95 protein-coding genes and 7 pseudogenes (2 of these 102 running past the window's edge) are annotated in these 113,841 nt (G+C 71.0%); 56 read left to right on the top strand and 46 right to left on the bottom strand.

Going from position 1 to position 113,841, the window contains the following annotated elements:
• Window positions 1-170: the end of a MerR family transcriptional regulator gene (locus ACFY9V_RS18975; protein ID WP_391117895.1), read on the top strand. 202 nt of this gene lie to the left of the window's left edge; 170 of the gene's 372 nt are visible here — the last part of the coding sequence; its start codon lies beyond the left edge, outside the window; it ends in the stop codon at window positions 168-170.
• 26 nt (window positions 171-196) lie between these two features.
• Here ACFY9V_RS18975 and ACFY9V_RS18980 read toward each other — a convergent pair whose 3' ends face one another.
• Window positions 197-829 (bottom strand): YigZ family protein, encoded by a 633-nt coding sequence (locus ACFY9V_RS18980; protein WP_391045207.1) that lies wholly within the window; start codon window positions 827-829, stop codon window positions 197-199.
• 108 nt (window positions 830-937) lie between these two features.
• On the opposite strand from ACFY9V_RS18980, the gene ACFY9V_RS18985 reads away from it, so the two are divergent.
• Window positions 938-1,345, top strand: coding sequence for a CoA-binding protein (locus ACFY9V_RS18985; RefSeq protein WP_355341292.1), 408 nt, complete (start codon window positions 938-940; stop codon window positions 1,343-1,345).
• Between the two features lie 22 nt (window positions 1,346-1,367).
• On the top strand, window positions 1,368-1,604 hold the full coding sequence (locus ACFY9V_RS18990; protein ID WP_391161999.1) for a hypothetical protein: 237 nt from the start codon (window positions 1,368-1,370) through the stop codon (window positions 1,602-1,604).
• 33 nt (window positions 1,605-1,637) lie between these two features.
• Here ACFY9V_RS18990 and ACFY9V_RS18995 read toward each other — a convergent pair whose 3' ends face one another.
• Both ACFY9V_RS18995 and ACFY9V_RS19000 read right to left on the bottom strand, forming a co-directional pair.
• Entirely contained in the window at window positions 1,638-2,168 is a 531-nt protein-coding gene (locus ACFY9V_RS18995) for a YbaK/EbsC family protein (protein WP_355341298.1), read from the bottom strand.
• Between the two features lie 64 nt (window positions 2,169-2,232).
• A complete protein-coding gene (locus tag ACFY9V_RS19000) occupies window positions 2,233-2,985 on the bottom strand; it encodes an acyltransferase (protein ID WP_355341301.1) in 753 nt (250 codons plus the stop codon).
• A gap of 143 nt (window positions 2,986-3,128) precedes the next feature.
• Here ACFY9V_RS19000 and ACFY9V_RS19005 point away from each other — a divergent pair, with 143 nt between their 5' ends.
• Window positions 3,129-3,641, top strand: coding sequence for a gamma carbonic anhydrase family protein (locus ACFY9V_RS19005; protein ID WP_355341366.1), 513 nt, complete (start codon window positions 3,129-3,131; stop codon window positions 3,639-3,641).
• Between the two features lie 129 nt (window positions 3,642-3,770).
• Here the strand turns inward: ACFY9V_RS19005 and ACFY9V_RS19010 are convergent, their stop codons facing one another.
• Entirely contained in the window at window positions 3,771-4,433 is a 663-nt protein-coding gene (locus tag ACFY9V_RS19010; protein ID WP_355341304.1) for a DedA family protein, read from the bottom strand.
• Window positions 4,434-4,596: 163 nt separating this feature from the next.
• On the bottom strand, window positions 4,597-5,049 hold the full coding sequence (locus tag ACFY9V_RS19015) for a DUF4442 domain-containing protein (protein WP_355341307.1): 453 nt from the start codon (window positions 5,047-5,049) through the stop codon (window positions 4,597-4,599).
• Between the two features lie 72 nt (window positions 5,050-5,121).
• Here ACFY9V_RS19015 and ACFY9V_RS19020 point away from each other — a divergent pair, with 72 nt between their 5' ends.
• The gene (locus ACFY9V_RS19020; protein ID WP_355341310.1) at window positions 5,122-6,387 is read left to right on the top strand and encodes a hypothetical protein; all 1,266 of its coding nucleotides are present in this window, start codon (window positions 5,122-5,124) and stop codon (window positions 6,385-6,387) included.
• Between the two features lie 136 nt (window positions 6,388-6,523).
• Window positions 6,524-7,924: an MFS transporter gene (locus ACFY9V_RS19025; RefSeq protein ID WP_391162000.1), complete on the top strand. Its 1,401-nt coding sequence runs from the start codon at window positions 6,524-6,526 to the stop codon at window positions 7,922-7,924.
• On the opposite strand, the gene ACFY9V_RS19030 is transcribed toward ACFY9V_RS19025, so the two are convergent.
• Both ACFY9V_RS19030 and tuf read right to left on the bottom strand, forming a co-directional pair.
• The gene (locus tag ACFY9V_RS19030) at window positions 7,864-8,664 is read right to left on the bottom strand and encodes a fused MFS/spermidine synthase (protein WP_391162222.1); all 801 of its coding nucleotides are present in this window, start codon (window positions 8,662-8,664) and stop codon (window positions 7,864-7,866) included. The genes ACFY9V_RS19025 and ACFY9V_RS19030 overlap by 61 nt on opposite strands.
• Before the next feature lie 444 nt (window positions 8,665-9,108).
• Window positions 9,109-10,296, bottom strand: a complete 1,188-nt coding sequence (gene tuf, locus ACFY9V_RS19035) for an elongation factor Tu (RefSeq protein ID WP_355350244.1) — start codon at window positions 10,294-10,296, stop codon at window positions 9,109-9,111.
• A gap of 522 nt (window positions 10,297-10,818) precedes the next feature.
• Between tuf and ACFY9V_RS19040 the strand changes: the two genes are divergently transcribed.
• Together ACFY9V_RS19040 and ACFY9V_RS19045 are read left to right on the top strand one after the other, a co-directional pair.
• Entirely contained in the window at window positions 10,819-12,054 is a 1,236-nt protein-coding gene (locus ACFY9V_RS19040) for an MFS transporter (protein ID WP_391162002.1), read from the top strand.
• 201 nt (window positions 12,055-12,255) lie between these two features.
• On the top strand, window positions 12,256-13,059 hold the full coding sequence (locus ACFY9V_RS19045) for a VTT domain-containing protein (RefSeq protein ID WP_391162004.1): 804 nt from the start codon (window positions 12,256-12,258) through the stop codon (window positions 13,057-13,059).
• Here the strand turns inward: ACFY9V_RS19045 and ACFY9V_RS19050 are convergent.
• On the bottom strand, window positions 13,016-13,627 hold the full coding sequence (locus tag ACFY9V_RS19050; RefSeq protein WP_355350251.1) for a flavin reductase family protein: 612 nt from the start codon (window positions 13,625-13,627) through the stop codon (window positions 13,016-13,018). The two genes, ACFY9V_RS19045 and ACFY9V_RS19050, sit on opposite strands and share 44 nt — an antisense overlap.
• Before the next feature lie 712 nt (window positions 13,628-14,339).
• On the opposite strand from ACFY9V_RS19050, the gene ACFY9V_RS19055 reads away from it, so the two are divergent.
• The 6 genes from ACFY9V_RS19055 (at window position 14,340) to ACFY9V_RS19080 (ending at window position 21,234) form a co-directional block, all read left to right on the top strand.
• The gene (locus tag ACFY9V_RS19055; protein ID WP_391162006.1) at window positions 14,340-15,383 is read left to right on the top strand and encodes a UbiA family prenyltransferase; all 1,044 of its coding nucleotides are present in this window, start codon (window positions 14,340-14,342) and stop codon (window positions 15,381-15,383) included.
• Window positions 15,384-15,392: 9 nt separating this feature from the next.
• The gene (locus ACFY9V_RS19060; RefSeq protein WP_391162007.1) at window positions 15,393-16,082 is read left to right on the top strand and encodes a hypothetical protein; all 690 of its coding nucleotides are present in this window, start codon (window positions 15,393-15,395) and stop codon (window positions 16,080-16,082) included.
• A complete protein-coding gene (gene mdlC, locus ACFY9V_RS19065; protein WP_391162009.1) occupies window positions 16,073-17,626 on the top strand; it encodes a benzoylformate decarboxylase in 1,554 nt (517 codons plus the stop codon). Before ACFY9V_RS19060 ends, mdlC begins: the two co-directional genes overlap by 10 nt.
• A 255-nt stretch (window positions 17,627-17,881) precedes the next feature.
• On the top strand, window positions 17,882-18,643 hold the full coding sequence (locus ACFY9V_RS19070) for a hypothetical protein (protein ID WP_391162010.1): 762 nt from the start codon (window positions 17,882-17,884) through the stop codon (window positions 18,641-18,643).
• The gene (locus tag ACFY9V_RS19075) at window positions 18,636-19,475 is read left to right on the top strand and encodes a hypothetical protein (RefSeq protein WP_391162011.1); all 840 of its coding nucleotides are present in this window, start codon (window positions 18,636-18,638) and stop codon (window positions 19,473-19,475) included. The genes ACFY9V_RS19070 and ACFY9V_RS19075 overlap by 8 nt, the downstream gene beginning before the upstream one ends.
• Entirely contained in the window at window positions 19,468-21,234 is a 1,767-nt protein-coding gene (locus tag ACFY9V_RS19080; RefSeq protein ID WP_391162013.1) for a thiamine pyrophosphate-dependent enzyme, read from the top strand. The genes ACFY9V_RS19075 and ACFY9V_RS19080 overlap by 8 nt, the downstream gene beginning before the upstream one ends.
• Window positions 21,235-21,557: 323 nt before the next feature.
• On the opposite strand, the gene ACFY9V_RS19085 is transcribed toward ACFY9V_RS19080, so the two are convergent.
• Both ACFY9V_RS19085 and ACFY9V_RS19090 read right to left on the bottom strand, forming a co-directional pair.
• Window positions 21,558-22,838, bottom strand: a complete 1,281-nt coding sequence (locus ACFY9V_RS19085; protein WP_391162014.1) for a tol-pal system YbgF family protein — start codon at window positions 22,836-22,838, stop codon at window positions 21,558-21,560.
• 236 nt (window positions 22,839-23,074) lie between these two features.
• Window positions 23,075-24,097, bottom strand: a complete 1,023-nt coding sequence (locus ACFY9V_RS19090; protein ID WP_391162016.1) for a hypothetical protein — start codon at window positions 24,095-24,097, stop codon at window positions 23,075-23,077.
• Window positions 24,098-24,964: 867 nt separating this feature from the next.
• On the opposite strand from ACFY9V_RS19090, the pseudogene ACFY9V_RS19095 reads away from it, so the two are divergent.
• Window positions 24,965-25,066: pseudogene (locus ACFY9V_RS19095) on the top strand (IS5/IS1182 family transposase); the annotation flags it as partial.
• A gap of 11 nt (window positions 25,067-25,077) precedes the next feature.
• Here ACFY9V_RS19095 and ACFY9V_RS19100 read toward each other — a convergent pair.
• The gene (locus ACFY9V_RS19100; RefSeq protein WP_391162017.1) at window positions 25,078-25,407 is read right to left on the bottom strand and encodes a hypothetical protein; all 330 of its coding nucleotides are present in this window, start codon (window positions 25,405-25,407) and stop codon (window positions 25,078-25,080) included.
• Window positions 25,408-25,477: 70 nt separating this feature from the next.
• Window positions 25,478-25,879, bottom strand: coding sequence for a transposase (locus tag ACFY9V_RS19105; protein WP_391162019.1), 402 nt, complete (start codon window positions 25,877-25,879; stop codon window positions 25,478-25,480).
• Between ACFY9V_RS19105 and ACFY9V_RS19110 the strand changes: the two genes are divergently transcribed.
• The 3 genes and pseudogenes from ACFY9V_RS19110 (at window position 25,856) to ACFY9V_RS19120 (ending at window position 27,344) form a co-directional block, all read left to right on the top strand.
• Window positions 25,856-26,137 carry a hypothetical protein gene (locus ACFY9V_RS19110; RefSeq protein ID WP_391162236.1) on the top strand — a complete coding sequence of 94 codons (282 nt, stop codon included), beginning with the start codon at window positions 25,856-25,858 and terminating at the stop codon, window positions 26,135-26,137. The two genes, ACFY9V_RS19105 and ACFY9V_RS19110, sit on opposite strands and share 24 nt — an antisense overlap.
• A gap of 84 nt (window positions 26,138-26,221) precedes the next feature.
• A pseudogene (locus tag ACFY9V_RS19115) lies at window positions 26,222-26,362 on the top strand (IS5/IS1182 family transposase); the annotation flags it as partial.
• Window positions 26,363-27,008: 646 nt separating this feature from the next.
• Window positions 27,009-27,344, top strand: coding sequence for a hypothetical protein (locus tag ACFY9V_RS19120; protein ID WP_391162021.1), 336 nt, complete (start codon window positions 27,009-27,011; stop codon window positions 27,342-27,344).
• Window positions 27,345-27,476: 132 nt separating this feature from the next.
• Here the strand turns inward: ACFY9V_RS19120 and ACFY9V_RS19125 are convergent.
• Both ACFY9V_RS19125 and ACFY9V_RS19130 read right to left on the bottom strand, forming a co-directional pair.
• Window positions 27,477-28,045 (bottom strand): annotated as a pseudogene (locus tag ACFY9V_RS19125) (transposase family protein); the annotation flags it as partial.
• 139 nt (window positions 28,046-28,184) lie between these two features.
• The gene (locus ACFY9V_RS19130) at window positions 28,185-28,592 is read right to left on the bottom strand and encodes a DUF3224 domain-containing protein (RefSeq protein WP_355345464.1); all 408 of its coding nucleotides are present in this window, start codon (window positions 28,590-28,592) and stop codon (window positions 28,185-28,187) included.
• 256 nt (window positions 28,593-28,848) lie between these two features.
• Here ACFY9V_RS19130 and ACFY9V_RS19135 point away from each other — a divergent pair, with 256 nt between their 5' ends.
• Entirely contained in the window at window positions 28,849-29,238 is a 390-nt protein-coding gene (locus tag ACFY9V_RS19135) for a hypothetical protein (RefSeq protein ID WP_391045273.1), read from the top strand.
• Window positions 29,239-29,524: 286 nt separating this feature from the next.
• Here the strand turns inward: ACFY9V_RS19135 and ACFY9V_RS19140 are convergent, their stop codons facing one another.
• Complete coding sequence (locus ACFY9V_RS19140; RefSeq protein ID WP_391162023.1) at window positions 29,525-29,926, bottom strand: hypothetical protein; 402 nt, start codon at window positions 29,924-29,926, stop codon at window positions 29,525-29,527.
• Window positions 29,927-30,340: 414 nt separating this feature from the next.
• Between ACFY9V_RS19140 and ACFY9V_RS19145 the strand changes: the two are divergent.
• The 11 genes and pseudogenes from ACFY9V_RS19145 to ACFY9V_RS19195 all read left to right on the top strand — a co-directional run.
• A pseudogene (locus tag ACFY9V_RS19145) lies at window positions 30,341-30,526 on the top strand (transposase); the annotation flags it as partial.
• Between the two features lie 527 nt (window positions 30,527-31,053).
• A pseudogene (locus tag ACFY9V_RS19150) lies at window positions 31,054-33,363 on the top strand (amino acid adenylation domain-containing protein); the annotation flags it as partial.
• Window positions 33,303-34,298 carry a condensation domain-containing protein gene (locus tag ACFY9V_RS19155; protein WP_391162025.1) on the top strand — a complete coding sequence of 332 codons (996 nt, stop codon included), beginning with the start codon at window positions 33,303-33,305 and terminating at the stop codon, window positions 34,296-34,298. The pseudogene ACFY9V_RS19150 and the gene ACFY9V_RS19155, both read left to right, overlap by 61 nt.
• A complete protein-coding gene (locus ACFY9V_RS19160; RefSeq protein WP_391162026.1) occupies window positions 34,295-34,648 on the top strand; it encodes an AMP-binding protein in 354 nt (117 codons plus the stop codon). Before ACFY9V_RS19155 ends, ACFY9V_RS19160 begins: the two co-directional genes overlap by 4 nt.
• 16 nt (window positions 34,649-34,664) lie before the next feature.
• Window positions 34,665-36,425, top strand: a pseudogene (locus ACFY9V_RS19165) (AMP-binding protein); the annotation flags it as partial.
• 73 nt (window positions 36,426-36,498) lie between these two features.
• Window positions 36,499-36,882 (top strand): annotated as a pseudogene (locus ACFY9V_RS19170) (SDR family oxidoreductase); the annotation flags it as partial.
• Window positions 36,883-36,909: 27 nt separating this feature from the next.
• Window positions 36,910-37,347 carry a hypothetical protein gene (locus ACFY9V_RS19175; RefSeq protein WP_391162237.1) on the top strand — a complete coding sequence of 146 codons (438 nt, stop codon included), beginning with the start codon at window positions 36,910-36,912 and terminating at the stop codon, window positions 37,345-37,347.
• A 13-nt stretch (window positions 37,348-37,360) separates the two neighbouring features.
• Entirely contained in the window at window positions 37,361-37,558 is a 198-nt protein-coding gene (locus tag ACFY9V_RS19180; protein ID WP_355345479.1) for an MbtH family protein, read from the top strand.
• A 113-nt stretch (window positions 37,559-37,671) separates the two neighbouring features.
• The gene (locus ACFY9V_RS19185) at window positions 37,672-38,421 is read left to right on the top strand and encodes a methyltransferase domain-containing protein (RefSeq protein ID WP_391162028.1); all 750 of its coding nucleotides are present in this window, start codon (window positions 37,672-37,674) and stop codon (window positions 38,419-38,421) included.
• 169 nt (window positions 38,422-38,590) lie between these two features.
• Window positions 38,591-39,952 (top strand): hypothetical protein, encoded by a 1,362-nt coding sequence (locus ACFY9V_RS19190; protein WP_391162030.1) that lies wholly within the window; start codon window positions 38,591-38,593, stop codon window positions 39,950-39,952.
• Between the two features lie 792 nt (window positions 39,953-40,744).
• On the top strand, window positions 40,745-41,575 hold the full coding sequence (locus ACFY9V_RS19195) for a hypothetical protein (RefSeq protein WP_391162223.1): 831 nt from the start codon (window positions 40,745-40,747) through the stop codon (window positions 41,573-41,575).
• Between the two features lie 356 nt (window positions 41,576-41,931).
• Here ACFY9V_RS19195 and ACFY9V_RS19200 read toward each other — a convergent pair whose 3' ends face one another.
• On the bottom strand, window positions 41,932-44,424 hold the full coding sequence (locus tag ACFY9V_RS19200; RefSeq protein ID WP_391162032.1) for a SufS family cysteine desulfurase: 2,493 nt from the start codon (window positions 44,422-44,424) through the stop codon (window positions 41,932-41,934).
• 1,192 nt (window positions 44,425-45,616) lie between these two features.
• On the opposite strand from ACFY9V_RS19200, the gene ACFY9V_RS19205 reads away from it, so the two are divergent.
• The 5 genes from ACFY9V_RS19205 to ACFY9V_RS19225 all read left to right on the top strand — a co-directional run bounded on the left by ACFY9V_RS19205 (window position 45,617) and on the right by ACFY9V_RS19225 (window position 49,864).
• On the top strand, window positions 45,617-46,147 hold the full coding sequence (locus ACFY9V_RS19205) for a hypothetical protein (protein WP_391162033.1): 531 nt from the start codon (window positions 45,617-45,619) through the stop codon (window positions 46,145-46,147).
• The gene (locus ACFY9V_RS19210) at window positions 46,144-47,109 is read left to right on the top strand and encodes a hypothetical protein (protein ID WP_391162034.1); all 966 of its coding nucleotides are present in this window, start codon (window positions 46,144-46,146) and stop codon (window positions 47,107-47,109) included. Before ACFY9V_RS19205 ends, ACFY9V_RS19210 begins: the two co-directional genes overlap by 4 nt.
• A gap of 92 nt (window positions 47,110-47,201) precedes the next feature.
• Entirely contained in the window at window positions 47,202-48,503 is a 1,302-nt protein-coding gene (locus tag ACFY9V_RS19215; RefSeq protein WP_391162035.1) for a hypothetical protein, read from the top strand.
• Between the two features lie 46 nt (window positions 48,504-48,549).
• Window positions 48,550-49,563, top strand: coding sequence for an RCC1 domain-containing protein (locus ACFY9V_RS19220; protein ID WP_391162036.1), 1,014 nt, complete (start codon window positions 48,550-48,552; stop codon window positions 49,561-49,563).
• An 82-nt stretch (window positions 49,564-49,645) separates the two neighbouring features.
• Window positions 49,646-49,864: a hypothetical protein gene (locus ACFY9V_RS19225; protein WP_391162238.1), complete on the top strand. Its 219-nt coding sequence runs from the start codon at window positions 49,646-49,648 to the stop codon at window positions 49,862-49,864.
• On the opposite strand, the gene ACFY9V_RS19230 is transcribed toward ACFY9V_RS19225, so the two are convergent.
• The 4 genes from ACFY9V_RS19230 to ACFY9V_RS19245 all read right to left on the bottom strand — a co-directional run bounded on the left by ACFY9V_RS19230 (window position 49,861) and on the right by ACFY9V_RS19245 (window position 53,935).
• Window positions 49,861-50,355: a hypothetical protein gene (locus tag ACFY9V_RS19230; protein WP_391162038.1), complete on the bottom strand. Its 495-nt coding sequence runs from the start codon at window positions 50,353-50,355 to the stop codon at window positions 49,861-49,863. The genes ACFY9V_RS19225 and ACFY9V_RS19230 overlap by 4 nt on opposite strands.
• Window positions 50,356-50,981: 626 nt before the next feature.
• Window positions 50,982-51,371 carry a PPOX class F420-dependent oxidoreductase gene (locus ACFY9V_RS19235; protein ID WP_391162040.1) on the bottom strand — a complete coding sequence of 130 codons (390 nt, stop codon included), beginning with the start codon at window positions 51,369-51,371 and terminating at the stop codon, window positions 50,982-50,984.
• Between the two features lie 270 nt (window positions 51,372-51,641).
• Window positions 51,642-52,367 (bottom strand): dienelactone hydrolase family protein, encoded by a 726-nt coding sequence (locus ACFY9V_RS19240; protein ID WP_391162041.1) that lies wholly within the window; start codon window positions 52,365-52,367, stop codon window positions 51,642-51,644.
• A 356-nt stretch (window positions 52,368-52,723) separates the two neighbouring features.
• The gene (locus tag ACFY9V_RS19245) at window positions 52,724-53,935 is read right to left on the bottom strand and encodes a S8 family serine peptidase (RefSeq protein WP_391162042.1); all 1,212 of its coding nucleotides are present in this window, start codon (window positions 53,933-53,935) and stop codon (window positions 52,724-52,726) included.
• A 317-nt stretch (window positions 53,936-54,252) separates the two neighbouring features.
• Here ACFY9V_RS19245 and ACFY9V_RS19250 point away from each other — a divergent pair, with 317 nt between their 5' ends.
• Together ACFY9V_RS19250 and ACFY9V_RS19255 are read left to right on the top strand one after the other, a co-directional pair.
• The gene (locus tag ACFY9V_RS19250) at window positions 54,253-54,555 is read left to right on the top strand and encodes a metalloregulator ArsR/SmtB family transcription factor (RefSeq protein WP_391162044.1); all 303 of its coding nucleotides are present in this window, start codon (window positions 54,253-54,255) and stop codon (window positions 54,553-54,555) included.
• The gene (locus tag ACFY9V_RS19255; RefSeq protein WP_355345517.1) at window positions 54,552-54,944 is read left to right on the top strand and encodes a VOC family protein; all 393 of its coding nucleotides are present in this window, start codon (window positions 54,552-54,554) and stop codon (window positions 54,942-54,944) included. The genes ACFY9V_RS19250 and ACFY9V_RS19255 overlap by 4 nt, the downstream gene beginning before the upstream one ends.
• Window positions 54,945-55,438: 494 nt before the next feature.
• On the opposite strand, the gene ACFY9V_RS19260 is transcribed toward ACFY9V_RS19255, so the two are convergent.
• The 6 genes from ACFY9V_RS19260 to ACFY9V_RS19285 form a co-directional block, all read right to left on the bottom strand.
• Window positions 55,439-56,200 (bottom strand): nucleotidyltransferase domain-containing protein, encoded by a 762-nt coding sequence (locus ACFY9V_RS19260; protein ID WP_391162045.1) that lies wholly within the window; start codon window positions 56,198-56,200, stop codon window positions 55,439-55,441.
• A gap of 80 nt (window positions 56,201-56,280) precedes the next feature.
• The gene (locus tag ACFY9V_RS19265; protein WP_355345544.1) at window positions 56,281-56,580 is read right to left on the bottom strand and encodes a hypothetical protein; all 300 of its coding nucleotides are present in this window, start codon (window positions 56,578-56,580) and stop codon (window positions 56,281-56,283) included.
• 147 nt (window positions 56,581-56,727) lie between these two features.
• Complete coding sequence (locus tag ACFY9V_RS19270; RefSeq protein WP_391162224.1) at window positions 56,728-57,699, bottom strand: HTTM domain-containing protein; 972 nt, start codon at window positions 57,697-57,699, stop codon at window positions 56,728-56,730.
• Window positions 57,700-57,790: 91 nt separating this feature from the next.
• A complete protein-coding gene (locus tag ACFY9V_RS19275) occupies window positions 57,791-58,381 on the bottom strand; it encodes a DUF5819 family protein (protein ID WP_391162047.1) in 591 nt (196 codons plus the stop codon).
• Window positions 58,382-58,627: 246 nt separating this feature from the next.
• The gene (locus ACFY9V_RS19280; RefSeq protein ID WP_391162048.1) at window positions 58,628-59,848 is read right to left on the bottom strand and encodes an ice-binding family protein; all 1,221 of its coding nucleotides are present in this window, start codon (window positions 59,846-59,848) and stop codon (window positions 58,628-58,630) included.
• Window positions 59,849-60,191: 343 nt separating this feature from the next.
• Window positions 60,192-61,571, bottom strand: coding sequence for a peptide ligase PGM1-related protein (locus ACFY9V_RS19285; protein ID WP_391162050.1), 1,380 nt, complete (start codon window positions 61,569-61,571; stop codon window positions 60,192-60,194).
• Window positions 61,572-61,783: 212 nt separating this feature from the next.
• Between ACFY9V_RS19285 and ACFY9V_RS19290 the strand changes: the two genes are divergently transcribed.
• The 3 genes from ACFY9V_RS19290 to ACFY9V_RS19300 are packed head-to-tail and all read left to right on the top strand — an operon-like array spanning window position 61,784 to window position 63,769.
• Window positions 61,784-62,425, top strand: coding sequence for a HemK2/MTQ2 family protein methyltransferase (locus ACFY9V_RS19290; RefSeq protein ID WP_355345559.1), 642 nt, complete (start codon window positions 61,784-61,786; stop codon window positions 62,423-62,425).
• Window positions 62,409-62,678: a CDGSH iron-sulfur domain-containing protein gene (locus ACFY9V_RS19295; RefSeq protein ID WP_355345562.1), complete on the top strand. Its 270-nt coding sequence runs from the start codon at window positions 62,409-62,411 to the stop codon at window positions 62,676-62,678. Before ACFY9V_RS19290 ends, ACFY9V_RS19295 begins: the two co-directional genes overlap by 17 nt.
• Complete coding sequence (locus ACFY9V_RS19300; protein ID WP_391162051.1) at window positions 62,678-63,769, top strand: iron-containing redox enzyme family protein; 1,092 nt, start codon at window positions 62,678-62,680, stop codon at window positions 63,767-63,769. Before ACFY9V_RS19295 ends, ACFY9V_RS19300 begins: the two co-directional genes overlap by 1 nt.
• A gap of 121 nt (window positions 63,770-63,890) precedes the next feature.
• Here the strand turns inward: ACFY9V_RS19300 and ACFY9V_RS19305 are convergent, their stop codons facing one another.
• The gene (locus ACFY9V_RS19305) at window positions 63,891-64,346 is read right to left on the bottom strand and encodes a hypothetical protein (protein WP_355345568.1); all 456 of its coding nucleotides are present in this window, start codon (window positions 64,344-64,346) and stop codon (window positions 63,891-63,893) included.
• Window positions 64,347-64,640: 294 nt separating this feature from the next.
• On the opposite strand from ACFY9V_RS19305, the gene ACFY9V_RS19310 reads away from it, so the two are divergent.
• Window positions 64,641-65,381, top strand: a complete 741-nt coding sequence (locus ACFY9V_RS19310) for a dienelactone hydrolase family protein (RefSeq protein WP_391162053.1) — start codon at window positions 64,641-64,643, stop codon at window positions 65,379-65,381.
• A 179-nt stretch (window positions 65,382-65,560) separates the two neighbouring features.
• Entirely contained in the window at window positions 65,561-66,460 is a 900-nt protein-coding gene (locus ACFY9V_RS19315; RefSeq protein WP_391162054.1) for a GNAT family N-acetyltransferase, read from the top strand.
• A 36-nt stretch (window positions 66,461-66,496) separates the two neighbouring features.
• Here the strand turns inward: ACFY9V_RS19315 and ACFY9V_RS19320 are convergent, their stop codons facing one another.
• Window positions 66,497-66,883 (bottom strand): DoxX family protein, encoded by a 387-nt coding sequence (locus ACFY9V_RS19320; RefSeq protein WP_355345577.1) that lies wholly within the window; start codon window positions 66,881-66,883, stop codon window positions 66,497-66,499.
• A gap of 564 nt (window positions 66,884-67,447) precedes the next feature.
• Between ACFY9V_RS19320 and ACFY9V_RS19325 the strand changes: the two genes are divergently transcribed.
• Window positions 67,448-67,870 (top strand): hypothetical protein, encoded by a 423-nt coding sequence (locus ACFY9V_RS19325; RefSeq protein WP_355345580.1) that lies wholly within the window; start codon window positions 67,448-67,450, stop codon window positions 67,868-67,870.
• 131 nt (window positions 67,871-68,001) lie between these two features.
• On the opposite strand, the gene ACFY9V_RS19330 is transcribed toward ACFY9V_RS19325, so the two are convergent.
• Complete coding sequence (locus ACFY9V_RS19330) at window positions 68,002-68,859, bottom strand: LysR substrate-binding domain-containing protein (protein WP_391162056.1); 858 nt, start codon at window positions 68,857-68,859, stop codon at window positions 68,002-68,004.
• 18 nt (window positions 68,860-68,877) lie between these two features.
• Here ACFY9V_RS19330 and ACFY9V_RS19335 point away from each other — a divergent pair, with 18 nt between their 5' ends.
• Window positions 68,878-69,246 (top strand): hypothetical protein, encoded by a 369-nt coding sequence (locus ACFY9V_RS19335; RefSeq protein WP_355345586.1) that lies wholly within the window; start codon window positions 68,878-68,880, stop codon window positions 69,244-69,246.
• Window positions 69,247-69,270: 24 nt separating this feature from the next.
• Here ACFY9V_RS19335 and ACFY9V_RS19340 read toward each other — a convergent pair whose 3' ends face one another.
• From ACFY9V_RS19340 to ACFY9V_RS19365, 6 genes are all read right to left on the bottom strand, one after another.
• Window positions 69,271-69,663 (bottom strand): hypothetical protein, encoded by a 393-nt coding sequence (locus ACFY9V_RS19340; RefSeq protein WP_391045360.1) that lies wholly within the window; start codon window positions 69,661-69,663, stop codon window positions 69,271-69,273.
• A gap of 3 nt (window positions 69,664-69,666) precedes the next feature.
• On the bottom strand, window positions 69,667-76,110 hold the full coding sequence (locus ACFY9V_RS19345; RefSeq protein ID WP_391162057.1) for an RHS repeat-associated core domain-containing protein: 6,444 nt from the start codon (window positions 76,108-76,110) through the stop codon (window positions 69,667-69,669).
• A gap of 172 nt (window positions 76,111-76,282) precedes the next feature.
• On the bottom strand, window positions 76,283-80,695 hold the full coding sequence (locus ACFY9V_RS19350; RefSeq protein ID WP_391162059.1) for a LamG-like jellyroll fold domain-containing protein: 4,413 nt from the start codon (window positions 80,693-80,695) through the stop codon (window positions 76,283-76,285).
• A 421-nt stretch (window positions 80,696-81,116) separates the two neighbouring features.
• On the bottom strand, window positions 81,117-82,160 hold the full coding sequence (locus tag ACFY9V_RS19355) for a substrate-binding domain-containing protein (protein ID WP_391162060.1): 1,044 nt from the start codon (window positions 82,158-82,160) through the stop codon (window positions 81,117-81,119).
• Window positions 82,157-82,426, bottom strand: coding sequence for a hypothetical protein (locus ACFY9V_RS19360; protein WP_391162061.1), 270 nt, complete (start codon window positions 82,424-82,426; stop codon window positions 82,157-82,159). Before ACFY9V_RS19360 ends, ACFY9V_RS19355 begins: the two co-directional genes overlap by 4 nt.
• A 239-nt stretch (window positions 82,427-82,665) precedes the next feature.
• Window positions 82,666-83,643 carry an acetylxylan esterase gene (locus ACFY9V_RS19365; RefSeq protein WP_391045373.1) on the bottom strand — a complete coding sequence of 326 codons (978 nt, stop codon included), beginning with the start codon at window positions 83,641-83,643 and terminating at the stop codon, window positions 82,666-82,668.
• Window positions 83,644-84,000: 357 nt separating this feature from the next.
• Here ACFY9V_RS19365 and ACFY9V_RS19370 point away from each other — a divergent pair, with 357 nt between their 5' ends.
• Window positions 84,001-84,279: a YciI family protein gene (locus ACFY9V_RS19370; RefSeq protein WP_391162062.1), complete on the top strand. Its 279-nt coding sequence runs from the start codon at window positions 84,001-84,003 to the stop codon at window positions 84,277-84,279.
• Window positions 84,280-84,514: 235 nt separating this feature from the next.
• Here ACFY9V_RS19370 and gap read toward each other — a convergent pair whose 3' ends face one another.
• From gap to ACFY9V_RS19390, 4 genes are all read right to left on the bottom strand, one after another.
• On the bottom strand, window positions 84,515-85,513 hold the full coding sequence (gene gap, locus ACFY9V_RS19375; RefSeq protein WP_391162063.1) for a type I glyceraldehyde-3-phosphate dehydrogenase: 999 nt from the start codon (window positions 85,511-85,513) through the stop codon (window positions 84,515-84,517).
• Window positions 85,514-85,773: 260 nt separating this feature from the next.
• Window positions 85,774-86,721, bottom strand: a complete 948-nt coding sequence (locus tag ACFY9V_RS19380; protein WP_355345612.1) for a DJ-1/PfpI family protein — start codon at window positions 86,719-86,721, stop codon at window positions 85,774-85,776.
• A gap of 238 nt (window positions 86,722-86,959) precedes the next feature.
• Window positions 86,960-87,919 carry a nitronate monooxygenase gene (locus ACFY9V_RS19385; protein ID WP_391162064.1) on the bottom strand — a complete coding sequence of 320 codons (960 nt, stop codon included), beginning with the start codon at window positions 87,917-87,919 and terminating at the stop codon, window positions 86,960-86,962.
• Window positions 87,920-87,964: 45 nt separating this feature from the next.
• Entirely contained in the window at window positions 87,965-88,777 is an 813-nt protein-coding gene (locus ACFY9V_RS19390) for a hypothetical protein (RefSeq protein WP_391162065.1), read from the bottom strand.
• A 226-nt stretch (window positions 88,778-89,003) separates the two neighbouring features.
• Here ACFY9V_RS19390 and ACFY9V_RS19395 point away from each other — a divergent pair, with 226 nt between their 5' ends.
• The gene (locus tag ACFY9V_RS19395) at window positions 89,004-89,639 is read left to right on the top strand and encodes a TetR family transcriptional regulator (RefSeq protein ID WP_355345621.1); all 636 of its coding nucleotides are present in this window, start codon (window positions 89,004-89,006) and stop codon (window positions 89,637-89,639) included.
• Between the two features lie 167 nt (window positions 89,640-89,806).
• The gene (locus tag ACFY9V_RS19400; RefSeq protein WP_391162225.1) at window positions 89,807-91,486 is read left to right on the top strand and encodes an FAD-dependent monooxygenase; all 1,680 of its coding nucleotides are present in this window, start codon (window positions 89,807-89,809) and stop codon (window positions 91,484-91,486) included.
• On the opposite strand, the gene ACFY9V_RS19405 is transcribed toward ACFY9V_RS19400, so the two are convergent.
• Window positions 91,483-91,701 carry an HTH domain-containing protein gene (locus ACFY9V_RS19405; protein WP_355345627.1) on the bottom strand — a complete coding sequence of 73 codons (219 nt, stop codon included), beginning with the start codon at window positions 91,699-91,701 and terminating at the stop codon, window positions 91,483-91,485. The two genes, ACFY9V_RS19400 and ACFY9V_RS19405, sit on opposite strands and share 4 nt — an antisense overlap.
• 130 nt (window positions 91,702-91,831) lie before the next feature.
• Here ACFY9V_RS19405 and ACFY9V_RS19410 point away from each other — a divergent pair, with 130 nt between their 5' ends.
• Window positions 91,832-92,071 carry a DUF6191 domain-containing protein gene (locus tag ACFY9V_RS19410; protein WP_391162067.1) on the top strand — a complete coding sequence of 80 codons (240 nt, stop codon included), beginning with the start codon at window positions 91,832-91,834 and terminating at the stop codon, window positions 92,069-92,071.
• 54 nt (window positions 92,072-92,125) lie between these two features.
• Here ACFY9V_RS19410 and ACFY9V_RS19415 read toward each other — a convergent pair whose 3' ends face one another.
• A complete protein-coding gene (locus ACFY9V_RS19415) occupies window positions 92,126-92,818 on the bottom strand; it encodes a hypothetical protein (RefSeq protein ID WP_391162069.1) in 693 nt (230 codons plus the stop codon).
• The gene (locus tag ACFY9V_RS19420) at window positions 92,815-94,530 is read right to left on the bottom strand and encodes a PHP domain-containing protein (protein ID WP_391162070.1); all 1,716 of its coding nucleotides are present in this window, start codon (window positions 94,528-94,530) and stop codon (window positions 92,815-92,817) included. Before ACFY9V_RS19420 ends, ACFY9V_RS19415 begins: the two co-directional genes overlap by 4 nt.
• A gap of 162 nt (window positions 94,531-94,692) precedes the next feature.
• Here ACFY9V_RS19420 and ACFY9V_RS19425 point away from each other — a divergent pair, with 162 nt between their 5' ends.
• Window positions 94,693-95,226, top strand: a complete 534-nt coding sequence (locus ACFY9V_RS19425) for a hypothetical protein (RefSeq protein ID WP_391162072.1) — start codon at window positions 94,693-94,695, stop codon at window positions 95,224-95,226.
• 55 nt (window positions 95,227-95,281) lie between these two features.
• Here the strand turns inward: ACFY9V_RS19425 and ACFY9V_RS19430 are convergent, their stop codons facing one another.
• Window positions 95,282-95,806, bottom strand: coding sequence for a hypothetical protein (locus tag ACFY9V_RS19430; RefSeq protein WP_391162073.1), 525 nt, complete (start codon window positions 95,804-95,806; stop codon window positions 95,282-95,284).
• A gap of 635 nt (window positions 95,807-96,441) precedes the next feature.
• Between ACFY9V_RS19430 and ACFY9V_RS19435 the strand changes: the two genes are divergently transcribed.
• Window positions 96,442-99,699 (top strand): TIM-barrel domain-containing protein, encoded by a 3,258-nt coding sequence (locus tag ACFY9V_RS19435; protein ID WP_391162074.1) that lies wholly within the window; start codon window positions 96,442-96,444, stop codon window positions 99,697-99,699.
• A 59-nt stretch (window positions 99,700-99,758) separates the two neighbouring features.
• Here ACFY9V_RS19435 and ACFY9V_RS19440 read toward each other — a convergent pair whose 3' ends face one another.
• The gene (locus ACFY9V_RS19440) at window positions 99,759-100,754 is read right to left on the bottom strand and encodes a pyridoxal-phosphate dependent enzyme (protein ID WP_391162075.1); all 996 of its coding nucleotides are present in this window, start codon (window positions 100,752-100,754) and stop codon (window positions 99,759-99,761) included.
• A 303-nt stretch (window positions 100,755-101,057) separates the two neighbouring features.
• On the opposite strand from ACFY9V_RS19440, the gene ACFY9V_RS19445 reads away from it, so the two are divergent.
• The 3 genes from ACFY9V_RS19445 to ACFY9V_RS19455 all read left to right on the top strand — a co-directional run bounded on the left by ACFY9V_RS19445 (window position 101,058) and on the right by ACFY9V_RS19455 (window position 107,072).
• A complete protein-coding gene (locus ACFY9V_RS19445; RefSeq protein ID WP_391162077.1) occupies window positions 101,058-102,941 on the top strand; it encodes a LamG-like jellyroll fold domain-containing protein in 1,884 nt (627 codons plus the stop codon).
• 140 nt (window positions 102,942-103,081) lie between these two features.
• Entirely contained in the window at window positions 103,082-103,606 is a 525-nt protein-coding gene (locus tag ACFY9V_RS19450; protein WP_391162079.1) for an AAA family ATPase, read from the top strand.
• A 256-nt stretch (window positions 103,607-103,862) separates the two neighbouring features.
• Window positions 103,863-107,072 (top strand): discoidin domain-containing protein, encoded by a 3,210-nt coding sequence (locus ACFY9V_RS19455; RefSeq protein ID WP_391162081.1) that lies wholly within the window; start codon window positions 103,863-103,865, stop codon window positions 107,070-107,072.
• Window positions 107,073-107,371: 299 nt separating this feature from the next.
• Here the strand turns inward: ACFY9V_RS19455 and ACFY9V_RS19460 are convergent, their stop codons facing one another.
• On the bottom strand, window positions 107,372-108,580 hold the full coding sequence (locus ACFY9V_RS19460; protein WP_391162083.1) for an amidohydrolase: 1,209 nt from the start codon (window positions 108,578-108,580) through the stop codon (window positions 107,372-107,374).
• Window positions 108,581-108,785: 205 nt separating this feature from the next.
• On the opposite strand from ACFY9V_RS19460, the gene ACFY9V_RS19465 reads away from it, so the two are divergent.
• Window positions 108,786-110,531 (top strand): serine hydrolase, encoded by a 1,746-nt coding sequence (locus ACFY9V_RS19465; protein ID WP_391045424.1) that lies wholly within the window; start codon window positions 108,786-108,788, stop codon window positions 110,529-110,531.
• A gap of 89 nt (window positions 110,532-110,620) precedes the next feature.
• Complete coding sequence (locus tag ACFY9V_RS19470; protein WP_355345666.1) at window positions 110,621-111,514, top strand: MurR/RpiR family transcriptional regulator; 894 nt, start codon at window positions 110,621-110,623, stop codon at window positions 111,512-111,514.
• 21 nt (window positions 111,515-111,535) lie between these two features.
• Here the strand turns inward: ACFY9V_RS19470 and ACFY9V_RS19475 are convergent, their stop codons facing one another.
• Entirely contained in the window at window positions 111,536-112,225 is a 690-nt protein-coding gene (locus ACFY9V_RS19475; RefSeq protein ID WP_355345669.1) for a TetR/AcrR family transcriptional regulator C-terminal domain-containing protein, read from the bottom strand.
• Between the two features lie 190 nt (window positions 112,226-112,415).
• On the opposite strand from ACFY9V_RS19475, the gene ACFY9V_RS19480 reads away from it, so the two are divergent.
• Window positions 112,416-113,841, top strand: the 5' portion of a protein-coding gene (locus tag ACFY9V_RS19480; protein ID WP_391162085.1) for an MFS transporter. The gene runs 11 nt beyond the window's last position; 1,426 of the gene's 1,437 nt are visible here — the first part of the coding sequence; it begins with the start codon at window positions 112,416-112,418; its stop codon lies beyond the right edge, outside the window.

Raw genomic sequence — 113,841 nt, forward strand, 5'->3', positions numbered from 1 at the left:
ACCGCCTCCACCTCCTGGCGGCCGACCCGCCCGCCCCCTGCGACGGTTCCGCCGACCGGCCCGGCTCCTTCGCCGACGTCGTCGACCGCCGGCTCGCCCTCCTGGACGCCGAGATCGACCGCCTCACCCGCCTGCGCACCGACCTCGCGGAGCGCGCCCGAGGACGCTAGGGCGTGTCCGTAAAGTCGGACATGCCCTAGGGCGTCACGGTCACATACGCGCTTCCGCCCACCGTCACCTCGGCGGCGCCCGATGTGGCGTCCGCCAGCCAGGAACGGAAGCCGGGGAGATCCGCCTGCGGTACGCCCAGGTCGATGGTCACGGCGGCGGCGTACGCGACACCGCGGATGGCGTGTCCGGCGGCGCGCAGCTCGTTCTCCAGCCGCCCGGCCCGCTGGTGGTCCACGGTGACCGTGACCAGGACGAGCCGCCGCCGCTCGACCGTGCCGATCTCGTCCAGCGCGGCGGTGACGGCGCCCCCGTACGCGCGGGCCAGTCCGCCCGCCCCGAGCTGGACACCGCCGTAGTACCGCGTCACGACGGCCGCCGTGTCCCGGACCTCGCGGCCCAGCAGCGCCTGGAGCATCGGTGTGCCCGCCGTCCCGCCCGGCTCCCCGTCGTCACTGGCCCGGTGCAGCCGCCCCTCGGGGCCGATGACGTACGCGAAGCAGTTGTGGCTGGCCCCGGCGTGCTCCTTGCGGACGCGGGCGATGAAGTCCTGCGCCGCCTCCTCGCTCGCCACGGGCGCGAGCGCGCACAGGAACCGCGAGCGCTTGATCTCGCTCTCGCAGACCCCCGCCCGCGCCACCGTCAGATACCGGTCCACCATCCGGTCAGCCTACGGGCCGCGACCGGGAATGGCGGGCGCGGGAGGCGTGTTTGACCAGGCACGACGGCAGTACGTGGACGATGTGACGGCGAGCGGCTGGAGGACGGCGTGTACGGCGACGCGGAGACGGTGCGGAAGATCCTGACCGGTACCGGGGACACATGGGCGGTGGTGGGGCTGTCGAACAACACCTCACGGGCCGCCTACGGAGTCGCGGGCGTGCTCCAGCGGTTCGGCAAGCGGGTCGTGCCGGTGCACCCGAAGGCCGAGACCGTGCACGGCGAGCAGGGGTACGCCTCGCTGGCCGACATCCCGTTCCCGGTCGACGTGGTCGACGTGTTCGTGAACTCCTCGCTCGCGGGTGGGGTCGCGGACGACGCGGTGGCCGTGGGCGCGAAGGCGGTGTGGTTCCAGCTCGACGTGATCGACGAGGCGGCGTACGAGCGCACCCGGGCGGCCGGCCTGGAGATGGTGATGGACCGCTGCCCGGCGATCGAGATCCCGCGCCTGCCCTGACCTGTGGGTTTACGGTGGGGGTATGGGACGCAAATCTCCGCCGCCGCCGTTCGGACTCGACGAGCGGACGTATGCGCAGCTCTGGTACTACGCGCTGCCGGTGCTGGCTTTCGTCCTCGGTCTGGTCGTGCTCGTGGCGCTGATGGGTGTGCTGTCCGGGGCGTGGAAGATCTTCGCCGTGCTGGCCGGTGTGGCGGTCGGTACAGCCGTGGTGGCGGGCGGCAGGGCCCTGCACCGCAGGCTGGAGGACCGCTCGTGACCTGCGGCTCCGCGGCCCGGTGGCCCCGCGTCGTCAGATGCCGAGTCCTTCGAGGACGACCGCTCCGGGCAGCGCGGCCAGCGCCTTGCCCGACACGATGAGCTTGCCGCGGCGCGCGCCGCTGCCGATGACCAGGTGCGGCGCCTCCACGACGGCCGCGTCGACGAGCAGCGGCCAGTCGGCGGGCAGACCGACGGGGGTGATGCCGCCGTACTCCATGCCCGTCTCGCCCACGGCGGTGTCCATCGGCGCGAACGACGCCTTGCGCGAGCCCAGGTGGCGGCGGACCGCGCCGTTGACGTCGACACGCGTGGTGGAGAGCACCAGGCACGCGGCGAGCGTGACGTCCTGGCCGCGCTTGCCCGCGACGACCACGCAGTTCGCCGAGGCGGTCAGCAGGTCGTCGCCGTAGGTCTCGACGAAGACGGCGGTGTCGGCCTTCTCCGGGTCCGTGTCGACGTAGAGCATGTCGGGTGTCACGGCGGCGGCGACCGGCGGCGGGAGCAGGTCGCGGCGCTCGGTGGCGGGGTGGGCTTCGTCGAAGTTGCCGATCGGTGCGCGCATACGGGCAACGTAACAAATGCCCGCACGGCGGCGGAGATTCAGGGCGAGCGCCGGGGCCGGGCGCTCAGGGCCGGTCCTCCAGATCGGCCAGCGCCAGCAATTGCTCGGGGGTGACGCCCTCGGGGACCGGCAGCGGCGGCGGGGTGCGCAGGGGCGGCTGCCAGCCGGTGTCCGGGTCCCAGCGCCGTACGATCCGGGCCGGCGCTCCGGCGACCACCGCGAAGTCGGGCACCTCGCCGCGGACCACGGCGCCCGCCGCCACGACCACATTGCGGCCGAGCCGCGCACCGGGCAGGATCACGCACCCCGAGCCGAGCCAGCTCCCGCTGCCGATCTCGACCGGCGCGGTGCGCGGCCACTGCTTGCCGACGGGCTGGGTCGTGTCGTCGTACGAGTGGTTGTCGCTGGTGACGTAGACGTACGGGCCGCAGTAGACGTCGTTGCCGAAAACCACCGGTACGGACGCGACGACGTGGCTGCCGCGGCCGAGGACGACGCCGTTGCCGAGGCGCAGGACGGGGTCGGGCCCGAGGTCGAGGCCCGGCATCATCCCGGCGGTGAGGGTGACCTGCTCGCCGATGACGCAGTGGTCGCCGAGGTGGATCCACGGCTCGCCGAAGACGGTGCCCTGCGGGAAGGCGAGCCGGGTGCCCTCGCCGATCCGGCCGAAGCGCAGCGGTCCCGGGCGCGCGGCGGTGACCGCGCCCGCGTTCTGCACCCAGCGCCAGCCGCGGTGCACCATCCGCGATCCGACGCGGCGACGCCAGGCCGTGGCGGCGGCGGTCGCGGAGGAGAACACGTTCTCGTTCTTCGGCACGGGCCCACCGTATACGGTGCCGGGTGGAGACCACAGGACCGACGACGAGGGCGGTGGGCATGACGGACCCGGCGGTTACGCGGAGCGCGGGCGCGGCAGGCGCGGAGGGCGGGAGCACGACGGGCGGCGGCGTCCCCGTACCGCTGATCGCGGACATTCTGGGCCGCGCACCGGAGATCGACCCGACCGCGTTCACCGCTCCCGGCTCGGTGGTGCTCGGGGATGTCACGCTGGGCGCGGGCGCGAGCGTCTGGTACCACGCGGTGCTGCGCGGCGACTGCGAGTCGATCACGGTCGGCGCGGGCTCCAACATCCAGGACAACTGCACGGTGCACGCCGACCCCGGCTTCCCCGCCGTCGTCGGCGAGGGCGTCACGGTCGGGCACAACGCCGTCCTGCACGGCTGTGTGATCGAGGACGACGTCCTGGTCGGGATGGGCGCCACGGTGCTCAACGGCGCGCATATCGGCACCGGTTCGCTGATCGCGGCGGCGGCGCTGGTCCCGCAGGGGATGCGGGTGCCGCCGGGATCGCTGGTTGCGGGCGTGCCCGCGAAGGTGCGCAGGGAGCTGACCGAGGAGGAGAAGGCGACGGTACGGCTGAACGCCGAGCATTACGTGGCGCTGGCCGACGCGCACCGGGAGTCGCTGGGCTGACGGCGGACGCGCACCGCGAGTCCCTGACGCGACGGCCGACACACGGACGGCGAGTCCCTGACCGACGGCCGACACACGGACGGCGGGCCCGGAGGTCCGGGACCCGCCGTCCGCGCAGTGTCGTACGGCCTACTCGCCCTGCGCCACCGCGACACCGGGTGCCGCCGGTGCCTCCTGCTGCTCGAACTCCGCCTGCGCCTTGGCGGCGCGCCGCCTCACGAAGAGGAACGAGGCGATGCCGAAGAGCACGGCCGCGGCGAGTCCGAAGTAGCCGAACCTCTTCAGCCAGGGTTCGGCGACCACGCCCACGTAATAGATGACCGCGGTGGTGCCGCCCGCCCAGACGATGCCGCCGAGCAGATTCGCGATCAGGAACTTCCAGTACGGCATCTTGAGCACACCGGCCAGCGGCCCGGCGAAGATCCGCAGCAGGGCCACGAAGCGGCCGAAGAAGACCGCCCACATGCCCCAGCGCTGGAACGAGCGTTCCGCGGTGGCCACATGGCCGGGCGAGAAGTGTTTGGGGAATCTGCGGCCGAGCCGGTCGAGCAGCGGTTGGCCGCCGCGGTGCCCGATCGAGTAGCCGATGGAGTCGCCGCCGACCGCGCCGATGATGGCGGCGGTGCCGACCAGCCAGGGGTTGACGTGCCCTTGCGAGGACAGCAGCGCGGCGCTCATCAGGACGATCTCGCCGGGCAGCGGGATGCCCAGGCTCTCGACGCCGACGACCAGACCGACCATCAGATAGACGAGGATCGGCGGGATGCCGTCGAGCCACTCCTGGACGTGCACAGCGCGGTTCCTCCCCTGGACAACGGTGGGTTGCGCGCACGCGGCGCACACCGCCGAAGCCTAACGGACCGATCGCCGCGAAAGTCCGGTCAAGAGCGAGTCAAACACGCCGATCGGCGGGCCGTCCGGGGCGGCGCTCCGCGACCGGCGTGAAGTGCCCGGTTCAGCGGTTCGGCCGGAGCGTCCACACCACCGTCATGTGCGCGGTCTCGGCGCCGTCCTCCCTGCTGATGGAGATCTCGACGGGGAACTCGGGTCGCTCCCCCGCGTCCAGCTCGGCGACCACGTCGGCGGCGGGCCGCCCCAGTTCGGCGGTGGCCGTCACCGGGCCCATCGCCAGCTTGCTGTAGGCGATCTCGGCGCGGACGGCGAGCGGCACGGCCCGGCCGAGCTGGTCGCCGAAGGCGGCGAGCACGATCGCGCCGCTCGCGGACTCGGCGAGGGTGAACATCGCGCCCGCGTGCGGACCGCCGACGTGGTTGTGGAAGTCGGGCTGGTCGGGCAGCAGCACGACGGCGCGTTCCGCCGTGGTCTCGATGTACTCGAGGTTGAGGGTGCGGGCCATCGGCACGGTGGCCGCCATCATGTCGCCAATGGAAGGCAAGGTCTCGGACATGGCGCGATGTTACCAGCCAGTAGCGGTATCCGGCGTGGAACCGTCGGGCCCACTCCCCTAGTGTTTCCAGCCATGTGGCCAGGAGAACAGCACAACGGGGGAGAGCAGAACCCGCAGGGCGCCCCCCCGCCGAATCCGCCGGGGCCGTACGGCCGGCCGACGCCTTACGACACGCCCTCGCCGTACGCTCAGCCGGGCTACCAGCAGCAACCGAACCAGCCCGCCCAGTCCGGTCCGCCGAACTTCCAGAAGCCGCCGGAGCATCCGCCGGCCCCGCCCTACGGCCAGCCGCCCTCGGGACCTGGCCAGGCCGCGCCGCCGAACCAGTCGGCGGCGCCCACCCAGCCGTACGGGCAGCCCGGTTACGGCACCCCGTCCCCGTACAGCCAGCCCGGCTACGGGCAGCAGCCGCCCGGCGGCTACCCGACTCCGCAGAACTGGGGGCCGCCCGTGCCCGGCGGTCCCGGCGGTCCCGGCGGCCCTGGCGGCCAGCCGCCGCAGCGCGACCGCAAGGGGCTGACGGTCGGCATCGCGATCACCGCCGCTGTCGCGGTGATCGCCGCGGTCGTCGTCGGCGCGGTCTACCTCACCGGTGACGACAAGAAGAAGACGGACGCGAAGGACGGGAGTCCGACCGCGTCGGCGCCGCAGTCGCCCACGGGCACGCCGTCCACCACCGCGCCCACCTCCACCGCCACGGGCGGCAACGCCGACACGGGCGACTCGCCGCGCGGCGATCCGGCGGCGCTCGACGTCAAGCCGGTCATTCCGGGCTGGAAGGTCGTCATCCGCAGCGAGCGCAATGTCGCCTTCGACGTACCGCCGGACTGGTCGGTCGACAGCGAGGGCATGACGATCGGCTTCGAGGACAAGAACGGCGACCCGGCCGTCGCGATGAGCGCGCCCGCGTACTACAAGAAGGACTGGTGCAAGAACGGCAACAGCAGCGCCGACCGCGCCGCCGTGGGCACCAAGGGCGCCAACGGGGCGAAGAGCGTGCGCAACGCCGCCGAGGTGCAGGCCGTGTCGTGGGCGTACTGGGCCTATCAGGACAACGGCAAGGGCACCTTCTCCAAGGTGCAGAACAGCAAGGCGTTCCACAACGCGCACGGCATCTCGGGCTGGCAGGCGTCGGCCACCGCCGCCAACATCCCGAAGAGCAGCAAGTGCTCGGCGGACGGGGCCGCGTACACCGTCGCCTGGAGCGACCCGACGCAGACGGACGCCGCCAAGAAGCTCGTGGTGTGGGTGCTCTACGCCGACCGCGGGGTGCCCGACCAGCTCTCGGATTCGGTGATCGACAAGATCAAGAGCACGATCCGGCCGCTGAAGAAGTAGCAAGGAGCGGCGGGGAGCGAGCGAGCGGGGAGCGGCGAGGAGCGAGCGGGGAGCGGCGGGCGGCGGGTGCCCGCCGCTCCCGGACCGGCCGGAATCCGTTTGCGAGAGGAAACGGACTGCGGGCATAGTCCCCCGGGTGACCTCGAACGACACGGCCCGCAGCGGCGGCCCCTCCGACGCCCGCCCGCCCGGCCCGCGTTCTCGGGATCCCAGGAGCCGCCTCCCGTCCTGGGCCGGGCGGAATTTCCAACTGCTGGTCACCGCCTCGTTCATCACCAACCTCGGCAACTCCGGCGCGCTCATCGCCGCCGCCTACGCCGTCATCGAGTCCGGCGGCAGCGCCACCGGCGTCGGTCTGGTGGCCGCCGCCAGGACCCTGGCCATGGTGGTCTTCCTGCTGATCGGCGGCGCGGTCGCGGACCGTATCCCGCGTCAGCGGGTGATGGTGACGGCCAACCTCGTCAACGCGCTCTCGCAGGCCGCCTTCGCGGTGCTCGTCCTGGCCGGGCACGCCGCGCTGTGGCAGATGGCGCTGCTGACCGCGGTCGGCGGCGGCGCGCACGCCTTCTTCTCCCCCGCCTCCGAGGGCATGGTGCTCTCCACGGTCGAGTCCGCGCACGCGGGCAAGGCCTTCGCCGTCTTCCGGATGTCGATGAACGGCGCGACCATCGGCGGCGCGGCCGTCGGCGGCGCGCTCGTCGCCGCGTTCGGGCCCGGCTGGGTGCTGGCGATCGACGCGCTGGGCTTCGCCGCCGCTGCCGCCATGCGCTCCCGGCTGCACGTCGCCGCGGGCGACCGCCCGGCGCGGGCGTCCGGCATCGTCAGCGATCTGCGCGAGGGCTGGCGGGAGTTCGTCTCCCGCTCCTGGCTGTGGGGCATCGTCGTGCAGTTCGCCGTGGTCAACGCGGTGGTCGGCGCGGCCGAAGCGGTGTACGGGCCGCTGGTCGCCCGCGACCATCTCGGCGGCGCGGGACCCTGGGGCCTGGCCATGGCCGCCTTCGGTGTCGGCACGGTCGGCGGCGGCCTGCTGATGATGCGCTGGAAACCGCGCCGCATGCTGCTCGCGGGCACCCTCGGCGTCTTCCCCCTGGCCCTGCCGAGCGCCACGCTCGCCCTCGCCTCTCCCCTGTGGATCCTGGCGCTCGCCATGTTCATCACGGGCGTGGCCATCGAGGTCTTCGCGGTCGGCTGGATGCTCGCGCTGCACCAGGAGATCGCCGAGGACAAGATGTCACGCGTGTCGGCGTACGACTGGTTCGGCTCGGTGGCCGTGACACCGATCGCCCTGGCCCTCGCCGGTCCCGCCGCCAGCCTCTTCGGCCGTACGCAGGCGCTGTGGGGCTGCTCCGCGGTGGTCGTGCTGCTGACGGGCGCCGTGCTGACGCTGCCGGACGTACGACGGCTGGAACGGCGTACGGGCGGCGGGCACGGGGTGGTGGCGGGCAGCAGCGTGGCGCACGCGGACGCCGTTCCCGCTCAGCCGACGGTGAAGGCGCCGTCCGGCGGGGTCGGCGAGGGCGCGGCCGACGTGTCGTAGACCGGGCGGGCGCGGCCGGTGAAACGGTCGAGCGCGGCGCCGTGCACCACGCGGGCGGGGAAGGCGTCGGCGGCGCACAGCCGGGCGAGCGCGTCCACCGGGAGCGGCGCGGCGCTGGCCACGAGCACCGCGTTGCCGAAGCGACGGCCGCGCAGCACGCCCGGCTCGGCGAGCAGGCAGATCTCGGCGGGGGCGGGGAACACGGCGCGGACCGTGGCCAGTTGGGACCGCAGGAAGGCGAAGGGGGCCGCGTCGGCGACGTTCGCGACGTAGACGCCGCCGGGGCGCAGGACGCGGTGCGCGGCGCGGACGAACTCCACCGACGTCAGGTGCGCGGGTACGCGCGCGCCGCCGAAGACGTCCGCCACGACCGCGTCCGCGCTCGCCTCGATCGCCGTGGCCAGCCACGCGCGCGCGTCCGCCGTGTGCACCGTCACCGACGCGGGGTCGGCCAGCGGCAGATGCTCGGCGACCAGCGCGGCCAGCCGCCGGTCGGCCTCGACGACGTCCTGCCGCGACCCCGGCCGCGCCCACGTCAGCCACCGCGGCACCGTCATCCCGCCGCCCCCGAGATGCACGGCCGCCACCGGCTCCCCCGGCGCGCTCCCGGCCTCCAGCGCGTACGCGATCCGCCGCACGTACTCGAACTCCAGGCATTCCGGATCGTCCAGGTCCACATACGACTGCGGTGCCCCGTCCACCGTCAACAGCCAGCCCCGTGGCCGGTCCACGTCCGGCATCAGCCGGGCTTCCCCGAAGTCCACGGGGCGGATCACGGGGACCGCTTCGGGGGCGGGGGCCTCGTCCGGGGCGGGGGCCTCTTCTGGGGCGGGGGCCTCGTCGGGGGCGGGGGCCTCGCCGGGGGCGGGGGCCTCTTCTGGGGCGGTTGGCGGGTCCTCCGGGGTGTGGCTCACGGGGTCATTGTCCCAGGCGGGCGGTTTCCGTACGGGGGTGCGGGTGTCCGTGCGGGCCGATGGCCGCCGTCGTGGGATCGGGGCTGCCGAGCGGGCGGGGGTCGGGCGCGATCCGTACCGGCGCGTGCGCGGGGCCCCGCGCACGGCCCGGCCCCGCCGTCCCCCGGTTGTTCGGGGGTCGACGGGGCCGGGTTCTGTCGCGGCCGGGCCGCGATGGGCCGAGCCCTCTTGTGGCCGGGCCCTGTTGGGCGGGGTCGCCGGGTGGGCGGCTCAGCCCACGGCGGTGACCGTGCCCGCGCCGACCGTGCGCCCGCCCTCGCGGATCGCGAAGCCGAGACCCGGCTCCAGCGGGAGCGGGCGGCCCAGCTCGACGCTGATGTCGGCGGTGTCGCCGGGCAGCGCCATGCCGCCCGGCCCGCCGAAGTCGACGTCGCCGACCACGTCCGCGGTGCGGATGTAGAACTGCGGCCGGTAGCCGGTGGAGACCGGCGTGTGCCGGCCGCCCTCGGCCGCGGGCACCATGAAGACCGTCGCCGTGAACCGCGTGTGGGTGGCCACGCTGTCCGGCGCCGCGACGATGTCGCCGCGCCGCACCTGGGCGCGCTGCACACCGCGCAGCAGCAGCGCCACGTTGTCACCCGCCTGCGCGGACTCCATCGGCTTGCCGAAGGTCTCCAGACCGGTCACCACACTCACCAGCGGCCCGTCGCCGTGCCCCTCGCCGTACACCTCGACGCGGTCGCCCGGCCGTACGGTCCCTCGCTCGACCGCGCCCGTCACGACGGTGCCGCGCCCGGTGATGGTGAGCACGTTCTCCACCGACAGCAGGAACGGCGCCTCGGTGTAGCGCACCGGGACCGGCACGTGCGTGTCGACCGCGTCGAGCAGCGCCTCGATCGCGGCGGTCCACCGCGGGTCGCCGTCGAGCGCGCGCAGCCCGGAGACGCGCACGACGGGCAGCGTGTCGCCCGGGTACCCGTGGGCGGTGAGCAGTTCGCGCACCTCCAGTTCGACCAGGTCGGCCAGCTCCGGGTCCCCCGCGTCCGCCTTGTTCAGCGCGACGACGATGTGCCGGACACCGACCTGCTTGGCGAGCAGGACGTGCTCCGCGGTCTGCGGCATCACGCCGTCGAGCGCGGAGACGACCAGGATCGCGCCGTCGAGCTGCGCGGCGCCGGTGATCATGTTCTTCACGTAGTCGGCGTGCCCCGGCATGTCCACGTGCGCGTAGTGCCGGGTGTCGGTCTCGTACTCGACGTGCGCGATGGTGATGGTGATCCCGCGGGCCGCCTCCTCCGGGGCCCGGTCGATCCGGTCGAACGGCACGAAGGTGCCGGTCCCGCGGTCGGCCAGGACCTTGGTGATGGCGGCGGTGAGGGTGGTCTTGCCGTGGTCGACGTGACCCATGGTGCCGATGTTGAGGTGTGGCTTGGTGCGCACGTAGTTCTGCTTGGACATGACGGACGTCGTCTCTTCTCTTCCTCTGACGGAGTTGTCTGACGCGGCCGGACCCCATGAGCCGGACCGACCCTCCCCCTGCGGGGTCCGCCGGATGACTGTCCGGGGAGGGTCAGCGTCGTGCGCCGTCGAAGAAGGTGTCCCGTGCGCTCCGGGCAGCCTTCGTCGGCGCGACCGCTGCTGCGGTGGCGTCTGCGAGGAAGGTGAGCCGGAGCATGCGGTGATCATCCCTGCCGGGTCGGTGGTACGTCCAAAGGTTTTCCGTCGCCTTCCGGGGAGGCGTGGCGTGATGGTCGACACGACTTCACCCGGTGGTGACGTATGCGAAGCAACCGCGTGTGAGAATTTGTTCCGCGAAGGAACTTAGAAGGTGCCGGGCACCGCCGCGAGCCCGAGCGCGGCACTCACGATGTCCGCCCGCACGAACCCGGCTTGCATGAACCCGGCGTGCACGAACCCTCCCCGTACGAACCCGGCGCCTTCGGGCCCCGAACACCGACCACTTCAGAAGGATGCTGCTCCATGCCCCTGGCCATACTCGCTCTGGCGGTGAGCGCCTTCGGCATCGGCACGACCGAATTCGTGATGATGGGCCTGCTGCCCAACGTCGCTGACGACCTGGGCACATCGGTGCCCACCGCGGGCTATCTCGTCTCCGCCTACGCCCTCGGCGTCGTGCTCGGCGCGCCCCTGCTCACCGCGCTCGGCTCCCGCGTCCCGCGCAAGCGGATGCTCCTGCTGCTGATGGCGCTCTTCACGCTCGGCAACGCGGCCTCCGCCGTGGCCCCCGGCTACAGCACCCTGCTCGTGGGCCGCTTCCTGGCGGGCCTGCCGCACGGTGCCTTCTTCGGTGTCGGCGCCGTCGTCGCGGCCCGGATGGTGAGCGAGGACCGCAGGGCGCGGGCGGTGGCCGCGATGTTCCTCGGCCTGACGATCGCCAACATCGTCGGCGTGCCGGCCGCGACCGCGCTCGGCCAGAGTCTCGGCTGGCGCGCGACCTTCCTCGTGGTGTCCGTGATCGGCCTGATCGCGCTGGGCTCGCTCGCGCTGCTGATCCCGCGTCTGCCCACCGACGAACACGTGGGAGTGGCCCAGGAGTTCCGCGCCCTGCGCGAGCCGCAGGTGCTGCTCGGCCTGCTCACCGCCGTGTTCGGCTTCGCCGGGATCTTCGCCGTCTACAGCTATCTCGCGTCGATGATGACCGAGGTCACCGGCTACGCCGACTCCTCCGTCACGTGGCTGCTCGCCCTCTTCGGCGTCGGCATGACGCTGGGCACGCTCGCCGCGGGCCCCCTCACCGACCGGGCCCTGCGGCCGACGCTGTACTTCTCGCTCGGCGCCCTGGCCGTCGTCCTCTTCGGCTTCCACTACGCGGCCGAGTCCAAGGTCGCCGCCCCGATCGGGGTGGTCGTGCTCGGCGCCGTCGGCTTCCTCACCACCACGCCGATCCAGATGCTGGTCATGAACAAGGCCCGCCAGGCCCCGACCCTGGCCTCCGCCTCCAACCACTCCGCGTTCAACCTCGCCAACGCCGGCGGCGCCTGGCTCGGCGGCGTCGCCATCTCGGTCGGCTGGGGCTGGACCTCCCCCGCCCTGGTCGGCGCGGTCCTCGCCGCCGCCGGACTCGGCATCGCCGTGACCGCCGGCGTCCTCGACCGCCGCACGCCCCACGCCGCCTCCCCTGTCGTCACCGGCCGCGGCCCGCAGCTCCAGAAGGCGGAGGGAGACGGGGAGTTGACGGTGGCAGACACGGTGTGACGCGGGGGCCGCGCGGAGTTCGACGGTCTTCCGCCGGACTCCGCCCTCGGCCCGTACGGCGTGCGCCACGCACCCGTCCCCGGCCCGTACGGCGTGCGCCGCGCACCCGTCCCCGGCCGTAGACGTGTCGCGGCGCCCCGCCCCCGCCGTGGGGCACCCCGGCAGGCGCCATCTGCCGCCCGTCTCGATTACGCTGCCTGAATGCTCGACCGCTTCCCGCGAGTCCCGGTCTCCGCTCCGTACGGGGCGGCCGTCCGTCTTTCGCGCGTGCTGCTCTCCCCGTGGGCGCGGTTCGCGCTGCTGATCCTGCTGTTGGCGGGCGCGGGGGCCGCCGTACTGGCATGGCAGCCGCAGCATCTGCTGACGCACGGCCTGCCGCGTACATCGGGCACGATGGCGGTCGTCCTCTTCGCGCTCGCGTACGGCGTGTGCACCGTCGCGTTCGTCCCGCGACCGCTGCTCAACGCCGCCGCCGGGGCGCTCTACGGCATCCACGCCGGGCTGCCCGCCGCCATAGCAGGGACCGTGCTGGGCGCGGGTCTCGCGTTTCTGCTCGGGCGGCTGCTCGGCCGTGACGCCGTACGGCCCTTCCTGCGCGGGCGGATCGCGCTATCGCTCGACCGGCAGCTCAGCAAGCACGGCTTCCGCAGCACACTCGCGCTGCGGCTCTTCCCCGGTGTGCCCTTCGCCGCCGCCAACTACGCGGCGGCCGTCTCCCGTATCCGGCTGCTGCCCTTCCTCACCGCCACGGCGGCGGGCAGCGCGGCGAACACCGCCGCCTACGTGGTCGCGGGCAGCCGCGCCGCCTCACCGACCTCGCCGGTCTTCCTGCTGGCCCTCGGTTTCCTGGGCGTCACGGGTGTGGCGGCGGCCATGGTGGCCCGCCGCACCCGCTCGGCGCGTGCGGCCGACCCGGATTCCACCGAGCCCTCGGACTCCTCCGAGACGGTCGCCGGAGCGGTCACATCCCCGGACCGGACCAGTCCGCCAGCGGAATCCGCTTGATCTCCAGGATCTCGCCGAGCGTCCCCCACTCGTCCTTGCCCAGCCGTGACAGCGGGCGCAGTTTCCGTACGTCCGGGTGCCCGTCGTCCATCACTGCCTCCGAGACGGCCGCGTGCACAACCCGCCCGAACACCACCGTCGAGTCCCCCAGCCGGACCGTGCTGTGCAGCTCGCACTCCAGCGCCACCGGCGAGGCCGCCACCCGCGGCGGCTTCACCCTCAGGCTCGGTTCCCGCGCGATCCCCACCGCGTCGAACTCACTCGTCCCGCGCGGGAAGTCCGTCGCCGTCGCGTTGATCTGCTCGAACAGATGCTCCGGCGCCAGGCTCACCACGAACTGCCCGGTCTCCTCGATGTTCCGCACCGAGTCCTTCCGCCCCACCGACGTGAACTGCACCACCGGCGGACTCACACACGCCACCGTGAAGAAGCTGTGCGGGGCCAGATTGTCCGTGCCCGCCGCCGACGTCGTCGACACCCAGGCGATCGGCCGGGGTACAACGACCGAGGTCAGAAGCTTGTAGAAGACGTTCCGTTCAACCTGGCCGGGATCAATGTCGATGCGCATGGTCCTCAGTATCCATGCACCCCCCACCGATCCCCACGCCGGATCGCGGCTTCTTCTCAGATGGGAGGCCGATGACATCATCCACGTAGTTCTGAGCGTCACTGCAACCCGACAGCTTCTTCCTGGCCGAGCTCGATACCGGTGACGCCCCGTTCCTCGGATGCTGTTCCTGGTGATGCAAGCCAACATTCCAGCAGCCCGGCCCTGAGCGTCAAGGCCCGGCCTGATGGTGCCCTCTACCGAACAGATCACCGACCCCGATCACCCGAATCTGCGACCGGTCTCCGACCGCAACGGTTTTCACGCCGTTCCGCGCGACCTCGGCCAGGGGCTCACCATCGCGACCTGTCCACGACGAAGAGGGCCAACACCGGCCAGAATTGCGCCGGGTGCCTGCAACGCCTTGAGGCGGATTTACCTTTACTGGTTACTTTCGCCGCCGCCTAAGCGGCTTTCAACACGCGACCAACTTTCAACAGGCGGGTCACAAAAAAAGCTGGTCGATTTCCTCGATCCAGTGCCACCATCATCGTGTAAGGATTCTCGATGGACCGGCCGCCACTACTGAGAACAGAGAAGGCCGCAGGCTGGTGGCCGTGGGGTACCGGACGATTGCGAAAGGTCGTCTGTCGGCGTTCTCGGTTGCGCTGATCCGGGATTACCTCGCTGCCCGACAGCACGTCCGGTACTGCCACCCCGAGGGAGACACAACATGTCCCGCTCTGCCGTGACTTCTCAATGTTTTCGTATCGAGCCTGCCGTCCTGTTCCGCTACCGTCAGGTCTGCGTCGCGCACCTGCAAACGTGGCGGCTCTACACCATCTGGTATCCCGGACTGGTCGGGCTGTCCGGAGCCTGCTTAACCGGAGATGCCGCTCCTGCCCGCCTGGTGTGTGCCTGGCTGGGACCGACCGCCGCCTGGATCGCCGCTCATTACCTAGGCGATTTCCTCGACCGGGAACTGGACGCCCACGCCAAGCCAGGCCGCCCCATCCCATCCGGGCGCATCGCTGAGCAGGCCGCGCTCGCCAGCGCAGGACTGGGGCTACTGGCCTTCAGCGGCAGCGCCGTGGTGCTGGGTGCGCGCGAACTCCTGCCCGCTGGTGCGATCGGTGCGGGGATTTTTCTGTACAGCGGCGCGTTGAAAGCGCGAGGGCTGGCCGGAAACCTGGTCCGCGGCTGCCTGACTGCGGCGGCATTCGTCTTTGGAGCGCTCGCCCCGCCAGGCCACCCGGACTGGCGGCTCGTCATCCCACTCGCTCTCGCGTTCCTGTCTCATGACACCGCCTCGAACCTGGTTGGCACTCTGCGCGACATTGACGGCGATCGGTCCGGCGGCTATCGCACCTTTCCCGTGCGCTATGGCGCTGGGCCCGCTCTCACTGTGGCCGCAGCCAGCTACTCGGTGGCGCTCTCCATCGGGTGGGCAGTGGAACTTCTTGCCAGGCCCAGGCACCACCTGCTGTTCGGCAGTCTCGTAGCTGCCGCGACCGTCATGGGCGCGCTCGGATTTTGGCGCTTGCACCGCCGCCGCGGAGCTCTGGACCAGGCGACTGCTCTGCGTGGCCATGAGGTGCTGGTACTGGAACGCCTGGTGCTCACTAGCGCCGTACTCGCCATCGGCATCGGCTGGTGGTGCCTGCCAGCGCTCGCGCTGCTGCTCACTCTGAGCGGGCTCACCCAGCAACGCATGCGCGCGGCCTACGAACAAACCCGGTCGGCTCGTCCGACGCAGGGACAGCACGCCAGCCCGTAGGAGTGAACCGTGTTCGCAATCCTGGTCGTCGCCGCCGGAATCGGCTGGACCGCGACCTACGTCCAGATCATCCAGCACGGCGTCCGCGACCGCGTCTACGGCATGCCACTGGCAGCGCTGTGCGCGAACATCTCCTGGGAGTTCATCTTCGCGTTCGTCCACCCCTACCCGCACCTACTGCGCCCCGTCACCGTCGTCTGGTTCTGCGTCGACCTGATTCTGGTGTACCAGGCCCTCAAGTTCGGGCCTGCGCAGTTCCCCTCCCTGAAACGCGGAATCTTCTACGCGATGTTCGCCCTGACCATGGCGTCCACCTATCTGAGTGTTCTGCTGCTGAGCAGCGAACTCGGCGACCGTTGGGGGGCCTACGCCGCCTTCGGTCAGAACCTGGCCATGTCCGTACTGTTCCTGACCATGCTCCACCACCGCGGCACCCTGGCCGGCCAGTCCCTGGGAATCGCGGTCACCAAACTGCTCGGTACGGTCCCCGCCTCGCTGGCGTTCTCCCTCTACCGGCGCCCCTACAGCGACTCCTCGCTGATCCACTTCCTGTGTGCCGCGATCTTCGTGTTCGACCTGCTCTACGTTCTCGCCGTGCGCGATGCCGTCCGCTCCCGCAGGACAGCGGGCGCCGGCGTACCAACGGCCCGTGCCGGTGCCGAGGCGCTGCCCAGTCAGGAGGCCACCAAGTGGCTGTGATCCGCGACATCGTCCACCACATGCTCAGGCAATGGGGGATGACGACCATCTTCGGCAACCCCGGCTCCACCGAACTCGGATTCCTGCAGGACTTCCCCAGCGACCTCAACTACGTCCTGACCCTGCACGAAGCCGTCGCCGTCCATGCCGCCCACGGCCATGCCCTGGCCACAGGTCGGCCGGCACTGGTGAACCTCCACAGCGGCCCTGGCCTCGGCAACGCGATGGGTGCCATCCTCGCAGCCAAGGCTGGCCGAGCGCCCCTGGTCATCACCGCCGGCCAGCAGACCCGACGCCTCGTCACCATGGAAGCGCTGCTCACCAACGCCGATGCCACCACGCTGCCCCGGCCGGCCGTCAAGTGGGCCTTCGAACCGCCCCGCCCGCAGGACGTCCCGGCCGCCCTGGCCCGCGCCCGGCACCTGGCGATGCAACCTCCCCAAGGGCCGGTGTTCTTGTCCCTGCCCGCGGACGACTGGGACGTCGAGGGCGAAGACCCGGCCCCGCTCACCGGCCGCCGTATCAGTGCCCGGTCCGTTCCCGCCCCGGGCACCCTCGCCGCCCTGACCGACCGCCTCGACCGGGCCAGACGACCCGTGCTCGTTCTGGGCTCCGGCCTGGACTCCGAGGCGGGGCGCGCCAGCGCCGTCCATCTTGCCGAACGCACCCGAACACCGGTGTGGACTGCGCCTTCCCAAGGGCGCAGTCCGTTCCCCGAAGACCACCCCCACTATCAGGGCGTCCTCCGCCCCGCCGCGCCGCTCCTGTGCCAGGCACTCGCCGAACACGACCTGATCCTGGTCGTCGGAGCCCCGGTTTTCCGCCATTACTTGGACCTGCCCGGCCCCCTCATCCCCCCGGGCAGTGAACTGGTCCTGCTCACCGACGATCCGGACGAGGCCGCCCGCGCCCCGGTAGGTGACGCCGTACTGGCCGATCCGGCCCTCGCCCTCGCCGCCCTGGCCGATCTGGCCGCCCCGGGCGGCCACCGGCCCCTGGTCCCGAGACGCCCCGCCGCAGCTCCAGCCACCGACCGGGCCGACCAGATCCTTGACTGCCTGGCCCACCTGTCCCCCGACACCGTCATCGTCAACGAGTCCCCCTCCACCCTCGACACCTTCTGGAACCGTGTCACCATCCGCCGCGCTGGCGGCTACTACACCAGCCCCGACGGCGGCCTCGGCTTCGGCCTCGCCGCAGCTGTCGGCATCCAACTCGCCGACCCCACCCGCCCGGTGGTGGCCGTGATCGGCGACGGATCGGCCCAGTACTCCATCACCGCCCTATGGACCGCCGCCGCTCTTCGGCTCCCGCTGACCGTCCTTGTCCTGCGCAACGATCGCTACGCCGTCCTGGACTGGTACGCCCAGCTCACCGGCCGAAAAATGGTCCCTGGGCTGACCATTCCGGGCCTGGACCACCCGTCCTTGGCCCGTGGCTACGGAGCCACCGCGCATCAGGTCGTCGACCTCGCGGCCCTGCCCGCCCTACTGCACCATCCAGTGTCCGAAAAGCGTCCGAAGGTTCTCGTCGCCGACCTGTGACGACCCGGTCCTCCTCCAGCCGAGCGACCCCACCCCGCGAACGACGGTGGGGAGGAGAGCCGTGGACGTTCAACGCCGCGGAACATTCAACGCCTCCGGTTCGGGCGACGCATGGCGCTCCCGTCCGAGGCTGTGCATTGATGGTCTCCTGAATCCTGGCTCCGAAGACCGCCGCGGCAGAAATAGGGCGCCGGGAGGGAGCTTCACACGATACGACCGGCATCCCGAACTCCTTGGAGAGAGGATGGTTGAGCTGTGTTGTCGGACTCACCAGGGACAACGTCAGCAGAAGGCAGCACGACCGACAGCCCGGACGGACGTACCGACACGGAGGCCGGGCCTCTCGAACGCACCTCCTGGGATTCTCGGCTGACCTGCAATGTCGTCGATCCCTCCGTGCCGCTGCGGATGCACGGCTACGGCGTCTTCGGCGACCTCGCGCGGAACTATCGCTTCTCCGAACTGGCATTCCTCGCCTGGCGCGGAGAACTGCCTGCCGAGTCGGAGGCCGTCGCGATGGAGACCGCGTGGACGTTGCTGATGCCCGTCCCGCTGACCGACGCGGGCGCGCATGCGGCACTGCTGGCCCGCATTACGGCGTGCCCACCGGCTCAGGTGCTGTCGGTCGCGGCGATCACGCTAGCCGAATCGGCTCAAGGGGTGCTCGACGAGCACACGGCGTGGCTGGAGTGGCTGAGGGGTCCCGAGGACACGCCGCCCGCGGCCTACGCCGCCAGCACACCGGACGACCAAGCCGCTTGGCAGGCCGTGCCCGCCGACGCGAAGACCCTCCTTCCCGGCCCGAGATCCTTCGTTCCGACCGTCACGGCGGGCGCGCTGGCCCTGCTGTTCTGCTGCGGACTGCGGGATCCGCAGGAACTGATCACCTCGATCGTCATGGCTCAACTGCCCGCAGTCACCGCTGAGGTACTACGCCACTCGGCGACCGAAATGCTGCGCTACCCCATCAACCTGCCACCCGTCCGCTATGTCCCGGAGTCCGAAGGCAATGGCTGAGACCCCTGATGAAGCCAGGAACGTTGATGAGATCAGAACAGCGATCGGCAGGTTCGGCTGGGGTGACAACCACTTGGCCGGTTACGCGGTCGCCGGTGACCTCGCCGGTTCCACGTCCGTCTGGAGTCTGATGTCGCTGGTGTTCGGGCACCGCAAGCTGACGGACGCGGAGAGCTCGATGCTCGACGACCTCGCCGCGTCGTCCGCTCTCGCGGATCCGCGGATCTGGCCGCTCAAGGCGGGCCGCATCGCGGCGTCCTGGGGCAATCCGACGGCAGGGTTCGCCGCGTCCGTCCTTGCCGCCACAGGTGTGGCCGGCCCGGGCACCTCCCGGCTCTGCGCACAGATGCTGCTCGATCTGCGCAGCCGGCTGAGTGGCGCGGAGGGAGTGAGCCTGCCCACCGCAGTGGGTGAACTGCTGGAGCGCAACCCCCGGCTGCCGGGTTTCGGAGTGCCGCTGCGACCCGCGGACGAACGTGTGCTGGCATTCCAGCAGTGCGTCCGAGTCCACCAATGGCCGGTCGGCACCTACCAGTTGCTGGTCTACGACGTCGAGGCCGAGCTGTCCCGGAGCAGGAAGACGGCAGTGAACATCGGCGGCCTCGGCATCGCCGTCCTGCTCGACCTCGGCTTCGCGGCCGACACCGCTGCCGTGATGATGATGCTGATCATTCAGCCGTCCTTCATCGGCAACGCCGTCGAGGGCGCCGCACAGCAGGCCCCTGTCCTGCGTTCTCTGCCGCACTCCGCCCTGCGCTACCGGGGAGTCGCCCCCCGGACGAGTCCACGCCACCGCGACGCCGAACGCGACGATAGGACCTTCCGTGGCTGACGTGTCCGACCAGGCAGAAGCCTCCGCCCCCGCACGGCCGGCCGACCTTCGCCCAGCCTCCCCGGACGGCGCCGCCTCCACACTCGCGCAGGGCGTGGTGATGATGCTCCGGGCACTGGGTGTCAAAGAGACGTTCGGTGTCTCCGGAGGAGGCATCGTCTACATGTGGGATGCCCTCTCCGCCTCCGGCGTCCCCACCTATCACTGCCGACACGAGACAGGCGCCCTCTTCGCGGCGTGTGAGGCGAGCATCGCCGCCGACCGTCCGGTCGCTGTGTTCGTCACCACGGGACCAGGTCTGACCAACAGTCTCACCGGCTTGATGGCGGCGCGTTACGAGGGCGCGAAGGTGCTGCTGATCAGCGGCTACACCGATCCTGCCTATGTCGGCCGATTTCCCATCCAGGAAACGAGCCCTCTGTCCCTGCCACCGCAGACGCTGCACACGCCCAACCAGACGGTCCAGGGAGTCACCATCCTCGACAGCCCGCAATCTCTGGCCGGCGTATGGGAGGCGTGCGCGGCAGGCTTCGCCCGGTCCACCGGCTATGTGCACCATCTCGCCCTGACCGTTCCAGCCCAGCGCGGTCACCTTCCCGTGCCGCTGTCCGCTCCTCCGCGTGCCACCGCTGCGGACACACCGGCTCTTGACCAGGCGCTCCTCTCCCGACTGGCCGCCGGTCGGTGCGCGCTGTGGATCGGCTGGGGCGCGCGCCGGGCAGCAGCGGCCGTCGCCGAACTCTCCGAGCGTCTCGACGCGCCGGTGATGTCCACTCCCCGCGGCAAGGGCATCTTCCCCGAGGCAGGTCCCCGATACCTGGGCGTGACCGGACTGGGGGGCGATCCCGAGGTCGCCGACGCACTGCGGCGCCACGACCCTGATTTCGTGATCGCGCTGGGCAGCAGGCTTGGTGACGGGGCCTCCTGCTACGACGAGGCGTATCTCGCCCGAGCCCAGCTCATCCAGGTCGACCTCGCTCCCGACGACCTGCCTCACGTCTACCCGGCCGACCGGCTCATCCGTGTAGAGGCTGACGTCGCCGCCTTCGCGTACGCGCTCGTGGAAGCGGCGCCCGCCATGTGCGCGCCGCCCACCAATATGCATCACACCGGCGGCCCCGCACCGGGGCACACTCCCTCAGCCCCACCGCCGCGAACAGAGCGCCTCGTGCACCCACGCCAACTCCTGCACGAGATCCAGAGCCGGTTCGTCGACCGGGGCGACCTCGTGATGGGGGACAACGGCAACGCGTTCGCCTGGGGGAACCGCTATCTGCGCTTCTCCCGCCCGGGGCAGTGGCGTGTGAGCAACCTCTACCTGGGCTCCATGGGGCACTTCGCCTGCGGAGCGGTCGGCGCGGCCCTTGCCACCGGCAGGCGCGCCGTCGCCCTGGTGGGAGACGGGGCCATGCTGATGCAGAACGAGGTCAGCACCGCGGTCCAGTACAACGCGTCCGTCGTGTGGATCGTCCTCAACGACGCGAGTTACGGTATGTGCAGACAGGGAACGAAAGCTCTCGGCCTGCCTTACGCCGACTCCTCGCTCCCCATGACCGACTTCGCCCAGTACGCCGAAGCCCTCGGCGCCCGCGGCCTCCGCGTCACCGCCCCGGAGGCTCTGCACGACGCCCTGCGGGAAGCCGCAACCGTCCAGGGCCCATGTATTGTCGACGTACTGATCGACCCCGAAGCACTCGCTCCCACTCAGCGACGCTTCGCCGGGCTCAAACACGTCCCCTCCGCCGGCCTTCGTCACTGACTTCAGCAGCGCGCCCTTCGGGGCCCCTGGATCCGTTCGCCCGCCCCTTCCCGCCCTGCCGGCGTTCTCGGCCGGCGGGTCGGCGAGAACGGCCCGCCCGTATCGGCCGCACTGCCGGTGTGCGGATCCGACCCGCGTTTCCGGGAACCGGGCAGTGGCCGCAGGGCCGTTCCGGCGAGCCGCCGACCGCGAAGTAGACCTGGGAGCGCCAGCTCCACATCGGACCCGTCCTCGCCGGATCCGACGACGATCTCCTCGCCGCCCTCAGCGCTTTCGCGCTCCCGCTGGACGTGGCCTTCCCGTTCCGGACGACCTGCTCGGCATTACGGTGAACCGGCCGGCGGGGCGCCGCTGGCGAACGCCGATGAGTGGCTCCGGTTGAGGACTTCTCGCGCTACTGGCTGCTGCCTGAAGGGCCGCAGTCGTGACCGCATCTCAGCCAGCGCGGAGGCGATCCGACCTGACCGCAAGTGGGCCTGGTCATCAAGGAAGAGGTGCCAGGCCGCGCATGCCTGTTCGAGGTGCCCTTGGTCGAGTTGCAGCCCGCCGAGCCGCGCATTGATCAGGGCACGTGCTCGGCGTTCGTCCGCGGGCCGTTGCCTCAGCGAGGAGGTAAGTTCCCGGATGGCCCGGGCGGGCTCGCCCGCGTAGGCGAATGTCTCCGCGCTCTGGTGTGCGAAGGCGGCGGCGTGGAAGTCATCGATCGTTCCCGTGCTCAATGGGCCTCGGGCAAAGGTCTGTTCAGCCCGGCGCAGTTCGGCGAAGGCCTTGCGGCGCTGGCCGTTCGCCGCCAGGGTGAGTGCCCACTGGGAGGTAAGCAGTACGGCTTGCCCGGGCGGGAGGTCTGTGTTGTGCCGAGCTGCGGCCTCAGCGATGTCCAGGGCCAGAGACCGATGGCCCAAATGCAGAGCCTGGATGCTCATCGCCCGCAGGACGGTCGTATAAGTGCGCAGGTCCGCTGACGCGGCCGCCATGCGGAGGGCAGTCTGGTAATACGACTGCCCTATTCCGTTCATGTTGTCGTCGAAGTGCATGTACCCGGCGAGATAGGTGAGTCGGGAGGCGGTGCGCAGAAAACGGTCGCGGCGTCCCGGAGGCATCCTCAGGACTAACCGCGGCGTGATGTCGACGGCCAAGTAGGAGGATAGGGCTTGGCGGGCCGCTCCCCCGCCGAAAGCCGTGTCGATCCGGGCGAAGACGGGAAGCATCAACTCCGTGGCTGGCACCGAGGTGGGCTCGGCCTCCCGGGCGTGCGGTACTGATGGCGCCAGTGGTATGGCGAAGTTTCCCTCGGCCGCGTCCAGTTCAAGGAGGGTCGTGTAGACGCTGGAATCCGCGAGTTCTTTCGTGGGCGGGCGAGCCAGCCGCACCAAGGACAGGCCGAGGTCGTCCGACTGGCGGGTGGCGACCGGAGCGTTGCCGTTCAGAAGGCCGGTGTCCGCAGCAGTGACCTGCCGTCCCAGTGCGCGAGAGAGGACCTCGGCCACCAGGGAAGGCACCGGTTCCGGAGGACGAGTTCCGGAAAGCCAGTGCGAGACGGACGTACGGTCGTAATGCAGGGCCAAGCCGACTTCACCGCCTGCCTGGTTGACGGCCCTGGACAAGTGTCCGGCTGTCATGTTCGCCTCGCGTAAGAGAGCTCGCAGCCGCACGTTGGGCAATCGACCCATTGAGATGCATCCCCTCTCTTTTCTGCCTTTAGGGGGAACAGAACACATACCCGTCAGATGTCCCGGTCTGCTCCGGCTACACCACGTGATGAACACATTGCGCGGGCAGCCGCACGCCCCACCCATGCGGTACACACCGGCACGCCGGGGCCCAGAGGGCCAGCTGACGGTCAGCCGCTCTCCGTGTCGCCCCGGTCCACGAGGGTGGTCGTAACCTGCCGGGTCACGGCCGACGGCCCCAGACCCGTCAATGCCCGCAAGGTGTCGGCCATGAGAGCGGGGCTGGCTCCAGGGGCCGCGACGATGCCGACCGCGGCGGCTCCCGCCAGCCACGCGGGCCTCACCTCTGCAATGCGAGCTGCCCCGTACGCCCGCACACCGGAATTCCTCAGGCTGGCCAGAGTGGGGGAGTTTTGGCGTCCCAGGACCAGGACGGCATCGCTGGATGCGGCCAGTCTGAGCAGGGCGTGCTCCCGATCGCTGGCGGCGTGGCAGTACGTGGTCGGGTCCTGGGGCAGCACATGACCCAGTGCGCCCCGCACCGCCTCGGCGACCATCCGGTTCCGCTCGCCCGGGGTCCCCGGTGCGGTCACCACCGCCACACGGCCGGGGGCCTCCACCCGGATGTCTCCTGCTTCGGCGACATCGTGCACCGTCCGGACCGCGTCGGGAGCCTGCCCGACCATGCCGGGCAGCACGGCACTGTCCCGAGGTCCGATGAGAAGGACGCTTTCGCCGTGCGCGGCGAATCTGCGGATCTCGGCCTGGGCGGCCGTCACCAGCGGACAGGTCGCATCGATAACGCGCAGCCCCTGGCGGACCAGGGAGGTTCGCACAGTTGGGGCCACGCCAGCCGGCCCGATCACTACACGGGTGCCCGCCGCCACTCGGTCGAGTTCGTCCGTCGACAACGCGGAGTGTCCTTCATCACCGGCACCGGCTGAATAGTGCGGCATCGTGCCGGCCAGAATTCGCACCCGGCCGCCACCGGCCGCCAAGGCCCCCTCCAGCAGAGCCTGGGCGCGCACGGCACCCCAGCACAAAGGATCACCTTCCGCGGCCACGAACTGGCGAGTCCGCATCACAGCCCGCCAGGAAGCCAGCGCCCTCTGCAACGCGATCGAGGCCCCACCAGAAGGAGCCGCCCCTGCCAACCCTGCCGCCTGCCGGTCACGTTGCAAGTAGGACAGCACCTGGACTCCTGCCGCAGCATGACCGGCCCCGTCCGGGAAGCTCGACAGAAGCGGAGGAGATTCGTCCTCATAACGCACAGACCAGCCTTCCCGCTGGAGAGCCCCTCCCAGGAGCTCCGCCGCCCGGCAATGGACGAGCCCCCGGACGGGGTGACGGACCGTCGCGAAGACGGTGATCTCCTCCCGGCTTTCCAGGCCAGCCGCTACCTGCCAGTGCTCCGTCCTGCACGACCTCTGCATGTCTCGGCAGCCCTTTCCATCGGCACACTCCCGTCGCACCGGACCACGCCTCCGCCGAACCACACAACGGCGACAAACATAACGAACGGCGCGTTTCCTACTGCGTACTCGTGCCCTGCCCGAGGCACAAATATTGCCCGCCTCCGCATATGCCAATTGGATTCACCCATTCGTGTCACGCCCGACCCGCCGCCTCCTCAGCTGCGATCTCTGAGCCCGCCCCGGACAGCAGCGATGCCCAGCCAGGGAACGGCTCCAGCGGCTCCGACGCTGCGAAGAAGGTCACCGCCGAAAGCGGCACATCATGGTGGACACGCTCGGGCTGCTGCTGAACGTGGTCCCGGCGGGCTCGGTCACGACCGCGAGGCCGGGCGCGCAGGCTGCTGGAGCGGACGTTCGCGGGCCTGATGCGCTCGCGCCGCCTGGCCCGAGACTACGAACGGCGCACCGACAGCGCCCAGGCGATGACCACGGTCATGCCGCCGCCTCGGGCTGGCAGGGACGCTGAACGTCTCCGGCCTGTCCTCGGCCAGCCAACCACATGCGGCCAGACGCACGGCGTTCGAACGCAAGCCCTCGACCTTCACCGGAACCGGTTCAAGCCTGCGGCGGGCCTGCGCCCCAACCTACGACCACGACATCTACAGCGACCAGGTCAGCGCACGTGGCATCGTGCCCGCGATCGCCCGCCACGGCACCCTGCACGGCACCGGACTGGGCACCTATCGCAAGGCCGCGTTTTACAAGTCGGTGGCCTGTCTGGTTGGCCGTCCGGGGAAGTCGCGGGCGGCCATCCAGATGGTGAGGTCGCGGGCGATGTCGTTGATGCTGTTCGCCGTGGTGACGTCGTGCTCGTTGCGGGTGGTGTCGCGGCGGACGATCTCGTAGCCGCCTTCGTCCAGGACGGCCACGGAGGCGAACCAGACGGGGTCGTCCTCGTCGGGCTGGACGACCAGGAAGGTGTTGTCGGAGTCGTTGAGGTCGCTGAGCATCATGTACAGCGCGTCCTCGGAGGGGTCGTCGATGCGGTCGCCGTTCTCGCTGTCGGCGCCGTAGTACTGAGCCCCCATCGTTGTCTCTCCCTCGCCCGGTTCACCTTGGCCGTGGTCAGCATGGCACGTGGAACCGACAGTTCAGGGGTCACAGCCATTCGCTGATCGCGGCGATCAGGACGGTGGCTTCGAAGCGGACGGCGAGGTTGCCGAACCGGGTGGCGACCGCCCGGTTGCGCTTGAGCCGGTTGATCCCGCACTCGACCGCGTGCCGGGCCTTGTAGCCCTCGCGGCCGAAGACCGGAGGCCGCCCGCCGGCCCTCCCGCGCCGTTTGCGGTTGGCGACCTGGTCGGCCGGCTCCGGGATGGTGCAGCGGATCCCACGCTTTCGCAGGTAGGCCCGATTGGCGCGGGAGGAGTACGCCTTGTCACCCCGCACCCGCAGAGGTGGGACACGGGGACGGCCCGGCCCGGTGCGGGGTACTCGGATTCCGTCCAGGACGGCGGCGAACTGAGGACTGTCACCATGCTGTCCGGCGGTGACCAGCAAAGACAGCGGCCGTTGGCCTTGCTCGCACGCCAGATGATTCTAGGTGGTGAAGCCGCCCTGGAACCGGCCCAGACCGTGGTCGTCGGGCTCCGTGCGGGTTCCGCCGGGCGGTTTCTTCTGAGCATGTCCGTCCCGGCGGGCGCCTGCGGCGTGGTGATGGGCCCGGCAGATCGTGGAGTCGACGTTGACCTCCCACGTGATCAGACCTGCCGCATCCGCCCGAGCCTGCAGTACAACGGCTTCAGCACCGCCCACTGATCGTCAGAAAGATCCCCTCGCCCCACACCGTGATCATCACGGCATGGGACGACGAACAGAGCCGACTTTCAAAACACGCCCCAGGTGGTCGAGCGGAGTTTTGCGTGGCTGCACGGCGTCCGACGTCTGCGCATCCGATGGGAACGGCGAGCCGACATCCGCGAAGCGTTCCTCAAACTCGCCTGCTGCCTCATCACCCACCGCCAACTCGGCTCGTTGCGTTAGCCGTTGTTAGCCGATGTAAGTGACGCCCCATACAGGACGTCGCCCGTCTCGCCGATAGATGTGCGCCATACTCGACCTGCAGAGCCGCGAAGAGGTTATCACGCAAGTGAATTCCGGATACATCTTGATCCATTGGTGCAGCCAGCCCGACAACCGATGATCATTTCCGGAGGTGTATCCACCGCCGCGCAAGCGGCGCCGGTCCAGCCAGCAGTGCTCAGCCCGACCGCGTGCAACGGCCAGACAGCGGGGCACATCGTTAAGTGGTACGCGCCTCACGTGCCGTACGCACTTGTACCGCTTCGGTGTGGAAGCAGCACCTGGGGTTTCAACCACATTCATTCCAAGCACTGGTCCGCCCACGTCGACGAAGATCTTGCCAACACGTTGGCATACTTCACCTCTACTGTCCCGCAAGGGGGAAATTCCATAGCGTTCATCCTCCGTGACCTGGCCCCCTGCGAAGGTCAGTTCCGGGTTGTGGTCCAGTTCAACAGCTACGGGTCCACCGGCATCAAGGGGATCATCACCGCCTACCACGAGAACTCGATAACGCTCCATCGCGGTGAAGTCCAGCCGGCGTGCTGACAGCTCGGCATCTGCGGAAAACTGCCGGACCGCAGTTCGAAGAAGGTACAGTGGCGGCATGGTAGGCGAAGAATTCCCACCCGCCGAGACAACGCGGCTCGTCGCGGAGAAGATGAAAGGTCAAACCGGCCATTCCCCACAGGCAGGCGCCCTCCGCATCGTTGACGCGCAGGGCACGGGGACGAGGTGGCCGATCCGCGTCCGGGGGACGGTGGAATCAGATCAATGGCAGTCAGCCCGGACCTGGGAGACGGAGTTCGTCCCGGAGGACACGCTCGCCGGGGAGTCTGCGGAGGGGAACGCCTCCGCCCTCGCGGACTGTTTCCTCATCCTCGTCATCGAAGACCTGGCAGTGGGACCTGTTCCCGGCATCCAGGAGATCCTTCAGCCCTGATCCGCAACCCTCCCCCACAGGCGCGTGGAGGGGACGGCCCACGCGCCAAGTCCGCGGCTGCGAGTTCCTGCTCCCCCGATTCGTTCGGTGTGGACGACCTGGGTGACCGCCTGCACCGTGCATGGCCCGATTTCAGGCAGTGATGTTGCGGTCGGAGACGATGCCTGCGATGGCTCGGTAGGTGTCGGGGAGGCGGTCACGGCGATGGGTCCAGCGCTGGAGCTGCTTCCAGCGTTTGTGGTCGGCGAGGGCGCGTCCGACGGTGATTCGGTCGGACGAGTGGCCGTGGCGGTCTCGTTCCCACTGTTCCACTCTGCCGGGTAGTGCCCACGGGCAGGGTTTTCTCGGAGGGGTGATCGCTTGCCCACGGTGGTCGCGGCTCAGGCCCAGGCAAACTGCTTCTTCTTGCCCGAGACGAACGCGCGCCGTCCGCCGCGGCCGGCCGGTGGCCGGCGGACCTGAACCTCGGTGGCGTCCAAACGCAGCTCGACGCCCTCGGCCCGGGCGTAGGCAAACACATCCGTCAGCGTCCGAAGCCGCAGGCCGGGGCCGTCGGGAACTGCGCACCCCCGCTCCGCCAGGAGCGTGCGCATCTCTCCGATCGCCCGGGTAACGGTGGACCGATCGACGCCGAACAGCAGCCCCAGCGCCGAGTGCGGCAGGTCGTGCCGCGGATGGATCAGCGTCGCCACCAGCCGATCGTGTTCATGCCCGAGGAATCCCCGTACGAGTGATCACGTTCTGAGCGTCGTCCGGCGTCGGTAAGAGGAGTGACCACCCGGCCGGTCAGGAGAAGGAAGACCAACGGATGTCAGGCGGCTCCGTTCCAAAGCCTGCCGCTCAGCCGAGCTGGTAGTCGAACCAGATACGGTGCGTGCCGTCAGCCTCCACAGCCATCCCGCCAGCGCCAACGATCCCCGCCAACTCGCCGGTGCCGCTTGAGGGCACGATGGTGAAGAACTCCGCAGTGCGGTCGTTGCCAGACGTTGTCGCCGAGTGCGCGAAGTTGAAGGAACCCTGCCGACCGTGCAGCGATCCGTCGAACGACTCCATGGCAATGTATGTGCCCACGCCGGTCGTCTGGTCGAACGCGGAAGTGAACAAGGTCGCCGAGCGGCCGGTTGCCTCCCCCTCGTAATGCTTCTCCATGGTCGCGACACCGACCGGCAGCGCCGTGGATACGGCTGGCCCGGGCTTCAGCTCGGTAGGGACGAACGCTTTGACGGTGAAGGTTGCCGTAGCTCTCATGCGTCGACCGTACCGAGGGGGTCTGACAATCAAGCAGCACCTGAGGCAACCCCAGCCCCCAAGGAGACTTTAAAAAAACAAGCTAAATGCCTGTTTCGGAACCTCAATCATCAAGGGGAGGCCATGGCAGTTCATCGGCTACCGATACTCGAAGGTGGCTTGACCCTGTCGGTTACTGGCCCGGGTGGCTGTCGCATGCCTGCCTGTCCCTTTACTGTGTCCGTGCCGTAAGTCCCCGAGACAAGGAGACAACCCCATGGTCGCGTCAGCGTTACGTCAGCAGTTCGAACCGACCCTGCGCACGGACCGTCGTCCCCGGCGGTTGGCGCGGCGTGCCATCCTCGGAAGCTCTCTCACCGCCGTATTCACGGCGGTAATGCTCACCGTCACCCAGTCCGCCGCCTATGCCGGCGGCCCCTACCTCTGGGCGAACGACGGCAACATAGGTCAGCGCATGACCGTGTGCGCTCAGACCCTCGATGTCCGTAGCTCCTACGGTGGCACGCCGTTCAACCATCTCACTTACGGACAAACGTTCACCGTGCACCAGAACTATGCGGAGTTCGGCAGCGAGTACGTGCGCGGCTTCGCCTGGGGCAACGTTAACGCGGAGGGTTTCGTGCAGAACGGCTGGTTCTGCTTTTAGACGTGAGCCCTCGGTTCCTCCGAATCAGGCAAGACCCTGGGCCAAGGTGCCCCTGGAGAACATGAGAACGATCAAGGTTCCGAGCGTTTTCGGTGGGTCCGAGGTGGAGACGCTGATCAGCGTCGCGGCTCCGCTCCCTCCCATCACACCAGCCTCAGAGGTTCCGTTCGGGGAACGGCCGCCGTGACCGTTCCCCGCGGGGGCCCGCACCCAGGTGGCATGTCGACCAACCTGTGGGTGCGGGCTCGTGCCAGTTCAAGACGTTGGCGGCCATCGGGCGTGTCCGTCAGTGCCAGGCCGAGCATTTCTGACCGGATGCGGGACCATTCTCCGTGCATGCCCTGATCCACACGGGATGGCTGTAGTGGAATTCGCCGGTGACGAAGTGCACCGATGTCCCCGCACCCTTGCGAGCACAGTAGTTGTAGGCCGAGTTGGAGGCCTTGATGATCTCTCCGCAGCCGCTGTGCCTGTCGGCCTTGGTGTCGTAGACCTGGCCAGCCACCTTGGCCGTACTCCCGCTCCAGCAGATGGATGCAGCGATCTTCGCCCCGGTGGTCGAGGCGGTGGCGTCACGACACTTCCAGGACTGCGGGGCCGACTGTGCCGGCGCCGCCAGACCTAAGCCGACCAACCCCGCAAGGGCGGCGGTGGCCGTGATCGTGGTGATGTGCCTGCGTACCTTCACGTAACCCGTTCCTCTCAAAACGTGGGGCTCAACGTCCGCCCGTAGCCCCTTCAAACACCGTTGCCCAACCCGAAGAGAAGGAGCGAGAAGAATCCCGGCCAACCTGGGTGCAATGGGATGTGGGACGTTCACGGCGCGAGGGAGGGGCGGTCATGCAGTAACGCAGTTGGCCTGAGACATAGCACCGTCAAGATCACATCGGCGGTGTGGCTGGCCCACGCCTGCCATGCCCATGGGCTCGATGTCTGCCTCGCCGACGTCCGCCCGGGCGGCGCGGTTCCCCGCTCTGGCTTGGTCATCATGAAAGGGATGAGACCACAGCCCCCATGTGGTCATGTGCGTTGTCGAGACGCTGTTGATCATGCAAGGCCGCGGGGGGTGAGTCTGCTGAACGGTGCTGTCCGCGTCGAGTCCCTGACCGTGTTGTCGCGGTTCCGGGCCGACTTCTACGATCGCCTGACCGCCCGTGCGGACGCGCTGTTCGAGCTGGCCGACGCCGTGCTCTGCACGGAAGGACCGGTGTGGTCGCTGGTCGACCTGGCGCTGGCGCCCGAGCATCGCCGTGGGCACGGTTCCCTGTACGCCGGCCTGAACCGCGGCGGGTTGAACAAGCCGGTCTGGCTGTGGTGGTCACGCACCGGCGCCACCGACGCCGACGTCGCACGCCCGCCCGGGTCCCGCGCGGGTTCCGGCACCTCCGCACGACGACTGGTCCTCCAGCCGGTGTACCGAAACCCACCACACCCGGCCCCGGCCGCCCACCCGGCTCAAAGAACCGCCTCGCCATTCTCGTCCGGGCCACCGCTGCCGCCCGCGCATGGTCGGTCTGTTGTTGACAGCGCCGACTTTTTAACAGTCCCGATCTGCCAGACCCCGTATTCGGCAAGGTCGCCGCACCAAGCTGGGAGGAGTCCGCAGCACGTACCGGCCGGGACGCGCCGGTACGGTCCGAGCCGGCATCGTCACTTTCCTTGACGGGCCCGCGGAGCTGCCGAGCCTGCGGATTCCGTCCCTGGCACCTGTCATCGGATCAGCACGGATCCCAGCCAGGAGACCGCAGCCATCTGTCAGGACACAACGCCAAGGACGTGAGTGTGACGAGTGCGCAGATACCGGCCGATGCCACCATGGCAGCTGAACCGGCCCTCACCGTACCGACGGCTTTCGAGCGGCAGGCGCGGTTGGCTCCGGACGCTGTCGCGGTGGCCGGGGACGACGGCGAGCTAACCTACGCACAACTGGACGCGCGCGCCGACCGCCTCGCCGCGCTACTTGCCGCGCACGGCGTCCGGGCCGGCGACATCGTCGCCTTCGCCCTCCCACGCTCGGCCGACTACGCCGTCACAGTGCTGGCGATCCTCAAGGCCGGAGCGGCGTACCTCCCGCTCGACGCAGCCTATCCGGAGGACCGGATCGCCCTGATGCTCAACGACGCGAAACCCGCCGCGCTGGTCGCCCGACGGGGGATCGCCGCTCGCCTCGGTACCGACACGACGGCCGGCCGGGCCGCATGGATCGTCCTGGACGACCCGGCGTTCCTGCGCTCCCTCACCGGGACGCGCCGGGGCCGTACGGACGATGGGCGCGGGCCTATGAGCGGCAGCGGTGACGACTCGGCATATGTGATGTACACCTCCGGTTCCACCGGGCGCCCCAAGGGGGTGATCACCACACACGCCAACATCCTCGCGCTCGCATCCGACCGCCTTTTCAGCACTCCCGCGCACCGCGCGGTGCTCGTGCACTCCCCGCAAACCTTCGACGCCGCGACTTACGAACTGTGGGTGCCGCTGCTGAACGGCGGCCGGGCCATAATGATGGCGGACACCCTCGACTCCGACCGGCTGGGCGCCGTCGTCACCGCGAGCGGCGCTTCGGCCGTCTTCCTCACCACGGCGCTGTTCAACGTCATCACCGGCTTCGCCCCGGCGGCCCTCGCAGGTCTGGACGAGGTACTGACGGGCGGCGAGACGTGTTCACCGCAGGCCATGCGGGCTTTCCTTCGCGGCGCTCCGCGCACCGTGCTGCGTCATGTGTAGGGCCCGACCGAGACCACTACCTTCGCCACCCAGCAGCGAGTTACCACAGCGGACGCGGCCGGTCCGTCCATCCCGATCGGCGGCCCGCTCGACACGGAGCGGCTCTTCGTGCTTGACACCCGGTTACGGCCGGTGGCAGCCGGAGAGGTCGGCGAGCTCTTCATCGCCGGGGCGGGAGTCGCCCGCGGGTACCTGCGCCGACCGGAGACCACGGCCGAGCGCTTCGTGGCCTGTCCCTTCGGCGCGCCGGGCGAGCGGATGTACCGCACCGGCGACCTCGTACGCTCGCTGCCGGAGAGCGTCGTGGACTTCATAGGCCGCGCCGACGCCCAAGTCAAAGTGCGCGGGCACCGCATCGAGCCCGGCGAGGTCGAGGCCGCCCTGCTGGGCAGGCCGGAGGTGGCGCAGGCGGCCGTGGTCGTCCATCAGACAGGCCCCGACGACAAACGGCTGGTGGCGTACGTACGTCCGCGCGGCGCCCTGGAGAGCGCCGGGATCCGGGCCTCCCTGCGCCGTACACTGCCGCCCCACCTGGTGCCGGACGCCGTCATCCCGTTGGACGCGCTGCCCCTCAACGCCCACGGCAAGGTGGACCGCGCCCTCCTCGCGGACCGCCCGCTGCCGGACGGGCCGACGAACGCCGCAGCCGGGGACGACGAGCCACGGAACCGGGTCGCCGCGTTGTGGAGCGCGCTGGGGCTGCCCCCGGTGGAGCAGGGCGCCGCCTTCCTCGACGCGGGCGCCAACTCTCTCCAGATCACCCGGTTCACCTACTTGCTGCGCCGCGAGTTCGGCGTCGGCCTCCCGATCCGCACCGTCTTTGACGCCGGCTCGCTCGGCGCGGTCGCCGACCTGGTCAGCGCGGCCCGCCGCGGGGATCCCGGAAGCGGACCGAGGCCGCCGGAAGCGGGCCCGCGCCGCATGGAGCGGCGCCCTGACCCGCTTCCGCTGTCCCCCGGCCAGGCCCGGCTCTGGCACCTCAACCAGCTCGACCCCGGCCCCGCCTACCACGTGCCGCTGCTCATTCCGGTGGACGGCCCGGTGGACCCGGACGGCCTGCGGGCGGCGCTGAGCGCCTTGGTCGAGCGACATGAGAGCCTGCGCACTATCTTCCCGGTGCTGGACGGGGAGCCCGTCCAGCACGTCCTGGCGCCCGGCGACTGCCCGTTGGCGCTACGGACGCAGCGCGTCGAGCCGGACGGGATCGATGTCGCGGTGCGGGAGGCAGTGGCCGAGCCGTTCGACCTCACCCGTCAAGCGCCTCTTCGGGCATGGCTGTTGCGCGGCCGGTCCGACCTCGCCTGGTCGGTCCTGGTGCTGGTCGTGCATCACATCGCGTGCGACGGTTGGTCCGTGGGGCCGCTGGCCAGGGATCTGGCGGCCGCCTACCGGGCCGTTCTTGCCGGCGGGCCGAGGCACCGCGCGAAGCACCCGCGCAGTACGCCGACTTCACCGTCTGGCAGGATCGGGCCTTCGGGGCCGGCGCCGACCCCGCCGGGCCCGCCGCCGACCAGCTCGCCTTCTGGGAGAAGACGCTGGCGGATCTGCCCGCCGAACTCCCGGGGCTGTACGACCGCCCCAGGACGCCGGGCGCGCGAATGGGCGGCGGCAGCGGCTCGGTAGGCGCCTTCTGGCCCGCCGCCCTGCACCGAGAGCTGGTCGCGCTGGCACGCGGCAACGGGGCGACGCTGTTCATGGTGCTCCAGGCCGGGGTGGCCGCAGTGCTGGCCGAGTCGGCCGCAGCCACAGACCTCCCGCTGGGCACGGTGACGGCCGGCCGGAGCGACCCGCGGTGGGAGGAGGCGATCGGCTTCTTCGTCAACTCCCTCACATTACGCACCGACACATCCGGCGACCCCTCCTTCGCCGGACTCCTGGACCGCGTCCGGAGCACGGTGCTGGCTGCGTTCGAGCACCAGGACGTCCCCTTTGAACGGGTCGTGGAACGGCTCAACCCGCCGCGGAGTCTCGGCCGCAACCCGTTGTTCCAGACAGTCGTCGTGCTCCAGAACATCCCCTGGCCGACCGTCGATCTGGGCGTCCGTCCGGCCCACGTCATTGTGCCCCACAACGGCGCCGTGAAGTTCGACCTGCTGCTGGAGTTCTGGGAGCGGCGCGACCCCGCCGGCGAACTGTTCGGCCTCACCTGCGACGCCGAGTACGACCCGAGGCTGTACGACAGGGGCACGGTCGTCGGGGTCCTCGGCCGGCTCAGGCGCTTCCTCACCGCCGCCGTGAGTGACCCGGGACTATCGCTCAGCCGGCTCCTGGCCGCATCCTTCGCGACGCCCACCGCCCACCCGGCCCGAACGGAAAGGAACCCCGCTCCATGACCACCACCCCGCCGTTGTCACACCTCTTCGAACGCCAGGCCGCCGCGCACAGCAATGAGGCCGCGATCGGCGGCGCCCACGGCGCGCTGACGTACGGGCAGTTGAACGCCCGCGCAAACCGACTGGCCCGCCTTCTGGTGGACCGGCACGTCGGCCCCGGTACGACCGCCGCCCTGCTGCTGCCGCGCTCGACGGACCAGATCGTCGCCGTCCTGGCAGTGGTGAAGGCCGGCGGGGCCTATCTGCCGCTCGATCCGGGCCATCCGCCAGCGCGACTGGCGCAGATGGCGGCGGACACGGCCCCCGGCGCTCACCCTCACCGAGAGTCGCCTGCTCGACCGGCTGCCTGACGGCCTCGCCGCAAACGTGCTGCTCTTGGACGCCCCGCAGACGGCGAGGGAACTGGCCGCGGCCGCCCCCGACGACCTGGGCGACGCCGAGCGCACCCGCCCGCCGGCCGCGAGTGACCTGGCATATGTGATGTTCACGTCCGGTTCCAGCGGCGCCCCCAAGGGCGTGATGGTCACCCAGGCCAACGTCGCTGCGCTGGTCCTGGACCCCCGCTTGCGCAGTGCCGCGCACAGCCGGGTGCTGGTCCACTCATCGTACGGGTTCGACGCCTCGACGTACGAGCTGTGGGCGCCGCTGCTCAGCGGCCACCAGGCGGTGCTGGCACCGGACGGACCACTCGACATCGCCGGGCTGGCCCACTGCATCGCGAAGTACCGCATCACCTCGCTGCTGCTCACCGCAAGCCTGCTGCAACTGGTTGCCCAAGAGGATCCGGGCTGCCTGGCAGGCGTCCGGGAGCTGTGGACCGGCGGGGAGGCGGTACCGGCCGCCGCGGTGCGCGAGGTGCTGGCGCACTGCCCCGATCTCACCGTCGTGGTCGCCTATGGCCCAACCGAGACCACCGTAGCGGCCACCAGCCACCGGCTCCGGCTCCAGGGCGATGTGCGGGACCCGGTGCCGATCGGCCGCCCGCTCGGAGGCAGCCGGGTGTCCGTGCTCGACGCGCGTCTGCGCGAAGTGCCGGACGAAACCGTCGGCGAGCTGTACATCTCAGGGGAGGGCGTCGGGGACGGATACGTCGCCAGGCCGGTGCTGACGGCCGCCCGCTTCGTCGCCTGCCCGTTCGGGCTCCCCGGCGAGCGGATGTACCGCACCGGCGACCTCGGCTTCCGGTCGGCGGACGGCAACCTGGTCTTCGCCGGGCGCAACGACGATCAGGTGAAAGTTCGCGGACGCCGCGTCGAACCGGGCGAGGTGGAGGCCGCGCTGACCCGCCATCCCCAGGTGGGCCGGACCGCCGTCGTCGTCCACGGGGACTCACCCGCCGACAAGCGCCTCGTCGGCTACTTCACCGTCGACGGCACTGGCCCCTCCGCCGAGTCTGTCCGCGGATACCTGGCCGCCGAGCTGCCCCCGCACCTCGTGCCAGACGTACTGGTCCGGCTGGACCGGCTCCCGCTCACCACCAGCGGGAAGACCGACCGGGCCGCTCTCGCCGCCAGGCCCCTCACTCCTGCCGCGGCCTCGCCCGCTGCGGCGCCGCAGGACGACACCGGCGAACAGGTGCTCGCTCTGTGGGCGCACTCCTTGGGCGGCCGCCGAGCCGGACCGCGTGACGACTTCTTCGCGCACGGCGGCACTTCGCTCCAGGCCACCCGGCTGGTCGCCCGCACGGTCAAGGCCTTCGGACTGCGCCCCGAGGACAGCCGCGCCGTACTCCAGGCGCTGCTGGCCAACCCGACCCCTGACGCACTGACCGCGGCCGTGCGCACCGCCCGCGCCGCGCCCTCCGTACCGGCCCGGCGGCGCATCCTCCCCGACTTCGCCGCCGAGTCGGACCCGGGCACCGCTCTCGACTTCGCCGCGACGCTGGCGTCCCGCGCGAGCGGCCCCCGCCAGGCACTGCTGACCGGGGCGACCGGCTTCCTCGGCGCCCACCTGATCGCCGCCCTCCTGGCGGACACGGATCTGACGGTGCACTGCCTGGTGCGGGCCGCGGACGACGCACAGGCACTGCTGCGCGTCAGGTCGGCCCTGCGGGGCAACGGCCTGGAAGTCGCGGACCGGGACGCCTCGCGGATCGTCGCCGTCGCCGGGGATCTGGCCGCCGACCGCCTGGGTCTCACCCCCGGAGCGCTACCGGTGGCTCGCCGAGGAGACGGACCTCGTCTACCACAACGGCGCACAAGTGAACTTCCTCTACCCTTACTCCGCCCTCTCCCCGGTGAACGTCGGCGGCACGAGGGAGGTCGTCCGGTTCGCCGCCGTCGGCCGGACGAAGTCCGTCCACTACGTCTCCACCCAGGCGGTCTTCTCGGCCGCCGACCTGTCCGGTGTCCGGGGCGTCCACGAGGGCAGCATCCCTGTCCACCCCGAGCACCTCTTCATGGGGTACCCCGAGACCAAGTGGGTGGCCGAGGAGCTGATCCGAAAGGCCGGAGCCCTCGGGTTGCCCTTCGCCATCTACCGGCCGCACGACGTCACCGGCCACTCCCGAACGGGGGCGTGGAAGACCGACGGCTTCCTGTGCAGCCTCATTAAGTCTTTCACCGATGTCGGAGCCGCCCCCGACATCCGGCTGCCGATGGACTTCACCCCGGTGGACACTGTTGCCCGCGCCATCGTCCGGCTCTCGCTGGACCGTCCGGCCAACGGCTCTGCTTACCACCTCAACAGCCCGCGCTACGCCCTGCTGGACGACCTCGTCGAGCACCTCAACCAAGCCGGCCACAGCGTCGACACCGTCCCGTGGAAGATATGGGTGGACCGTCTGGCCGCGCACGCCGCGCGGGACGCCGAGTCCCAGATAGCGCCGTTCCTGCCGCTGTTCACCGAACGCCTGGAGCAGTCCGGCACCAGCGTCCTCGAACTCTACCTTGAGGACCGGATGCCAGCGCTGTCCTGCACGCGGACCTGGGACACCGTCAGGGCGCTGACCGGCCAGGCGTGCCCCACCACCGACGAACTGCTCCCGAAATACGTCCGGGAGCTCACCCGCAGCGGATTCCTCGCCCCCGTCGCACCTAAGGACGACTGATCAGGAGACAGCGATGACCGACAGCCCCTTCGACGACCAGGACGGCACGTTCCACGTGCTGCTCAACGAACAGGGCCGGTACTCCCTGTGGCCGGCCTTCGCCGAGATCCCGGACGGCTGGTCCGCGGTGGTCCGCTCCGCGCGCCGCCAGGAGTGCACGGCCTACATTGCCGCGCACTGGACCGACATGGGCCACCTCCCGGCCGGCTGACCCCGGCGCACAGGGCCGGGTCAGCCGCGGGCCGCCCTCCCCGGGGGCTCCGCGCTGCGGCACGGAACCCCGGCCACCTCCTCCGTCCTCCAGCAAGGAAAAGACGTGACGACATGATGTCAAGTCAGTTCGATGCCCTGGCCCAGCTCTACGAGGACTTCTCGGCCCTACCCTTCCGCCAGCACCTGGAGTTCCCCACAGTCCTGGGGGCAGTCGGCACGGTGAACGCCGAGCGGAAGGTCCTGGACCTCGGCTGCGGCAGCGGGGTGTACAGCCGCATGCTGGCCGGACGCGGCGCGTTCGCGGTGACCGGGCTGGACGAGTCGGCAGGGATGATCGGCTACGCCCGGCGCCGCGAGGAGGCCGAGCGGCTCGGTATCCGCTACGTCGCCGGTCCGCTGCCCGCCGAACTGCACGGCACGTTCGACCTGGTGCTGGCCGTCTACGTGCTGCCGTACGCGAGCAGTTATCCGGAACTGGTGGACCTGTTCCGGACCGCGGCCGGAGCGCTGCGCACGGGAGGGGAGTTAGTGACGCTCCCGATCCATCCAGACCTTCCCGCCGACCCCGACTACTACTCCCGCTACGGCTTCCGGCTGAACCCCCTCCACGGGCGCGAGGACGGCGGCGAGGTCGACCTGCACATCCTCTTCGGCTCCTACGACACCCATGTCACCGCGCACTACGGGAGCGCACCAACCCTGGAAAAGGCTCTCGCCGAGACCGGATTCGGTCCCTCCCAGTGGCACAGGCACCGGCTGTCGGACGCGGCCGCGGCTGGCCCCGACACGTTCTGGCGCCCCTATCTGGACGCCCCGCACGCGGGGCTGCTCACCGCCAAGCAGCTCACGGGGAGGAGCTGACGACCGGCGAGGCCAGCCGGGAACGCTGCTGATCTCCTCGGCCGACAACGACGCCAGGAGTTTGACAGCCTGCTTCGGGCGAGAGCACGCTCCCAGAGCGAGCGCCATAGCGACGGGTTCCCTCCACCCGCGGTCGCAGGGCGTTCCCGCCGTTCGCCGAGGAGCCGTCATGGCAAAACTGAACGTGCCGAATTCGCAGTTACGGGCGCTGCTGGCCGAGGCCGGGTGGACGGGTGAGCAACTCGCCCAAGCCGTCAACCGGGCCGGCCGATCATCCGGGCTGGCGCTGTCTTACCAGCGGGCGTCGGTATCCCAGTGGTTGGCGGGCACCACGCCCCGTCCGCCCGTCTCCGACCTGGTCGCGGAGGTTCTGACGCTCCGCCTGGGCCGCAGGGTTACGCCGCTCGACGCAGGATTTGCAAAGAAACAGGCCCCGGCGTCGACCGCTGAGCAGGAGAACAGCGTCCACTGGAGGAGTGTCCTGCTGACGAGTCTCGACAAGCCGTCCACCGCGGCCGGGGCCACGCGCATTTATCGGGCAGCGAGCCTGCCCGGCACCGAGGAGATCCCGATGGCCTGGCCGGACGGTGCGGCTGTTGAGGGTTTGGCCCCGTCCGCCGCCGAACTGCGCTGGGCCGGCTCGATGGTCACTTTGTTCTCCGTTGCGGACCGCACCTTCGGGGGCGGACACGCCAGGCCCGCGCTCCAGGGGTTCCTGGCCCACACCGTCGCGCCCTGGCTGTCGGCCCCGGCCTCGCCCGGTGTCCGCCGTGAACTGCTCACGACCGCTGCCCGGTTGACCTACCTGTGCGGTTTCATGAACTTCGACGACGAGCGCCAGGGCACCGCTCAGTCCCTCTACCGGCTGAGCCTCAGCCTGTGCGAGGGCGCCGACGACCAAACAGGCGCAGCGCTGGCCCTGCGTGCGCTGAGCGTCCAGTCCCGCGCCCTCGGATACTTCGCCAACGCTCGCGTCCTGGCCGAGGCCGCAGTAGCGCGAGGCGCCCGGCAGGCCCCGCGCCACGTCCGGGCCAGCCTCATCGGACAGTTGGGCGTGGCCGAGGCGGCGTCCGGCAACAAGAAGGAGGCATTGCGCCTGCTGGGCCGGGCCGAAAGCAACCTCGGCCGGACATCGAACGCGCCCCACGACGTCGGAGCGTTCGACACCGCCGCCTTCGCCCATCAGGAAGCTGTGGTGATGCATTACCTGGGGCAGAAGAAGGACACGCTCCTCGCGCTGGAACGGTCCGTACGCCTACGCCGACCTGGCGAGGCCCGGTCGCAGGCCATCCTGCTCGCGCGCCTGGCCGAGCGCCAACTCGCCCAGGGCCACGTGGAAGCGGCATGCCAGACCTGGCACGGCTTCCTGGATCTCATCCCCGGCCTCACCTCCCGGCGCATAGACCGGGCCCGCAACGAGTTGGCCGCCCGCTTGCGCCCCTACCGTACGCTTCCGGCAGTCGCGGCCTTACTGCGCCGGAACAGCGCGCTGATCCCGGACCGGGACGGCGGGACGTCCGGCATGCGCTGAGGAAGGCACCGGTCGAGAACGGCTCGACAAGGGTCGGGTCGGTGAACTATCAGTGCGGCACTGGGCTGCGCCGGCTCTCAAGCCGCGCATGCCGGGGCCGCCGCCCGGCCAGCCCTCTGCCGACCCGGCCGCAGGACAGCGCCGGAGGCAGAAATCGGTCGAATTGCCCGCGTCAGCGCCTGCGCCGCCGGGCTACGCGGGCGCCCGGCGTCCACCACGGCCGTTCTGACCGCCGCCCGCGCAAGCCGGGGCAAACGTCCCCCTCCGAACTAGCCCAGGTCACGGCGGAGTACGGCCCCGTGCGCTGCTGACCGGAGCCCGTCAAAGGTGGCTGGGAATCTCCGGAAATATATTCGAAAGCGGGCCTTTTCCTTTATGCGCAGACCTGTCTGTGCTCTGCTGATTTGAGCCAGTCCTATGACTCGGACATAGGACAGATCGTGTAAGGCAGGGCTGGGCATGAACAGGACACGTAAGACCGAGCGCTTCAATGTCACAGCAGACCGCTCCACTGCGGACTTCCGTATCGCCACGACTTTCCTCCATCCCACCAGGGGCGAGGTGCGGTGTCCGGCGTCCGGCGTGGTGACGGAGTGGCTTGGACGCGCGGGAGCCGAGGTGCGGGAAGAGCCGTTCGGAGCCCTCGACGCTCACGGTCCGAGGCGGCGGGGCACGGAAGCCGTCTTCGGGACTACGTACCTCGAACCCGACGGTACGGCAGTGGGCATCGCCGTCGCGTCTGCCGGGCACTGGCAGGAGGCCGAGGACGCGGTGCACCGGTGGACGCAGGCGATGAGGACCCGGCGCGTGCTTCTGGTTTCCGCCGACGAGCGGTGCGCCGGGCTGTTCCGCGGGCCGGCCGCTTCTGCTGGATCCGCTCAGGACGCCCGCCCGCTCCGCAGCCTGCCGAGCGGGCGGGCGTCCCGGCAATGCCCGCACCGCCTCGCAAGCCAGATGCTGACGGCCGACTTCCTCGCCCGGGGCGAGACGGTGGTGGTGCTCGGGCGGCCCGGAGTGCCCCAGGTGCCCGGTGCCGCAGGGGAACGTGGGACCGCCGTCACCGTCATCGCCACCGTGGAGCACGCCCGTCACTTCCGGCCGGCGGACCCCGACCGGCTGTCGTTCGTCCTCTCTCCGTGCACCCCGGTCGAGCCGGCCGCAGAGATCCTCGGCGTCTTGCGGACCCGCTTCCCCAGGCTGCGCGGGCAGCATCCCGACCAGTGGTGCTACGCGGAATCGGACTTCCGTGCCGCGTCCGCCTCGGTCACGGACGCGAGCGACCTGCTCATCACCGTCGGGCACGGCCCCTTCCCGGCTGCCGGGGCCATCGTGCCTCCCAAGCGGTACCGGCACATCGACGGTCTCGGCGACCTGCATCCCGACGATCTGGCGCGGGCACCGACCGTGGGGCTCGTCGAACGTGGCCCCGACTCCGCCCACCTCACCCGGCAGATCCTCACCGCCCTTTCCGGGCTGGGTCCGCTCAGCGTCGTCCAACGGCAGTACCGGACACGGAAGTACGACATCCAGCACGTCCTCCGGTCGGCCAGGACCTCCCCGACTGAAACTACCGGCCTCCGGTCGGCAGACGGACGCATGGACGAGATCGGAGCGCACCTGTAGTACCGCGCCCGTATGCGGAGACTGAGCCCCTGGACGGGAGGGGCCTTGCGGAGGTTGACATATAGGCAAATCGCCCGTGACTGGCCACGGCATATGTTGGAGGCACAGAAGGCGGAGCCCCTCCATCCAGACCTCCCCCGGCCTTCGCAGTGGGCGCGCCGGCCCAGGCCCGGCGTCGTTCCGCGGAGGGCTTGGACAGGCCGCCCCTCCCGACGGGGGCGCTACCGGCAGATACCGACGCCCGATGCCAGGGCGGCGCGGTGGTACCGAGCCGAGAGACGGGGCGACCGAACGGATACCGCCTCGCGGAGTGCCCCCCTGGGGGTACAGGTGGGCATCGTCCCTACCCGCCGGGTTCAGGCGCGGATTTCGTAGACGGCACTGCGCGGTGTTTCGGCGGCACGGCGCCAGTGGGCGAAGCCGGCTTCTCGGGCCAGCGAACGCAGCGCGTGTTCGCCCGCGTGGTTGCCCAGGGCCTGGGGGCCGTGCTGGGCGACCGCTGCGGGCAAGCACAACCCTACGGACAGTGCCATGAAGAGTTTGCTGACGGGGTGCGTGTTCATCGTCGGATCCGCCTCTCCGTTGGGTTCGACGAGCATGACCGTGCCTGCCGGCTTGAGGATGCGGCGTGCACCTTTCAGGGCCGCGAGAGGGTCACCCATATCGTGGAGGCAGTTGAAGAAGGTCACCAGGTCGTAAGCCGGGCGGTCGGCGTCAAGGTCGGCGGCGGCGACGGTGTGGAAGTGAACGCGGTCGTCGAGGTCGCGCTCTTCGGCGATGATCGCAGCCCGGTCGATGGACTCGGCGTGGTAGTCGTATCCGTCGAACGCAGATCGGGGGAAGGCCGCTGCCATCAGCATGGTGGAGTAGCCGACCCCGCAGCCGATGTCGGCGACCTGGGCGCCGCTGTCGAGGCGCTCGCGCACTCCCTGGAGGGCGGGCAGCCACCGAGTGACGATGTTCGCGTTGTAGGCCGGCCGGAAGAACCGCGCCACGGCTCGGAACATCTGTGGCGGGTACTCACTCCAGTCCACGCCCTCGCCGGTGCGGAAGCACTGGGCGAGCCGGTCTTCGACCCGGTAGAGGGTTTGCAGTGCGGTGAAGATGCCGACGCCCGCTGTTGGGGCGTCGGGGTGGGCGAGGACCTGGGCATGGGCGTCGGGGAGCTCGTAGGTGCGCTGACCGTCCGCTTCGGTGCCGGGTGATACCACGTATCCGGCGCCGTACTGGGTGTGCAGCCACTCGCGTACGTAGATCTCCTGAGTACCGGTCCGTTCGGCCAGTTGGGCCGGTGTCAGCGGTCCCGCGCCGGCCATCGCCCGGTACAGACCCAGGCGGTCGCCGAGTGAGACAGCCAGTCCTCCCACCGCGGTCGCCGCGTCGGTGAACACCCGGTCGGAAAAGGCCGTCACCAGCTCAGACGGGGCCGAATCCGCCGTGGGCTCGGGAGAGGCGACCGCACGCGCCTCCGCCTTCTCCCGCGTGGGTGGACCGCCCGCCTGATGCCCGGTGTGTTCGGCGAGTTCAGCGACCGCCTCGAGGAACACGTCGATCTCGTCCTCGGTGTTGTAGGCGTAGAAGGAAGCGCGAGTGGTGGCGGGCAGTCCGAAGCGCACACACGCCGGACGGGCACACAGGTGACCGACGCGAATGCCGATCCCGCGCTCGTCCAGGTGTTCTCCGATCTCGTCGGGAAAGCGTCCCTTGAGCGCAAAAGAGATCGCTGGCCCGCGATCACGGCTGTCAGCGGGGCCGACGATCCGGGCACCCGGGATGTTCGCCAGCCCTTCGAGCGCGCGGGCGGTCAGTCGGGCGCAGTGCTCGGCGATCCGGTCGCGGCCCAGCGTGTCGAGGTAGGCGCAGGCGGCGGCGAGTCCTATGGCTTGGGCGATCATGGGAGTGCCGGCCTCGAATCGCTGCGGCGGGTCGGCGTAGGTGGAGTGCCCCATGGCGACGGTGTCATTCATCTCCCCGCCCGTCAGGAACGGTGGAAGCGCCCGCAGGAGTTCCCCCCTCCCCCACAACACCCCGATCCCGGTGGGGCCGCACATCTTGTGCCCGGAGAACGCCAGGAAGTCCACCCCGAGTTCGGTGACGTCGACGGGGAAATGCGGCACCGACTGACACGCGTCCAGGACCGTCAGCGCCCCCACCTCCTTGGCGCGTTTCACCAGCACCGACAAGGGGTTCACCGTGCCGTACACGTTCGACTGGTGAGTGAAGGCCACAACCTTGGTGCGCTCGTTGACCACCTCGTCGAGGTTGTCCAGATCCAGTCGCCCTTCTTGAGTGATCGTCAGCCACGCCAGCTCCGCACCGGTCTGGCGGCACAACTGCTGCCAGGGCATCAGGTTCGAGTGGTGTTCCATCTCGGTGATGACCACGCGGTCCCCCGGCCCCAGCGCCAGGGACCGCAACTCACGCTCCGCACGGGAGGCGTTCGCCAACGCGTATGCGACGAGATTGAGCCCCTCGGAGGCATTCTTCACCAAGACCATGTCCTGCGGCCGGGCACCGATGAAGCCGGCGATCCTGGCCCGCCCCCGCTCCAGCAGATCCGTCGCCTCACGCGCCACCTGGTGGGAACTTCGGTGCACATTGGCGTTGTGAAGACGGTAGAAGTCGGCCTCGGCCGCCAGGACCATCTCCGGCTTCTGTGCGGTGGCCGCGCTGTCCAGATACACCAGCGGAACACCGCCTCCGACCCGGCGCGAAAGGATGGGAAAGTCCGCCCGGATCTCGTCAAGGTCAAACACCCGCTGGCCCGCGCCCGGCACAGAGTCCCGCAGTGCCGAGTGCGCACCGCACGGACAGTCAGAATCAGCATTCATATGCACCCTCCAGTTCATTCGATGAGTTCGAGGACGGCCGCAACACGCCCATTAACCAACTCTCCGCAGGGGACGTGTAGAGAAGCCGGTGACGGAGGTGTTAAATGCGCCGGGACGTTTACAATTGCTGACGCCACGCGGGACGCGCCTGGTGCGGCGGCGGAGAACTTCAGTTGACGCGACGTGCTGCTACGGCATCGCGGTGATCACCATCAACCCGCAGCGGGCCGAGGGCAATCTCGTCGAACTCGCCGACATCGGCTCCGCCTGGACGACCTGGTGCGATGGCACCCGCTGGTCACCATGCACATACGCGCCCTGACCGAGACGCTCGCCCGCCACCACCCCCATCACCCCGGACCAGGCGGCCACGCTACGCCCGCTCGACGCCCGCTCCACCCCGCTCGTCCTCCCCCTCCCCGGCGCCCTCGACCAACTGCGCCCGCTGGGACGCCGCCGCGTCGAAGTCGCCCTTCGCGCGCTAGTCACCGGACAGACCCTCCGCCTCGATAACGGCATTCCTGCGGCTCCGCCAGCAGCACCTCCGTCACCGCCGGGGCTCACGGCCGACGCGCTTCCCGCGAACCCCGGGAATCGCCCCCCTGTGCTACCTGGCCGAACACCCGGGCGGCGGCTATCACGTCTACGCGCAGATCCACTTCCACGCCGAGGACGCCTGCGTCGCCCCCACCGACGAGCCCGGTTGGTGCAGGCTCATTCCCCGAGACGCTGTGCTGGCTCGGACCGGCGTGAGCAGCGCACGCAGCGGCAGCACTGGCCGAGGTCTTCGGGCCCGAAGCCGAGCGCGGCTATGCCTCCTTTGTCCCGACAGCTGACGGCGGGCACGTGCTCAAACGCAAGTGGTTCGCCCAGGACGCGCTTGCGCGGCGCGAGCAACTCCACCCGGGTATAACCGTTCGACCCGACGGCTTGGCGGAGTATCTGCGCTCCCGTGGGGGACCCAGGTCAGGGCGACGCCTCCCTTCCGCAGGGTCCGCCACGACGTCCACTGCGCGAATCCACGTCCACTGGCCGCATCTACAGCCCCCGTTCCGGCGGTGGCCGGGGCTCAGGAGGCGGGTCGCAGAGCCGATCGCGTGATCGTTTTCCGGCTGCGGCACGGATGGGTTTGAGATTGTACTGATTTTCATATTTTCATGACGACATGCACCGTATATGAACATGTGTTTGGAAAGGTCGTGCCCAGAACATGACGCGTATCCCTGTCTCCCGCGGCATCGCCGCTCTCGCGGTGGCCATCACCGCTGCCGCCCTCCCCGCCTCCCGGGCAGTTCTGCATGACGCTCCCACCGTCGCTGTCGTCCGCGCGGCCGACGATCCGACGCCTTCCCCGACCGACTCGACCTGCCCGGACGGCGCGGAGAAGCCCTGCCCCGCGTCCACGAAGGACCGTGAGGAAGTGGACGGGCAGCGCGACAAGGTGGAGAAGGACGAGGCGCAGGCCAAGGAGGACATCGGCGCCGCCAAGGGCGAGGCCACCAAGTGCCCGCCCACCTCGAAGGACTGCATGACCAACCTCGCCGGGGACGGCCACGAGCAGAAGGAGGGCATGGCCAAGACCCAGCAGGAACTGGAAGGCGTCCACCCCGCTCCTTCAAACAACGCACAGAGCGCGGTCAGCGGCGAGTGCTCCGCGTTCGGAGCCGATCTGCCCCCCGCGCTGTCGTCCTCCGGTGACCCCGCCGACCTCACCCGCGTCTGCGAGTTGATGAACCCATGACCGCCGCGACGAACCGTCGAGTCCTTGCCGCCGCCGCAGCCCTGGCGATCGCGCTGTCCGCCCCGGCCGCCGCAGCGGCCGACGGCCCCGACCCCGCCGTCCCCGTCGCGCAGGCCTTCGACGGCGACAAGCCGCTGGACTCCCCGCAGAAGATCAGCGACTACTGTGCCGGACACGCCGGTGCCTGCCGCTTCGAGATCAACCGCGACGCCTCCAGGGAGTACGTCACCGCTGTCAGATCGCTGGGCAATGCGGTCCTCAACTGCACCAAGGAGCCGATCAAGGTCAGCCGTCAGGTCTCCCTCCAGGTCTCCAGCTCCGACAACCTCGGCGGCGAGATCACCGGGCAGATCACCATCGAGGGAAGCCTGAACGCCTCCGGCTCGGTGACCGCCGGCGTCGGCGGCGAGGCCGGCGGGACCTTCAAAACCCCGGACCAGTCCAAGGGGCCCAGCGCCGAGGCCACCGCGAAGGGAACCGCCAACGGCAGCGGCACCCTGACCGGCACGGCGGGCCTGCGGGCCGCCTTCGAGGGCGCCTTCAAGCTGTCGTACTCCAAGAACTGGAGCACCCAGCAGACGGAGTCCACCACATACGAGGTCACCGTCGCCCCGGGCGACGCGCTCATGTTCGGCGCGAGCGCTGCGATGCAGCGCGTGGCCGGCAGCATCCTCACTGGAAGCGGCCTCGGGGCGCACAACGTCTTCGTGGACGGTCCTTCCACCGTCAACCGCAGCACCTTCGTCGCGGACACCTACACCGTGCCCGGCAACACCTGCCAGCGGCTGCGGCCCGGCGGCAGGGACGCCATCGACGAGACCACCACGCCCCCGCCCACCCGCAGCGTTCCGGCCCGCCGTGCCGGTGCGCGCGCCGGGTCCGACGCCGGCCTGACCGTCGAAAGGCTGCCCGCGGGCGCCTGGCTCAAGCACCGCGTTCACCTCGCGGGCGTCGCCTCGTGAGCGCCCGCACGAAGCCGCCGCACGGTCCGGCCCCGGAGAGGACCCTCGTGACCACAGCCCGCCCCGTGCTTCGCCGTGCCGCTGTCGGGGCCATGTGTCTCGGCCTGGTGGCCGTCGCCTTTCCGGAGGCGTCCTCGGCGGACACGCCCGAGCCGGTCGCTGTGATCAACGGCGACCTGGCGCTTCCGGCGATCACCGGAAACGGCAACACCCTCACGCCCACGGGATGGTCGGTGGGTTCGACGTCCGCGAACAACGGTGCCGGAACCGCCAGCGGAGTGTTTCGCTACGCGGGCACCGTCACGGGCCACCCCGGGGGGAAGGCCGCGGCGATGCTGCCCCAGAACGGCTCGTCCTACGAGTTCAAGCAGCGTCTGCGCGGTGTGCGGCCGGGCGCACGGGTCACGGTCACCTTCGACGACAGCCCCGGCATCGCGATGCAGTGTGCCCCCCGCACGGTGGAACAGGGGCAGACCTACACCGTCCAAGGTGAGGGCGGCGCCGTTCAGAAAGAGCTGACCGAGCCCGACCCGGACAAGGAATGGAATGTCTTCGGCGCAGGTGTCTGGCGCACCGGGCGCACTTACACCTTCACCGCCAACGCCTACGAGCCGCTGCTCACCTTCGCCTCCACGGTCCCGGTCAAACCCAACGGCGGCGCGGCCGGCACCGGCACCAACGGCGGACAGTGCGGACCGATGATCACCAACATCACGGCGGTCCAGGTTCCGCCCCCACTGGACAAGACCATCCGCAACAACGAACTGCCGCCGTCGCTGGCGTTCAGGGGCAACGACAAGCGGAACGTCACCGAGGCCGTCACCGAGTGCAACACCGCCGCCAGCCGCTGCACGTTCACGGCCGAGTCCGACTACTCATTCGCGTACTACGAGCCCGCCAGGCAGGCCGAGGAGGGATACATCAACTGCACCCGCGCGACCATCACCCGAGAACGGCCGCTGCGGATCTCCTCACGCACCATCAGCGACCTGCCCGCCGCCGCCGGACTGCCCCCGGCCCCCGGGTCGGCTGCACGCTCGAACATGAACGGCCAGTTCACCACCGGCACCGGCACTACCCCCGCATGGGCCCCGGCGGCCGACCGGACGGTCCGTGAGGTCATCAGCCCCGGCGAGGTCTCCTGGATCGAAACCCAGAGCGGACGCCAGCGCACCGAAGGCTGGTACACCTCCAATCCCACACCCGCCGACCCGAACCTCGACTGGCGCCTCTACACGGTCGTCGACCACCCCTCCACCCAGCTCGCCGACCGCGTCTACCAGCGCACCGGTCCCCTCACCTCCGGTGAGCAGGCACGCTGCCGCTCCAACCGTCCCTCTGCCGAAACCCCCGTCGACGCGGGCGCGCCGGCAGCCGGAGCCGACCGTGGCTGACGTGACCACCACCTCCCCGAGTTCTCAGGGAAAGGGAAACCGCCCCATGCCGACCCGCCGTGAAGCAGGCCGACGCCACTGGAGACCCGCGGCCGTACTGATCACCCTGGCCGCCGTCAGCCCCCTGCCGGCGCTCACCCAGCCGGCCTCCGCCACCCCGGGGACCGCCCCCGCCGTCGTGACGCCGGCTCCCGCCCAGCGCGCCGCAACCGACTGGGCGACACTCGCCTGGGGCGACAACACCTACGGCCAGACCGCCATCCCCGGCGCCGCGCTGCGGGGGGCGAGCGCCATCGCCGCCGGTGCCTTCCACTCGCTGGCCGTCAAGGACGGCGCCGTCACCGCCTGGGGCAGCAACCTCTACCACCAGACAGACGTCCCGGCCGCGCTCCACTCCGACGTCACCGCCGTCTCCGGCGGCTACCTCCATTCCCTCGCCGTCAAAAACGGCCAGGTCATCGCCTGGGGCAGCGACCGCTACGACTCCACAGCCGTCCCCGCCGCCGCGCAGACCGGCGTCGACGCCGTCGCGGCAGGCCAGTTCTTCTCGCTCGCCCTGAAGCACGGCCAAGTCCTGGCCTGGGGCGACAACCGCTACGGCCAGACCCAGACCCCCGAAGGAACCCACACCGGCATCACCGCGATCGCCGCCGGCGCCTACCACGCCCTCGCCCTCACCGACGACGGCAAAGTCATCGCGTGGGGCGACAACCGCAAGAAGCAGACGGACGTCGTCACCCCGGTCAAGAACGGCACGGCCACGGCCATCGCCGCCGGCAAGGACTTCTCCGTCGCAGTCGTAGGCGGTCGCGTCTACGCCTGGGGCACCGCGATGACCAACCAGTGGGTGCCGACTACCGCCCAGACCCGGGTCGTCGCGGTGGCAGCCGGATACGACCGCATCGTCGCCCTGCGCGACAACGGCCAGGCCATTGAATGGAAAGCCAACACCACGGCCCTCACCGCACTCCCCACCGACGCCGCCACCAAAGTCCAGGCCATCGCAGCGGGCGGCTACCACTCCCTCGTCCTGCGCGGCGACCCGCCCGCCCAGCCATGACCACCTGAAACGCCGATCGCGCAACAGGCTCCCGACGTAGACCGGCTGCCGCTCGCCAAAGGCCACGCGGCAGCCGGTTCACATGCCTCACTCCGCCACGCAACCCCGCTCAGGATCTCCCCAACTACCGCTACCGGGCTGGGCAGAACACCGCGCGGCTCGAATCATCAAGTACGCCGCGTCCACCGGCCAGTACCCGGTCGCGGTTCTGTCCGGCTGCGTCGTCTACGCCGCCGACGGCCCCTCACCGCTGGACGTCCTGGCCTGCAAGGACGGCAAGCCGTTGCCCGGCGGCTTCTAGCTCGGCGTCCACCCCGGCTTGGTCAAGCAAGAAGGCACCCAGCCCACCTGCGTGGTGGCGTTGGCGTAGATGTATTCCAGTACGCGGCAGCCCTTGGTCGCGGACGTGGTGGAGCAGGTGGCCTGCGTGACGGCGGACGTGGGTGCGATGGCGTACTTGGGGCGGGCCAGGAACGTATTGCCGACCGGGATCTTCTCCGAGACGACCTGGGTGGTGGAGTTGGTGGTCGGCAGGAACATCGAGGTGACCCGCCACGTCGTAGCCGAGGGGTCGACCTTCGCGAACGTGCTGGCCTTCGCCGCCTTCAAGGTGAAGGTGCCGGTGAGCGGGGAGCCGGTCAGCGTCAGGTCCTCCGCGCCCCGTTCGGGCTTCCACCCGCCGCCGGAGGCCGCGGTGAACCCGGTCGGATCACCGTCCGCATCCGGACGTGGCCTGGCCCATAAGGCGTACTCCTCCCGCGCGATCCGCGAGCACCTGCGCGAGCGTGGCATGCGGGCGGTTATCCCCCGTTCCGGCCGATCAACGAGACCACCACCTGCGACGCGGAAGGCCACCAACCCTTGACCGCGAGGCATACAAACAGCGCCACACCGTTGAAGGCTGCATCAACCGCTTGAAGCAGTGACGAGGCATGGCCGCCCGTGACGACAGGACAGGGACCATCTACCTGGCTGGACTGCACATCGCGAGGATCTTCCTCCGGCCCGCCAGCTGATCCAAACGAAACGGCCCAGCGGTAAAGCTAGCCGGGCTGCCGAAGAGAACCCGGTTCTACAGCCTGAAGCACTTCTCCACCACATGGCTCCTTGATTCTGGCCTGAACCCCAAGGCCGTGCAGGCGCTCTTCCGGCACAGGGAGTTCAACGAGACGATGCATACCTACGCGCACCCGCCGGTTGCGGAGCCGGGCCTCACTGTGCGGACGTGCGGTCACCTGGTCGCTGCGGTCGGCAGGACGAAGACCGAGCCACCGGCTGAAGCAGATTTCGGGTCCTCAGTATCCATGCGCCCCCACCGATCCCCACGCCGGATCGCGACACCACCCGGCCCCAGCTCCTCCGCCGACCGCCTCGGCGACGTCGGGATCGCGTTGGCGGGCGGGGACGCTGCCGCACGGTCAGGCGAGGGTGATCCGGATGCCGACGGTGCCGTCCAGGCCGCGGCGCAGGCGGCTGCCCAGGAGGGTGAGTCTTCCGGTCAACCCGTACTTGCGGGCCAGGAGACGGCGGTAGTGCTGGGTCTGCTCGCCGGTGAGGATCTCCGCCCGTCCTGGGACGGGCTCGCCCGAGGGGTTGCCGCGAATGTCGCAGGCGGACACCAGGACGTCGGCGCGGTTGCGGATCCTCTTGACCTTCCCGGAGTCGGCGACCGTCCAGATACCGAGGGCGTCACCGTCCCGGATCACCCACACCGGGGTCGGAACCTCTATGCCGTCCCGACGGAAGGTAGTGACCCGGACGTACTTGCCCGATGCCAGCCGCTCAAAGTCCGTTTGACCATCTGTCATGGCGGAAGGGTACGTCACGGCTTGATGGAACCTCCCCCTGCGTGCCCGGCATGCGCTTGAGCAGAAGGCCAGGTCGTGGGTGCGAGAACGGAGTGGGGTGATCGTCGGCCGTGCGGTGGTGACGTGCTGCCTCCGTCCAACGCCGGACGGATCTGTCGGTGTCTTCGTAGCGAATCCGAGCTGCGGTGATGCCCTAAAAACCGGAGCACCCGGAGCCGGTGGCGATCTACCGGCCTGGTTCGCGGCCCGGAAGGGCGGTTGCCGGCCGGATCACTCCGTTACGGGCAGGCACTCGGTGAGCAGGTCGATGACGTCGCGCCAGGCGCGTTGTGCGTGCAGTGGGTGGTGGCCGACGCCGGGAACCATGGGGTGGTCGACCGGCGGGTGGTGGAAGGCGTGGAGGGCGCCGCCGTAGACCACGAGGCGCCAGTCGACGCCCGCGGCCTGCATCTCGGCGGTGAACGCGTTGCGTTGCGCGGGAGGCATGATGGGGTCTTCCGACCCGACGCCCGCCCACACCGGGCAGCGGATGCGCGCTGCCTCGCCCGGCCGGCCGGTGGTCGTCGCGTTGACGGTGCCGATCGCGCGCAGGTGGGCGCCGTCGCGCCCGAGTTCCAGCCCGATGGCGCCGCCGGTGCCGTAGCCGATGGCGGCGATCCGGTCGGGGTCGGTGCGCGGTTCGGCGCGCAGCACGTCCAGCGCCGCGTGGCCGATCCCCCGCATCCGGTCCGGGTCGGCGAGCAGCGGCAGGCAACGGGCCAGCATCTCCTCGGGGTCCCCCAGATAGCGCCCACCGTGCAGGTCGAAGGCCAGCGCTACGTATCCCAGCTCGGCGAGAGCATCCGCCCGGCGGCGCTCGACGTCACTGAGCCCCATGCCCTCAGGCCCGAGCAGCACCGCGGGCCGGCGGTCGGTACCGGCCGGAAGCGCGAGGTGCCCGACCATCGTCAAACCGTCAGCCGGGTACTCGACCGTACGCGTGGTAACCGTCGTCATACGACTGGACCGTAATGGCCGTCGAGCCCGGTCGGGCCGCTGTTCTCCGCCGGCGGAACAGAAAAATCCGCGCACACCTCGCGCCCGCCCGGCCCGAGTTCCCAAGTCATCGGCAGACCTGGCAGGTCCTGGTAGATGACGGACAAGCCGAGCGGGTCGTTTGGCGTCGCCCGGTGTCGGTGCGTCGAGCCGGACGGTGGCGGGGCTGCCGCAGCCGTGGGGGGGCGCCGGGCGCCGGTGGCGGATGCCGCCAGTCCACCGGCCGTCGTATCCCGGTCGGCCACCACATGGGCGGGGGCACGGTTGACGGCCGGGTGGCGCGATCCGCCTGTCACGATGCCGACGGCTGGTCCGGGCTAGAGTCCGTCGGTGAACAGAAGTGCGTTGGGGGACGTCGGGTTGAGCTTGGTCAGGACGTTCCGGGTGGCCGTGGTCTCCAGGAATTCGGCGGTCTCGGCGGGGTTGGCCGCGGGGTGTTCCTGCTTGTAGAGGACGGCGACTCCGGTGGCGTGCGGTGCGGCCATCGAGGTGCCGTTCCGGGAGGCGGAGCCGCCGCCGAGTTTGGCTGAGAGGATGCCTTCTCCGGGGGCGTAGAGATTGACGCATGGGCCCCAGTTGGAGAACGTGCTCTGTTCGTCGGACCTGTTGCTCGCCGCGACCGTGACCACCCGCTGCGCGGAGGCCGGGGATTGCTCGCAGGCGTCCTTCGCGTCGTTGCCCGCCGCGAGGACCGGCAGGACGCCCGCGTCGGAGAGGGCGGTTGTGGCGGTGTTGAGCGCCGGGGACTTCTCGCCGCCGATGGAGGCGTTGAGGACGGCGGGCTGCACGGCGTGCTTGGCGACCCAGTCCAGGCCCGCGATCACCGCGGAGTCGTCGCCGTTGCCCCGGCAGTCCAGGACTCGGACACTGACCAGGCTCGCCTTGGTGGCGACGCCGTAGGTGTTGCCACCGACCGTTCCTGCGACGTGCGTGCCGTGGCCGTTGCAGTCGGCTCCGTCCCTGCCGTCCGCGACCGCGTCGAAGCCGAACGTGGCGCGCCCGCCGAACTCGGAGTGGCCGTAGTCGATGCCGGTGTCGAGGATGTAGGCGGTCACTCCGGCGCCGTTGCCGGTGGTGATGAACTTCCCGTCGAGCGGCAGATCGCGCTGGTCGATCCGGTCCAGGCCCCAGGACGAGGCCGCCGGGCCCAGGCGTACCGCCGGGGTGGACGCGGTCGCCGGGTCGGGAACAGCGACCTTCCCGTCCTCCTCCACCGCCTCCACCCCGAGGCTGCCGCGGACGAGCGTCAACTGCTGGGGAGTGAGGCGGACAGCGAAGCCGTTGAGGACCGTGTTGTAGAAGAAGGCCGGCTTGAGACCCAGCTTCGCCGCCGTTCCGGCGGGGTCGATTCTCTTGTCGAGGGTGACGATGTACTCGCCCGGCACCCGGTCCGCCGCGCGTACCAGCGGTGCGGGCCCCGCGGCCGAAGCGGAGGCGGAAGCGAAAGCAGAGGGCGTACCGGCGACGAGAGGCCCACTGAGGGCGAGCACGACGGCACCGGCGAGAGCGATCTTGCTACGAGTGTTCACTCGGCTCAGGTGATCACGCGGAAACGATCCCTCCCAAGGACACCTCCCGGCGATTCGCGCGACTTGCTCCTGCGACTTCTGACCCGATACCTCGGGGTCAGCGCGCAGACGCTCGCTCCGCAGCCGGACCGCCCGGCGGGCTACCTTCGATTGCCGGAACAGCTCCGAGCGGACGTCTTGGCGAGGTTCAAACCCTCGGCCGGGTCCGTCGGCGAGGTTCACGCCGCCGTCGGGTCCGTGAGCACCGCCTGGTCATCGACGGTTCCGGCGTGTGCCTCGGCTTGATAGGCAAGTGGGGGGTTGCCTATCATGGGGGCGTGGCCGATGACCTGTTCAAAGCCTTGGCCGACCCCACCCGCCGGACGATCCTCGACGAGCTCGCGGAGAAGTCAGGACAGACACTGTTCGAGATCTGCTCGCGGCTGGCGATGAAGCATCGGCTCGGGCTCTCGCGTCAGGGGGTCTCGCAGCACCTCGCCGTGCTGGAGGCGGCCGGGCTCGTCGAGACCCGGCGGGAGGGGCGCTACAAGTTCCACGACCTGAACACCGACCCGCTGCGGCAGATCACCGAGCGCTGGCCTGTCCGCGGCACGCCCGGACCAAGGGAGAGCACCTCATGAGGATCCATCTGACCAGTGTGTTCGTCGACGACCAGGCCAAGGCCCTGGCCTTCTACACGGACGTCCTCGGCTTCGTGAAGAAGTACGACGTGCCGGTGGGCGAGAAGGACCGGTGGCTGACCGTCGTCTCACCCGACGAGCCCGGCGGGACCGAGCTCCTCCTGGAGCCCGCCGGCCACCCGGCCGTCACGCCCTACCGCGACGCGCTCTTCGAGGACGGCATCCCCCTCGCCCAGTTCGCCGTCAGCGACGTGAAGGCGGAGTACGAGCGCCTGTCCGGGCTCGGCGTCCGTTTCACTCAGGAGCCCCTGGAAATGGGCCCCGTGACCACCGCCGTCTTCGACGACACCTGCGGCAACCTCATCCAGATCGCGACCCAGCCCCAGTAGCCGTCCGCCCCGCGCACCCGCCTGCGTCGCGTATCCGGCGTCGTCGGGGTAGTTCATGGACAGGCAGAGCAGTACGTCGAGTCCTGAGTCGCCCGCGACGCCGAAGCGTTTCCATTCATTGTAGTGCGGCCAGGAGTCGCACTTCGCGTCGTCGGTGGTGCCTCGGTAGGTGGCCAGGATTTTGAAGTTGCCGGTCCGGCCGGTCTGGGTGCTCCAGGAGCCGCCGGAGTTGGCGCCGTAGACGCAGTCGCCCTGCCGCGCGTGGAAGGCGGTGCCGCCGGGGCTCTGATAACTCAGGCACAGCACACGGTTGTTGACCGCTGAGGACACGCTTTCGTCGTTGTCGGTGACGTCGTCGCAGCGGGACAGATCGGTGGTGCCGTCGTAGACGCTCACGACCTTGAACGTCCCGGTGGCCACCTGGCCTGCTACTCATCCGATCAGCCGAAGGTGCATCCGGCGGACCGTCTTGACGTATCCACGCTGGGCGACGCCTACTCGGGGCTTCCGCCCATGGCCAGAGTGCGCTTGATACCACGCCGCACGAAGGCGCGGGCCCGCATCGCTCGGCGGATTCGCCGCAAAGGGCTGATCGGCTTGGGATCTGCGTACCGGCGCTCATGGATGTCTCGAACCACATCTGCCGGCGCACCCAGTTCCAGCAGTTCCGCGAGGGCCTCACCCTTTGTGATCAGCCGTCCGTCGCGTAGCGTGACGGTGGCTCGGGCCAGGACCAGCAGGCCCAGATCCACCCAGATGTCCCGGAGCCAAAGTAGGGGCTTGCCTGTGGCCGGAAGCCAGAACTGTCCCAGGTCGCGCCGGATGAAGTCCTCCAACTGCCCGCACGTGAGCGGCGGGAGCAGTTCCGTCGGTGACGGACCATGGAGGGTGAGCCCGCCGTCGAGCAGTTCTCGGCGGGTGACCGGTGTTACTGGGCGTCCCAGGATCATGCTGTGTGCCCAGGTGACATGGTGCGTCTCGACCTCGGAGAGCGATGTTGTGACCATGTACGAGCAGTGCAACTTGGCCGCGGCTGGATCTTCGTCCAGCAGGCGCTGGTGAATGCTCGCCAGCCGGTCCCTGTGCTCGCCGTCCAGAGGGCGTTCGACGATCGCGATGAGATCAAGATCGCTGCGTCCCGGCTGGAAGTCGCCAAGCGCGAGGGAACCGTGTGCCCAGACGGCCACCATCGGCACCGCCAGCTGTATCTCGGAGACGAACCGGTTGAGAACGAGATCCGTTTCGGTCGCCGCCATAGCCGAGATCCTCGCACACGGGCACGCACTGCGCCGCAGGTTCCGCATGCTCACGAGCTACGGGGCCGGAGTACTAATGGTCAGACGGGATCGGTGAACGAGATCGGTTTGCCGGTGGCTTGGGCGTAGGCGATCTCCCGGGTCGTGGACTCGCCGACGTAGCCGCCGGGGTTGACGATCAGAACGCGGTCGGCCAGGTCGATCTTGCGCAGGTGGAGGGCGTCCAGTGCGGTCTTCTGCTCGGTGGTGATCGGTGCGTCCGCTTCGCCCGGCGCGACGACGATGGCACCGGCGAAGGTCAGGTCACGGTTCGCCGCGCGCATCTCGGCCACGAACCGGGTGGAGCCGCAGATGCAGACAATCTCGGGCCGGTCGGCCACGGCTGAGTCCTTCGGGTCGAACGGGAAACCGTCGGAGCCGACAGTTTACGCGGCGAGATGGACACCACGCGGTCGGCGGGAGGCGGCGTGCTCGACGTCGAGAGGTCAGGGGGCGCCCGGCTCACCGGCTTCCGCTGGCGACACAGCCTAGAGCGCGGGTTGGGCGGGGATGGGGGGCGCGTCGGTGGGGTCCGGTGACGCGGGGGTGGGGCGGCGGAATCGGCGGAGCTGGGTGGAGAGGGAGAGGTAGAGGCGGTCGGGGAGGAAGGCGGTGTCGGCGATGATCATCGCCGCGGAGAAGAGCGGCAGACCCAGGAAGAGGGCGATGCCGGTGTGCATGCCGATCAGGACGACGAGGACGGGGTACTTGAGGCGGCCGAACAGGACGAAGGGGAAGGCGACTTGGACGAGGACGGTCACGTAACCGGCGATGACGAGCACCGTCGGAAAGCTGTCGGCGAGATGGGACAGCGCGGGCCAGGGCTGGAAGAGGGGGAGATTGAGTACGTCGTGCAGGGCGGTGCCGTTGCCCCAGGAGGCGCCCTGGACCTTGTAGAGGCCGGCGGATCCGTAGAGGAAGCAGACCTGGGCCGCGATGACGAACATGCCGCAGTTGTGCAGCACCGTGGTCAACGTGCGCCGGACGTAACGGAGTTGCACGAAAGCGTGCGCGTCCGGGCGGGCGGGGCGAAGCCGAGTGCGGCGTGCGTCCAGGGACCAGCGTCGTCCGCAGGCGGTGAACATCAGGTAGACGGACATCAGCAGGGTGAGGTTGTCGCCGCCGTCCGTCATGAAGAGCGCCCTGGCGTGGAATGAGGCGACGACGACGGCGAAGAGCACGGAGACCGCCCGCGTCCGCCAACCCAGCGCGAAGAGCGCGCAGATGATCACGGCGAAGGCGTAACAGACCTCGAAGTAGACCTTGTTGTCGGACAGCGTGAGGACGCTGGCCCAGCCGCTCTGGGCGAAGAGCTGCCGGGCGAGGTCGGGAGTCCACGGCGAGCCGGGTCCCCAGATCTCGTCGCGTTGCGAGAACTCCCGCAGCAGGAAGACGAGGTAGAGCAGTCCGTATCCGATCCGCAGCACGGCCGCCGCGTACAGGGACACCGGTCGCTCCATGAGCAGCGCGTACGCCCGGCCGGTCCCGTTCGGGGTGGGCCGCGGCACGTCGGGCGCCGGCCGCACCGCGTCGTCAGTGGACGTCACCTGGTCAGTGGTCATTCGAGGGCACCTTCCACCAGGGCAGCAAACGGGTGTCGGCGGCCGTGGCCGCGGTGGCGACCGGACGCGCGTGCTCGACGGCGACGGGCACGGTGACCACTCGGAGTTGGACGGACTGGACGGGACCGTCGCCGACGGGTCGGCGGGCCCCCACGCGCTGCACCGCGATGTTGCGCAGGTACCGCTGGGTCATGACCGCGCGGTCCGAGTGGGGCTCGTCGTCGCTCCCGTGCGTGTCGACGTAGGAGGACCAGGCCCGGCGCAGCATGTTCTGGTGGGTGTGGCTGGGGAACGGGTCGTGCTCGACCGCCGCCGTGTCGGCTGCGGTCAGGTCGACCCACGCGGTGACGTGCATGGTCCCGTCGGGGCCGGTGCTCGCGACACGGGCGTAGACCGTCCGGTCCACCGACTCGGGATCCGGCGCGAACAACTGCCAATTCTGCTCGAAGACCGGGTAGATCCAGGCGTTGATCTGGCGGCCGAACCGCTGCGAGATCGGATTGGCCGGTGCCACGTGCAGGAACACCATGGCCACATGGGTCAACGCCGTGGCCACGATCAGCGCGATTGCGATCCCCATGCCCGCTCTCAGCGGGACGGGCAGTCGGTGTTGTCCGGAGAACTCCGGTGATTCGTCCGGAAATTCCCGTACGTGCGTGTCGGAATCGACCCGCACCGCTGTCCCTGCTGCCCGCATCTGCGCCTGCCCTCTACTTTCCGCTGCTGCCTTTTGTGCGGCCCGGTGCCGCGGCGCGCGGCGGATTCGGTGTCAATTCCGCCGCGCACCGCTTGGTCGCTCACCGAGCGGGGTCGTGCTCCGGGCGCGTCAGCGCTGGTGACCCGCCTGGGAAGCGGGTTGTGCGCCGTAGCCCTGGTTGTCGGACCAACCGCCGGGCTTGCCCGGCTTCTTCTTCGGCGGGCAGTGCTTCACGGGCTTCTTGGGCGGGCAGTGCTTCACCGGCTTCTTCGGCTTGCAGTGCTTGCCCGGGTAGTGACCCGTGCCGCCGGTCGAACCGCCGGTGGTGGCCCCGCCGGTCGTCGTACCACCCGTCGTGGTGCCGCCGGTCGTGGTGCCGCCCGTGGTCCCGCCAGTGGTCGTGCCACCGGTCGTCGTACCACCCGTGGTCGTCCCACCGGTCGTGGTGCCACCGGTCGTCGTCCCACCCGTGGTCGTCCCGGCCGTCGTCCCACCCGTGGTCGTCCCGCCCGTGGTGGTTCCCGCCGTCGTACCGCCCGTGGTCGTGCCGCCGGTGGTCGTGCCACCGGTCGTCGTACCGCCCGTGGTGGTGCCACCGGTCGTCGTGCCCGTGCCGCACGCCGGCCGCGTGATGCGGTTGGTGTCCAGCGTCACCGAGCCGTTACGGGCCAGGGCGCGGCCGTCGATGCTCGCGCCCGTGGTCACGTTGATCGAGGTCAGGGCGAGGATGTTGCCCACGAAGGTGGAGTTGGTGCCGATCGTGGCCGAACTGCCGATCTCCCAGAAGACGTTGCACGGCGAGGCGCCGTTGACCAGGAGAACGCGGCTCGCGGACGCGGTGGTCAGGCCGGAGCCCACCTGGAACACCCACACGGCGTTGGGATCGCCCTGCGCGTCGAGGGTCAGCGTCCCGGTGAGACCGAGCGTGGACGAGGAGGTGTAGACGCCGGGGACCAGGGACAAACCCCCGGCGTCCGGGGGCAACGCCGAGTCCGTGGCCTGTCCTGCGGCGTCGTTGAACGCTGTGACCAGGTCGGACTTCGCCTGGAGGGCGACCGCGTCCGCCGAGTGCTGGGCCCCGTTGACCAGGCCGGGCGGGAAACCGGTGATGGCGGTGCCGGGGCTCACCCCGAGGTCTCCGGTGATCACCGAAGGACCCGTGTTGGTGACCGTCTGACCGGCCAGTACGGCGAAACTGTCCGCCGTTCCCAGCGGGACGGCCGTGGCGGTGGCATCCGCCTGGGTCGACACCGCGGCGACGAGAGACGCGGCGATCAGCGGCGCGACCACCGCCGCGACCCACGTGGGAATGGTGCGACCTTTCGGCGCGGGCAGGATCTGTGACGTCATAGAGGCGTGACTCCTGACAGGAACGGCAGCGAAGCCCGAAAGGCGGGTTCTGAGGACGGCCGACTCCGTGCCAGGCACACTAAAGAAAGAGATGCGGAAGCGATGCACGCATACGAGTGAAGGATTGATTTATCAACCGGCATGGTCGAATATCGCAGAATCGCGGGGCCGGAAAAACGTTCCCGCTATTGCACGTCACGCCGGAATGCGCCGCGAGGAAATCATCGCCATGAGCGGCCGATGATGAGCGCGGGTGCCCGCCGCTCGCGCTCAGGCGGACCGATCCGGCCCATCCGCGGTCGCCCGAAACGGAGTTCGGCCCCGCGCGGACGCGCTCCGGGGTTCAGTCCTGGAGCGCGGACGGCAGGGACGCCGCCAACTCGTCCAGCCTCCGCGCGGAGCGCGCCAGGATCGCGTACCGCCAACTCACGCCGTCCGCAGGGGCGTCGGCGTAGAGGACGACCCCGTCGCCGCGCTCGGGGTCGTAGTCCAGCGCGCGGTCACGGAGGCGGTCGAGTGCGGCGGAGAAGGAGTACGGAACGGACGCGCGGACCGTGCCCGTCGTCCAGGTGACGGGGGTGCCGCGGGCGAGGCGGACGACCAGGTCGTACGGGGTGGTCGTCGCGGTGCGGCGGACGTTGGACTCGGTGGCGTACAGGGTGCCGTCGGTGGCCACGAGGGCGTCGATGTCGTAGGGACCGCGGTAGCCGTGCGCGATCAGGTGGCGGCCGAGGGCCATGCCCCAGTCGCGCAGTTCGTCGCACACCGTCGGGTGCACGATGCCGCGCAGCGGAGCCCGGTAGCCGGTGAAGGAGCCGTCCTCGGTGCGCATGGCACCGTCGAAGAGCGGTCGCGGTCCACCCGCCGCGGCCACGAACTGGGCGCTGATCGAGACGGTGTGGGGGACGTACTCCTCCACAGTCCAGCGGCTGTCCGACCCGAATCCTTCTGACGCGAAAGCGTCCGGCCCGAAACCGTCCGGCCCGAAACCGTCGACACCACGTCCGTCCACGCCCAAGCCGTCCGAGCCCAGACCGTCCGGCCCGGCGACACCACGTCCGTCCACACCCGAGCCGTCCGCCGCGACCAGCGGATCCTCGGCGCCGACGAACCGCAGCCCGTGCCCGCCCGCCGACCGGTCGGGTTTCACGACACCGCGCCCAGAAACGGCCGCGCGGAGCACCGCGCGTACGGTCTCGCGCAGGTCGGGGCCCGAGCAGGTGCGTCCGTACGGCACGCGCATCCCGGTCCGCTCGGCCACGGCGCGGAAACCGGCCTTGGTGTTGCACAGCTCCGTGACCGCCAGCGCTTCGGCGCCGACCGCCGGCCCGCCGCGACCGCAGGGGGACACCGGGACTCCCAGCGCGGCGGCGAGCGCGAACGTCGAGGCGTCCAGGGCGATGGGCAGCAGCCGGGTGCCGGGGCGGGCCGCCGCGAGCGCGCGCAGCTCGTCGGTCAGGCCGGGCGTGTCGGCCACGGATTCGGCCATCGCGACACCGGGTCGGTCACGGACGGTGACGATCCGTACGGAGTCCCTCGGGACGCCGGTCAGGGCGCACGCGTACCGCGCGAACGGCTCGGACAGCGGGACCGGGGTCAGCAGTACGTCACCGGGCCGGGTCAGCCAGATCTTCCGCGGGGCCTGCTCGGCCCACCGGGCGACCACGGCGTGTTCCCGCAGGTCGACAGCGAGTGCGGAGGCGAAGTTGGCAAGAACGATCAATGATGGAGTGCCACTGTCCTTCGGCGCCATAGAGGGTGTGTGCCCGCGATCGCGGCGGGAAACCCGGTTCCGGAATTTCCGGAACCGTCCGAATCCCTATCGGGTCGCCGTCCGTCGATTGGTACCCCGCATCCGGGGCAGTCGGCCCTGGACCACACAAATAGGTGACTCAAAGTCATCGCATCATGCGTCGGAGGTGGACCGTGCTGTGTATGCCAGGTGTCTATCAACCCCAGCAGGACACCCACCTCCTGATGCGGGCCATGTGCCGCGAGGCCGTGGCGCCCGGGATGCACGTACTGGATCTGTGCACCGGCAGCGGCGCGCTGGCCATCTGCGCCGCGCGGCTGGGCGCCCGGGTGACCGCCGTGGACATCGCGTGGCAGGCCGTGCTCTCGGCCCGCGCGAACGCCCTGAGGGCCGGGCGACGGGTACGGGTGCTGCACGGCGACCTCGCGGGGCAGCGGGGACGGCACGACCGCCCGTACGACCTGGTGGTCAGCAATCCGCCCTACGTCCCCTCCCCCGCGGCCGAGCCGCCGGTACGGGGCGCGGCCCGCTCCTGGGACGCGGGGCACGACGGGCGGGCGGTCGTGGACCGGATCTGCGCGACCGCGCCGCGCGTCCTGGCGCCGCACGGCGTCCTGCTGATGGTGCACTCGGCGCTGTGCGGGGTCGAGGCGACGCTGGCCTCCCTGGCGGAGGCCGGGCTGCGCGCGGCGGTGACCGACCGGGAGCTGATCCCCTTCGGGCCCGTACTGCGCGGACGAACGGCGTGGCTGCGGCAGGCGGGACTGATCGACGGGGAGCAGGACAAGGAGGAGCTGGTGGTGATCCGTGCCGAACACGCCTGAGCGCCCGCGCCGCGTCCTGGTCGAACGGGACGGGCCCGTCCTGGTCGAGGGGCCGGTGACCGTCGTCGGCGACGACGGTGTCGCCGTGACCTCGCACCGCTTCATGGTCGCGGTGTGCACCTGCCGCCGCAGCCGGACGCACCCGTGGTGCGACACCAGCCACCGCCGCCGGTCCAAGGGCGGCGGGGACGGAGAGCCGCCGGCGTGCGGCGCGCAGCGGACGGCTCCGGCCGGGCCGGAGGGAGAGTCCTGATGACGACCGCGTACCCGACCGCGAACCCGCCGACCGCGAACCCGACCTCCTACCGTGAGTCGCGTGCCACCACTCCCCCGCTTCCGACGCCCCGCGGGCCGCTGTCGGCCGCCGTGGTGGCGTCGCTGCGCGACGGCGCGGGAGAGCTGCCCGGCGCCGGTGCCGTGGCCGCCGCCGATCCGTACGGCGACGACCTGCAACTCGCCCTGTATTCGCTGTACGAATTGCACTACCAGGGCTTCGCGGGTGTGGCCGACGACCGTGAGTGGGACGTGGAGCTGCTGCGGACGCGCGGCTTCCTGGAGGACCGTTTCCTGCGCCAGGTGCGCGCGGACGCGCCGGCCCGACCGCACGCGGCGGACTCCGTCGCCGCCCTGCTGGTCGAACCGGTGGGAGACGACGGCACCGGTGTCAGTCATTACCTCCAGCCCGAGGGCCATCTCGAGCACTTGCGGGAGTACGCGGCCCTGCGGTCCCTGTACCACCTCAAGGAGGCCGATCCCCACGCCTGGGTGATCCCGCGCCTCCACGGCCGGGCGAAGGCGGCGATGGTCGCCGTCGAATTCGACGAGTTCGGCGGCGGGCACGCGGAGGACATCCACGCGCGGCTCTTCGCCGACCTGATGACGGACCTCGGCCTGGACACCGCGTACGGCCGCTATCTGGACGCGGCGCCCGCCGAGGCGCTGGCGGTGGTCAACCTGATGTCGCTCTTCGGCCTGCACCGCGCGCTCCGCGGCGCGCTCGTCGGGCACTTCGCCGCCGTCGAGATCACCTCGTCGCCGGGTTCCCGGCGGCTGGCGCGGGCGATGCGCGCCAACCGCGCGGGCCCAGCCGCGGAGCGCTTCTACGACGAGCACGTCGAAGCGGACGCCGTCCACGAACAGGTCGTACGCCACGAGGTGATCGCTCCTCTGCTGGCCGCGGAGCCGCAGTTGGACGCCGACGTGGTCCTCGGCATCGAGGCGACCGGGCTGCTGGAGGACCGTCTCGGCGCGGCGCTGCTCGACGCCTGGCGGAACGGACGCAGCGCGCTGCGCACGCCGTTGGAGCCGCTACGGGACCGGCCGTCGCCGCGCACCGGAGGCTGACGGTTCCCCTGCCCGACGCGGGTCCGAGGAATTGACCCACCGGCCCGGTCCGGTGGCGGCGCCATGGGCTTGGGGGCGCGCCGCCGGGCCGGTGGCCTCTTCCGGGCGGGCGGGATACGGGTCAGGACGGACGCGGGGGGCGGGCCGTGTGGTCGGGGTGGCCGTGCGTGCGGCGCGCCTCCTTCATCTCGGCCTCGTGGATGTGGCGCGCGCCGCCCGCCAGGTCGGTGCGGATCTGCTCCTCCATGCGCCGGAAGGGTTCGACGTACGTGTCGTCGTACGCCTCGACCATCTGGAAGGTCCAGTAGCCCGGCAGGACGTTGCGGCCGACGATCTCGCGTTCGAGCCGCTCCGCGTGTTCCGCGTGGCCCGCGGCCCTGAGGTGCTCGACCGCCTCGCCGAGTCGCAGGTCGGCTCCCCCGGTGAGCTGGTGGAAGTCGTACAGCCGCCCGCGCGCCCGCTCCACCGTCTCGAGGGCTTCGGAGAGGATGCCGAGCGCCTCCACCGAGGCGTCGCTCAGCCCGGCGGGACGTCGGGCCGGTGCCGCGGGGCCGCGCTCTTGTTCATGGTTGGTCATGTGCAAGACCTTCCCCGGCCGGCCGTGTCCATCACGGCGATCGGAACGCCCGGCGCGACCGGCCCGCGGCGGGAGGCCGGGGCGCACCGGGGGCGGCCGGCGGCCACGGCGTCGCGGAGAAAACCGGTTGGCGAAGCGTGCCCGGCCCTTGCTAGCCTCCGGGAGGCCGTGCGAGAGAACGAGGAGGTGGTACCCGTGAACGCAGTATCGACATGGGTGCTCCCCTCTGGGGCCACGGTCGGGCGATAGGTCGTCCGGGAGCGCCGTCAACGAGCACTCCCGAAAGGCACGACCATGCGATTCACTTCTGAGCAGCGCCTCGACGAAGGCGCCCTCGAACGCGAATTCACCCTCGGCGAGATCCCCGGCATTTTGTGGACGCCCGATACGGCGTCCGCGGTGGCACCGGCGCCGCTGATCCTGCTCGGCCACCCTCCCCTCGGGCTGCGCAAGATGTACCCCCGGCTGCTGGGCCGGGCCCTGGGCTGCGCGGCGGAGGGTTTCGCCACGGCCACCATCGAGCTCCCCGGAAGCGGCGACCGGCCTCGCCTGCCTGCCCTCGACGAGGCCCGCGCCGACCTGCGCCGGGCGATGGAGACCTGCGAGCCGGTCGGCGACGAGATCGTCCACGCCCTGGTCCTCCCCCTGGTGGAGGCGGCTGTCCCGGAATGGCGGACCGCCCTGGACGCCCTTCTCGCACTGCCCGAGGTCGACGGCCCGGTCGGGTACTCGGGAGGGGTGATCTCCGTCGGCGTCCGGCTGGCGGTGGTCGAGCCGCGCGTCTCGGCCGCCGTTCTGTTCGCCGGGAGCCTCGTGCCCCGCGCCATCTTCGAGGAGGCCAAGCAGGTCACCATTCCCCTGCACGTCCTCCTTCAGTGGGACGACGAAGGCAACGACCGGCAGGCGTCCCTGGATCTCTTCGACACCTTCGGCTCCAAGGAGAAGTCCCTCCACGCCCACCTCGGCGGACACGCCGGAGTCCCGGAGTCCGCGGGTGCCGCCGCGGCCCAGTTCTTCACCCGCCACCTGAAGTAGCGGCGCGCCGTCAGACCGGTCCCGGACGGTAGCCCGCTCCGACCGGGACGGCCCCGGAGGAGCGCCGCCGCCGGCTCGGCGGCGCTCCTCCACACACGGCCCTACGACCGGAGGCACCGGGGAGCGACGTGGATCGGTCGCCTCTGGTCCGACGGGACTTCTCTGACTAGAGTCAGAGAATGGACGCACGAGAGATCGCCCAGGTGCGGCGGTTCAACCGCACTGTCACCGAGCGCGTGGGCGTGCTCCACGACCGTTATCTGGGCCGGGACCGGCCGATCGGTGAGGCACGGCTCCTGTGGGAGATCGACGAACGGGGCCAGGACGTACGCCGGTTGCGCGAACGGCTCGGCCTCGACTCGGGATACGTCAGCCGTCTGCTGCGCTCCCTGGAGACGGACGGGCTGGTGACGGTGGAGCCGCTGCCCCGCGACAGACGGGTGCGCACCGTCCGGCTCACCGAGGCCGGTCGCGCCGAGCGCGCGGTGCTCGACGGTCGCAGTGACGAACTGGCGGGTTCCCTGCTGGAGCCGCTCAACGCCGTCCAGCGCTCCCGGCTGGTCGCCGCCATGGCCGAGGTCGACCGGCTGCTGACCGCCGCGACGGTCACCCTGGACGTCGTCGACCCGGACCACCCCGACGCCGAGCACTGCATGCGGTCCTACTTCGCCGAGTTGCGCGAACGCTTCGACGCCGGTTTCGATCCCGCGCGCAGTCTCCTGCCCGACGCCGGTGAACTCCGGTCGCCGCACGGCCTCTTCCTGGTCGCCCGGCTGCACGGTGAGCCGGTCGGCTGCGCCGGTCTGAAGCTGCCGCCGGGGGCCCCGGCCGAGATCAAGCGCATGTGGGTCGCGCCCCGGGCCCGCAGACTCGGCCTCGGCCGCCGCTTCCTGGCCGAACTGGAACTGCGGGCCGCCCGCGACGGCCGCGACCTGCTGCGCCTTGACACCAACAAGGCGCTGAACGCCGCGATCAGCCTGTACCACTCCTGCGGTTTCGAGGAGGTCGCGGCCTTCAACGACGAGCCGTACGCCCACCACTGGTTCGAGAAGCGGATCACCACACCGCCGTCGGGATGAGTCCCCACCGCCACGATGGCCGCGGCCACTGCGGCCTCAGCCGGTGAAGGGGTGGGGGCCGAGGCGGCCCCAGGTGATGAACAGGGCCAGGCAGAGATAGAAGAGGTTGAGGAGGACGAAGGGGGCTTCGGCCGGGCGACGGGCGTGGGTGGTCATCGCGCCGACCATCAGGAGGCACCAGCAGATCGCGGTGACGGGGACGAAGAAGGGGGCCACGTCGAGAGCGGCGGGAAGGATGAGGCCGAAAGCGGCGAGGAGTTCGAGGACGCCGAGGGATTTGACGAAGGTGACACTGGCGTCGCCGGTCCAGCCGCCGCCGTGAGTGGCGGTCAGTTTGTCCTTGGGAATGAAGGCTTTGGAAACACCGCCGGTCAGTGCCACCGCGGCCAGCAGCCCGGTGACGATCCACAGCGCGAGGTTCATCGTCCGCTCCTTGATCGGGAATTGCCTGTGTCCCGTAGGACGAGACAGCCGCCGCGCCCTGTGACACGCCAGCGGAAACGGCGCGGGACGAAGGCAGGAACGGGCACGGGACGAAGGCAGGAACAGGCGTGGGGCGAGGGCAGGACCGGGGGCGGCACGACGGCAGGACTGGCACGGGACCGGGCGCGGCCAAATACGCCGAATTTGCGCATGCTTGAACCTTGTGCGGGCCGCTTTCACCCCTTTTACCCTCCCCACAGAACCCGTGGGACCGAGAAGTCAACTCCCGCCACTGGCGTCCCCACACGTAACAAAGCGACCAATTGAACCCATGTGATGCAGGTCGGTCCAACCTGCTTACGGGGTGGGGCGACGTACCGCTATTCTCAGCCCCCGAGTGTTCGTAGAACGACGTCAGCAGGGAGACAAGTCACCATGTCGCACGATGTACCGCCGCCGGGCCCACCGACTCAGCCGCCGAGCGCGAGCGGCCCGTCCGGGGGTTCTTTCGACCCGGCTTCGGTCAACCGACTCGACTGGGCAATTCTCGGTATCGGGTTCATTGTGTTGATCTTCTCGTTCTTCGACTACTACTCCTGGGATTTCGGGAGCGGTTACGGCATCAACCTCGGCAGCGTGAGTTGGAGTGCGTGGCACTTCAGCCACGGGCTGTTCATAGCCTGGTTCGCGATGGTCATCACGGTGCTCAGCGCCGCGGTGCTCGCGGTCAGCCTCTTCGTGCCCACCGTCACGCTGCCCGCGCCCGACCGCATGCTGACCTTCGTCGGCTTCGCGGTGGGCTTCGTCCTGTACCTGATCGCGATCTTCGCGCACTCCGACTTCGGCCCGGCCGGTGGCCACGGCTTCAGCTTCTGGGTGAGCCTGATCCTCGCCGGTGTCGGCGCGGTCCTCGCTCTCATGCGGGCCCAGCAGACGAACACCGCACTGCCCGGCAAGCTCAACAGCCTCCCGCGCGTCGGCCGGTAGTCAGGCAGTCCGCAGCACCACACGCGGCACCGGCCGGACCGCCGCCCCACCCTCAGTACGGTGGAGGCGGCGGTCGGGCTCGCGGCTCTCGCGCACCGACGCGTGCGCGCCGCGCATCACACGCGCTACGCCTACGCCCTGCCCGCCGCTGCCACCGCCGCCCGTACGAACGAGGCGACAAGCGCCCGGTCGTCGCTCCGCGACCACGCCACGACCAGCCGGCTCGTGGGCGCGTCGGTCACCGGCACGCACACCAGACCCGGATGCGCCGACTCGGCGAGCGACCGCGGCAGCACCGCGATCATCCGCCCCAGCACGATCATCTGGACCATCTGCGGCACGTCCGCGACCTCCGGCCCGCTCCCGTCGTCGGGCACACCCGCCCAGCCCACGCCCTGCCAGCGCGGCAGCGTCTCGCCGTCCAGATCCGCGAGCCGCAGCTGCGTACGCCCGGCCAGCCGGTGGTCACGCGGCAGGATCGCCACCCGCCCCTCCACGAACAGCGTCTGGGACGCGAGCCCGGTCAGGTCGTCGAACGGCGCGTACAGCAGCGCCACATCGGCCCTGCCGTCCCGCAGGTGGTCGGCCCGGTCGGTGGCGCCGCCGAACAGCACGTCCACCCGGCGCGCGTCCGGCCGTTCCGCGTACGCGGCGAGGATTCCGGACAGTAGATTGGCGTCGCCGCCCGGCTTGATCACCAGCCGCAGCTGGGCCCGCGCGTCACCGGCCCGGCGCGCGCTCTCGGCCGCCGCGCCGACCGCGTTGAGCGCGTGGCGGCCGTGGTGCAGCAGCGCCTCCCCCGCCGGGGTGAGCGCCACATGGCGGCTCGTACGGGTCAGGAGCAGGACACCGAGGCGCGACTCGACCCGCCGGATCGCCTTCGACAGCGCGGGCTGCGCGATGGACAGGCGCTCGGCGGCGCGGCCGAAGTGCAGTTCCTCGGCGACCGCGACGAAGTACTCCAGCTCGCGCGTCTCCAGGTCACTCATGCCCTCAGGTTATCGCCGATGATCCAGAAGGTCTTGGACGTGGCGGCCGGGCGGCGGTTCCATGGACCCATGATCAGCCACACGATGATTGTCTCGTTCGAACCGTCGATCCCGGACGCGGACCTGGATCAATACCTCAAGGACATCGAAAGCCTGATGGTGGGCTCCGGGCACGTGCGTACCTTCTCCGCCCGGCGCCACATCCGTGTTCCCGCGGACGACCACAGCCCGGTGTTCACCGCCACCGCGATCGTCCACATCGGCGTCGCCGACCTCGACGCGCTCAACGCGGCCTTCGCCATTCCCGGCACCGAGGAACTCATCAGCCGCTGGCAGGCCCGCTACCCGTACCAGGTCGTCTGGGCCAACCACGAGCCGCTGGCCTGACCGACCCACCGGGCGGGCGCGTGCTCAGTGCGCGCGCTTCCGCCGCACCCACGCCACGACGAAGCCGACGGCGGGCAGGGGCAGGGCCAGGACCGCGAAGAGCGCGGCCAGCACGAGGACGATCGCCGCCTTGCCCGCCGGGCCCTCGTCACTGGCGCCGACGATCCGGACCGCGCAGGAAGCCGCCGCCCCGGCCACCGCGAGCGCGGCCACGGCGACGGCCTCCCGCCGGACACCCAGGCGTCCGAGCAGGACGCCCAGCGGGATGCCCAGGACGCCGACGGCGGCGAAGGCGGCCAGCAGGGTGACCACCGTGGGGTCGACGGGCGAGGCCGCCCTCGACGCCCACGGAGTCGCCACCGCGGCGGCGATCCATGGGGCCGAGGACAGCCAGGCCCTACGCGTCGTGCGTGTCATCCGTTATTTGTTCTCCATGGCGTTCCGCAGATTGCGGGCCTGCTGCTGCCACTGCTGCTTGGCGGCGCCCATCTTGACCCCGGCCCACGCGAACAAGTTCGACCCCGTCGTGTATGCCTTCTGCGTCAGGTACACGCCGTCCTTCCGGGACGAGATCGAGAACTTGATCTGCGAACCGGCGTCGTCGAAGTATCCCTTGTTGGTCACCGTGAAGGTGAAGGAGGTCTTGTCCTTGAAGGACACCTTCACCTTGCCGGGTCCGCCCGCGATCCGGCCGAGGCCGTGCGCGATCGAGTCACCCGGGTGCAGCGTGCACATCGCGCCCTGGGTGAAGGCGTCGCAGCCGGTCACCTTGAACGGGAACATCTCCTTCGGGTGCGCCTTGAAGTAGGCCATGATCTCCTCGGGTGTGCCGAGGCTGTTGGGCCCGATCAGCTCCGACATCGTGTATTTGTAGCTCGGGTGCGGCGAGAAGGCGACGGACTTCTCCTGGGCGTGCGCGGCCGCGTACGTGTCCCGCTCGGGCTCCGGCGCGTTGCCGCCGTACAGGTCCTTGATCAGGTCCTGCCACCGGTGTTCCCTCGGCGAGGAGATGCCGAGGGTGCCGCACAGGTCGTCGCAGTGGCGTCGCGCGTAGGAGACCTTGCGCTGCGTCTTGAGGCTGACGTACGGGTTCTGGTTGACCTTGCTGCTGCTGCACTCGGTGTGCACGCAGTCACCGGTCTGGGTCGCCCACGCGCTGCAGTCCTTGCCGCAGGCGTTGCCGTGCTCGTCACAGCCCTCGTGACCGTTGCGGCAGGTGTACAGGCCCGTCGGGTCGCTCTGGGAGACGGGGTCGTTGCCCGCGTACGCGTAGCCGTTGAGCGACTGCGGGTCGCTGGTGTCGAGGTCGGCGTCGACCGAGGTGAAGCGGCCGGTCGACGGGTCGTAGTCGCGGGCGCCGAGGTGGGTCAGGCCGGTGCCCGGGTCGTTGACGCCGCCGACGAAGCCCTTGTCCCCCGACCAGGCGGTCGGCGCCGTGCCGCGCGGTTCCCCGAAGGGGGTGGTACGGCGCTGCTGCATGGTCAGGTCGGCGCCGTTGATCTGGAGTTGGCTGGTGCCCTGGCTGTCGGCGATCAGGAACGACACCTTGTTGTCGTCGGTGCGCATCGCCTGGTTGCCGTCGCCGAGGTCGTAGTAGCGGGTGGCGCGCGGTGTGGTCGACCCCTTGGCGAGGGCGACCTCGGTGCCGCCGAGGTAGAGCGTGCTGCCGCTGTCGGTACGGACCACCAGCCGGTTGCCGTCGGCGTCGTAGACGTACGAGGTGGTCTTCGTACCGCCGTTGCCGTCGACCGCGGTCACCTGGGTCAGGTGGCCCTCGGTGTCCCACACCTGGGTCTGCTTGGCGGCGCCGACCGTGCTGGTCTGGGTGCCGCCGATCGCGTCGTACGTGTAGGACTTCAGCGTGCTGCCGCCGGGGCCCGTGGTCCGCATCTGGCTGAGCGTGTGCGGCTGGGGGCTGGTCGGGGCTGGGTAGGAGTAGTCGCGGACGGTGTCCTGTGCGGTGGCGCCGGTGGCGGAGTGGTCCGTCTCCTTGGTGCGGTCGCCCGCCTTGTCGTAGCCGAAGGACTGCCAGTACGCGGCCGGGCCGCCGAGTGCCGCGGCGCTCGGGGTGGCCGCGCAGCCCGCCGAGCCCTGCGCCCACGCCTCGGTCAGCCGGCCCAGGTAGTCGTACTGGAAGCACTGGGCGTCGGTGCCGTCGCGGGAGACGTCGGTGAGCGAGGTGATGTCACCGGCCGGGTCGTAGCCGTACGTGGCGGACTTGTCGGTGCCCGGCGCGTCCTGCCGGTCGACGCGGGAGTTGGACAGCCGCTGGGTGCCCCACTGGTAGGTGTTGGTGACCTGGGTCATCTTCTGCCCGGCCGCCTGGAAGGTGTACTGGAGCGCCTGGCCGGTGTAGCTGTACGTGGTGTTGGTCGTGTACGTGGCGCCGCCGGAGCCGGACACCGTGCTGGGCCGCAGCACCTCGTCGTAGGTCGGGGTGACCGCTTCCGCGGGCAGGCTGCCCGCCGCGGGGTAGCCGACGGACTGCGTGGTGCCGTCCGCGTTGTACTGCACGTTGCCCTGGTAGGAACCGGCGAGCGCGCCTTCGGCCGCCGGGATCGTGGTCGTCGTGCGGTGGGCGCGGTACAGGTTGTCGTACAGCGAGTAGGCCACGGTGTACGCGGAGCCCGTGGCGCCGCCGACGTAGCGGGCGGCCGAGGCGATCTGGCCCTTGAAACCGGCCGGGTCCCACACGTGCTTGGTCAGCAGCGGGCCGGTCGCGTCGCCGTCGTGGGTCTCGGTCTCCCGGCCGAGCCCGTCGTAGAGGTGGGTGACGCTCTTGCCGCGCTGGTCGGTGCTGGAGACCAGTTGGCCGCGGTCGTCGTAGCCGGAGTCGGTCGTGCCCTTGTCGGGGTCGATCGCCTTGGTCTGGTTGCCGCGCTGGTCGTAGCGGTACTCCCAGACGGTGCCCGACGCGTCGGTGACCTTGGAGAGCTTGCCCGCCGGGGTGTAGTCGTAGAGCGTCTTGTCGTACGGGCCCGTGGGTGTCGCGGCCTGGTACTGGTCCAGCTCACGGACGTTGCCGCCCGCGTCCACGACCGTGGTGGTCGGTGTGCCGCCCTTCGGCGGGGTGACCGTGGTGCGGTCGCCGCCGTAGGCCGTGGTGGTGGTCGCGAGGACCTGGCCGCCGTCGCCGTTGCCCGCGACCTGCTGGCTGCGGACGACCCGGCCGAGACCGTCGTAGGTGTTCCACGTCTGCGTCTCGACCGACAGCGCGTCGTCCACCTTGTACAGCACGGTGGAGGGCGCCTTCGCCGCGTAGTACGAGGCGAAGGTCTTCGCGGGCAGGCCGCGTTCGTCGTAGAAGGTGTCGGAGACCAGCATGCCGCCCTTGGGCCCTGGCGTCTGGGCCTGACGGACCCTCAGGAAGCCGTCGTACAGCGCGTACGCGGTCTGCGTGCCGGTGCCCGCGAGGCTCGTGGTGGCCACCACCGGGGGCTTGCCGTCGGCCAGTGTGTACGTGAAGGCGGAGTTGGGCGTCTGGTTGTTGGCCTTGGAGCGGTCGGGCAGCCAGATCCTCAGCTTGTGGCCCAGCGCGTCGTATGTGGTGTCGGTGCGCTTGCCGTTGGTGTCGACGACCGTGACGGGCAGCCCGCGTACGGGGTCCAGGGTCGTGGTGGTGGTCTGCGCGGTGCTCGCGTCTCCCGCGGTGGCCGGCGGTGTGGTGACCGTCGTCGTGGTCGGGAAGCCGGTCGCCGGGGCGTAGACCGTGGTAGTGACGCGGCCGTCGGTGCGGTCGGTGCGCTGGGGCGCGCCGGTCACGGTCGCGGTGACGTTGCCGCTCAGATCGGTGGCCGAGACGGCGCGGCCGTAGGAGTCGTAGGCCGCGGCGGACTCCAGGTAGGTGGCGGTGGTGCCGTTGTGGGACTTCAGGCTCGCCACGTGCGTGGCGTCACCCGCGGTCGGCGCGGCTCCGTAGGCGTGGCCGTCGTAGGCGGTGCGGATGTCGGACAGGACGTCCTTGGTGTAGTCGGGGGTCGCCGAGCAGGGCACCGCGACCGTGAGAATCCGCGAGGGGTTGTCCAGGATCCAGTCGGTGGCGTTGTCGACGTAGGTGGTGGTGGCGCACCGGTCGTCGGCGGCGGTGGAGATGTCACCGTGGTCGTCGGTGGTCAGGACGCGGCCCGCGGTGTTGTCGAAGGTGCGGGTGACGTCGGTGATCCGCCACGACGAACCGGCGCCGTTGTCCAGGGAGGTCCAGGCGCGGGTCTCCGCGGTGCCGGTCAGATTCGCGGCGATGGTGCCCCAACTGCGGGTGACCGAGGCCGTTTCGTGGTGCCAGGGGGTGCTGACGGTCTTGTCCAGCACCTTGCCGTCGGGCCCGGAGTAGTGCTCGGTCTTGTACTCGACGCCCGCCAGCGAGTCGTGGTCGGTGATGGCGCCGCCGTTGTCGTCGGAGACGGTCACGGTGCGCTTGCCGCCGGTCGTCTTGTCGGCGTCCATGCCGCGCAGGTAGTAGTGGTCGGTCCGCGAGCTCATGCCGACCGGGTCCTGGCCGCCGGTCTCCACCTGGACGTGGGCGTAACCGCGCCAGGTGGACCAGGACTTGTACTTCTCCTTGGTGATGCCGTCGTCGGAGTCGTAGTGCCAGGCGGCCCCGCCGAGGTAGTCGTACCTGGTGACCTCGTCGGGCGAGGAGGCGGTGCGGTCGGACTGGATGACCTGCTTCACCACGTACTTGTTGAACCACTGGCGCGACGGGTCCTCGTCGCCCTCCTTGGTGAAGGACTGCGGGAAGCAGAGCGTGGTGTTGGTGTCGGGGGTGGGCAGGTGCGCGGCGTCGCAGGCCGCGGTGGAGTAGGTGATGTCGGTCTGTCCGCCGGTCTCGTCGTCGATGGTCGAGACGCGTTCCTTGATGAACGGCGAGGTGTTGTCACCGGGGATGTCCAGCCGGTTGGTGCGCTGGTCGTACCCGAAGGTGATCTTCGGCATGGTCAGGTCGGGCGCGCCCTCGGGGGTGTCGGCGTTGCCCGTGTGCTCGATCGACGCCAGCTCCAACTGGTAGTCGATGTCGGCCATGCCCCACTGGTGGCCCAGCTTCCACGTGTCGACCGGGGTGTACTTCCCGGCCGAGGTGAGCACCTGCGAGGTGACCGCGGTCAGGCGCTCGCGGGTCCAGAAGGACGGGCCGAAGGAGTGGCAGTCGCCGGTCGACTTGCAGTTGAGGTCCCACGGCGTGTCGTACCAGGGGGAGGCGGCGTTGTCGATCTTCGAGGCGTCGCAGGCGCCCGCCGTGGCGGACAGGCACCTCTCCCCGCTGGTGAAGGCGACCTGCGCGAGGGCCTTGGCCGAGTACATCGCGGTGGACTTCAGGCCGTAGTCGATGTGGTCCAGGTAGCCGCCGCGGACGTAGGTCGTGGGGCTGGCGGCGGTCCTGGCGCGGCCGTAGTAGTTGGTCTCCTTGGTGTAGTAGTACGCGATGGCGTTGCCGTGCGGGTCGACGGAGTAGTCGAGATTCCACCGCCAGCCCTGCTGGCACCAGGAGTTGGCGAAGGTGGAGGCGTGGCACGGCTCGTCCGCGTTGTTGCCGAAGACCGGCACGGTCCACGTGGAGTCGGTGGTCGCCTTGCCGCTCGCCCAGCCGGGCAGCCGGTTGTAGCCGAAGTAGTACTGGCTGCCGTCGGTGAGCGTCAGCCGCCAGTACTCGTCGTTGCGGGCGCCGTTGGAGCGCACGTCGGTGGAGGTGCCGTAGACCCGGTCGACCTTCGTGCCGTCGTCGCCCTTGATCCGGAAGGAGTTGGTGCCGGTGGCAACCAACTGGCCGGAGTGGCCGTCGAAGGAGATCGACGCGTTGTCGTACGCCCAGCACAGGTCCTCGTACTTCTTGCCCGAGGAGTCCTTGGCGCCTTCGTCGCCGCAGGACTTGTAGCTGCGCTCGATGTAGCCGGGCGACAGGTCGAAGCCGTCACCGGCCCAGGACGCCTGGTTGTTGGTGCTGCTGGTGCGGCCGTCGACGCTGCCGGAGTCGTAGGACAGGCCGACCTTCGGGGTGAAGCTGCCCGGCACGTCGGGGGCGGGCATGTCGTAGGACCAGGTGAAGGAGCCGGTGTTGGGCCCGACGTTCCAGTTCGAGGACGGGGACAGCGAGGTGGCGGTGTAGTCGCCGTGGTCGCTCGACGTGCCCGCGGTGGCCGCGAGGACCGTCGCGGTGCCGGGCGCGCCCGAGGACGCCAGGGTCAGCGCGTCGGCGGTCAGCGTGTGCGCTGCCGCGTCGTTCGTGGCGCGGACCGGGGTCCGCGTGGTGCAGGCGGGCTTGTCGGGGGTGGTCAGCGCGCACGCGGGCAGTGTGACCAGGCGCAGCCGGGCCGCGTAGGCACCGCCGTACGCCTGGGCGTACGCGCTGTCGTCCACGCGGACGCCGACCGTTCCGCCCTCGGCGTCCGCCCGCGGTGCGACGGTGAACAGGAGGCCGTCCACGCCCGCGGCCCGCGTGGTCTTCCGGTCCAGGACGCGTACGGTCGCGGCGCCGGTCAACGGCGCGGCCGTCGCCTTGGCCGCGCCGCGGGCCGTGGCGGATGTCGCCGCCGCCGGCACGGTGAGGGTCACCGGGAGCTTTCCGGCGCGCACCGCCGTGGGCTCGGCGTGCGCGGCGGGCAGCGTCACCGTGGCGGTTCCGGGCGCGGCCCAGGACTTCTCCGCGGCCCGGTCGTCGGCCCGGTGCGGCAGGCCGTCCTCGGCGCGGGGCGCCGTCGTGGTGCTGGAGTGTCCGGCCACGGGCGCGCCCGGGGACGGTGTTCTCGGCATGTCGTCGGCCTGGGCCGCCGGTAGCGCGGCCACTTGCAGCAGGCCCGCCACCAATGCTCCGCAGGCGAGCAGCGCGGCCTTGCCGCGCGCGCCGCCCGTTGATGTCCGTCTGTCGCTCACGCTTGTCCCGTCCCCATCCCTCACCGTGTGCGCCCCCGTCTTCCGACGTCGGCAGCACGAACCGCCGCCGGGCTCCGCCCGTGCGCACGTGTCTGATCTGTCACTTCGTCGAATGCCACGCGTCCGGGGCGGCGCGCGATGACCCGCGCGCCGCCCCGGTGGTGCTACCGGGTCAGGGCCCGGCGGTGGTGTCGAGATCCACTCCGCTGGCGAGCGCCGCGATCTGGGTGTCGGTCGCGACTCCGCCGAAGACCCACACGTCGTCGATCACACCGGGCCAGTACTCGCCCCAGGTGGACGTGCCGGTCTTGAGGCGGCCCAGTTGCAGGCCCTTGGTCGCGTCGAACGGCAGCACCGAGGAGTTCCACGACACCGACTCCTTGCACGCCGGGTCGTCGGGGTTGCCGTCGTCGTCACCGTCGGAGCAGAGCGACTGCTGCATCTGGCCGTTGATGTACAACCGCATCTGACCGGCCATCAGGTCGTAGACCACGGCGATGTGATCCCACGCGCCGTTGTCCTGGAAGCTGGTGTCGGAGGCGGTCGAGACGACGGCGCCGGTGCCGTCCGCGTTGGACGTCTGCAACTGCCAGGCGCCCGCGTGGGCCGGGTCGGCGGAGTCGGGTACGTAACGCACCGCGAAACCGCTGGTGTTCGTACCGGCCATGCTCAGCACCGTCACCGGTTTCGTCGGCCGCGCGGCGGTGGAGACCCACGCGCCCACCGTGAAGCTGCTGTTGGTGTGGATCGGTGACGTGGTGGTCGACGCGTAGCCGGTGGACGTGCCGTTGAGCACCAACGACCCGGTGCCGACCATGCTGTTGGCGCCTGTGGCGTCGATCTGCGCGCCGCCGCCGAGGGTCAGCGGGTGCTGGTCGGCCGCGGTGGTCAGCGAGTCGGGCGAGACCTGGGGAGTGCCGGACGCGCTGTCCAGCTTCCAACGCCCCTCGACCACGAGCTGGTTGTGGTACATCGACTCGGCTTCCGGCGCCGACAGGGCCCGGTCGTAGAACCGCACGTCGTCGATCTGACCGGGGAAGAAGCTGCTCGGCGCGCCGTCGTACGCCCCGGCGCCGATCTGGACGGGTCCCTTGCCGTAGAAGGGCGCGGCGAATTTCGTCGTGGCCACCCAGAGGCCGTTGACGTACAGCCGCATGTCGTCGGTGTTCGCGTCGTACGAGCCGAGGAGATGGGTCCAGACACCGGCCGGTGAATGGGTGGTGTCACCCTGGGAGGCCCGCACGATCGTGGCGCTGTCGGAGTCGGCGGTGTAGGCGTCGAAGGACCACCCGTAGGTCGCGGAGTAGTACAGCTCGAAGCCCGGCCGGTAGGTGCTGGTCTGGGTGGCGATGATCGCCGCGTGGTCGGGTTTGGCGGACAGTTTCGCCCAGCCGACCACGGAGAAGCTGCGCTGGTTGTTGACCTGCGGGGAGCGGGTGGACGCGTAGCCGCTGGTGCCGTTGAGGGTCAGCGACTTGTCCTGCGCGCCCGCGCTTCCCGCGGTGACCCCGCCGTGCAGGATCGCGGGGTCCACGTCGGCCTGGCCGTGCACCACCGTGGTGGGGTTGCCGTCGTCCTGCGCGGCCGGTTCGTCCAGCGGGAAGACCGCGCTGGCCGGGCGGCCGGCCCCGAGCTGCTCCCCCTTGTACAGGTGCGCCACGTCGGCGGCCACCAGGGGCTTGTCGTAGATCCGGACGTCGTCGACCGTGCCGGGGAAGAAGCTCCCCGGGGAGCCGGAGTAGCTCCCCGCGCCGATCTGGAGACCGCGCCGCGCGTCCCACGCGGTGGTGTAGCTCGTGGTCCCCATCAGGGCCCCGTTGACGTACAGCGACAGGGTGTGGGCCGTCCCGTCGTACGTGCCGAGCAGGTGGTACCACTGTCCGGCCGTGACGCCGCCCGCCGTGGCGGACATCGCGCGGACCGGGGTGGCGGTGGCCGAGTCGGAGCTGTACTGGTTGAACACCCACCGGTCGTAGCCCTGTGAGTAGTACAGCTCGAAGCCCGGCGCGTTGTTGCCCGGCTGCGCGGCGACGACCGCCGCGGCGGTCGGCATCCGGTCGAGCTTCACCCAGGCGGCGACCGTCATGCCCTGGTCGGTGTGGACGGCCGGGATGTCGGACTGGAGGTAGGAGTCGGTGCCGTTGAAGTCGACGGCGGTGCCGGACTTGCCGGGCGCGCCGAGGGTCGGCGAGCCGACCACGTTCAGGGTGCGGTCACCGGCGGAACCGGCCGCCTGAGTGGCGCCCGCGTCGTCGTCGAGTTGCCACTGGGCGCGGGCGGGCTGGCCCTCCTTGACCCGGAACTCGTACACCTCCGGCTCACTGCCGTTGCCCGCGCTGTCGAATGCCTGCACGTTCAGGAAGTTGGTGCCCGCGCGGGTCGGCCGGAAGGTCACCGACTTCGCCGCGCCGCCCGAGGTGGCCACGGTGTGGGCCGTGTCGCACACCGCGTCGGCGTTGACGCCGTAGCAGTACTTCACGACGTCGGTGGAGGCCGAGCGGAAGGTGAAGTCGCCGTCCCGGCCGACGCCGTCGTACGTCGGGTCGTTCGGGTTGTTGTCGTCGACGGCCGGGTAGTCGCCCGAGGTGATCACGGGGCCCGCCGGCACGGTGGTGTCGTACACCCAGTAGCAGTTGGTCGCGGAACCCGCGGACGACCACGGGGAGTAGCTGTAGTACTTGCCCTGGTCGTAGTCGACCGCGCGGGCCTGCCAGGCGATCGTCTTGTTCTTCGGGACCGTCTTGCCGCCCAGCGTCGCGGTGAGCTTCGTGGAGAAGGTCGAGCCGGACTTCTTCGGGCCGATCTTCGCCGAAGTCCACTGCGTGACCAGCCCCTTGCCGTCACCGGCGTCCCACGCGACGGAGAACTGCACGCTCACCTGGTCGCCGTCGGGGTCGGTGACATCGCTCGCGCTGATCGTCGGCAGGGTGCGGATCCGCACCGACGTGGACGGGCTGTGGCAGGAGGCGCCGGGGCTCATCGACAGGTGGGACATGGGGATCTGCTTGGGCGGCTGGTTGTAGTGGACCCGCAGATACGCCTTGTTGGTGAAGCGCTTCCAGCCGTACGGGTCGGACTCGTTGGCCTTCAGACCGAAGGTGGTGGTCCCGGAGTTGTGGGCCGCCGCGTACTTCACGCCGGTGGTGGCGTTGAACTCGACGTCGGAGGCCGCGCAGCCGGAGCTGCCGTGCGCCTCGGTCTGGGTGTCGATGTGGTCGAGCCAGTGGTCGGCGGAGGAGTTCCAGGTCGTGCCCTTGGTGAAGCCGCTGGTGCGCCACAGCTCGATCGGCTTGGCGGTGCACGACGCCGACCACGTCTCGTGCGCGATGAAGGTGGCGTCCAGGATCGTCTTGCCCGCGAACTTCGACGTCGGGAAGGAGTAGAAGAGCCGCTTGACGTCCCTGGGCGCGCAGTAGGTCCAGTCGCAGTCGCCCACACCCGCGTCGTCGTCGCCGTTGAAGCGGTACTGCGGGCTGGAGGCCCAGTAGCGCGAGACCATCGTCCAGTCCCCCGCCCTGGGGGTGTACGTCTGCGGGTCGATGTACAGCGGGAACGAGGTGTCCGCGCCGGTCAGCAGCGCGTGGTCGGGCGTCAGCGTCAGCGAGCCGGACGCGTCGGAGGTGTCGACGGCGACGGCGATCGGCGCCATCTGGGAGGTACCGGTCGGGCCCTGCGCCGGGTCCTCCGGGCTGCCGTCCTCGGCGGTCGCGGCCTTCGCGCCCTTGGCGGCCCTGGTGGTCCTGGCGCTCGTGGTTCCGGCCGCCGGGGTGTTCGTCCCCTGCGTGCCGGAGTCCCACATGATCGGCTGCGGCGCCGCGAAGACCTCGCCGCCGGTCGTGGTGTCGGTGGCGGTCAGACCGCCGTCGGCGGTGCGCGCCACGTCGAGGCCGTCGGTCACCACCCCGAAGGTGAGCTGCGTGAGCGCCGGATTCCGCGCCGCCGCGGCGGTGTTGACCACCAGCAGCTCGTGGAAACCGTCGGTGTCCGCGCGCACCCGGAGGTCGACGTCAGGCAGGACGTTCTTGTACGTGGCGGTGTCGCCGTCGAGCGTCGGCGCGGGCAGCGCCGACGGCCAGGTGTACGACAGTTTCCGCCCGGCCCTGTCCAGGGTCACCAGCGGTGCGGAGCCGCCGCCCGACAGCTCCATGCCGACCGACGCGACCGCGGGTGCGACGCCGCCGTCGGGCCGCCGCACCAGAGTGTTGTCGATCGTCTTCCACTCGCCGCCGACGCGGGCCCGGACCGGACGCAGGTGCTGGTCCGTCTCCAGGCTGCCGTCTGGCAGCGCGTACGTCTCGTTGGACTCCGTCCGCAGCGACGTGATCTCCACGCTCTGCCCGGCCTCGGCCGCCTCGGCGACCGCCGCGTCCCGCGTGAGCGCCGTGCGGTGCGAGGCACCGGTATCGGCCTTCACCGGCTTCGAGGACTGTGTCGCCTTCGAGGACTGTGTCGCCTTCGACATCGATGTCGACGTCGGCTCCGCGCCCGGAGTCGGTGCCGCGGCGACCGCGATCGCCGCCGCGGGACCCACCGCGACGACCAGAGCGGACGCGAGCGTCACTATCAGCCCACGAGACGCACGCACACGTCTGACCCCACCCAAATCCATAATCCCCCCATGAGACGCGCCGCCTTGTAGGCGTCTGTTAACAGTGCGCGAACAATCGAGAACCGTAGATCAACGCCTTCACGACAGCAACACACTTCTCTCGAATATTCGCCCGCCCCCAGCGTTTCGTGACGTTCCGTCAATGTCCGTCGAATATTTCGCGTAGGCGCAGGTAGCGGACGGATGCCCGCGTCTGTGTGAATTCCGCTTAGCCGCTGGTGAGAGCCGCTGCCCGGCTTTGTCCGGCCCTGCTCGCACAACGGCCCTATGCGCCGTCTCGGCGTTATCGGCACCGTCGGTGAGCGCCGCGACGCGGCCCGGACAGACGGCGGGCGGCGGACGTGCGGGCGGTCGGACGGTCCGACAGGCGGGTGTTCGGACGGGCGGTCGGTGACGGTCAGTGACGGGGAGGAGCGAGGGTGGTGCCGGCGGCGATCGAGCAGGGGACGAGGAGGCTGTCGGCGCGGCGGCCGGGGTCGTCGAGCATCGCGATGAGCTGGTCCACGGCGGTCCGGCCGATCTCGACGCGCGGGATCTCCAGCGACACCCACCGGCCTTCCGGCTGCTCGGGCGCGCCTTCGAGCACGGCGACGGACAGGTCGTCCGGCACCCGCAGGCCGCGTTCGGCCAGCTTCGTCCGCAGCGTCTCGGCGAGCCGTACGCTCTCGGCGACGACGGCCGTCTCGGGTCCCGTGACCAGGTGGTCGAGCCACGCGTCGGACAGACCGGTCTCGCCGCGGAAGCCGGGTGACTCATCGGTGAGGCCGAGTTCGCGGACGGCCCGCGCGTAGCCCTCCCGGCGGTCGGTGTACGGCTCCATCTCCAGGGGCTCGCGCAGATAGCCGATGCTGCGGTGCCCGAGCGCGGCGAGCTTCTGCACGATGCCCGCCGCCGCGGTCTCATAGTCGGGGATGACGCACGGGATCTCGGCACCGGGCACCTCGCGGCGGCCGATGTGGATGAACGGGTAGCCCTCGTACCAGAGCCTGGCCAGTTCGCCGCGGTCGGTGGACACGCCGAGGAGCACGCTGCCGTCGGCCAGGCCCAGCCGGTTGGTGCCGTCCCGGTAGATGTTGCGGCGGCCCCCGTCGCCGCTGCCGGTGGAGGTGAACAGCACCAGGTCGTAGCCGGTCTCCTCCGCCCGCTCCTCGATGCCCTGGAGGAATTCGAAGTAGAAGTCCTCGCGGGCGTGCGGGAAGACGGCCTCGAAAGTGTGCACCCCGAGGAGGTTGGTGCGCTTGTTGCGCATCGCGCGGGCGGCCGGGTTGGCGACGTACCCGAGTTCCCTGACCGCGTCGAAGACCCGCTTGCGGGTCTCCTCGGGGATCCGGGCGCGGACGGCGTCGCCGCTGATCACTCGGGAGACCGCCGACTGGGAGACCCCGGCGAGACGGGCCACGTCGGCCTGGTTGGGGGCGCGGTCGCGGCGGCGGGCGGTCACGGTGTGCTCTCCTGTCGCAGGGGGCTGTCCTTGTGCGTCACCGGCTCGCGCCGGGCCGGGCCGGTCTCCTGGCGGCGGTGCTCGGTTGCCGCGTGCGCTGTCCCGGCGGGTCCGCCCGCCCGGCCCGGTCCGGAGCCGGTTCGCGCGGGCGCGGCGTGGCGTTCCAGGGGGCGACGGGGGCGGAAGGCGCGGCTGGCACGGCGGGCGCGGCGGGCGCGGCACAGCGGCTTCAGCGAGCCGAGCGGGTCCGGGAAGATGAGCTGCACGTCAGCATGGTAGGCGCGGGCCGCCCGTCCGGTGCCGCGCATCGGCGGGATCCCGCCGCGGGCGGTCCGCCGGAAGCAGGCTCGACACGTCGGCCTCGCTGCTCGGCTGTCCGTCGAGCGTCACGGCCCGGCGGCCTTCCGGTGTCCCGGCCGGTCTTGGTACGGAGAGCGCGTCAGCACCGCGTGCGGGACGTTTCCGCGAGCACATGGTCCGTGGCCGTCCCGGCGACCGCCGGCCGTTATCGCGGGTCGGCCTCTGCCAAGAACTCCCGCTGTGCCGCCCGCAGTCGGGCGTCCTCCTCGGCGGCGGCCGGGTACTCGACATGGCCCGCCGTCAGGACGAACAGCTCCTTCGGGCCGCCCAGGGCGTTGTGCACGGCGAATTGTCCGGGCGGCGGCACCGCGGGGTCGAACAGGGCCGCGCCGACGTGGACGGGGACGCGGACGCGGGTGGCGGCGACGGCCGCGTCGAAGTAGCCGAGCACTTCGGTGACTTCGGGGTGCCGGGCGTAGTGGGCGCGGACCGCCTCGCCGCTGCCCGTGCAGGGCAGGGTCAGCCGCAGCGGATGGTTGCCGAAGCTGGGCACGGTCAGCAGCCCGTGGTGGAAACGGTCGTCCCAGGGCAGCGCCAGGGCGCCGATCCCACCGCCGAAACTGCCTCCCACCAGGGCGAGTTGGCGCGCCGCTCCCGGTACCAGGGCGAGCAGCGCGGAGGCCGCGCACCAGGTGTCGGCGACGCATCCGCCGTGCACGTAGGTCTCGCGCGAGGCGATGCCGTGCACGACGTGTTCGGCCGCGGTCGCCGGAATCTCCGGGTCGAGGCTGCGCGTGGCCATTCCGCGGGCGCACGGCCAGATCGCGGCGGTGCCGGGCGGGGGCAGCGTCACATCGACGGCGTCCCTGCCGCCGTAGCCGTGCAGGACGACCATGCCGTGCGTGACGTGTCCGTCGGCGGGCAGCGTCAGCCAGCCGCCCACGCGGAAACCCCCGACCGAGGTGTACGACACCGCGTGGACGCGTACGCCGTCCCGCTCCTCCTCCAGCGCTCCCACCCGCGGCGCGGTGTCGACCGCCAGCGCCTTGGCGTACGCGCCCTGCCAGAAGTCGCCGAAGTCGGCGGGCGCCTCCGGGGTGCCGACCTGGAGCAGCCGGTCCAGGTCGTATCCGTACGTCGGGTCGAACGGGAAGTCGTGGGTCTCGATGGCCTCGGCCGTCACGGGTGCGGATTCCTCTCGTCGGTCGTTCCGCCCGGCGCCGGAAGGCCCGGCGGGGGCGGCGAATGCGCTGTCGGCGGCTGGACGAGCCGTGGCCGCTTCTCGATCCTCTCGATCGCGCCGCGTCCGGGTCGAATCCGGCGGCGGCCGCCGTTCCCCGTCCCGGCCCGCCGGTGAGGCCCGGTACGGTTGCCGACGGCCATGCTAGCGAGTGGCGTTCTCGCAGGTCACGGCCGGGGCCTGCGTTCCGGTGCGCGCGTGCCGCGCCCACTGCGCCGCCGGTCCCGGCAGGCTGGCTCGCCACGCCCGCGGCATCACGTGATCCGGATCCGGCCACTCCCGAAACCTACCCTCGGAGGCATGCTGACTGTCGAACTCGCCTTCACCGCCACCTCCGAACGCCTCGCGGCCCGCCCCGCGCACCGCGCGATCCTCCAGCGCCTCCATGACGAGGGCCGCCTCGTCGCCGCGGGTCCCTGGGTGGACGACACGGGCGCGCTTCTCGTCTTCTCCGCCGACCGCGACGAACTGGACCGGATCATGGCCGCGGACGCGTACTACCGGACGCCCGGAGTCACCGTGACCGCCGTCCACGAGTGGGCTCCGGTGGTCGGGCGGGACCGTCTGACCGACGGCTGATCCGGTGCCTCAGAGGTGGAGCATGACCGTCTTGGTCTCGGTGCAGGCGTCGAGAACACTCCCCCATGGAGAACGAGTCGGCCCACGGCCGGTTCGTCGGCCGTGGGCCTCGATCACCTCGGCGACCTGAAGCAGGATCGCGCCGCGTGGCCACCGCGAGGACTGACGATCAGTCAACTCACCGGTGCGGTAAGCGACTTACGCCGAGCGGCGGCGGCCTGCGGCTGGGTGTCGGTCAGGAGCGGGCGAGGAGTTCGAGGGTGTCGATGACGCGGTTGGAGAAGCCCCATTCGTTGTCGTACCAGGCGACGACCTTGACGTGCTTGCCGTCGACGCGGGTGAGGGCGGAGTCGAAGATCGACGAGGCGGGGCGGCCGGTGATGTCGCTGGAGACCAGGGGCTTGTCGGTGTATTCGAGGACGCCCTTGAGGGGGCCGTCGGCGGCGGCGCGGTAGGCGGCGAGCACTTCGTCGCGGGTGACCTCGCGCGCGACGGTGGTGTTCAGCTCCACGATCGAGCCGACCGGGACCGGGACACGGATGGAGTCGCCGGACAGCTTCCCGTCGAGGTTGGGCAGTACGCGGCCGATGGCCTTGGCGGCGCCGGTCGTGGTGGGGACGATGTTGACCCCGGCGGCGCGGGCGCGGCGCAGGTCGCGGTGCGGGCCGTCCTGGAGGTTCTGCTCCTGGGTGTAGGCGTGCACGGTGGTCATGAAGCCGTGCTCAATACCGGCCAGGTCGTCCAGGACGGCGGCGAGCGGGGCCAGCGCGTTGGTGGTGCACGAGGCGTTCGAGACGATCACGTGCGAGGCGGGGTCGTAGTCCTCGGTGTTGACGCCGTACGCGAGCGTCACGTCGGCGCCGTCCGAGGGGGCGCTGACCAGGACGCGCTTGGCACCGGCGCGGATGTGGGCGCGGGCGGCGTCCGCCGAGGTGAACCGGCCGGTGGACTCCAGCACGATCTCGACGCCCAGCTCGGCCCACGGCAGCTTCTCGGGCTCGCGCTCGGCGAGCACCTTGATGCGGCGGCCGTCGACCACCAGGTCGGTCCCGTCGACCTCGACGGAGGCGTCGAGGCGGCCGAGCGTGCTGTCGAACTCGAGCAGGTGGGCCAGCGCCTCGGGCGCGGTCAGGTCGTTGACGGCGACCACTTCGAGGTCGGTGTCGCGGGCGAGCAGGGCGCGGAGGGTGTTGCGGCCGATACGGCCGAATCCGTTGACGGCGATGCGGGTCATGAGAAGGGCTCCTTTCGTTACGTCTTCCATGGTCGGCAACCGCGCGCCGAGCCGACAGTGGCCCGAATGACAGCGCCCGCAAGGATCTCGCCAGCCCGGTCGTGACACCGCGAGCGGTCCGCCATCGACCCGCCGTCGACTCGCCTCAGGTCCAGCGGCTCCGTACCGCTTCAGCCCTCACGGCTCCGGCCAGGAAAGACTCAGGCCGGGAAGCACCAGCCCGGAAAGCTCCGATCCGGAAAGGCTCGGACCGAGACCCCTCAGGCCGAGAACGTGTGCCGGTACTCCGTCGGCGACGTGCCGAGAATCCGCTGGAAGTGCAGGCGCAGATTGGCGCCCGTGCCGAGCCCGACCCGGTCGGCGATCTGCTCCACGCCCAGGTCGGTGCGTTCCAGCAGTTCACGGGCCAGGTCCACGCGCGCCCGCAGCACCCACTGCATCGGCGTGTACCCGGTGTCCTGCACGAACCGCCGCGAGAAGGTCCGCGCCGAGACCCGCGCGTGGCGGGCCAGCTCCTCCAGCGTCAGCGGCTCCGCGAGGTGCGCCAGCACCCACTCCCGCGTGCTCGCGAAGACGTCGCCGAGCGGTTCCGGCACGCTCCGGGGCACGTACTGCGCCTGTCCCCCGCTGCGGTACGGCGCCGCGACCAGCCGTCTCGCCACGTGGTTGGAGAGTCCCACTCCGTGGTCACGCCGCACCAAGTGCAGGCACATGTCGATACCGGAGGCCGCGCCCGCCGAGGTGAGCACGTCGCCCTCGTCCACGAACAGCACGTTCTCGTCCACCCGCACCAGCGGATGCCGGGTGGCCAGTGCCTTCGTGTAGTGCCAGTGCGTCGTCGCCCGCTTCCCGTCGAGCAGGCCGGTCGCCGCCAGCGCGAAGGCCCCCGTCGAGATCGCGGCGAGGCGCGTACCCCGCTTGTGGGCCGCCGTGAGCGCGCTGACGACCGCCGCCGGAGGCTCCGTGGTCGCGGGCTCGCGGTAGCCGGGGATGAAGATGGTGTCGGCGTGCTCGACCGCGTCGAGCCCCTCGGCCACGTGGTACGAGAGGCCGTCACCGCCGGTCACGAGTCCTGGCGCGGCCCCGCACACCCGCACCTCGTACGGCATGCTCGGCCGGTTCGAGAACACCTGCGCGGGGATGCCGACATCGAGCGGCTTCGCACCCTCCAGTACGAGCACGGCGACGCGGTGCCGCTTCCGGCTCATCAGCTCTCCTCCGGTCGCTTCGGTGACTGCGGTGACTGCGTGACTGCTGCGGTGACTCCGCGCGCCTCGCGGCCGGACACGGGTACCCGCCGGGGCGCCGGTGGCCGCGATGGCACCTACCGCAAGCATCCTGCCACCCGGCGGCGTGCGCCTGTCGCCGCCCGCTCCCGTACGGGCGGCGTACACCTGTCCTCGCCCGCTCCCGCACGGGCGGACGTCGGCCCGCGTGACGGCGAGGTCAGCGCCGTACGGCCCGCGCCAGCGCCTCCTCCGCCTGAACGGCCAGTACGGCGACCAGGTCGGCGGCCTGCGGGACGTTGTGGACGAGGTCGACGGCCTCCCCCGCCCACACCGGGAGCGAGGGCACCGCGCCGCGCGCCACATCGGCCTGGTACTCCTGCCGCGCCTGCGTGTCGGCGGCCAGCTCCGCCTCCCGGCCGCGCCAGCGGTCCAGGTAGGGGTGGCCGAGCGTGCGAGCGGTGTACGCCGTCGGCCACCGGGAGCCGCGGGCGATGTCCAGGACGCTGTTGCGCTCGGTGTCCTCCCCGCTCCCGCCGACGATCGCCTCGACGGCCGAGGGCTCGGCCCCGGCCTCGGCCGTCGCCTGGAAGCGGGTTCCGATGAGCGCACCGGCCGCGCCCAGCGCCAGCGCGGCGGCCACGCCGCGGCCGTCGCCGATCCCACCGGCCGCGAGCACCGGCACCGGAGCCGCGAGGTCGACCACGACCGGCACGAAGGGCAGCGTGGACCTGCCGTGGCGCGCGCCGTGTCCGCCGCTCTCGGTGCCCTGGGCCACGATGACGTCGGCCCCGACGTCCAGCGCCCGCCGGGCCTCCTCCAGGTCGGTGACCTGCACGATCAGCGGCACGCCCGCCGCACGGACGCGTGCCGCCAAGGGCGCCGGGTCCCCGAAGGACAGCATCACCGCGGCGGGACCGTACTCCAGTGCCTGCTCGACGGCGCCGGCCTCGGCCGCCCAGCTCAGGAACCCGACTCCCCACGGCCTGCCGCACTCGGCCGCCACCGGCAGCTCGCGGGCCAGCCACTCCCGGTCGCCGCTGCCGCCGCCGAGCAGTCCGAGGCCGCCGCCGCGCGACACGGCCGCCGCCAGCGCGCCACCGGCGGAACCGCCCATCGGTGCCAGCGCGATCGGGTGCCGCACACCGAACATCTCCGTGAACGCCGTCGCCAAAGTCATGCGCTCCATCATGGCCCCGGACGGGTCCGCGACGCGTGATCCCCGTCAGCGCGGCGGGAGTTGATCGTAGGTCCTGAACGTGTAGTACGCGCTCAGCCGCATCGCGTTGCCGGTGGCGGCGGGAAGTCCGAGGCGGTTGTCGACGAGGCGGCCGAGGGGGCCGCAGCCGGTGGCGCCGGGGACCGTGAAGGCGGTGTCATAGGCGTCGAACGCGATGACCGGCGGGTCCTGCGAGACGACGTGGGAGCCGCCAGAGCGCACCAGCCGCAGCTCGACCGGGGTGTCGCCGCCGCCGATGACGCAGCCGTGCGGCAGCAGGGGGCTGAGGGCGCGGAAGCGCAGGGTGAACAGGCCCAGACGGTCGCCGACGGAGAAGAAGTCGGACCGGCCGCCATACTCCGGTCGCAGGGACAGCCGGAGCAGCGGGTCGCGGTCGGCGCCGGGGATGCCGGTGAGGCCGCCGGGGACGCGGTCGGGGGCGCTGCGCAGGGCGCCCCAGACCTGGCCGTCGGCGCCGTCGGGCAGCGGGCCCTCGGCGTGGGTGAGGGTCATCGGCGCCAGCTCGGGGATCGTCCGGCTGCCGAGCGTCAACGACCCGGTGGCGGTGAGGACTTCACACTTCCAGAGCGTGGCGTCGACACCGGCGGGGAGGGCCGGGCAGTCGCTGAAGTCGGACGAGTACGGGGGCGGGGCGGGCGCGTCGGTGGCCGCGGACGAGGCTGCGGACAGGGTTGCGGGGTCGGCTGCGGGGTCGGCGCTCGCGGTGCCCGTGACCGTGGCGGCCAGGGCGGCGGCGAGGGCCAGGCCCGCGGCTCCGCGGCGGACGGTCGAGCGGCGCGTGTCGGTGGTGGATCGCATGGCTGTCAGCCTGCCGTCGCGCACGGCGGTGCGGCCTTGGGGATGCCCCTTGCCGTACCCCGAAGGGCCCCTGACGTGGTGTCAGGGACGTGACCCTCAGGTGCGCCCCCCGAGAGCGGGAGGCGCCGACGCGAGCCGCCCCCGGAACCGTCGCCGACCGCCTTCCAATAAACTTGCCGCTCCGGCAATCTTGCCATCACGGCAATATTTATCTACCGTCGTAGCCATGACACAGGACGAAGACGCCGCCCGCCTCGGCCTGCGGGAGCGCAAGAAGCGGGAGACGCGTGTCGCGCTGAGCCAGGCCACGATCCGGCTGTGCGTCCAGCGCGGCTGGGACGACGTCACCGTGGAGGACATCGCCGCCGCGGCGAACGTGTCCGTGCGCACCTTCCGCAACTACTTCTCCGGCAAGGCCGAGGCCATCGCCGCCAGCCACCTGGAGCGGATGCGACGCGTCGCCGACGAACTGCGCGCGCGACCGGCCGACGAGCCGCTGTGGGAGTCGGTGGCACATGCCGTGGAGGGCCAGTTCGCGCCGAAGGGCGGTCCTGAGCAGGGCTCGTCCGAGGACCGGCGGCGCTGGACGGACGGCGTGCGGCTGATGCTCGCGGAACCGGCCCTGCATGGCGAGATCGTCAAGGCGAACGCCGCCGCGCAGGAGGAGCTGGCCAGGGCCGTCGCCGAGCGCACCGGCACGGACGTCGCCCGCGATGTGTATCCCAAGCTGGTCGCCGCGGTGGTCGGCGCGGGCAGCGCCGTGGCCGTCGAGCACTCCCTGACCGCGGATCCGCCCGTGTCGCTCGCCGCGGTCCTGCGCGAGACGTTCGACGGGATCGTCGCGGGCCTGCCCGCTCCCTGATCCGCCCGCGCCGTACGTGAGTTGACCCGGTCGGCCGCCGGGTCGCTCCGGCCTGCCCTCGTACGGCGCTCCCCCTTTCCCTTCTTCCGTTCACGCAACGAGTCACTGAGGAGGACCAGTTGGTCACCACGGATGTCGTCATCGTCGGAGGCGGTCCGAACGGGCTGATGCTGGCATGCGAGTTGGCCCTGGCCGGGGTACGGCCGACCGTGCTGGAGAGCCTGTCGGCGCCGAGCGAGGAGCCCAAGGCGAACGGACTGGTCGGCCAGGTCGTACGGCTGGTCGACCGGCGGGGGCTGTACGAGGACCTGAGCGGGACGCCGGGGCCGCCGCGCCCGAACTCCGCCTCCTTCATGTTCGCCGCCCTGCCGCTGGACCTGAGCCTGCTCCCGGACAGCCCGGTGTACGGCATCGCGGTGCCGCAGCGGCACATCGTCGAGGTCCTGGAGAAGCGGGCCGGTGAACTCGGCGTGGAGATCCGGCGCGGCCACCGGGTGACCGCCCTGGCGCAGGAATCACAGGACCCGCACGACCGGCACGACCCGCACGAGGCGTCGGACCCTGACGCGGGCGCAGCGGGCGACGCCGTCACCGTGGACGTCACGGGACCGGACGGCGCGTACCGGCTGCGCGCCCGTTACGTCGTCGGCGCGGACGGCGCGCACAGCGTCACCCGCAAGCTGTCGGGCATCGGCTTCCCCGGCGTGAGTGACGACCGCAGGACCAACCGGTCGGCGCACGCGACCGTCCCCGCGCATTGGGTCGACCCCGCGACCGGCGCTCTGAATGTGCCCGGTTACGGCACCGTCCGGCCGTTCCTGCCGCTCCGTACCGAGCACGGCGGATTCTCGTACGCGCCCTTCCCCGGCCGCCCGGCGCTGATCAGCACCACGGAGTGGGACCAGCCGGAGACCGGGACGCCGATGAGCCTCGAAGAACTGGGCGCGAGCGTCCGGCGCGTGCTGGGCGCCGATCTGCCGCTGAGCCCGCCGACCGGCGAAGGGCCGTACGTCCTGCGGCGGTTGACCGGCGGCAACACGCGGGTGGCCGAGCGCTTCCGGGACCGGCGGGTGTTCCTCGTCGGCGACGCCGCCCACATCTACACGGCGGGCGGCGGCCCCGGCCTGAACCTCGGCCTCCAGGACGCGGTCAACCTCGGCTGGAAACTGGCCGCCGCGATCCACGGCACCGCACCGGCCCACCTCCTCGACAGTTACGACGCCGAGCGGCGCGGGGCCGCCGACCGTATGGTCGTCTACGCCCAGGCCCAGGCCGCGTTGACCGCTCCCGGCGACGACGTCACGGCGCTGCGTCAGCTCTTCACCGAACTGCTCGCGCAGCCCGCGACCGTCCAGCACCTCGCCGACCTCACGGCGGGCACCGATGTCCGCTACGACATGGGCGGTCCCGAACCGCACGCGCTGGTGGGGCGGTTCGCACCCGATCTGGACCTCGCCGCCCCGGGCGGTACGGTCTCGGTGGCCGAACTGGCCAGATCGGCGCGGCCGTTGCTGCTCGACCTGACCGACGACGCGTCGGCCGCGGCGGCGCTCGGCCCGTGGAGCGACCGCGTCAGCGTCGTCACGGCGCACGCGCCGTCCCGGTCACAGCAGCCGCCGTCGCGGCCGGACGACGCTGCCGCCCCGACCGCCCTGCTGATCCGTCCCGACTCCTACGTGGCCTGGGCGTCGTCCGACCCGCGTCCCGGCGCGGCGGCCCTGGACGCGCTCCGGTCGGCCGCGCGGCACTGGTTCGGCGCCGGGGAAGCGGGCGGGGAGCAGGCCCGGGGCCGGGCCGGGCGTCCGGCCTGGGATCAGGCCGGGAATCGGACCGGGGGCGCCGTCTAGCAGGCCAGCATCTTCTGGATGGCCTGGCGGCTCACGCCCAGCTCGCGGGCGATGTCGGACTGCGAAACGCCCTGTCCGATGAGCTCCTGCATCAGGTCGCGCCGCTCGACGGCGAACTGTCGGGCCAGGCGGGTGTGGTGGATGGCCTGGGCGCGCACTTCCTTGATGCGGGCGAAGGTCGGCTCGTGCATCGAGAGATCTTTCCTGTCTGCCATGCCCTCCACGGTGACAACGACGGGTTGTCATGTCAACCCCTCGTTGTCAAAGGTGGCTCTCACTCGTTCGGGGGACGCTCGGCGTAGCCTGAAGTGGTGCCATGCCGAGCCGAGCCGAGAAGGAGCCGCGATGTTCAACTTCATGGATGAGCTCTTCGCGCCCGGCCGCAAGCACACCGAGGACGAGCGCAACCGCCTGGAGCTGTCCCGCGACGACGAGGGCAGCAGCGACCCGGCGCGCGGGGCGATAGACCTCGACTCCGGCTCGGTGGTCATCCGTCCGGCCCACGCCGATGCCCACGTCACTGAGGCGACCCCGTCGGAGTCCGCCCCCGCCGGGGAACCGGCCGTGGACGCGGACGAGGAGTGAGGCGCGGGCACGCCTCATCCGCAGTTCCCCAGCGATCCGCGCGCCACGGCGGGTCTACGGGTGGTCGGCGCAGCAGGGAGTCGGGGTCGGCACCTCGAAGGGGGCCAGCGTGCCACCGGGCGCGGGGGTCAGGTCCAGCACGAGCCGTCCGTCGCGCCACCGCGGGCGTACGTGGTCGCGGGTCCGCACGGGGATGTGCGGATCGGGCCCGTCGCCGTCCGTCGCGGGCGGCGCGCCGACCAGGACGACCTGGTCGATCGCGGTACGTGCGAGCAGGTCCGCGAGCGTGACGGTGCCGGTCAGGACGTCGGCGCCCGGATAGAGCACCGCCCGGCCGCCGCTCCCGCGGGCGTGTTCCGCCGCCGCCGCGGTCGCGGAGCGCGCCTCCTCGGCCGGGCCGTGCGTAGCAGGGCCGAGCGCGGCGCCCGCACCGTCGAGCCCAGCGCTGGCGAGTCCCGCACCGTCGAGCCCCGCCCCGCCCGGCCCCGCCGTGTCCTCGGGCGAGAGCCGGGCCAGCAGCCGGTCCCATGCCGCCGTCGCGGCCTCGGCGTCGGGCAGCGCGAAGGAGACGGCCGTACGCGGGCGGGCGGTGGCGCGTACGAGGTGGGTGCAGGCGACGGTGGCGGCCGGGAGGTCGAGCACGTCGGCGAGGTGCCGGATGAGGTGGTCGGCCTCGCGCAGATTCACCGACCCGGCGGCCACACCGATGACGGTGTGGCCGCCGGGTCCTTCGTGCGGGGTCGTCATGCGGGCAGGACCCACATCGGGTTGGAGTAGAACCACAGGTCCTTCCAGGGGTCGGCGTCGCCGATCACGTCCATGGCGGGGCCGACCGGGTCGACGGAGGCGCCGTTGACGCCGACGGCGGTGCGGTTGCCGTCGGTGCCGCGCAGGCGGACGTACACCGGCTTGTCGACCCGGCCCAGGGAGTAGGTCAGCCGGACCGTGCCGGTCGACTTGTCGACCTCGAAGGACTTCACGACCTTGGTGTTCGGCGCGGCGAGGGTGTCCTTGTCCCGCGCGGTGCCGGTCACCTGGCCCTGGATGACGTCGACGCGGGCGAGCTTGGGGACGAACTGGGACCAGTTCGGGCCGCCCGCCAGGGCGACGGTGACGACCAGGTCGACCTTGCTGCCGCGGCGCACGTGCAGGACGCCGCCGAGGGTGACCGACCGGCTGCCGTCGCCGAGCCGCGCGTCGAGGCCGCTGATCAGGCCGCCGTGGTCGACCCAGACGCGTCCGGCGCGGATGCCGTCCATGACGGCCGCGTAGGAGAAGCCGGCGGAGCCGACGTGGGTGCGGCTGTACTGGCCGGGCCAGAAGTCGGTGTCGGTGAGGTTGAGCGCGCCGCCGTAGACCGGGTCGGCGTACTTGCCGTTGGCGTTGAAGTCGCCGTTCGGGCCGCGCACCGAATTGTCGGCGTAGACGTTGTGCGAGTCGGAGTTGGCGGTGATCCACCAGGGCTTGCCCTCGGCGAGGAGGCTGTCCCACAGGCCGCCGACGGTGGAGGTCATCCAGTCGAAGCCGCCCCAGGTGCGGTAGCTCTCCAGCGGGTAGCCCGGGAAGGAGTCGGCGCTGGGGCTGTTGTCGTAGATGCCGCGCCCGGACCCGGCGCCCTGCGGGGCGGGCAGGCCGCCCGCCTGGTGGCCGGGGGCGCCCTCCATGCCGACGGCGATCCCCGGCTGGGCGTCGCGCCAGGCGCGGATCTCGTGCGGGGAGTCGATGCCCTTGCGCGCCGGGTGGTTGGCCAGGAACAGCACGTCCTGGACCTTGCGCCGCCTGATCTGGTCGGCGAGGAAGTTCAGGCCGGAGATGGCCAGCGCCTCGTTGGCGGGCGTGCTGGCGCTCGCGCCCTTCACCGAACCGTCGAAGGAGTTCTCGAACTCCTTGAGGACCGCGACCTCGTTGCGGCCGGGGTGGACGAAGACGGTGCCGTGCTCGGCGGCCGGGATGTTCCACTCAAGACCCTGGAAGACCAGGGTGTCGGAGACCTTCGCGCGGGCCGCGACGATGTCCGGATTGACCTTCTCCACACCGATCTTGGCGTGCTGCTCACTGCCGTGGTCGGTGATGACCATCCAGTCGAGGCCGTGCGCGTTGGCCTGCCGTACGTGGTCGATCACGCGGTACTTGGCGTCGCTGCTGTACTGGGTGTGGATGTGGTGGTCACCCGCCAGCCACAGCAGGCCGCCGGGGTGCGAACCGCCGTGGCCCGCATGTCCGCCGGAGGAGTGCGCCGCCGCCTGGCCCGCTCCGGCCAGGACGCTCCCGGCCGCGAGTCCCGCGCCCAGCAGGCCCGTTCGGCGCAGCATGGAGCGCCGTGAGAGCTGACTGGGCGTCAACTCCTCGTCCGGTACCGAGGTGTCGAGGGCGGGAGGCAGCGAACCGCCGTCGGTGTGACCGCCGTGCGCGTGATCGTGGGGCCCGTGCTGGTGACCGTGGCTGTGGCCGTGGCTCATATTCAGCTCCCGCTGACGACAGGATGTACGCGTAGGACGCGGCGAGTCTGGGCAGCGCGGGTGAACGGCGGGAGGCACCGCGGGGTGGCAAAGGCGAAGTAAAGCGTAAGCAAAGGCCCACGGCGTGCGCGTCGCGTGGAACTGGCGGCGGCCCGCCGGGACATGACCGAATTCACCCTCGCGCTGGACGACAGCCGCACCTACCTCTCCCCCAAGCGCGCCACCGTCGTCCGCCACCAGGGCAAGGCGCTCGCCCGCAGCCTCCGCCGGATCAGCGCCCGCCTCCGCCGGGGCGGCTGCGCGCGCCTGCGGGCGCACCCCCGGCTGGGGCGGTACGTCAGCGTCCACGAACGCGACGTGCTCGACGACGGCGGCGTCCTCGCCGTCCGCAGGGGCGTCCTCGAACTGACCCGCGCCCTGGCGACGTTGCGCAGCCGCGAGCCGTTCTACGTCCGGCTCCGGGACCGCGAGATGTCGAGCACCAGGTCCCGGATGAGCGCGTACGGCGCTTCGCTCGGCACCCTGCTCGACACGGTGGTCCTCGACCTCACCGCCGCGGACCTGTCCGGCCTGAACGCGCACGCCGTCTCCGGGCTGCGCGCCCTCTGGTCCCCGAGTACGGTCTGGTCCCCGGCCGCCGCCAGGAAGGCGCGCGCGGCCTCCCGCGAGATCGGCCCCGGCGTCTTCCTGCTCTGACACGGGCCCGTCGCCGCTCCGGAGCGGTGGGCGCGGCGCCTTCCGGGCGCGGTGTTCACCAGCCCGTCGCGGCGACCACCTCGCGGGCGATGTCCACGACGCTCCTGCCGTCCGTGGCGATCCGTACCGTGTCCGGAGACGCGTGTTCCGCCAGGTGCCGCGCCATGACGTCGCTCCGGCTGATGTGCGGGGCGAGTTGGGAGCCGGTCTCGCGCCGGGCGAGCCGGGTGCGGGCCGTCGCGTCGTCGGCGGTGAGCAGCACCCGGACGACGCGCGGCGGCCCGCCGCCCAGGGCCCGGACGAACATGTCGTGCTCCAGCACGCTCACCGTGTTGGTGTAGATCAGCCTGCGGTGCCCCAGCGCCGCGAAATTCGCCCACACCGCGGCCAGATTCCGCTCGGTGATCGCGGAGCGGCGCGGGTCGTCCGGCGGCGCCGGGTGCACCTGTCCCATGAGGTCGCCCTCGATCACGCAGTGCGCGACCTCCGCCTCCCGCAGCAGCTCCGAAACCTCCCAGGCCACCGTGGACTTGCCCACGCCCGAACGCCCCCCGATGAGCAGCACCTCATACGTCGTCACGCCGGGAGCCTCCCAGAGGCCGACCCCGTCGGGCCACGCGTTTTCCCCGGCCAGGGGGCGTACGGGCTTACGCGCGAGCCGACCGGCCGCGCTCTGACCGGCGCGGCACCGGGAGCCGCCGGGCCCCGGAAGGGCGACGTCCGCGCCGCGCGCCGCCCTGTCCTACGTCAGGAGCGCGGCGCCGCGCCGCGCTTCCAGCGGTGCCCCGTGGAGGCGGTCTGCGTCTATCCGGGGAGCGGCTAACCGCCCCTGACGGGGCATCACCCGCACCGCCCTGAGGATGCCCGGCGGTCGGGAACGGCGCGCGCCACCGCCGGTCTCGACGCCGCGCGGGCGACCCCCCTTTTTCCAACGTTGACCGCCGCCCGTATGGACACCCGCCAGGCACTGTGCTGTCATGCCACCGACATCGTTTGCAACGATGGAAGAAGTGCGGGGAGGTGCCCGTGGGACGCGGGTGCCGCCTTTGTCCAGCATTCCGCCAGGTCGGACCTCAGGAGCCCACGCGGTACGGGGAGGCGGGCTCCGACAACGCTGTCAGCGGCCGACGGAGCCTCACGACGGGTCGACAACGGGCCCGCTTCAGGACGGAGTTGTGCGTGAGAAGAAGACGAGCGTGGCGCACGATGCGGTACATGCGGCGGCGGGCAGCGGTGGTCGCCGTGACCGCCTGCGTGGCGGGGATGACGGTGGCCGGGGCGGGCCAGGCGTCCGCGGGACCGGGACACGGGGCGGGCCACCACGCCGTCCCCTCGGTGACCTCGGGCGGCGCCCGCTTCCAGGTGCTGTCGCCGACGTTGATCCGTACCGAGTACGCGCAGGACGGGAAGTTCACCAACGCCGCGACGTACAACGCGATCGGCCGCGGCGACTTCGCGCCGGCCGCGTACACGACGAGCACGTCCAACGGCTGGCTGACGGTCGCGACGAGTGCGATGACGCTGCGGTACCAGGTGGGCTCCGGGCCCTTCAGCGCGCGGAATCTGTCGGTGAGACTGACAGCCGGATCCTCGGCGGTCACCGCGGCGCCGTGGCAGCAGATGACGTGCGCGGTCGGCGCGCTGTGCGAGGCGGAGAGCCTGCCGTACAGCGGGGTCGGCGTCGCCACGGACCACACCGGGTACACCGGCTCCGGCTTCCTGGCCGGCTTCCAGGGGGCGGGCAGTTCGCTGTCGGCCGACGTCGAGGTCACGACGGCGGGCACGTACCAATTCGACGCGCGGTACGCCAACTCCGCGGCGGGCGACGGCCAGAACACCACACGCACGCTCACCTTGACGGTCGACGGCGGCGCGGCGCGGACCCTGAGCCTTCCGGTGACCGGCAGTTGGGACACCTGGAGTCTGGCGACCGCCGCGGTGCAGCTCGGCGCGGGCCGTCACACCGTCACGCTGTCCAGGGCCGCCGGGAACTCCGGCAATGTGAACATCGACAGCGTCGCGCTGGTGAACTCGGGGAGCGCGTTCCCCCCGGCCTCGGCGACGGCGATCGCGGACTGTGCCTTCGGCGCGAGTTGCGAGGCCGAGGCGGACCGGATCGCGGGTTCCGCGAAGGTGGCCACCGACCACGGCGGCTACTCGGGCGGCGGCTTCCTCGGGGAGCTGAACCAGGGGGCCAGCGTGACGACCCGTGTCGTCGGGGTCCCGTCGGACGGGACGTACGCGGTCCAGGTGCGCTACGCCAACTCCACGGGCGGCGACGGCCTGAACCAGACCCGTACGGCCACGGTGTCGTCCGGCGGTACGAGTCAGACGCTCTCGCTGCCGGTGACCGGCAACTGGGACACCTGGCAGACCGCCTCGGTGCCCGTGGCGCTCAAGGCGGGCGCCGACGACATCACCGTCGGCTGCCCGAACGCGGCGAGTTGCCACATCAACCTCGACACGCTGTCGGTGACCGCGTCCGGCGCGGCGGCCCCGCAGCCGCACCTCGCGCTCGGCGGATACCGGCGCAGCCTGGACGGGCTCAACGGCGACAACGGCAATCCGACGACCACGCCCGGCCTGATGTACAAGGACGGCTGGTATCTGCTGGACGACACGACGTCCGCGCTGTACGACACCGCCGCCAAGAAGGTCACGCAGCGCCCCTCGCACAACGGGACGCCGTACCAGGACGGTTATCTCTTCGGGTACGGCCACGCCTACAAGCAGGCACTGTCGGATCTGGCGACGCTGACCGGCCCGGCGCAACTGCTGCCGCAGTGGGCGTACGGCGTCTGGTACTCGGAGTACATCGACAGGACCGCCGCCGACTACGAGAACACGATCCTGCCCGCCTTCCGGTCCGAAGGCGTCCCGCTGGACGTCCTGGTGACCGACACGGACTTCAAGTCGCCCAACCCGTGGAGCGGTTGGGAGATGAACACCGCCAAATTCCCCGACCCGAAGGGCTTCTTCGACTGGTCGGCGGCGCAGGGGCTGCACAACACGCTCAACACCCACCCGAGCATCCTGGCCTCGGACCCGCAGTTCGCACAGGCCCAGGCGACCGCCAAGGGCAAGCTGGTCAAGGGCGGTTGCGCGGCGGGGGCGAGCGCGGGAGGCGACTGCTACGTCTTCGACTTCGGCGACCCCGACCAGCTCAAGGCGTACATGGACCTGCACAAGACGATGGACCAGCAGGGCAACGACTTCTGGTGGTTCGACTGGTGCTGCGACAACTCCCAGTCCTCGCTCGCCGGAGTGACGCCCGACGCGTGGATCAACCAGGCGTACGCGGCGGAATCCGCTCCGGCGATCGGCCGCGGCTTCGTCATCTCCCGTGCCTACGGCTCGCTCCAGGCCGGCGGGTACAGCGGCCAGCAGGGGCTGCCCACCGGACCGTGGGCCGACAAGCGCACCACCGTGCACTTCACCGGTGACACGTCCTCGACCTGGGGCACGCTGCGGTCCGAAGTCGGTTACACACCGGGCGAGTCGGTCGCGACCGGCATGTCCGCGGTCAGCCACGACATCGGCGGTCACAACGACACGACGGGACTGACCGGCTCGGAGACGTACACCGACGGCGGCGGCACCCACACCACGCACAAGCTGCCGGACGACCTGTACGCCCGGTGGGTGCAGCTCGGCACCTTCCAGCCCGTCGACCGGCTGCACAGCAACCACAGCGACCGGCTGCCGTGGCAGTACGGCACCGCGGCCCGGCAGTCGGCGGACACATTCCTCAACCTCCGCGAGAACCTGGTGCCCTACACGTACAGCCTCGCGCAGCAGGCGGCCACCACGGGCGTCCCCGTGGTCCGCGCCACGTACCTCGAATACCCGGACGAGCCGCTGGCGTACGCCACCGCGGGCAGTGAGTACTTCTACGGCTCCGACATGCTGGTCGCTCCCGTCACCACCCCGGGGACGACGGCCACGACGTCGGTGTGGTTCCCGCCCGGCCAGTGGACGGACTACTTCACCGGGCAGACCTACACCGGCGGCACCACGCGGAACATCACCACGGGGCTCGACCGGATGCCGGTGTTCGTGAAGGCGGGCGGCGTCATCCCGACCCGTACGGACGATATCACCGCCAACGACAAGGCGCCGCTGACCAAGGTCACGCTGACCGTGGCCGCGGGCGCCTCCGGCTCGACCTCGCTCTACGAGGACAACGGCACCACCGGGGGTCCCGGTCGCAGCGCCACCACGACGGTCCGGTACCGCGAGAGCGGCGGTCGGCACACCGTCACCGTCAGCCCGGCCGCCGGGTCCTTCCCCGGCCAGGTCAGGACCCGGCAGTGGACGGTGACGCTGCTCGGCGTCGCCGCGCCGAGCCACGTCACGGCGGCCGGCAAGGGATTGTCGCCGGACGCGTACCACTACGACAGCGCGACCCGCTCCCTCACCGTCACGCTGCCCGCGCGCAGCGTGCACGCACCGGTCACCCTCGGCTACCGCTGACCGACCGGCCCCGTACGGGCCCGCGCGTACCCCCGCGCGGGCCCGTACCCATGACGCCGCTAGCCCGCGCCACCGCACAGCTCCGCGAAGCGCGCGGTGTCGATGTTGCCGCCGGACAGGATCAGGCCGACGCGGGGCGGAAGGGGGGTGACGCGGGCGGAGAGCAGGGCGGCCAGGGGCGTGGCGCCACTGGGTTCGAGGACGATCTTCAGGCGTTCGAAAGCGAAGCGCATCGCCTCGCGGATGGCGTCCTCGGTGACCAGGACGATGTCGTCCACCAGCCGCCGGTTGATGGAGAAGGTCAACTCGCCGGGGACGGAGGCCGCTTGCCCGTCGGCGATCGTGCGCGGGACGGGAATGGCGACACGCTCGCCCGCCTCCAGCGAGCGCTTGGTGTCGTCGCCCGCCGCCGGTTCGACGCCGATCGTCCGGATGGCGCTGTCCAGCCCCTTGACGGCGGTCGCGCTTCCCGCGAGGAGTCCCCCGCCGCCGACCGGCACCACGAGGGCGTCCAACGGCCCTGCCTCGTCGAGGAGTTCCAGGGCGGCGGTGCCCTGTCCCGCGATGACGTGCGGGTGGTCGTACGGCGGGATCAGGGTGAGGCCGCGGTCGGCGGCCAGCGCCTCGCCGATGGCGACCCGGTCGCCCGTATAGCGGTCGTAGGTGACGACCTCCGCGCCGTAACCCTCGGTGGCCTCCCGCTTGGAGCGCGGGGTGTCCTCCGGCATCACGATCACCGCGGTGCTGCCCAGCTCCCGCGCGGAGAGCGCGACGGCCTGCGCATGGTTACCGGAGGAGTACGCGGCGATGCCCTTGGCCAACTGCTCGGGCGTGAGCCGGGACGCGGCGTTGTACGCGCCGCGGAATTTGAACGCGCCGACGCGCTGGAAGTTCTCGCACTTGAGATGGACCTCGGCGCCGACGAGGTCGCCCAGGGTGCGCGAGCGCAGGACGGGCGTACGGTGCGCGACGCCGTCGATGCGGGCGGCGGCGTCGCGGACGTCGGCCAGCGTGACCGGCGCGGCGGCGGTCGGGGGGCGGTGGGTTGAGGTCACCACCGCACCCTACGCCGTGCTCCTCGGGCGCCTCGCGGGTGGCCGGACCTCGGACGTTGCGGTCTCGCGGCCTGCGCGGCGGCGGTGCATGGGCCGGGGGCGCGCCCGGAGTGGGTGATTCCGGCAAGGCGTTCATGTGCGCTTCGTCGCGCGTTGGCTGGGGCTGTCATCTCGGTCCGTAGCGTCGGCTTCTGCCGGCCGGACCTGCCCCGTCGACCTCTCGGGGACCCCTCACAGGTTCCGTGCTGCCCCACGGCGACGACCGATGAACCGAACAACAGCGCAGACGAATGAGAGACGCCCATGTGCAGTCCGCAGCACCAGCCCGAGGGACCCCTGCCCGGCGCGAGCCGCCGATCGTTGCTCATCGGAGCCGGACTCGCCGGAGCCGCGGTGGCCGGTCTGTCGGCCGCGGGACCCGCGTCGGCCAGTACGCCGGGGACGGCCGGAACCGCCGGGCTTCCGGGGTTCGGCGGGCCGTGGCGGCCCGACACCGACGACCAGCGCTTCACCGTCGTGGTGATGCCGGACACGCAGTACATGTTCGACGGTGACGCCCTGTACCCGGCGCCGGTCGAGGCGGCCTTCCGCTATCTGCTGGCGAACGGCAAGGACGAGAACATCGTCTTCATGGCCCACCTGGGCGACCTCACCCAGAACGGCAAGGCGGGCGAATTCGCCTCCATCAGCAAGGCGTTCAAGATCCTGGACGACCACCAGGTGCCGTACAGCGTCCTGGCGGGCAACCACGACATCCCCGGCAAGGACGACCAGCGGGGGAACACGCCGTACCTCGACCACTTCGGGCCGCGGCGGTTCCGCAAGGCGCGCTCCTTCGGCGGCGCGAGCCCCGACGGCTACAACACCTTCCACACCTTCCGGGCCGCGGGCCGGGAGTGGCTGGTGCTGGCCCTCGACTGGCGGCCGTCGGCCGCGGGCGTCGCGTGGGCGAAGAAGGTCATCGCCGCGCACCCGAAGTCCCCGGTCATCCTCACCACGCACGAGATCGTCGGCGCCGACACGTACGGCGACGAGGCCGAACTGTCCGACTTCGGGCAGCAGTTGTGGGCCGACCTGATCGACGGCAACGACCAGATCTTCCTCACGCTCAACGGCCACTTCTGGCCGCCCGCCCGCACGGTGAAGAAGAACGCCGCCGGACACGACACGCACCTGCACATCACCAACTACCAGGACCGGTACTACGGCGGCGCCGCGATGATCCGGCTCTACCGCTTCGACCTGGCGCGCGACACCATCGACGTCGAGACGATCTCCCCGTGGATCCTCGGCAAGGCCGCCGACAGCCTCAACGAACTGGAGCGGCAGGAGATCGAACTGACGGGACCGCAGGACCGGTTCTCGCTCGACATCGACTTCGAGCAGCGCTTCTCGGGCTTCGCCCCGGCCACCCCGCGGCCCGCACGGCCCGTCAACCGGATGCTCGTCCCCGGCACCCTGGCGTACTGGCGGTTCGACGGCTCGCACGGCACCGACCGGATCGTCGACCTGTCGGGGCGCGGCAACGACCTCACCAAGGTCACGCTGCCCGGCGCCACGGACGCGGCGCTGACCTGGTCGGCCGACCACCACCCGGACCAGCCCGGCCACGCCAGCCTCTACTTCGGCGGCGACAGGGACAGCGGCGGCCCGCACGGCGCCTACCTCCAGACCGTGGACAGGGCGCCGCTGAACGCGGCCACCTTCCGCTCGGCGTACACCTTCGAGGCGTTCTTCAAGCTGCCCGCCGACTGGGACGGCAACCGCAACGGCTGGTCGGCGCTGCTGAGTCGCTGGGGCACCAGCGGCCAGGCGGGCAAGACGGGTTACTCCGAGACCGAGCCGATCGTCACCCTCAGCCTGTCCGGCGGCGCCGAACTCCAGTGGAACGTCTACCCGTTGAACCTCACGACGTCGACCACCAACTGGGGCCACTACCTGCCGATCAACGTCTGGTGGCACGTCGCCGTCGTCAACAACGGGCGGCAGACCACGATGTACGTCGACGGCTGTCCGGTCGTCCGCAATCCGTCCACCCGCAACAACGGCCTGACCTCGCTCAATCTGCCGTGGATGATCGGCGGTCACGCGGACGGCGGCAAGCCGGACCAGGTCATGCGCGGCTGGATCGGTGACGTCCGGATCGCCGAACGGGCGCTGGCCCCGCGCGAGTTCATGAACGCCTGACGGACACAGCCGCCGGGGGGCGGGTCCCGACCCGACCGCACCCGTCCCCCGGCCCCGTCCCGCGGCCCCGGACCTCACTCTCGATCGGACCCGGACCCGGACCCGGACCCCACCGCCCGCGCAGCGGTTAGCCTCGGGCGGTGAAACGCATCCTCGTCGCAGGCATCACCGGAGCGGGCAAGACCACCATGGCGCGGGCCCTCGCCGAGCGGCTCCGCCTGCCCTTCCACGAGATGGACGCCCTGCGGTTCTCGGGCCCCGGCTGGGCCACCGACCCGGAGTTCGAGCGGAAGGTCGCCGACCTCGCGGCCGGCCCCGAGTGGATCGTCGACTCCTTCGGCTACCCGGAGGTACGGGACCTGCTGTGGACACGCGCGGACACGGTGGTCTGGCTCGACTACCCGCGAGCGGTGATCATGCCGCGCGTCCTGCGCCGGTCGCTGAGCAGGACGCTGCGCCGGGAGCGGGTCTTCGGCGGCAATGTGGAGACCGTGTCGGGCTGGTTCAGCGGCGAACACCCGGCATGGTGGGCCTGGTCCCAGCACGCCGCCCGGCGCGCGGACATCGGCGGGCGCGGCCAGGACCCCCGCTTCGCGCACCTCCAGGTGTTCCGTTTCCCCTCGCCGCGTCGGGCCGAGGCGTGGCTGCGCACCGTGCGCCCGTGACGCGGTGACCTGGCGGGCTCGTCGGCCCGATGGCCGCGTGCCGAACCCGGTACCCCCGCGACCGACGGCTGGGCCGGGTTCCGGATCGTGCCCCGCGCCTCCCCCGGCCGCCCGTCCCTCGCATCCCGCAGCCCGCGCGCACCGTGCCTCCCACCGGCCACAGTCCGCCCGGTCGCCGGCCGCGGTCCGTCCGCTTTGCCGTCTTCCCAGACCTTGACGGCCGCGTCCACGACCGCAAAGAATGGCCCGGCAGCCAATGACAACGTTGTCTAATTGCAAGAGGAGATCTGCCGTGACCCACGACCCCGCCGGACTGGGCAGACGGCGCTTCGCCCAGCTCGCCGCGCTCACCTCCCTGGCCGTCGCCACGCCGCTGTCGATCGGCGCCGCCTCCGCGGACGCCGCGCCCGCGGGCCGGCCCGGCGGCGCAGGGCACGGTCCTGGCCACGCTCCCGACGACGATGTCGCCGCCGCCTACTACCAGGCGCTGCTGACCCACACCCGCTGGGCCGAGACCCAGTGGGACGCTTCGAAGGGCTACTACACGGGGACCGACTACAACTTCGTGGTCGTCCTCGGCAACGCGGTGCTGCTGACCCGCGGTACGTACGACGCCACGAGCGCGGGCATCGACAAGGAGACGCTGCGGGCGCACACGCTGGCCACCGTCAAGCACTTCGCCGCGTCCAACCGCCTGACGGGCGGCACCGAGTGGGGCCGCACCCTCTTCTTCGACACGACCTTCCAGCTCTACTTCGTGCTCGCGGCGCACCTGCTCTGGGACCAGTTGGACGCGGTGACGCGAGGTCACGTCGACACGATCGTGCGCGAACAGGCCGCGTACACCACGGCGTTGGGCACCGCCAACGACCCGGCGTCCGGCAGTTGGACGCCGAACGGGCTCAAGGGCGGCTTCGTCGGGGACACCAAGCTGGAGGAGATGGGCGTCTACGCCCAGTCCCTGGCGCCGGGTCTGGCCTGGGCCAGCGACGATCCGAGGTATGCCGACTGGAGCGCCGCGTACGGCCGTTGGAGCCGGAACGAGACGGGGCTCCCGGCCGCCGACCTGGCCAACCCGACCGTGGTGGACGGCGTCGCGGTCAGCGCGAACACCGCGACGAATCTGTACGACTCCTTCATCGTGGAGAACCACGGCTCCTTCGGACCGCACTACCAGCAGGAGTTGTGGCGCACCTCGGGCCGTAACGCCGTGCACTTCATCACCGCGGGCCGTCCGCTGCCGCAGGTGCTCACCGAGCAGCCGAACGCCAAGCAGTTGTGGCGCACGCTGCTGATGGTGATGAGCGACGCGGGCGAGCCGCTGATGCCGATGGTCGCCGACCGCGAGCACCTCTACGGCCGTGACGTGATCCCGCTGGCGTTCCTCGCGCAGGTCGCCGGGGACCGTACGGCGGCGTGGGGCGAGGCCGCGATGGCGGCGCGGCTGGCGCCGTACCAGGCGTACGCGCCGCTGTACCGGCTGGCGAAGTTCTCCGGTGAGCCGAAGTACGAGCCCGAGGCGCGCGCCGAGGTGGCGATCAGCTATCTGCTGCACGAGTGGCGGGCGGCGCACGGCGGGATCGTCAAGCCGCTGTCGGACGCGGAGATGTTCGCGCGGGCCTCCGGCGTCAAGGACTTCGGCACCGGCCCCGGCCTGGTCGCGCAGCAGACCCCGGCGGCCTGGGCGGCGGCGGTCAGCAAGCCGGGCTTTGTGAAGTTCGGCTGGCAACCCGCCCACGACGACTGGCTGTTCGCGCTCAGCGGCACGACACCGATGTTCCTGCCCGCGACGGCGGCGAAGGTGCTCAAGCGGTCGGTGACGACGTACCGGGAGGTGCGCGACGGCTTCGACGCGACCGCGACCGTGCTGACGCTGGACTCGGGCACCGCGGGCTTCACCACTCTGCCGTCCGGCGCGGTGGTCTACGCGACCAGCGGTACGGCGTCGGGCGAGGGCTCGCTGCGGGTGCAGAATCTGACGATGCCCGGTGTCGCGGGGCTCGTCGGCAGCCGTACGTACACCGCGGCCGAGGGCAGCGCGAAGGTCGGCTCGCAGGACAGCGGCAACGCCGGTGTCGGTCCCGGGCCGCGGGTGGACGAGCTGACCGTGCCCAGCGGTTCGTGGCGGTACGTGCGCATGCAGGGCGTCGCGGGCCACACCACGTACGGCTACTCGCTGTACGCCTTCGAGGTCCGTGACGGCGCGAGCGGTCCGGATCTGGCCCAGGGCAGGACGGCCACCGCGTCGTCCGCGGACTCCGGCAAGGGTGCGGCGCTGGCCGTGGACGGCAATGCGACGACCCGGTGGGCGGTCGCGGTCTCGGACCGCGGGCGCGCGGACAGTTGGCTGACCGTGGACCTCGGCGCCGCCAGCGCCTTCGACCGTGTGACGCTGCGCTGGGAGACGGCGGCGGCGCGCGCGTACCGCGTGCAGGGCTCGGCGGACGGGAAGACCTGGACCGATCTGATCCGCTTCCCGAGCGCGGACCTGTCCAGCCGCGGCGGCTGGCTGTCGGTGGACGGCCGGGCGGGGCTGGTGGTGCGCGGCGCCGCCAACCCGCTGTCGGTGTACGGCGATCTGGTGGTGCTCTCCGACGGTCCCGCCGAGCCGTTGCTGGTGGAGGGGCTGCCGTCGGGCGACCCGCGCGCGGTGAAGGCCGCCGCCGCGCGGCCCGCGCCCCGGGCGCGCGACGCGGCGGTCAAGGCCAGTACGGCGGGCGGGCACTTGAGCCTGTTCAACCTCTCCGCCGGCTCCGTCGCCACCACGGTGTCGGTGCCGCAGAGCCGGTCCCGTCTCACGCTCTACGCGGGAACGCAGCACGTCACCGCGGACGGCACCGACGTCGCCGCCGAGTTGACGGCCGCGAGCGCGGCGGTCGTCCCGGCCCGCTTCACCCTGACGTCGCGTGCGGGCGGTTCGGTCCCCACCGGTCTGCGGGTGGAGGTCGTGGACGCCGCGACCGTACGGGTGAGCGGTCCGCGCGCCCGTCTGCTGGTCACGGCGCCGTCGGGCGCCCGCGCCCAGGTCGATGTCCAGCCGGGCAGGACCGCGCAGGTCACCATGCGCGGCGCGAAGCCGTACCCGCTGGAGGACGTGGCGGTCGGCTGCGACACCTTCCCGACCGGTCCGCTGCCCGCGGGCATGTCGGATCCGGCCGCGGCCGTGGACGGCGACCCGGCGACGTCCTGGCGGCCCGGCTCCGCGCGCGGCCGCATGGTGGTCGATCTCGGCGCGGCGGTCGATGTGCGGGAGATCCGTACCGCCTGGACCGGCGGCCATGTGCCGTCCGCCGCCATCGAGTTCAGCGCGGACGGGCTGACGTACACCTCGGCGGGCGAGCTGCGGCGGCGCGGCCGTGCGGCGACGCTCGCGGCGCGTACGACGGCACGCTATGTGGCGCTCGCCGTGTCCGGCGGTCGCGACACGGACGCGCGGCTGGTGAGCCTGGAGGTCGTCCCGGCCTGACCACGGCCGGACAAGAGCCCCGGTTCGGGGCGGCAGACCGGGTCAGGCCGGTCTGCCGCCCCGAACCGGCAGTGCCGCGGCGGGCACTGACGTCGCATCAGGTCAGGCTCAGCGCACGACGACGCGCAGCAGGCGGAAGCCGTGGTCGTCGGCGCCCTCACCCCGGGCACGTCGTGCACCGTGAGCGTCGCGGCCGTCACCGGGACCGGTGTCGGCCCCGCGGCGGCGGCCACCGGCAGGACGCCGTCGGCGTAGGGCCGATGAGGAGGCCCGCTCCCGCCGAGGGTGGGGGCGGGCCTTCAGGCCACGTCGGCCGCGAGGCGGCTGAGCAGGAAACCGGCCATGCCGCGGACGCCGAACCCCAGCGCCCGCTCGTCGGCCGCGAAGTCCGGTGCGTGCGGGGCGCCGTTCATCCCGGCCTCCGGATTGGCGACGCCGAGGTAGAACATCGCGCCCGGCACACCGTTCAGGAAGAGCGCGAAGTCCTCGCCGTTGAAGGGGAAGGAGGCGTGCAGCACCTCCACCGCGTCCGGACCGAGCGCGCCGCGCAAATACCGCGCCGCGGCCTCGCTCAGTTCCGGCGAGCAGACCATCGCGGGGAACGGCTCGTCCGCGAAGACGGCCGTGGCGCCCGGCAGCGGTTCCACCGCGGCGCGTACGGTGTCGCGGATCTCGGCGTAGCGGCTGTCGGGCCAGGCGCGCAGCGAGACGCGGACGAGCGGGCTGCCGTCGTCGAGCGCGGTCAACTCGGGCCAGGTGACGACGAATCGCGCCAGCGGCCCGTCGGGGTCGCGGAGGTCGGCCAGCAGGCGGTCGTACTCCTCGGGGTTGCGCGGGAGGCGGACGGTGGACAGGCCGTCCACCAGGTCGAGAATCCGGCGCGCGTCGGACGCGGCGTCCGGGCCGGTCAACTCGACCTGGAAATGGTCCTGTCCCGGCAGTCCGTGACCGGGCATGACCGCGAAGGTGCCGACCGGGAACGGCCCGCAGTGCAGCGCGTAGACCTCGCGCGGGGGTGTGTGTTCCAGGGCGCCGTCCTCGATCATGGCCCGCGCTCCGGCCAGCGTCTCCTCGGCAGGCTGGAAGAGGAAGACGATCCGGCCGTGCCAGCGCTCGCGCAGCCGGGCGAGTACCTGGGCGACGCCGACCCCGACGGCCGTGTGCAGGTCGTGGCCGCACAGGTGCGCGGTGCCGGGGACGAGGGAGGCGAAGTCGCTCTCGAACAGCTCGTCCAGCTCGTCGTCGTCCACCGCGTCCATGTCGGCGCGGTAGGCGAGGGTGGGTCCCGGTCCCGCGCCGTCGAGCACCGCGACCACGCCGTGGCCGCCGACGCCGGTGGTCACCGTGAGGCCCGCGGCCCGCAGCCGTTCGGCGACCAGCGCCGCCGTACGTTCCTCGGCGCCCGCGGGCTCGGGGTGGCGGTGGATGTCGCGGCGCAGCAGCACCAGGTCGTTGTCGAACTCTTGCGCGATATTGCCGATCTCCTGGCTGTCCAGTGCTGATGGCATGCGTGGGAGGGTACCGGACGGCGGCGCGGGGTTCGTCGCGCCCGACAGCCTTGACCGGTCGAATGGTTGACCCGCGCGTGCGGCGTGAGTAACTTACCGACGCCAGCTGCCATGCGGTAGGAATCCTTCCACTCCCCCGGCGTCCCTTCCCTGCCGCTCCCGACCACTGCTCCCGATCCAGCCGGCCTCTACAGACGAGGTTTCCATGCGGACCCCTGCACTGACGGCAGCCGCGGCGCTGCTCGCCTCCCTCTCCCTCGTACTCGCCGGGAGCGCCGACGCGACCCCGGCCCCGCAGCACGGCGGGAGCGGCCAATTCGACCGGCCGTACTCCGGATTCGCCCCGGCGGACACCGTCCTGCACCGGGGCACCCCCCGGTCGGCCGGGCTGGACGCGGCGCCGATCGACGCCTTCGAGCGGCAGATGGCGGGCTGGGAGGACCCCGCCTCGGGTGCGAATCGCCTCTTCCCCGGCGCGACCACGCTGATGGCCCACGACGGCGTGGTGGTGGAGCGCGACGCGGGCGGTTACGCGGTCGAATACGCCGACGCCACCCACGAGTTGCCGGCCGACCAGCGGGTCCCGGCGCGTACCGACACCATCTACGACCTGGCCTCGCTGTCGAAGCTGTTCACCTCGATCGTGGCCATGCAGCAGCTCGAAGCGGGCCGGATCGACCTCGACACACCGGTGGCGCACTACCTGCCGGAGTTCGCCACCAACGGCAAGGGCGCCGTCACCGTCGAGCAACTGCTCACCCACACCTCGGGGTTCGACGCCGATCCGGTCCCCTCCCTGTGGCAGGGCTACCCGGATCTGCCGTCCCGCGAGAAGGCGATTCTCGACGCGAAGCCGATCAACGCGCCGGGGACGACGTATCTGTACTCGGATCTGAACATGCTGAGCCTGCAACTGGTGTTGCAGAAGGTGACGGGCAAGCCGCTCGACACGCTGGTGCGCGACGGCATCACAGGACCGCTGCGGCTGACCGACACCGGCTACAACCCGTCGGCCGCGAAGCTGCCGAGGATCGCGGCGACCGAGTACGAGACCAGCCCGGCGCGCGGCATGGTGCGCGGCCAGGTGCACGACGAGAACGCGTGGGCCATGGGCGGCGTCGCGGGCCACGCGGGCGTCTTCTCCACCGTGGACGATCTGGCCGTCCTGGCGCAGACGATCCTCAACGGCGGTACGTACAAGGGCCGTCGGATCCTCAGCCGGAACAGCGTCACGCTGATGGAGCAGAACTTCAACCAGGCGTTCCCCGGTGACTCGCACGGCCTGGGCTTCGAGCTGGACCAGATCTGGTACATGGGCGGCCTATCCGGTCCGCGCACCCTCGGGCACACCGGTTTCACCGGCACCTCGCTGGTGATCGACCCGCAGTCGCGTTCGTTCGCCGTCCTGCTCAGCAACCGGGTGCACCCGACGCGGAACACGCCCTCGACCAATCCGCCGCGCCGGGCCATCGCCACCGCGCTCGCGCAGGCGATCGCGGTCCGGGCCCCCGGCGGCGGCCCGCTGTGGTACTCGGGGCAGGGCGGCGGCACCACCAGCACCCTCACCACGGGACCGATCACCGCGAAGACACGGGTCGACATCGACTTCTCGGCGTTCGTCAACACCGAGTCCACCGACCTGCTCACCGTCGAGTCCTCCACGGACGGCGGCACGACCTGGCAGCCGCTGCCGCTGCGGGTGACCGGCAAGGGCGCGCCGTCCGGCGCCCCGACCTCGCTGTCGGGGCAGGACGTCCGCGCCTGGTGGCGGGTGCGCGCCGAGCTTCCGCGGGACGCGGCCGGTGCGCTGATCCGCTGGACGTACGCCACCGACCCGGTCTACGAGGGCCGCGGCGTCGACCTCGCGGGGCTGTCGGTCACCTCGGGCCACCACGACCTGCTGCGGGCCGCGGGACTCACCCCGGCCGGCGCCTGGCGGACCGTGCACTGATCCGTCCGCCGGCCGCGGAGCGCTCACCCGCGCCGGGGCTCGCCCGAGGCCACGTTGACCCCGACGATCACGGTGGATACGTTTCCCCCGTGTCAGCCGGTTCCGACAACGAATCCCCCGAGGCGAGTCCCTTGGCGCGCGTCCGGTCGCTGCTGCCGGACCTCGCTCCGGCCGAGCGGCGCGTGGCGGCGGCCGTGCTGGCCAATCCGGCGCTCGCCGCGCGCAGCAGCATCACCGAACTGGCCGAGGCGGCGACGACGAGCGAGACCACGGTCATCCGCTTCTGCCGTTCCGTGGGCCTGCGCGGCTACCCGGAGTTGCGGATCGCGCTGGCCGCGGACGCCGCGCGCGCCGAGACCCGCGACGACCGGCACCTCGGCAGCGACATCACGCCGACCGACGACCTGTCGGAAGTCGTCGGCAAGGTCGCCTTCGCCGACGCGCGCGCCGTCGAGGAGACCGCGCGGCAGCTCGACGTCGACACGCTGCGCCGCGTCGTGGCGGCGGTCGCGGCGGCGGGCCGCGTCGACATCTACGGCGTCGGCGCCAACGCCCTGGTCGCCGCCGACCTCCAGCAGAAGCTGCACCGGATCGGGCGGGTGAGCTTCGCGTGGAGCGACACCCACATCATGCTCACCTCGGCGGCGGTGCTCAGCCCCGGTGACGTGGCCATCGGCCTCTCCCACACCGGGGCGACCGCCGACACCGTCGAGGCGCTGCGGGTGGCGCGCGAGCACGGCGCGACGACCGTCGCCCTGACCAGCTTCCCGCGCTCGCCGATCCACGCGGTCAGTGATCACCTCCTGACGACCGTGGCCCCCGAGACCACCTTCCGCTCGGGCGCGACCGCCAGCCGTATCGCCCAGCTCACCGTGATCGACTGCCTGTTCATCGGCGTCGCCCAGCACCATCTGGACAGCGCCCGCAAGGCGCTCAAGGAGACGTACGACGCGGTCGGCGACCACCGGCTGCCGGAGCCGTGACCGGGCGGGTGAGGCCGCCTGCTACGCCGACGGCCGGGGCGTGTGGATGATGCCGTTGAGCAGCACGTCGAATCCCCAGGTCAGACGGCCGGTGCCGGTGCCGCTCAGCAGGTCCATGCCGAGGGCGGCGATATGGGGGTAGGTGTCGGGCGTGGCGGAGAGGATCGCGTTCGCGAGGTCGCTCTCCTCCTGCTCCGCGCCGTCGGCCACGCTGCGGGTGCCCTGTTCGGTGGCGGTGGAGGTCGCGAAGTGCAGCAGCAGGTCCACCGCCCACGCGGTCCGCTCCGCGGGGACGCCTTCGGCCAGCAGCGCGAGCAGGCCGTCGACCAGCCGTAGGTAACCGGGGCCCGCGGGCCTGGTCACCAGCGCGGACTGGGCGAGCCCCGGGTACTCCATCAGGGCTCTGCCGTACGACCACAGGAGTGTGAACAGCCGCTCGCGCCAGTCCCCTGGCGCGGTCACCGGGCCGAGGTCGAGTCCGGCGAGCAGGTCGTCGAGCATGTACGCGCGCAGCTCGGCGGTGTTGCTCACGTAGACGTAGAGCGAGGCCGGGCCGGTGTCCAGCTCCTGGGCGAGGCGGCGCATCGTGACGCGGTCGAGCCCTTCGGCGCGCATGATCTCCAGCGCCGTGCCGACGATCCCCTCACGGGAGAGCGCGGGTTTGGCGGGCCGGTCGCGGCGGCTGATGGGGGCGGCTTTCCCAGGCGTCATCGCCTCAGCATAACGAACACGTTCGCCCGGCCATGGCGTGATCACGCCTCCTGGAACGAACATGTTCGTCCTGAACGCGTTCGCAACGAACATGTTCGTGTATGGTGGTGGGTGTGGCCGGACAGACCGGTTCGATCACGCAATGTCACAGCGGACGTCACCCGACGTCACCCCGGAAGGAGGTCCCGCCATGACCACCGCGACCACGACTTCGACCGCGCCCCGTCCCGCGGGCACCAGCACATCGGCCCGGCTGATGTGGGCGATCCTGGGGCTGGTGCTGCTCGCCGACGCCCTGGACATGATCGACTCGACCGTCACCAACATCGCCGCGCCCACCATCAGCGCCGAGCTGCACGGCGGCCAGGGCCTGATCAAGTGGCTGGGCTCCTCCTACATGCTGGCCATGGGCGTCCTGCTCGTCATCGGCGGGCGGCTCGGCGACAAATTCGGCCAGCGCCGGATGTTCCTGATCGGCATGGGCGGCTTCACCGTCGCCTCCGCCGTGGCCGGGCTCTCCCCCGATCCCGGACTGCTGATCGCCGCCCGTGTGGTGCAGGGGGCCTTCGGCGCCCTGATGATCCCGCAGGGCATGGCGATCATGACCAAGACCTTCTCGCGCGACATGCTCGGCAAGGCGTTCGCGTTCTTCGGGCCGCTGCTCGGCCTGGCCTCGGTCGGCGGTCCGATCCTGGCCGGATTCATCATCGACGCCGACCTCTTCGGCCTGTCCTGGCGGCCGATCTTCCTGATCAACCTCGTCCTCGGCGCGGTCGGCCTGGTCCTGGCGGTCCGGCTGCTCCCGCACGACGACGGAGACCATGCGGTCGTCGTGGACGGGATCGGCTCGGGTCTGCTCGCCGTCACCATGTTCGGCCTGCTCTTCGGCCTGGTCGAGGGCTCGACCAACGGCTGGACGGCCACTCCCGTCCTCTCCCTCGTCGTGGGTGTGGCGGCCTTCGCGGCATTCGCCCGCCGCCAGAGCACGGCGGCCGACCCGCTGCTGAAGGCGTCGTTGCTGCGCAACCGCGGCTTCAGCTCGGGACTGGTCGTCGGGCTCGTGGTCTTCGCGACCACCAGCGGGCTGATCTACGTACTGTCCCTGTTCATCCAGGAGGGCCTGCACGCCTCGCCGCGCACCGCTTCACTCGCCCTGCTGCCGATGACGCTCGGCATCATCGTGGCCGCGGGCGCGTGCATGGCGCTGATCAAGAAGCTCGGCCGCACGCTGATCTTCGTCGGCATCGCGATCCTGCTGGCGGGCGGCGGCTGGCTGCTCGCGCTGGTCGCCCACTCGGGCACCGGCGTGGGCCTGTGGACGCTGGCCGCGCCGATCTTCGTCACCGGGCTCGGCATGGGCGCCTGCTACGGCACGATCTTCGACATCGCGCTCGGCGACATCAGCCCCGACGAGGCGGGCAGCGCCAGCGGCTCGCTCTCGGCGATCCAGCAGCTCGCCGCCGGTATCGGTTCGGCCGCGGTGACCTCGGTCTTCTTCCAGACCGCGGGCGGCGGCCTCGGCCACGCCATGAAGATCAGCCTCGCCGTCGTCCTGGGGCTCAGCCTGCTGTGCCTGCCCGCGGTCGCGCTGATGCCCAAGCGCGCCCCCGAGGAGA

The sequence above is a fragment of the Streptomyces sp. NPDC008317 genome (genome assembly GCF_042955955.1).
In the GTDB taxonomy this organism is placed as follows: Bacteria; Actinomycetota; Actinomycetes; order Streptomycetales; family Streptomycetaceae; genus Actinacidiphila.

What these genes read in the sequence shown, in the direction of transcription:
- ACFY9V_RS18980 (WP_391045207.1), bottom strand. Translation starts at nt 829, where the DNA reads ATGGTGGACCGGTATCTGACGGTGGCGCGGGCGGGGGTCTGCGAGAGC.
- ACFY9V_RS18990 (WP_391161999.1), top strand. Translation starts at nt 1,368, where the DNA reads ATGGGACGCAAATCTCCGCCGCCGCCGTTCGGACTCGACGAGCGGACG.
- ACFY9V_RS18995 (WP_355341298.1), bottom strand. Translation starts at nt 2,168, where the DNA reads ATGCGCGCACCGATCGGCAACTTCGACGAAGCCCACCCCGCCACCGAG.
- ACFY9V_RS19015 (WP_355341307.1), bottom strand. Translation starts at nt 5,049, where the DNA reads ATGTCCGAGACCTTGCCTTCCATTGGCGACATGATGGCGGCCACCGTG.
- ACFY9V_RS19020 (WP_355341310.1), top strand. Translation starts at nt 5,122, where the DNA reads ATGTGGCCAGGAGAACAGCACAACGGGGGAGAGCAGAACCCGCAGGGC.
- ACFY9V_RS19030 (WP_391162222.1), bottom strand. Translation starts at nt 8,664, where the DNA reads ATGCCGGACGTGGACCGGCCACGGGGCTGGCTGTTGACGGTGGACGGG.
- tuf (WP_355350244.1), bottom strand. Translation starts at nt 10,296, where the DNA reads ATGTCCAAGCAGAACTACGTGCGCACCAAGCCACACCTCAACATCGGC.
- ACFY9V_RS19040 (WP_391162002.1), top strand. Translation starts at nt 10,819, where the DNA reads ATGCCCCTGGCCATACTCGCTCTGGCGGTGAGCGCCTTCGGCATCGGC.
- ACFY9V_RS19045 (WP_391162004.1), top strand. Translation starts at nt 12,256, where the DNA reads ATGCTCGACCGCTTCCCGCGAGTCCCGGTCTCCGCTCCGTACGGGGCG.
- ACFY9V_RS19050 (WP_355350251.1), bottom strand. Translation starts at nt 13,627, where the DNA reads ATGCGCATCGACATTGATCCCGGCCAGGTTGAACGGAACGTCTTCTAC.
- ACFY9V_RS19055 (WP_391162006.1), top strand. Translation starts at nt 14,340, where the DNA reads ATGTCCCGCTCTGCCGTGACTTCTCAATGTTTTCGTATCGAGCCTGCC.
- ACFY9V_RS19075 (WP_391162011.1), top strand. Translation starts at nt 18,636, where the DNA reads ATGGCTGAGACCCCTGATGAAGCCAGGAACGTTGATGAGATCAGAACA.
- ACFY9V_RS19100 (WP_391162017.1), bottom strand. Translation starts at nt 25,407, where the DNA reads ATGGGGGCTCAGTACTACGGCGCCGACAGCGAGAACGGCGACCGCATC.
- ACFY9V_RS19110 (WP_391162236.1), top strand. Translation starts at nt 25,856, where the DNA reads ATGCTGTCCGGCGGTGACCAGCAAAGACAGCGGCCGTTGGCCTTGCTC.
- ACFY9V_RS19120 (WP_391162021.1), top strand. Translation starts at nt 27,009, where the DNA reads ATGGTAGGCGAAGAATTCCCACCCGCCGAGACAACGCGGCTCGTCGCG.
- ACFY9V_RS19130 (WP_355345464.1), bottom strand. Translation starts at nt 28,592, where the DNA reads ATGAGAGCTACGGCAACCTTCACCGTCAAAGCGTTCGTCCCTACCGAG.
- ACFY9V_RS19135 (WP_391045273.1), top strand. Translation starts at nt 28,849, where the DNA reads ATGGTCGCGTCAGCGTTACGTCAGCAGTTCGAACCGACCCTGCGCACG.
- ACFY9V_RS19160 (WP_391162026.1), top strand. Translation starts at nt 34,295, where the DNA reads ATGACCACCACCCCGCCGTTGTCACACCTCTTCGAACGCCAGGCCGCC.
- ACFY9V_RS19180 (WP_355345479.1), top strand. Translation starts at nt 37,361, where the DNA reads ATGACCGACAGCCCCTTCGACGACCAGGACGGCACGTTCCACGTGCTG.
- ACFY9V_RS19185 (WP_391162028.1), top strand. Translation starts at nt 37,672, where the DNA reads ATGATGTCAAGTCAGTTCGATGCCCTGGCCCAGCTCTACGAGGACTTC.
- ACFY9V_RS19190 (WP_391162030.1), top strand. Translation starts at nt 38,591, where the DNA reads ATGGCAAAACTGAACGTGCCGAATTCGCAGTTACGGGCGCTGCTGGCC.
- ACFY9V_RS19195 (WP_391162223.1), top strand. Translation starts at nt 40,745, where the DNA reads ATGAGGACCCGGCGCGTGCTTCTGGTTTCCGCCGACGAGCGGTGCGCC.
- ACFY9V_RS19200 (WP_391162032.1), bottom strand. Translation starts at nt 44,424, where the DNA reads ATGAACTGGAGGGTGCATATGAATGCTGATTCTGACTGTCCGTGCGGT.
- ACFY9V_RS19205 (WP_391162033.1), top strand. Translation starts at nt 45,617, where the DNA reads ATGACGCGTATCCCTGTCTCCCGCGGCATCGCCGCTCTCGCGGTGGCC.
- ACFY9V_RS19210 (WP_391162034.1), top strand. Translation starts at nt 46,144, where the DNA reads ATGACCGCCGCGACGAACCGTCGAGTCCTTGCCGCCGCCGCAGCCCTG.
- ACFY9V_RS19215 (WP_391162035.1), top strand. Translation starts at nt 47,202, where the DNA reads ATGTGTCTCGGCCTGGTGGCCGTCGCCTTTCCGGAGGCGTCCTCGGCG.
- ACFY9V_RS19220 (WP_391162036.1), top strand. Translation starts at nt 48,550, where the DNA reads ATGCCGACCCGCCGTGAAGCAGGCCGACGCCACTGGAGACCCGCGGCC.
- ACFY9V_RS19225 (WP_391162238.1), top strand. Translation starts at nt 49,646, where the DNA reads ATGCCTCACTCCGCCACGCAACCCCGCTCAGGATCTCCCCAACTACCG.
- ACFY9V_RS19230 (WP_391162038.1), bottom strand. Translation starts at nt 50,355, where the DNA reads ATGCCACGCTCGCGCAGGTGCTCGCGGATCGCGCGGGAGGAGTACGCC.
- ACFY9V_RS19235 (WP_391162040.1), bottom strand. Translation starts at nt 51,371, where the DNA reads ATGACAGATGGTCAAACGGACTTTGAGCGGCTGGCATCGGGCAAGTAC.
- ACFY9V_RS19240 (WP_391162041.1), bottom strand. Translation starts at nt 52,367, where the DNA reads ATGACGACGGTTACCACGCGTACGGTCGAGTACCCGGCTGACGGTTTG.
- ACFY9V_RS19255 (WP_355345517.1), top strand. Translation starts at nt 54,552, where the DNA reads ATGAGGATCCATCTGACCAGTGTGTTCGTCGACGACCAGGCCAAGGCC.
- ACFY9V_RS19260 (WP_391162045.1), bottom strand. Translation starts at nt 56,200, where the DNA reads ATGGCGGCGACCGAAACGGATCTCGTTCTCAACCGGTTCGTCTCCGAG.
- ACFY9V_RS19270 (WP_391162224.1), bottom strand. Translation starts at nt 57,699, where the DNA reads ATGGAGCGACCGGTGTCCCTGTACGCGGCGGCCGTGCTGCGGATCGGA.
- ACFY9V_RS19275 (WP_391162047.1), bottom strand. Translation starts at nt 58,381, where the DNA reads ATGGGGATCGCAATCGCGCTGATCGTGGCCACGGCGTTGACCCATGTG.
- ACFY9V_RS19280 (WP_391162048.1), bottom strand. Translation starts at nt 59,848, where the DNA reads ATGACGTCACAGATCCTGCCCGCGCCGAAAGGTCGCACCATTCCCACG.
- ACFY9V_RS19290 (WP_355345559.1), top strand. Translation starts at nt 61,784, where the DNA reads ATGCCAGGTGTCTATCAACCCCAGCAGGACACCCACCTCCTGATGCGG.
- ACFY9V_RS19300 (WP_391162051.1), top strand. Translation starts at nt 62,678, where the DNA reads ATGACGACCGCGTACCCGACCGCGAACCCGCCGACCGCGAACCCGACC.
- ACFY9V_RS19305 (WP_355345568.1), bottom strand. Translation starts at nt 64,346, where the DNA reads ATGACCAACCATGAACAAGAGCGCGGCCCCGCGGCACCGGCCCGACGT.
- ACFY9V_RS19310 (WP_391162053.1), top strand. Translation starts at nt 64,641, where the DNA reads ATGCGATTCACTTCTGAGCAGCGCCTCGACGAAGGCGCCCTCGAACGC.
- ACFY9V_RS19315 (WP_391162054.1), top strand. Translation starts at nt 65,561, where the DNA reads ATGGACGCACGAGAGATCGCCCAGGTGCGGCGGTTCAACCGCACTGTC.
- ACFY9V_RS19320 (WP_355345577.1), bottom strand. Translation starts at nt 66,883, where the DNA reads ATGAACCTCGCGCTGTGGATCGTCACCGGGCTGCTGGCCGCGGTGGCA.
- ACFY9V_RS19330 (WP_391162056.1), bottom strand. Translation starts at nt 68,859, where the DNA reads ATGAGTGACCTGGAGACGCGCGAGCTGGAGTACTTCGTCGCGGTCGCC.
- ACFY9V_RS19335 (WP_355345586.1), top strand. Translation starts at nt 68,878, where the DNA reads ATGATCCAGAAGGTCTTGGACGTGGCGGCCGGGCGGCGGTTCCATGGA.
- ACFY9V_RS19340 (WP_391045360.1), bottom strand. Translation starts at nt 69,663, where the DNA reads ATGACACGCACGACGCGTAGGGCCTGGCTGTCCTCGGCCCCATGGATC.
- ACFY9V_RS19370 (WP_391162062.1), top strand. Translation starts at nt 84,001, where the DNA reads ATGCTGACTGTCGAACTCGCCTTCACCGCCACCTCCGAACGCCTCGCG.
- gap (WP_391162063.1), bottom strand. Translation starts at nt 85,513, where the DNA reads ATGACCCGCATCGCCGTCAACGGATTCGGCCGTATCGGCCGCAACACC.
- ACFY9V_RS19380 (WP_355345612.1), bottom strand. Translation starts at nt 86,721, where the DNA reads ATGAGCCGGAAGCGGCACCGCGTCGCCGTGCTCGTACTGGAGGGTGCG.
- ACFY9V_RS19385 (WP_391162064.1), bottom strand. Translation starts at nt 87,919, where the DNA reads ATGACTTTGGCGACGGCGTTCACGGAGATGTTCGGTGTGCGGCACCCG.
- ACFY9V_RS19390 (WP_391162065.1), bottom strand. Translation starts at nt 88,777, where the DNA reads ATGCGATCCACCACCGACACGCGCCGCTCGACCGTCCGCCGCGGAGCC.
- ACFY9V_RS19395 (WP_355345621.1), top strand. Translation starts at nt 89,004, where the DNA reads ATGACACAGGACGAAGACGCCGCCCGCCTCGGCCTGCGGGAGCGCAAG.
- ACFY9V_RS19400 (WP_391162225.1), top strand. Translation starts at nt 89,807, where the DNA reads ATGCTGGCATGCGAGTTGGCCCTGGCCGGGGTACGGCCGACCGTGCTG.
- ACFY9V_RS19405 (WP_355345627.1), bottom strand. Translation starts at nt 91,701, where the DNA reads ATGGCAGACAGGAAAGATCTCTCGATGCACGAGCCGACCTTCGCCCGC.
- ACFY9V_RS19410 (WP_391162067.1), top strand. Translation starts at nt 91,832, where the DNA reads ATGTTCAACTTCATGGATGAGCTCTTCGCGCCCGGCCGCAAGCACACC.
- ACFY9V_RS19415 (WP_391162069.1), bottom strand. Translation starts at nt 92,818, where the DNA reads ATGACGACCCCGCACGAAGGACCCGGCGGCCACACCGTCATCGGTGTG.
- ACFY9V_RS19420 (WP_391162070.1), bottom strand. Translation starts at nt 94,530, where the DNA reads ATGAGCCACGGCCACAGCCACGGTCACCAGCACGGGCCCCACGATCAC.
- ACFY9V_RS19425 (WP_391162072.1), top strand. Translation starts at nt 94,693, where the DNA reads ATGACCGAATTCACCCTCGCGCTGGACGACAGCCGCACCTACCTCTCC.
- ACFY9V_RS19435 (WP_391162074.1), top strand. Translation starts at nt 96,442, where the DNA reads ATGCGGCGGCGGGCAGCGGTGGTCGCCGTGACCGCCTGCGTGGCGGGG.
- ACFY9V_RS19445 (WP_391162077.1), top strand. Translation starts at nt 101,058, where the DNA reads ATGTGCAGTCCGCAGCACCAGCCCGAGGGACCCCTGCCCGGCGCGAGC.
- ACFY9V_RS19455 (WP_391162081.1), top strand. Translation starts at nt 103,863, where the DNA reads ATGACAACGTTGTCTAATTGCAAGAGGAGATCTGCCGTGACCCACGAC.
- ACFY9V_RS19460 (WP_391162083.1), bottom strand. Translation starts at nt 108,580, where the DNA reads ATGCCATCAGCACTGGACAGCCAGGAGATCGGCAATATCGCGCAAGAG.
- ACFY9V_RS19465 (WP_391045424.1), top strand. Translation starts at nt 108,786, where the DNA reads ATGCGGACCCCTGCACTGACGGCAGCCGCGGCGCTGCTCGCCTCCCTC.
- ACFY9V_RS19475 (WP_355345669.1), bottom strand. Translation starts at nt 112,225, where the DNA reads ATGACGCCTGGGAAAGCCGCCCCCATCAGCCGCCGCGACCGGCCCGCC.